This window comes from Clostridium rhizosphaerae, from assembly GCF_016765585.1.
GTDB classification, from domain to species: Bacteria; Bacillota; Clostridia; order Clostridiales; family Clostridiaceae; genus Clostridium_AT; species Clostridium_AT rhizosphaerae.
Genome location: NZ_JAESWC010000018.1, coordinates 115,343 through 230,685 on the forward strand (window position 1 = coordinate 115,343; position 115,343 = coordinate 230,685).

Genomic DNA, 115,343 nt, shown 5'->3' on the forward strand with positions numbered 1-115,343 from the left:
AAATAAATACTTTCAATAAGAATACCTTTCTGAAGTTCGGACAATTTCTGAATTGAATTAAATAACCTGCGTTTTTCTTCTTTTTTTAGAATATCTGATATAATTATATCTGGATTTGTGAGTATATTTTGTTCATCATAAAGCGTATCGCCATCTAATACTTCTCTTTTTCGTTTTCTGCAAACATTAAGAAATTCATGTTTCAAAACAATAATAAGCCATGTTTTTATACTTCCGGTACTTTTATAGCTTAAAAAAGCCTTTACAAAGGTTTCCTGCAGGAGGTCTTCAGCATCCTGTGTGTTATGTGTCAATGATAATGCATATAAATATAGCGGTTTGAAATATAGCTGATATATTTTCTTCCATTCATCTTGTTCCATCCTCGGCCCCCCTTCGTATAAATAACACTTAACTTTTTATTTTGTGACACCTCCATAAATCAAAATTCCCACAAACTTATAAGTCTGAGGGAACATTAGGAGATTGAACTGATGTACGATATTATGAGAATCCACTTTAAAGGTTCTAATCATGACTTTCATTATTTTTTGCGTAGAATAACATGGTGAAATGATGCTATTGCTTTATACTCTTCCAAATCACTTACCTTCAATTCTAGTTCTAGCATCTTCTCCTGCCATATCTTATCATTATGAATTTCTTGATTTTGCTGTAAATCCCAAAATGTTCTTAATCCAAGAACTTTTTCTACCATAAATTTATCTGACCATTTTAATATCTCTGCATCTTGGTAGTAATTAATAGTTCCAAATTGTTGTGCATGTCCATTTTTTCCTTCTAATAGTTCATTTGCATGTTCAAAGTTATTCAGTAAAACTACCATCTGCATAACTCTACCTGCCCTATTATGTTTTAAAATAGAAAGATATCCATCGGTTTTTAATATCGTTGAAAATTCTTTAATAATTTCCTTTCTTTCAACCGTATATTCAAAAACATTATGGCACAGTATTACATCAAATGATTCATCTTCAAAATTTTTAAGTTCCTTTACATCTCCTTCTATTTGTTTATAGTCATTTTCCGTGAATCTATCTTGAAGCATTTTTTTATCCGGCTCAATTGCTACAACCTCATTGTCTATAGAAAAATGGTCAGCAGTCATACCATTTCCACTTCCAAAATCCAATACTCTTTTATTATGTATGAATTTTAACTGTTCCCATGTCATTTTCTTTAGTAATAGTTCCCAAGGAACAACATTTCTTATACTCATTCTCAAAACCTCTTATTATCATAGTATATTAATAATTTTTATGTTTTCTTTATCTGCAATTCTGCATTTATAAGTCTAAAAACTTTATACAATTTCTCTTTTTATATAAAGTTTCGTATAACGTTTTTTATCTGATGCGGCCGCCAAGCACCCCTGATGCAATCCTATCTGAGCACTTCCCAACAGCAAAATGGAAACAAGAATTTTGATTTAAATCAATATCATATTTTTTGAAGAGCTTATCTAAAAGAGAACTTATTTCATTAAATGATTGTTCAAATTGAACGTATGAAAGATTCAACAACAGCCGCAAAGCGCTCTAGCTGGTCTAAGTGGACACTGTGTCCAGCTTCCCGGATTTGTTCTGCCTGAAGTCTTGGATTAAGACGCTGCAGCTCTTCTGCAATAACAGACGAAACCACGCCTTTATCACCAAATACGATGAGGCTTGGAACCTCAATTGCACTCACTAACATCTTATAGTCAGGGTTCGGCGGCGTAAGAACGTCAAAGGCAGCCATGCTTGTTTGAAGTCGTGCCCGAGCGAAGATCTCAAGAGTTTCCTCTGACCGATTAGGGTGTCTATTCCGCGCGTCTGCCATCACCTCATCCAATGACATATTGAGCATTCGTCGATGCTGATCGGCGACATCACTATCGCGAACTTCGCGCTGAACTTTTGGACTCAAGAAAGTTGGATCAGCTAAGATAAGGCCCCGGAGCAGATTTGGTTTACGACTCGCCACCACAGCAGCAATCATCCCTCCCATGGAATGCCCGAGCAGGATTGGAGGAGTAAGTCTTAGTGTATTTATTAAACCGATAACATCGTTTGCATGGTCTTCATATCGGTATCCAAAGTCAGGTACACTGGAATTGCCATGTCCCCTGGCATCCGGCATGATTACGTCATATTCTTTCTCAAAAACATGTGCCAAACCTGTAAAGCACTCCCCATTAGTCATTAATCCATGCAGCAATATTAAAGGCGGTTTGTTTCCCCCGGTTCTTGTGTAGTGTATGTTAATTCCGTTTGTTTCGCAGACTTCTATGTTCCAGTAGTTCATCTGTTATTTCCTCCAAGAGTAAAATTTAGGGTAAAGTTTATAAGTTAGAGCTTGTATATAAAATGGTCAAACCCTATTGATGTTTAAAACCTTATCAATTAAAGTCAATTCAGTAGCAGTGGATATTGGGAAGTAAACAGGGACTAACGGTTCGTGTTACTGCCGCTTTGAAAACTTAGATAACTCCTATCTTAGCTCTGAAAATATGCCTTGGCAATAATAATCCACCACTAACCTTTATATTAATTATAAACCATGTATTTACACAACACTATAAAAAAGAGTCCACCAGCCAAGGTGAACGGAAGCATTTTCTTATATGTAGTTTTTGCCACAACACTTTGAATAAAGCCTATTTTGATCAATATAAATTAGTTGCACAATATGAATCTTCTATTTTAATGTCATTTCAACTATCTTATGGTTTTCCATTAGTCTTTATTAACTCAAGTCCGCTTTATCTGGGTTTTAGACTAAATCGGACTTGAGTGCTCTGTTATTTAAAATATCTATCCTAATACTTAACCTCATCAAAAATCCCTTAGTGCAATTAACTGCATTGAGGGATTAGAAGTATAGATATAACTTCAGCTTACTATTATTCTAGCAACTTTTAATGACTCTAATAACAAGTAAAGCTTTTAATTTCTTTCAAGTCAATCCCAAAGTATTCCCATCTTCCCCTTCTATATCTCCAACCAGAAGCGGATGTTTTTCCAACATATACGAGATATGCCCAGAAGGATTGACCATTCTTTAGCCATATATACGAAAATCTATTAACGCAAGGTGCAATTGCTCCGGGATCCACTGCCATTAAACTTGCCTCTGGCACCTCCGATAGTTGTGGAGTAAAACTAGGCGGCGGTGTTTTCGGTGGACCTTGCTGCTGTCTTTCAAATCCTTCTAGTTCTTGCCTGTAAAAGGTACTATATGGACATTGAAACTGTGGTGTAGTATATGGGCAATAACATATCATATTGGGGTATGAATCACTTATGTTATCGTTTCTATAGTTACTCATCAAGTAACCTCCTAATTCTTTACTTTCCTTATTATTATATTCCAAGTAAAGTTTCATGCTACATATCCCTTATAAAAAAAACAAAATAAACTAAAGTTTCTTGATATTCCGTAACAACTTATTATGGATAATGAGAAGTTGCAGAATAAAAATCAACTTATTTAAATGTTCAAAAAAAACTCTGGGCCACAGCTCTGTTTCTCAGAAATTACATATAACGTCTCGCACTCAAGACGTTCCTGTACCTAGCCAGACTTGGCTTGGTGATGAAATGTGTTCTATCTATCTTCCCATGCTAAAACAAACGGAAGTTTTTTGTTATATGTAGTCACTAGGATCATCCTTCTTATATGAATTTATAAATATAATTTCTTCTTTTTTCTTTTTAATTTTTGGTTTGATTTCACCTTCAGGATATCCTAAAACAAGTATTTCAGATGGTATATATAATGGTGGTAAGTTTAATAAGCCTGCAACTTCATTTACATTAAAATAAGAAACCCATGTTGAATAAATCCCATGTTCCAATGCTGCTAAGACCATATTAGTTCCGGGTATTTTACTTTGATGCTCTTCAGAATTTAATTTACTATAAAGTTGTTTACTCATATTTAATATCTCATTTTTGAATTTAGGAAATCTTGATACCTGAATATTTCTTGCCCCCCTTTCATCTTCTACAATGGTTGTACACAATACAATTACTAAGGGTGCCGAACTAATCCATTTTTGATTATATGCTGCTATTGCAATTTTATTTATCAATTCATTATCATTTACTATTCCAAACACCCATGGTTGTTCATTTCCTCCAGATGGAGATAATCTTCCTGCTTCAATAATATAATCAATAGTATCTTGAGGGATTGTCATTTGTTTAAACTTCCTAATACTACACCTTTTTTTTAATAGATCAACTATCATATTTTCCTCCACAATAAAAATATATAATTCTTCATAATTACTTTTTGATACTCTTCATTTTGATTACGTATAAGGTTTCGAACTCAAGACGTTTCTGAACTGGACACAAGAGTAATACCCCTAGCTGCGCTTGCGACATTTACGGAATGTGCTTTTGCAATTTCCAAGGGTTTGCCCCTTACAGCTGAAGATAACTTGAGTGTTTTATTATATGCTGCCGTACCACTACCTTCAAGAATATAACTAGATAACTAGATTTCTACTTTTCTATATATCTAGTTGGTTTTCCAACTTCCTTCCTCATCTGTAATTAATTAATTTAAAATTAGTTTCTTTGTGTTAAAGGAGCGGGATAAATCAGACATTGCACCCTATATTCCAACAAGATTTTCCTTTTCATCCTTTTTCGCTAATGAAGCTACTTCAGCAAAATTTGAATTAGCACCAGTCCATAATTTCTGAATAAAACCCTCACCATCATTTGTAGAACCTTCTTTGCCTATGACTGAAAACGACTCTTTCACACAATTTTTTATTTCCATAATGCATCCTCCTTCTATATAAAAGAAATTTTCAATTAATAAAGACCACAGATTAATCCGAATGTGTAATATATCATTTGCCCATTGCATTCATAATTTCAAATAATGCAGGAGATATAGAAGTCATTAAAATTTGAGTACCTGTTGCCAAATCCATACATTCCGCTCATTCCCAATAAAAGCATCAGTAAAGCAATCAGCAATGTGTATTTCACATTGCCTTGACCTTTCTTATAACCAATTAGTTTTTTATATGAAGAGCCTTCACTTTTTAATACTCCAACAATTGTAAATAAAGCGCTTCTAAATAACGGCCAGTATAAATGGTTTTATTTTTTTCATTTAATAATCACCCACTTATAGTAGAAATATTCTTAAAAACTCTAGGGCGTCTCTATGTGTAACTATCCTTTATATTGATTATAAACCATATATTTACACAATACTATATAAAAAAAGTCCGCCAGTCTAGGCGGACAGCAACATTTTGATAGATGTAGTTTTATCACCTACACCTTTAACAATATCAAATATATTTAATCTTAAATTTATTTGATAATATAAGAGTATTCTTCACTTATATATCATAAAAAAACAGTACTACTTAGACCTTTTGCATTAATTTATTTAATGCATTTAAGTTATGTTCCCATTGTAAATATTCTTTTGCTTCAATATACGAACACCATTTATATTTCTCATGTTCATCAGATAGTTTTACATCAAATATATTTTCAATTTCGGCAGTGAAACAAAAATCCTGCATATCCATCAACACACCTTTTTTAGTTTCTTTGTATCAAATGTGTATTCTAAATCTAAAACTGACTTTATATTCTTTATTCCAGTTTCTTCTGAAACCTCTCTTAAAACAGTTTCTATCAACTCTTCACCTTTTTCAACACCACCAGATACTGGTTGCCAATAACCACTCCTCTCTGGAATTCGCTTTAGAATAAGTACTTTAAAAGATGGATTATTACAAAAAATAAATACTTGAACATTAACTCTTTTAATCATAAGTTATTCCCTCCTTATAGAAAGCACTTTACTTAATAATAAGTTACAATATTTAATTAGCAATATAGATTAGTATTAATTATACATGTTTCTTTTTCTCAACAGGAATCCATATTTCACAAAAGCAGTCTGCACCAGCAGCTTCTGAGTATAATTCAAAATCTGTATCATCTAGCATGCTATACTCTGAACCAGGAAGAAACTCTGAAAAGATTTTACCCCATGTTTCGCCTATGCAGTCCCCAGTTTCACCGATACACTTAAATACAGCCCATAATGTAGGTTTTACCTCCCATATAGCATATCCTTCTGGAATACTATCACCGGTATATTCCATAGCTATACCATAGTCAAAATGTGCGCTTTCTTTAGATATTGGTGCACAAGCTCCATAAATATCATATTTACTAGAGTTTTGTTTCAAAACATCAAATGTGCCATCTTTGCCAGATATTTTCCAAAAATCTGGAATTTCTGTATTTCCATCCTCTGAAATTGATTCATTTCTAAACTTTTTAACCTTAGCTAGTAATTTAAAGGGTTCACGTTTTTCAATTCTGTAGTCCATAACAGTACCGCCTTCCAATTTTATTTTAATGAGAAGGCGATTATATGATTTTAATTTCATACCTGCACGCCTGGCTACATTGGGTGAAATACCGTGAAATCTGGTAAATGCCTTTGTAAAACTTTCTGGTGAATCATAACCATATTTTAAAGCAATATCAATTACTTTTTCATCAGATATAGAGATTTCCTGGCCAGCCATTGATAATCTTCTGTTCCTTATATACTCATTTGCTGTAATTCCAGTTACTAAACTAAATGTTCTATGAAAATGATAGCTTGACATGTATATATGTCTTGCAACATCTTCATAAGTAATTGGCTCGAATATATGCTCTTCCATGTAATCAATGGCTCTTTGCAAGCTTTGAATAAAATCCATATTCCTCACCTCCATGTATAAATTGTACTAAAGGATACTTGTTATTTCCTATCCTACCTTGCTTTGATTTGTCTAAATAAAGTATTAATAATCTATATTACGCCGTACATAACAATTGTGTCTTTTCATGTACATATTCAAAACCAATGTATTCTTCCATCAGTACATCAATGATTGTAGTAAATAATCTTATTAATAGAAATTAACATAAGTAATAAACCTAAAATACTAAAAAGAAAAATAGTCAGTATATTATTATTAATTATTGAAAAATATTTTGGTAAAAATAAAAGAATAAAAGTAGTGTATATATTGTGAAATACATGTGCAAAAATGCAAAGTATAATTGAATGTGTTTTTAAATATAGGAAAGCCAGAAATATACCAAATAAAAATGCCATACAAAGTTGGTAAACATTAAAATGCACTAACCCAAAAATTAGTGATGAAGTAATTATCGCCATCTTATTGGAATACCTTTTCATAAGACCATTTAGCATAATCCCCCTAAATAAAATCTCTTCAATTATTGGTCCAATAACTATTTCGTAACAAATTAATAATGCGGGTATTTTAGCCATATCCCGAAGAGAATTAACAATAAAGCTAAAGCTTGAGGTCATTTTTATAATTGGTATCAATGTTGCATCAAATATTAGTTTACAACCAACAGTAAATAAAATTAAGAAAATAATATTTCTATAATTAACCTTTGATTCAGATTCAGTAACATCCTTTGTATCAAACTTAGGTATATAGAATTTAGCTAGAAAAACTACCACGAATAAGGAAAAAAATAATATAGTAATTATCACACTGTAAATTGATAATACAACTAGATTTTCAATAGAGCAGATGGATGGAATCATATTAAATGCTCCATAAAAAGAAAGGAAAATTATATAAGCAACTGAAATACAGAAACTTCCACCTAGTCCCAATCCCCTAAATTCTCCATCCTCATTTTCGATATGCATAATAAATTTTAATGGATTTAGATTAAACATAATAATACCTCTTCAAAAAGATTACAGTGTCTTTTGCCATTCACAGTTTATCCCATATTCTATAAAGCCAACACTTTTATATAGAGCCTGTGAAGCAATATTTTTACCTCCTGTGCTAACATAAATATAATTAGTTCCACGTTCCTTTAATAGGTTCATTCCATATAATAAAACACTTTTCATGATACCTTTACGTCGATGTTCTGCTACACAAGCAATAGGTTCTATTATTCCTTTTTTACTGATAGGGTCGTCCCATAATGTACAGTAAGCAATGATTTCTCCATTATGCGTCTGAACTACAAAATCCATTGCATCACAGTAGGATAGAGATTTCATCATTCTTTCATATATTTCTGAGGTTGTTTCTTTTCCTCCTGCAGCAATGCCAAATAGTTCTACACGTCTTGCTACATCCTTCTTCTGAGTTAGACGAATGCAGAATCCATCTGGCAGTTGAGAATATGATGGTATCTTAGATAAATCACATATGCCGCAAAAACGGAAATAATCTGTTTTGGTATATCCTAGTTCTTCTAAAATACTACTTAACAGCTTGTTATTACTATTTGCCTCTGTTGTAATAGTAGCCCCTTGTTTATAACAATTACCTTCTATATATTTAATTATATCCTGTGTAAGATGCTCAAAATCTGAAAGGACGGTGATATAAAAATCATCAATTCCGGCTGATATAAAACCAATTTCCGTTTTTTTATCAGATACAATCCAAGTATTCTTATACAATATTTCCGGATCTTCTTCCCAAGCATATCTTTCAAAATCAAGATTTCCTACATGTAACTGAGGATATAAATGTCCAGTTTGCAGACAATTCTGCTGGACTATACGGCGCATAATATTATAATCACTCTCTTTATCAAAGTTTCGATAACTCAGCATTTTTACCCCCCATTTTTAAAGTACTAAGATTTATTGTTATTTGTAGTCTTACCGCTGTATTTGAGTTAAAGTTTTTGTTGATTATCTTAACTGGTTCAGCATTTAAGAATATTAAGGTTTATTTAGTAAAATCACCGCTCTGTCCAAAATGTGTTAAATTACTTACTCCATTAACATACCCTTCTATTTCATATTGAGGTCGATTACTGTCTATTTTCATGTTGTCATAGTCTTCACTTGGTATAAAAACATTTAAAGTTATTTCTTCATTCGGTTTAATATCTATTTTATTACCTGTTGCTTCAACTTTGAACTTATCATCATTATCCCACTCTCACCTTGTTTTATAGGATAACTTAAATAAACAGAGTTTTGTTTAATTAAATATTTACTCGTATTTTTTAATACAAGTGTATAGGCAGTGCCTGATGGCATTCTTTGTGTATTAGTAACATGAATATCAATGAAAGTGGAATCCTTGGAAAAGTCCACTTTAGTAATTTCTTTTCCATTTGAATCTCTTCCTAAAATAAATCCACCCCATGCTGACAAAATTATTAAAGCTCCAAATAAAGTTATTATCATTAACTTTTTTAAATTCATAAACATTCCCCATTTCTTCTAAGTTGCATTAATAGTTTGCATTTCTTTACCATTGCGGATTATTAAATAAATTAAAAACCTTCAGCAGTCTCTTTGCTTCATCAAAGTTACATCTAACCTTTATATAGATTATAAGCCATAAATTTACATAACGCTACATAAAAAAAGTCCACCTGCCAAGGCGGACATCAACATTTTGTTAGATATAGTTTTAGCCATTATATCCTCAATAAAGTATAATATATTTACATTTTCTCGGCCATGTTTGAAGGCTGCTCTGTTATCAATTGGAATATCTGAACATAAGACTTCAATACCATAAAAAAGGTTTCTAAGATGTCTAATAAAAAGTCCAACTAGTTAACTAGATTTATATTTATCTATATTTCTAGTTAACTAGTTTATAATATAAAAAGAAATTCTATTCTACATTTTCATTTAAACTAATTTCTGAGATAAAATGTCAGTCAAATTTAGTTTATCAACTCTAGTTCGTATTTCTACTGAATCAGTAGTATAAAGACCTAAAGATTTCATTCTTTCAAAATATTCTGCTCCAGCAAAGGTATATCTGTTTCTTCTTCCTTCCCTTGTCATCATCTTATAGTTTGCATAGGAAATTATATCTCCTATAGCTAAGCTCTTTGGAAGTATCAAAAGAGGCATACCAAGCGCACCTCTGACAGCATTATGCCCTGCCAAAGCTCCAGTGCAGATAGCTTCTGTGTGACCTACAAAAAGTCCTCCCTTTTCGCCTGCACAGAATAAATTTTCAAGCCCTTTAACCTTCATGTCATCAGTTCTTGGTGCAACAGAGAGATATCTTATTGAGTTTCCCTTGCCCCCTGCATAAGGATCTACATATTTTGCCTTTTCAAGACCTGGTATCTTCCTAAGTTTTTCAAGTACATAATAGGAAGTCATAAGCTTTGCGTGTCCAGTATCTAGAAGAACTATATTTTCTGCAAATTCTTTAAGAGCATACTGCTGACAAACCTTTAGTTTAAGTTTATCTAAATTTACATCTTCAGGAGGCACCTTTAAAACAACTACACCTTTTTCATCCAGCTCCTTAACTATTTCTTCCGAGAGGCTTTCCTTTGCCAGCTTGCAGGAACCGCTCATCGCACCGTAGGAATCATCATCTCTCTCTCCCTGCAAATCTTCAACACCCGCCCTGCTGCTTAAACTTACTCTCGGTCCAAAAGCAGGACACCTGAGAGCGCACATTGAACATCCATTTCCATATCTTAAACAGTTTCCCATAGGTCCCGTGGATCCGGTAGTTTCGATAAACACATCTCCTTCTATATGAGAGCCATCTGAAAGATATATTCCTTTTATTTTATTATTTTCTTTTTCAACATCTATAACTCTTGCAATAGTCCTAACTTCTATACCCATATTTATTAAATATTCTTTTACATCCGGTTCTATTTTATTAACGTCATATAGCCATGCATGTTTATGCCCAGGAAAATCTATGTTTTTATGCCTGCTGTTTTTATCAGTTATATTAATAAGATCTCCTCCGCCTATGGCTATCAATTCTTCTGCTGCGGTGTACCTTCCATTATTTCTCATTATTCCGCCAACATTCCCAAGTCCTAAAAGCATGTCAGTTTTTTCAAACAAGCTTACTTGAGCACCAGCTTTTTTTGCAGTAATTGCAGCAGCACAACCAGACCAGCCGCCTCCAATAACTATTACCTTCATTTTACCCCTCCAAATCCATAATTTTGCCTATATTAATCTTCTTCCTTCAAATAAATATTTAGGTTCTATCTGTACCTTGCATAATTTTTTAACTTTATGTCCCTTATATCTTGTTGAACATGCACCGCAAACTCCTTCTCCACAGCACATCTTAGAATTATTGCAGCAGGAAAAGTCCACCTTGTTTCCTATAAAATCAAGGACCTTATAATTTAGTATGTCAGGTCCTGAACAGTGTATTAAATTTATAGTCTCATTGTCCATAATATTATTTATTATATTCTTAAGCTCTTCAGATAGCCCTCCAGACTGAAGAGTATTGCACTCTATAACTCTGCAGTTGCAAAGCTCTAGATATTTTTGTATGAAAATATTTTTGTAATTTGCCTTATCCATTATAACTATTACTTTATTTCCATTAGAGTATAATTTTTTAAGCACAGGAACCATAGGTGCTTGACCGATTCCACGAGTAATTATTACAGAAGTACCTTCTTTACTTTTATAAATATTTCTTAAGCCTAAATCGCCATTCCAGTAAGGTCCTCTTACTAATATGCTGTCTCCATCATTTAATAAATTAAGACTTTTTGTTTTTATACCCTTTAATTCAATACCAACTATAAGTAAATTCTCATCTATATCTGTATCCATTATGGAAATAGGAGCATCATAAAACTGTGAGGTTTTTGAGTTTCTCAAAAAAACATAACTTCCTGGATGAACTAAATTCTTAACTAGTTCGTGTGGAGCTGAAATAGTAAGCACTATAAGTCTCTTTTCCAAAGTTTCTTTTTTTATAATTTTGCAGCTAAATATCTTTCTTGTCTTTTTAGCTTTTCCGCCATTCCATATGAATTCCTGATATATACACACTCCCTTCCAATTTATACAGTCACAAAAGTTTTTACCTGAAAGCTGAGAGCAAAGTATACAGTCACCTGTCTCCGCTAAATGACATGGACAAAACTCCGTTCCTGCATCTATACAATCTCTTATCTCATAGTTCACCTTAAGACCCCCTAAAAAAGTATTAAAAAAAATGAGTTCATGCAAAATCTCTCTACTACTAAGGTATTTATAACATGTTAAATTGTTACTAAAATATCAAAATTTAAAATAAAACCTTAATTCGATAAATTATTTATCTTAATACTAAGGATTAAAATCAAAAGGACTGCTTTCAAAATAGTATAAACCTACCGCTTGTTATTTGAACTCTGCGAAACTTTGTATGAATTCAAATAACACGCTGGTTTTTTTATTTTGAGAGCAGCCCCGTATTTATTATTTAAACTTAAACCATCTCTTTATAAAGCTTTCTTTACCCGCATTATTATTAGCAATTAATGCCTTGGAAAATATTTTTTTGTCATTTTCATAAATTTCAACACTTCCTGCTTTATCTCCCTTTTTAATCGGCAGAATTGTATTGCTGTTTGGCGTTAAAATCTTAGCTTCATATTTGTTTTTCTCCGTAACAGGTACTATTATGTCTTCCTCTGCAGTAAGTTCAACTTTACTGCCCTTTTTTCCTACATTAAGCTCCCCAACAATTTCGCCCTTTGAAAAAAACTTTTTAAACTCATAGTTTTTATCAACAAAGTCGTTTATTTTCTTAGTTTCTTTCCATCTTTCATTTGAGTTTAATATCACAATTACTACATCATTATCTTTTATATTAACTGAAGTTACAAGGCATTTTCCCGCTTTTCCTGTAAAACCTGTCTTAACTCCTGTTGCATTTGGAAGCTGCCATAATATTTTGTTTATGTTGTGAAAGTCTCTGGTAAATCCTAAATCTTCCTTATCAATATCCTTAGTCTGAACTATATCATTAAATAATTTGTTTTCTCTAGCCTTTGCAGTTATAAGTGCCAGGTCATAGGCTGTAGTATAGTGATTGTCACTGTCTAAACCATGAGGAGACTCAAAATGTGTACTGCATAGTCCAATTTGAACAGCATATTCATTCATAAGCTTTACAAATTCCTCAACGCTGCCAGCTATACCTTCTGAAATTGCAATAGCAGCATCATTTCCTGATCTAAGCATAAGTCCATATATAAGTTCTCTTAAAGGTACAAGCTCCCCTTTTTTATAACCTACAGTTGAACCTCTTATAGCTGCTGCCTTACTGGATATCTCGATTTTTTTATCCAAATCTCCATATTTTATTGCTACCAGTGCTGTCATTATTTTTGTTGTACTTGCCATCGGAATTACATCTTGAGCATTTTGCTCAAAAAGAACAACCTTTGTTTTACTGTCTATGGCTATTGCAGCTCTTGCATTAACTCGAAGTGGAGAAGCACTTACCTTAATACTAAATATATTAAAAACAAATAATAAAGCAAGAATTGAAGTTGTTGTTGCTTTATAAAATTTCACCCTCATCAAATCACCTCTATATTAAAAATCTCTTATTTTATATATACAATGCAAAAGTTCTAATACATTAATGATGTAAGAACTTTATTGCATTGTATATATCTATTGCTACTACTTATTTTTTCACTTTTATTTTTAATTACTCATAAAAATTTTCCCAAAAGCTATCAAAAACTCTAACAATGTAAAGTACCGCTTATAAAATATTTTCCATTGGTTATACTAATTTATATATTAATTGGAGGAACTTTGCATGAAATGGTATGTACTTTCATTTTTGTTTATTATATTGTTGCTTTTACCTCTGCCAATAAAAATAAAGCTCAGCTATTGCAATAATTGTCTAAAATTTTATATATATAAATTTGAAATTAATTTATTTAAGAAAAAAAAGAAGGATGAAAAAAAGGAAAATATAAAGAGAAAAAAAATAACTTCCAAAATGAAGTTAACTGTTTCAGATATACTTTTAATTATAAGGAATATAAACAAAATTAAATTTAAGCCTATACTAAAGTTAAATATTCTTCTAAATTATGGACTTGCTGATGCAGCAGTTACAGGTATTTTCTACGGCATTATATCCTATTTTATTTCCTCACTCTTTAATTTTTTAGCTGTTCCCCTTAAAATAAAAAAATATAAATCTGCAATAAATCCTGATTTTAACAATTTTAAATTAGAAGCAAAAATAGAAAGTATAATTTATATAAGTTTAGCTAAAATTATGTATATGGGATTTATTATTATAAAATCCTTTATACAAATAAAAGCGTTACATAAGAAAAAACAATAAATATGTACAATGCAAAAGTTCTAATACATTAATGTAACAACTTTATTGCATTATATATACATAAAATATATGAATGGAGGAACTTATATTATGGATGGTCATCCTATTGATAATTTAATGAAAACAACAATGGAACATATTAAAGAAATGGTAGATGTCAATACAATAGTTGGAGATATAATAGAATCCAAAGACGGCTCTATGATTATACCTATATCTAAAGTTTCCTTTGGTTTTGCTTCAGGTGGAAGTGAATTTAATCTTGGCGACCCTAAGGAAGACAAAATTAAATACCCCTTTGGGGGCGGCTCTGGAGCTGGAGTTACAGTAAAACCTATGGCTTTTCTAGTAATAAAAAACGAGTCTGTTAAGCTTCTTCCTGTAGAATATGAGAGTTCTGTAGATAAAGCAATCGACTCTATACCTCAAATTTTTGAAATGATAAAAAGCTTGACAAACAAGTCAAAAGATACGAAAACTTGCTGTGAAACTGAAACAAAGGAATAATTTTTATTCCTTTGTTTCAGTTTCACTCTTATTTTCTTCTATTTCAATATCTTCCTCTTTTAATATTTCTTCTAAAGAAGGCATCTGCTTTAAATTTTCAAGCCCAAAGTATAATAAAAACTTTTCAGTAGTTGAGTAAAGTATAGGTCTTCCCGCTACTTCCATTCTCCCTGCTTCTTTTATAAGACCTTTATCAAGTAGTGTTAATACAGCCCTGTCGCTTTTTACTCCTCTGATTTCATCTATGCTCACCCTTGTTATTGGCTGCTTGTATGCAATAATAGCCAAAGTTTCTAATGAGGCTTGAGATAAAGACTGCCTTGTATTTGTTTTTAACAATTTTTGAATATAATCACTGTTTTGCGGCTTGCTCACTAGCTGATATTCATCATTTATACTAATAAGCATAATCCCCCTGTCTTCTCCTTCATACTTTCTCTGAAGCTCAAAAATAAGCTCTTTTGTACTATCCATATCCTGCTCGATTATATTGCTTATTTCCCTTAGTTTTAAAGGCTCACCACTTACAAAAAGTAAAGCCTCAATCACTGAGAAATACAGTTTCTTTCTTGAAAACTCATTTATTTCAATTTGATTCATGTTCATCTTCGTCATTAGTATCTACCCTCTCTAAATAAATTTCCGTAAAGTTATTTTCTTGCACAGCTTTTATATTTTTAAGTTTTATGAGCTCTAATAATGCTAGAAAGGTTACTACAACCTCCATTTTGTTTGTGCACTCTCCAATGAATTTTGAAAAATATATGCTTTTAAAAGACATCATTCTACTAGATATATACTCCATCTTGTCCTCAATTTTATATGCATCAACTGGAATTTCTCTTTGTACTATATTTTCCTTGTTCATCTTATTATAATAGTTATTTATTAGATCATTAAATAAATTGTAAAGCTGGAGCATAGTTACTCCTTTTAAAATATCTAAAGAATCTATTTGCTTGTTCTTCTCTTCAATGATTTCAGGCTTTTTAGTATAAACTGTTCCATAGCTCAGTTCTAAGTTTTTTAGATATTTAGCAACATTTTTAAATTTCTTATATTCAATCAGCTTATTAACAAGTTCTTTTCTAGGATCCTTCTCTTCATCTGCTGAAACTTCATCCTCTGAAATATTCGGAAGCAGCATTTTTGATTTAATCTCTAAAAGGGTAGCTGCTATTAAGACAAATTCAGAGGTAATTTCCAAATCAAACTCTTTCATTTGCTGCAGATACTGTAGATATTGATTAGTTATATCATAAATTTTAATATCATAAATATCCATTTCGTTCTTTTTAATTAAATGAAGCAGAAAATCAAAAGGACCTTCAAAATTATCTATCTTTATGTTCAATGACATTTATATCTCTCCCAAATTTATATAATACTCTTATTTGTATTTTAAATTGTTTTTGTGAATAATACAAACATATTATTAAAAAACAGCCCTTAGTTCACATTATTAATCGACTAAGAGCTGTTTTCTAATTATTTATATTGCATTTTCAAATATTCTTTGAATATTATTTTTAAGATTTTCAAAAACTCCGCCTTTTTTAAAGTCTCTATCACAATAAATATGAACTTTGGCTGCTGAATTACCATTTACAAAAACTTCACAGTAACCGATAACTTCACCTTTTTTATATTCTTTTTTATTGCTATCTATAGTCAACACACATTTTTTCTCTACTTTAGAATTTATACCTTTTTCCAGGATTACTGAAGTATCCTTCTTTGCTTTAGCAACAAAATATTTATCACTTTGCTTATTAATATATATCTTTTCTACATCTTCATCCTTGCTTATAACTTTTTTACTCTCAAACTTTGAGAAACCGTAATTCATAAGCATGCTTGCATCTCTGTTTCTAACCTTATAGGTTGGAGCTCCCATTATAACAGAAAGCATTCTTACACCATCTCTTACAGCTGTAGCTGAAATACAGTATTTTGCTTCTTCTGTAAAGCCTGTTTTTAAGCCGTCACAGCCGTTGAAAAATCTTACTAATTTATTATGATTAACTAATGCTATTGGTGTTTTCCTGCCTTCAGATATAGTCTCCATATATGTTCCTGAATATTTCAGTATTGTAGGATGCTTTAAAAGCTCCCTTGACATAATAGATATGTCATATGCACTTGTTACATGACCTGCAGCGCTGAGGCCATTACAGTTCTTAAAAGTTGTATCCTTCATTTCTAAAGCCTGCGCTCTTTCGTTCATAAGCTTTACAAAGGCTTCTTCGCTACCTCCTAAGTATTCTGCCATAGCTACAGCAGCGTCATTACCTGAAGCTATTGCTATACCCTTTAAAAGCTCTTCTACAGTACGAACTTCCCCTGTATCCAAAAGCATTGTGCTGCCACCCATTTTTTTTGCGTTCTCACTAATTGTAACCTTATCACTAAGCTTAATTTTTCCGTTGTCTACAGCTTCCATGGCTAATAGCATTGTCATAATCTTAGTTACAGATGCTGGAGCAAATTTTTCATGTGAATTTTTTTCAAATATTATTTTTCCGGTTGAAGGTTCCATAAGAAGTGCTGATTTAGCATCAACGTTAAGTCCTTGTTCATCTGCTTTAACCTTTACAGTAAACACTTGAAAAATAAATATTGAAGATAATATAAAAGAAAATACTTTATTACATTTTTTCATATACATCCTCCTTCCATAAGCTTAGTTTTACCACTTTCACTAAGATTATCACAAATTTACACTGTTAACTTATAGCAAAAAACAGGGAGCAATCGCCTAAAAACAGCAACTGCTCCCTTGATAATATATATACTATCTATTTTGTTACTACACCATATATTAAAGGTATATTCTCACTATATTGTGACTTTATAACATAGTTTTTCTGTATTTTTCTTACTGCTTCATTAGCTTTCTCCATATCATTAGCATGAACATAAGCTAATACATCACCTTTAAGTACAGAATCTCCTCTTTTCTTGTTTAGGACTATTCCTACAGCTAAATCTATTACACTTTCCTTTGTAGCTCTTCCTGCTCCTAATTCCATTGCAATTAATCCTATATTTTCTGCATGTATTTTAGTAACATAGCCTTCGTCATCACTGATTACAGGAACAACATATTGAGCCTTTGGAAATTTTTCTACATCATCAATATATGAAGAATCTCCACCTTGAGCTGCTATAAACTCTTTTAGTTTGTTTAATGCACTACCACTTTCTATGGTTTCTAAAAGCATCTCTCTGGCTTCTTCAGCACTATTAGCTTTCTTTGCAAGTAAAACCATGTTGCTTCCGAGTGTAAGACATAATTCAAATAAATCCTTAGGTCCTTTGCCCTTTAAAGTATCTATAGCTTCTTTAACTTCTAGAGCATTACCAACCGCAAAACCAAGAGGCTGATCCATATCCGATATTATTGCAATGGTTTCTCTGTTAACATTATTGCCTATGGACACCATCTCATGAGCAAGTTCAAAGGCTGCCTCAGGAGTTTTCATAAACGCTCCTTCTCCAACCTTTACATCAAGAACTATACAGTCTGCTCCAGCAGCAATTTTCTTACTCATTATGCTTGACGCAATAAGAGAAACATTATCAACCGTTGCAGTTACATCTCTAAGCGAATATAGCTTTTTATCAGCAGGAGCTAAATCTCCAGTTTGAGCACCAACAGCTAATTTTATTGTGTTAACATTTCCAATAAATTTTTCATTTGTCATTTCAACAGAAAAGCCATTAAAAGATTCAAGCTTATCGATAGTACCTCCAGTGTGTCCAAGGCCTCTTCCAGACATTTTTGCAACTGGAACTCCTAGTGCAGCAACCATAGGTCCAAGAACTAGTGTAGTAGTGTCTCCTACTCCTCCAGTACTGTGTTTATCAACTTTAATTCCTTCAATAGCAGATAAATCTAAAATATCTCCAGAATTAACTATTGCCATAGTAAGATCAGCAGTCTCTCTGCTGTTCATCTTTTTAAAGAATATGGCCATCATTAGAGCTGATACTTGATAATCAGGAATATTACCGTTAGTATAATTTTCTATAAAGAAGTTTATCTCTTCTCTACTAAGCTCTTCACCATTTCTTTTCTTTAATATAAGGTCGTACATTCTCATATAAGGTTTCCCCCTGACGTATATTTATTTAAATTTATATATCGTAAATATAAATTACTTATTATAAGTCTTCTTCAAACAAATATAGTTTTACCTATATCAGAAAAACTATTTCTTATTACAATATTCACATCTGCTATAATACTTATTTCGTAAATACTCATGAACATGTATTTTCTTCATCTGCCTATACACTCTGCAGCTATTTTAAAAACTTTAGTAATTTAAAAATAACTCTAGTAATTTATTTTTATTGCGAAAGACAAGAAACGCGTGCAATTAAAAATAAATGCACGCTTAGAAATCATAATTCACTTAAGTTATTTATAAAACTCTACAAGCTCAGTCCAGCTAAACCTTTATGTAAAATATTAATTTTAAAATGTATATATAATTATATATCAATTTGGTATTTTTATCTACAACAAAATTAACTAAAATGCTGTTATCATATACACTTGATTTATTTATTTTGTAAAGTAAAAAATCTAAACACTTGGGGAGAAGAATTCCAAAAAAAACCAATACTAAAAAACTTTTAATCAAGGTTATTAAAAATTCTATAAATCTATCTCTGCTTTCCAAAATAAACCCATCCTATCAAATTATTATCTTTATCAAGTTTGGTGTTGCATAGGCTTCTAAAAGGAAGCCAACACCCATCAATACTGATATTAATATAAAAATAAAGGAATAGGATGTAATTTTCATCCAAATGCTGCTTACCCACTGCTTGTTCATTTTTTCTCGAAGAATACTAAGTGAAAATTCCATAGCTACTACAGATGCAATAATAATACAAGGTATATATATTATATTCTGAGGCAGAATTCCAATTAAAATAACACCTATACCTTTAGTTCCTAAGCCTTTTACAATAAAACTTATAGTAAAACCTAATGTAAAACCTTTTATAATATCAATTATGAGTATTATTGGTATCCCAACCATAGTTAATCCTAGAAACCATACAGCCAAAATAATGGAAATATTATTTTTTATGATATCAGAAATTATCATACTGTATTTGAAGTCCCCATTTGAAATATTCTGATTAAAATTTGTAAAGTAACTTAATAAATCACTATTTTCTACGTTATTCATGTACTTAACTGCATAAATCCCTAAAACAATCCCAGTAAAAACACAAAATAAGCTTATTACATAGAGCCAAAAATTTTGCTGTAAATGTTCATTAAGACTGGTTGTTATTTTTCTATTGCTCATCTTTTTATCCCCCTTTGTAAACTATCTTTTAATATTTATGATAATAAAGAGAGATATATGCATAACAATTATTTCAAACTCTAAATCTATAAAAAATAAAAAACAGCTATGTATTAATCTATAGACAACTGTTTTTCACTGACAACTAACAAAAATATTATATTGGGGATATTATTTTGTTCAACATTTATATTAAATATAAAATATGACGATTTAATGACAATTATAGAAACTATATATTAATTAGATTTTAATATTTAGTAAACAAAAATAGCCACCTGCAAAAGCAGATGACTATGTATATAAGATGTCATTTAAGATACTCTTAAATAATATATTTTATACCAAGATATACATCACTCATATTTATAGTATTTTTCTACATATTCGTTATCTTTTAACTCATCTAAAGCTTCACCTTTATTAACTCCATCCAAAATTCTAGCAGTAAGAACTAAATTTCTATTATCGTTTTCTCCCCAAGAAAATTCAGTCATGACTTTATCAATCCCAAGATGCTCAGCCACATAACTTGGAGCTGTCGAGTCATCACCAAAATTTTGTATTGCTTCTTCTGTTAATTCAATTGCATATTTTACATCGTTCTTAATCATACAATTACATCTCCTAGTTTTTTATAGTACGTTTTATTATTTGTGATAACACCAATATTATGCGTAGAGACAATATCCAATTATTCACCCATTATTACCTCTTCTTTTGGTTCAAGTATAACATATAGTATTTACTTTGCTTATTTCAACTTTTCTATCATGCTGCCGCTCATAGTACCCATTACATATTTCACCATCATATATCCATCCATTGTGATTTATATAGTGTACATACCCTAAATAATTTACTTCATTTTAAAACTTTGATTCTTTTAATTCAAATTTCATATTTATACTACTTTTGGGTTGTTTACTTTCATTTTTCACAGAAAAATATACTCTTCAACATCCAATCTAATACTATATAATATTAGCAGTGAGGTGTATTAATGGATAAACTAATGACAATAGAAAATATAATTTTAGGCAAAATAAATACACCTCCTGAAAATTAGTCATTGAACCAATATTCAAAAGGTGTAATCAAATAATTTAATTTTCTATTTATAAATATTAAAAGGCTTAATTCATATCGAATTTTACACAGCTTATCGATATGATTACATTTTAAGATTGCTCAACCAAGCCTCCTAGCTAACCTTATTCTTTAGTCTTAATTTGTCAGCCACCATTGCGATAAACTCACTGTTAGTAGGCTTGCCTTTATCATTATGTATAGTATACCCAAAGAGCTTGTTTATTGTTTCAACTTGACCTCTGCTCCATGCTACTTCTATAGCATGTCTTATTGCTCTTTCAACTCTGCTAGCTGTAGTATTGAATTTTTTAGCTATTGAAGGATATAGCTCTTTTGTAACTGCAGATAACAATTCTATATCATTTACCACCATACTTATTGCTTCTCTTAAATACATATAGCCTTTAATATGTGCTGGTACTCCTATTTCATGTATTATGTTTGTAATTTCAGATTCTAAATCAATAGGTTCATTCCTATTTACTCTGATTTCTGTAGTTTCCATTATAGACACAGTTCTTTTTGTTTCGTCTCCTGAAATTGTATTATTAAACATTTGTCTAATTCTTTTGGTAAATACATCCATATCAAAAGGCTTAACTACATAGTAATCAGCACCTAATGTTATGGCTCTTTGTGTTATTTTATCTTGTCCTACTGCAGATAATACAATTATCCTTGGCATAGGATCAATATTCATAGTATTAAGTCTTTCTAATACCCCCAGGCCGTCTAGATGCGGCATAATAATATCAAGTACCACCAAATCAGGCTTTTTCTCTTGTATAAGTTTTAGTGCCTCAACCCCATCTTTCGCTATTCCTGTTACCATAATATCTCTTTGATTAAGTAGATAATCATTTAGAATATTACAAAATTCTTTGTTATCATCTGCAATAATTACACTAATTTTTGAATCTTCCATATTAATAAACTCCCTTCATTTTAATTCCATATCTTTACAATTAAATAATTCGACAAAACTATAATAATTCCTTCTATATCTTAAAAAAATTTTATTAATTTGTTTAAAAAAAATAATAAATGAACATAAGTCATAATTTAATCGTTTTATGTTCATTTATTATTTATTATACTATTGTTTTTAGATAATTACTACTATTTTGTCAAAATATCAGCATCCTTCAGCATCCATTCTATATATATCCCATATCCTACATCTGGTTTGTTGATTAAAACATGAGTTACTGCGCCAACTAATTTATTGTTTTGTATTATAGGACTACCACTCATGCCCTGAACTATACCACCTGTTTTTTCAAGAAGTACAGGATCTGTTATTTTAATTACCATACTTTTCGGACCAGGCTCTTCTTGCTGAAGCAGCTTTTGAATTTCTATATCATAAGTTTTTGGTTCACCGCCATCTATTGTTGTAATTATCTTTGCTGGTCCTTCTTTTATTTCCTGTCTTAAAGCTATTTTCATTGGCTTGTTAAATTTACTGTTTATTAAGCTTTTATTGGTACTTCCAAATATACCGCAATCTGTATTTTTTGATATATCACCTAAGGTTATATCTTCATCCACAAATATACCCTTTAGTTCTCCGGGATTTCCTCTTGCACCTTTCCTTACAGATACAATAGATGAGTTTATTATTTGACCTGAACTTATATTTAAAAGAGTTCCAGTATCAGCATCTGTAATGGGATGACCTAAAGCTGCAAACTTTTTTGACTTATCATCAAAGAATGTAAGTGTTCCAACGCCTGCTGTAGAATCTCTAACCCAAAGACCTATTTTATACTTATCATCACTAGAGGATTGAATCGGCTTAATATTTTTAATCAATTCTGAACCTTTTCTCATAACTATTACAGTCAATTCCTTACCTTTACAAGAATTAACTATTTTAGAAACCTGCTCGGAACTATTTATATTTTCATTATTAATTTTTAGTATGCTGTCTCCTACTTGAATTCCTGACAGAGCCCCAGGACTGGTACTTTTCCCATTTACTGTTTCAATGTCAGATAAGGCAACAACTAAGACACCTTTTGTATTTAATTTTACTCCAACTGGCTGGCCTCCTGGATATAATGAAATTTCTGATGGAACAGATCTTACTGATATTGATTTTAAAGGTACAAGTCCTAAAAAGCTGACTTTTAATTTTCTGATGCTTGAATTACTTTGTATTAAATTATTGACCTTAATCTCATTTTCTTCGTTTAGTCTAATAAACTGATTGCTTTTTATTTCCTGCCCTTCTCTTACAAACATTGTTGTAGGTATATTATAAACATTATAATATATGCTTAAAGTTAAAAGGGTTAAAGGAGTTAAAATCCAGCATAATATTCTTTTTAACTTTTTTTTCATGCTTTTGCCTCCTGTCTCTTAACGATTTTCTAACTTTAAGTTGCCCTGCAGCAATTATTATTATCCTATTATAAAGTTTCAAATGCTGTTAAAACATTGCTGAGCAATATAATTGCTGATAAAAATAAGTTATATATTATCACTAAAGTAAAAAAAGTTATAACTTTTTACAGTTATAACTTTATTTTTCCACAAATATAATTTTTTATTATTAAATTTTGCTTTTTAGATTATTTTTTTTTTGCTCTGCCATAAAGATAAGTTCTTTTGAATGGTCTAAAGTAAGCTTCGTAACTTCAGATCCTCCAATCATCCTTGCTATCTCGGATTGTTTTTCTTCCACATTCATTTTATGTACAAAGGTAAAGGTTTTTTCATTTTTTACCTGTTTTGAAATAAGAAAATGACTATCAGACATACATGCAATTTGAGGCAGATGAGTTACACAAAACACTTGATGTCTATTGGATATACTGTACATTTTTTCTGCCACACTTTGTGCTATTCTGCCGCTTATTCCAACATCTATTTCATCAAAAATAACTGATGGTATCATATCTTTATCAACAAAAACAGATTTTAATGCAAGCATTATTCTTGAAAGTTCTCCACCTGATACAACTTTTTCAAGAGGTTTAATCGGCTCACCTGGATTAGTAGATATTAAAAACTGAACCTTATCGCTGCCATACTCATTAAAACTGCCAGTTTCTGCTACCTCGATTTTAAAAGTACTTTTTTCAAGTCCTATATACTTTAATTCTTCCATAACAGCTTTTTCAAGTTTTACGGAAATGTTTCCCCTTATATTATGAACTTTTTTTACTTTATCTTTCAATTGATTAAGCAATTTATTTTTTGCAAATTTTAACTTTTCAATAATCTCACTACTGTTTACTAATTCGTTATAGTCTTTTTCTATTTTATTTCTATATTCAAGGATATCTTCAATACTATTGCCATATTTCTTTTTTAGCAATCCTATTTGATAAATTCTGCTGTTTATTATTTCAAGCTTTTCTTCATCGTACTGTATGTTATCTCTTAATTTTCTTATATCTTCCGAACTCTCTTCTATATTATAAAAAGCTTCTTCAAGACCGTCTGCTAAATTTTTAATTTTTTCAACATGTCTTTCTATACTTCTCAAATCTTTAATTATTATACCTAAACTTTCTATAACTGATATATAATTATCACTTCCGCTGCTAAGCATTTCAAAGCTGCTGCTTAATATCTTGTTAATTTTTTCAGCATTTGAGAGTATTGAATATTGACTTTCAAGTTCCTTGTCTTCTTCTTTTTTAAGGTTAGCCTTATTAATTTCTTCAAGCTGATATTTATAAAAGTCAATTACTTTTTCTTTTTCTCCCTCTTTGCCTTGAATTTTTTCTAATTCATGTTCGATTCTCAAAAATTCCTTATACATATTATTATAATCTTTCAATTCATCCTGTAAGCTTTTCTCACCAAATAAATCAAGATAGATTATATGATTTCCTGAGTCTAATAGATTTTGATTTTCATGTTGCCCATGTATATCTAATAAAGTTGAGCTTATAGTTTTTATGTTTGAAAGAATCAAGGATTTTCCATTAATTTTAGCTATACTTTTTCCTGAATGAAAAGTTTCCCTGCTTATTATAAGCAAATCATCAAAATCTACTTCCAACTCTTTTAAAAGATTTTTTGTTTTATCATTTTCGATTGTAAATATTGCCTCTACATAGGTTTTTTCTTCACCAGTTCTAATTAAGTCCCTGCTGAATTTTCCTCCAAGAACATAATTTATAGCATCTATTAAAATTGATTTTCCCGCCCCAGTTTCTCCTGTTAAAACATTAAAACCGTTATCAAAGGATATGGTTAAGTCTTCTATTAACGCAAAGTTTTTAATATTTATTTGTAGAAGCATATTACGCCTCCTGTTCGCTTATCATTCTTTTAATCCTTTGAACCAGCTGATTAGCCTGATGAAGTGTTCTGACTAGAATAAATATAGTATTGTCACCAGCTATTGTTCCAGCTATGCCATCAAAATTTAAAGAATCGATAGCTTCTGCTGCTACAGAAGCAGAACCTGGTATTGTTTTAACAATTATAAACTTATCTATATTTTCTACAGATAAAACTGTCTGACTGAATACATTAACTAATTTATCAGATAAAAATTTTTCTATTGGAGATATAGATGCATATTTATATTTCCCGCTATTTGACAATACCTTTATGAGTTTAAGCTCTTTGATATCTCTCGAAACAGTAGCCTGAGTTACGTCCATTCCCAACTTTTCAAGCTCATAAGCTAATTCTTCTTGTGTCTCAATATCCTGTGAGTTTATAATTTCTAATATTTTAGCTTGTCTAGCAACCTTCATTATTTACCACCTTCACACTCTTTTGTTCTTGAAGTAATTTTTCTTCTTAATATATCAAAATAATCATAATTATCAAGCTTAATTAATTTACATACGTCTCCACTCATGCTTACAGTAACCTTATCATCTTCTTTTAGTTCTTGAGACTGTTGGCCATCCACTGTTAAAAAAATACTTTCATATTTTTTCTTCAAATTTATATTAACCATGCTTTTTCCATCTATAACCATAGTTCTTATTCCTAGAGAATGAGGGCATATAGGTGTTATAGACATAAGTTTAAGGTCAGGATACATAATTGGTCCACCTGCTGATAGAGAATAAGCAGTAGAGCCAGTAGGAGTTGATACAATAACTCCATCTGCTGTAAAAGAAGAATAAAATTTATCATCTATAAATATTTCATATTTTGCCATTCTTGAAAGAGCACCTTTAGAAAGAACTACATCATTTAGGCATATGTACTTTTTTGAAGTATCACCGCTTTCAATAGTGCATTCAAGCATTATGCGTTCTTCAATTTTGTAATTTCCTTGGCTGATGCTTTTAATTGCATAACAAAAGTCGGAACTTTCCACTTCAGTAAGAAAACCTAGATTTCCTATATTAACTCCCATTATAGGAACGCTGTACTTTGATATTTCACGGGCAGTTCCAAGCAACGTTCCATCTCCCCCTAAGGAGATAATAAAATCCAACTTTTCAACTGATTTTTTATTAAGACCCAAGGTATTTTCAAAAATTGTAATATTTGAATCTGCAATTGTGCTTTTTATATTTCTTTTAATCGCATCTAAAATTGCACCCTTTGAATCTTTCTCAGTATTTATATTTATACCAATATTCTTCATAATATCTCCCTTCACAAGGCAGCTAGTCTAGTTCCCCATGGGATTTACCAACAATACTTCCTATAAGTTCAGTATCAAATCCTACATTATAATCTTTATCCTTAGTAAAATATATAAGATACTCTATATTACCCTCCGGTCCTCTTATAGGAGAATAATCTAAGCTTATTATGTTTAATTCCATACTGATAATAAAATTTACTATACTTTGAATAACTTGTTTATGAACCTCTGGGTCTTTAACAACACCTTTTTTGCCAACATTTTCTCTTCCAGCTTCAAATTGAGGTTTTATTAAGGCTACAATTTCGCCCTTTTGATCTAAAAGATTCGAAACTGCTGGAATAACCTTTTTAAGAGATATAAAGGATACATCTATGCTGGCAAAATTCCCTATAAATCCAACTTGTTCAGAAGTTAAATACCTTACATTTGTTCTCTCAAGACATAGAACTCTGGGGTCTGTTCTAAGCTTCCAGGCAAACTGACCATAACCAACATCAACGGCAGCTACCTTGCTGGCTCCATTTTGAAGCATGCAGTCAGTGAATCCCCCAGTTGAAGCACCTATATCAAAACAAACCTTATCTTTTAAATCAATATTGAATTTCTTTATCGCTTTTTCAAGCTTAAGTCCGCCTCTGCTGACATAAGGAAGCATTTCTCCTCTAAATTCTATATTAGAGCTTAGCTTTACCTTTTCTCCGCATTTATCTATTCTCTGGTTATCAACAAATATTTGTCCTGCCATGATACTTGCTCTGGCTTTTTCCCTTGAAGGAAAAACCCCCTTATCAACAAGCAGCACATCTAGCCTTTCCTTTGCTTCCGTCATAATACCCTCCAGTATTCCTTTAAATACATAAAATTATATATATTTATCTTTAATTGTTTTAAAGTAATTTTCTAATACTGTCTGCTATTCCGCCAGCATCTAGACCATACAATTTATAAAGTATATCTAAACTGCCATGGGTAATAAATTCATCCTTAAAACCTAAATTCAGTACTTTTGTACCACTATTTAATGTCGATACATATTGGAGTACTGCACTGCCTAACCCTCCATGTATAACATTGTCTTCAATAGTAACTATGTCATAATTATTCTCTGCAAATTTTTTAATAAGTTCTTTATCAATAGGCTTAATAAAACAAGCGTTAACAATAGTTAGGTTTACTGGAAGCTTAGACAGCTTCTCTTTTGCTAAAAAGGCATGCTGAACCATTTTTCCTGAAGCAATAACAGCAACCTTTTTAAGGCTATTATCATTTTTAAGACTATTCTCCTTTTCGTAACTGTATGCAATCTCCCATTTTCCTTTGCTAAATTCCTTTAAAGGTTCTAACTTTAGAGAATTGTTATCTCCTCCTCTAGGATATCTTATAGCTATTGGAAAGTTCTGCTTAACAGCCCAATTAAGTATATGTCTTAATTCTTCTAAACATTTAGGAGACATAATTGTTAAATTAGGCATATGAGAGAGATAGGATATATCGAATATTCCCTGATGTGTTTCACCATCTTCTCCAACAATTCCAGCTCTATCAATAGCAAAAATAACCGGCAGGTTTTGTATGCATACATCATGAAGAACTTGATCATAAGCTCTTTGCAAGAAAGTAGAATATACAGCAAAAACAGGCTTTAAACCCTCTGTTGCAAGTCCTGCCGCCAAGGTTACTGCATGCTGTTCTGCAATTCCTACATCAAAAAATCTTTCCGGAAATTTCTCTGCAAATTTACTTAGTCCCGTACCATCTCTCATTGCTGCAGTTATAGCAACTATATCCTTATTGTCTTTGGCAATTTCTAATAGTTCACTTCCAAAAGTCCCCGAATAGTTTTCTCCGCTAGCAGAGCAAATTTCACCACTGTCACAGTTAAAAGGGCCAATACCATGAAATTTGCCTGGATTTTTCTCTGCATATGAGTAACCCTTTCCTTTTTGAGTAACTACGTGAATTATTACTGGTTCATCAATGCTTTTAGCCATTGACATAACCTTTGTTAAGTCTTTTATGTTATGTCCGTTAATAGGTCCTAGATAAGTAATTCCCATATCTTCAAAAAGCATACTTGGTACAATTACCTGTTTTATACCATCCTTAATTTTCTCTATAGATTCAGCCATGCCTTTTCCTATGCTTGGAATCTTTCTTAGCGTACTATCAAGTTCATGTTTAAGCTTATTATACTTAGGATCAGCTCTTAGCTTACTTAAGTATGTAGATAAACCTCCTACATTCTTTCCTATTGACATTTCATTATCATTTAAAATTACAATAAGTTTTGTCTTTTTATATCCTGCATCGTTTAAAGCTTCTAAGGCCATTCCACCTGTAAGGGCACCATCGCCTATTACTGCGACAACTTCATGCTTTTCTTTTCTTAAATCTCTTGCACGAGCCATTCCTAGGGCTGCAGAAATAGATGTGCTGCTGTGACCAGTCTGAAACATATCAAAGTTGCTCTCATCTTTTTTGGGGAAACCACTCATGCCTCCGTATTTTCTAAGAGAATCAAACCTGTCTTTTCTGCCAGTAAGTATTTTATGAACATATGCCTGATGGCCTACATCCCAAACAATTTTATCTTTAGTAAAATCGAATACATTGTAAAGACTTAAAGTTAATTCTACTACTCCTAAATTTGAGGCAAGATGCCCTCCTGTTTTTGAAACTTTATCTATCAGAAATTGTCTTATTTCTTGAGCAAAATTATCTAATTTCGCATAAGACATTTTTTTTATATCTTTTGGATCATTATATTTATCTAAAATTTCATACATACTTATCTATCCTCTAACATTAGTATTTTATTTTCTGCTGCATATTATAAATTATTGCCTATATATAAGCACTGTAATCTAACAACTATACTATCACTATAATTTAGATAATGTAAAGTTTTTTCATATTATACAATGCAAAAGTTCTAATAAATTCATGATGTCCCAAAAATCATTGAAGATTGGATATTTTGTGACATCATGAATGTAAGAGCTTTATTGCATTATATATATTAAATACTAAAAATAAAAGCTACTAATTATTGTTTTAGTAGCTTTAAATATCGTAATTTATTATAGCATAATTAGCTATGTTTTGAAAATATGCTTCTATAGCTCTCTTCTCAATAGAAACTTTGTTATTTCTTTAAGATCAGTTGTATCTTCACTAATTTTATTTAGCATATCAATACATTCCTTTGTTAGATTTTCACATAATTCATTGCATTTTTCCAAACCGTACATAGAAATAAAATTAGTCTTATTATTATTTATATCTGAATTAACAGTTTTCCCTAAAACTTCTTTACTGCTTGTTATGTCCAATATATCATCTTTAATTTGAAAAGCAAGACCTAGTTTCTCGCCAAACTTATCAAATAAAGTTTCTTCTTCCTTAGAAGCTCCTCCGATTACAGCACCTGCTAGTACTGCTGCTCTTATGAGCTCACCTGTCTTTTTATTATGCATATATAGAAGTTCCTCATTTGAGATACTTTTTCCTTCGCTTAAAATATCAACTACCTGTCCGCCAATCATACCTTCTGCCCCTGCAGCCTGAGATATCATTCTACAGGCTCTAAGTGAGCTCTTATCATTATTAATACAAAAATCAAACATTATGTTCATAGCTTCATTTAAAAGAGCATCTCCTGCAAGCACTGCCATTGATTCACCAAAAACCTTGTGATTAGTTGGTTTTCCTCTTCTTATATCATCATCATCCATGCATGGTAAATCATCATGTATTAAAGAGTAAGTATGTATCATTTCTATGGCAGCAGCTATTGGCATTATTTTTTCGTAATTATCGTTATATATGCTATAAGTTAAAAGCATTAAGATTGGACGTATTCTCTTGCCGCCTAAATTTATGCTGTAAGCCATAGCATCATATAAATGCTGATTATAGGATACTTCTTTTCTAAAATAGTTTTCTAAATAATCATTAATCTTCAGCTTTATTGACTCCATATCCTTTACTCCTCACTGTTTAAGAAATCTTGCTCTTTATTTTGAGTTAAAATTTTAATTTTTTCTTCTGAGTCATTAATAACCTTATAAAGCTTGTTGCAGAGGATAATACCTTCTTCATAATGCTTCATAGACTGTTCAAGAGTTAAAGTATCAGCATCCATAGCACTTACTACCTCTTCAAGTTTTTTCATCATGCTCTCAAAACTTTCATTTTTTTTAGCCATCTTAATTCTTTCTCCTTAGCTATATTTCAGTTATAGAATTCATACATGCCTTAAGTTTTCCATCCTTTAAAGTTATGAGAAATTCCTTATTTTCTTTCAAATCTTTTTTCTCACTTATTATTTTGCCATCACTATCTTGAATCATGGCATAACCTTTATTAAGTACTTTAAGAGGATTGTGAGCATCTAAAAGAGAATTTAACTTACCTAAATTTTCTTTTTTGTTTTGTAAGATTAATTTCATTTTATAATTTAATGTATCCTGCAGCCTGTCTATATAGTTATATTGATTTACTATAAAATTAGCCGGACTGTTTAAATACAAAGTTTTTCTCAAACTTTCAATTTTATTATTGTAGTCTTTTAAAGTATTAGAAATAGACGTATTTAAAGCTGACTCATATGTATTGATACCTCTAAGAAGCTCTTCCCTATTAGGTACAGCCATTTCAGCGGCCGCAGATGGTGTTGGAGCTCTTCTGTCGCTTACGAAATCAACAATTGTAAAATCTGTTTCATGACCAACTCCGGTTATAATGGGCTTTTTAGAGTTATAAACTTCATAAGCAAGCTCTTCATTATTAAACGCCCAAAGTTCCTCTAAAGAACCTCCACCTCTTGCCAGTATTATTACATCTATATCTTCTATCTGATTTAAAGTTTGAATACCCCTAATTATATCTTCACTTGCGTTATAGCCCTGCACTAATGCTGGATAAATCAGCATGTTAACACCCTTATATCTTCTTGTGGAAACATTGATTATATCTCTAACAGCAGCCCCTGTAGGTGATGTTATCACACCAATTCTTCTTGGGTATTTAGGTAAAGGCCTCTTTCTTTTTTCATCAAACAGCCCTTGTTTCTCAAGCTTTTCTTTAAGCTTTTGAAAGGCTATATAAAGTTCTCCGAGTCCTTCCTGAGTAATTTCCTGGCAGTATAATTGATAAGCACCATCTTTCTCGTATACAGATACTTTTCCTTTTACCACTACAGACTCTCCATCTTTAGGTAAGAACTTCAAGCTGCTTGCGTAGGTTTTAAACATTATGCAGTTTATCTTGCTGCCTTCATCCTTAAGAGAAAAATACATATGTCCGCTTGAGTGCAGCTTTAAGTTTGATATTTCTCCTTTAATGCTTAAATTATTTAATATAAAGTCAGCATCTAAGGTTTTCTTTATGTAATTATTTAAAGCAGAAACAGATAAGGTTTTAATGTACATTTTTTATCATAGCCTCACAAGTATTTTTTATTAGCATCGTTGTAGTAAGTGCTCCTACTCCTCCTGGAACTGGAGTTAAAAATCCAGCTGTATCAATGACTTCATCAAAGCATACATCCCCTTTTAACTTACCATCTACTACAGTTGTGCCAACATCTATAACTACTGCGCCTTCCCTTATGTATTCTTTTGTAATAAATCCTGGCTTACCTAAAGCACATACAAGTATGTCAGCAGTTTTACATATTTCTTTTAAATTAGCTGTTTTAGAATGACATATAGTTACTGTTGCACTATCATTTAATAAAAGCTGAGCAGCAGGCTTCCCTACAATATTGCTTCTTCCAATTACTACTGCATGCTTTCCTTTAATTTCACAGCCGGTACTTTTAATTAAATTTATAATGCTTTGAGGAGTACAAGGTACAAAGCACTCTTCACCCTTATAAAACTTTCCTGTATTAATGTCCGTTAGCCCATCTACATCTTTTTTTCTGCTTATGCATGAGGTTACTGATTTTTCGTTAATATGACCAGGTAGTGGAAGCTGAATTATTATTCCATCGACAGTACAGTCATTGTTTAATTCCTCTATGATATTAATAAGTCTGTCTTCTGTCACACTTGACTCTGTAATAACTTGCCTGTTTATCACTCCGAGCTGTTCACATAGTTTCTTTTGGTTATTTGCATAAGATAAGGATCCACCGTCTTCACCTACAAGAATTGTTGCTAAACAAGGAACTCTTAAGGAATTATTTTTTCTTTCTTCTGTAAATTCAATTATTTCTTCCTTATATTTTTTAGCTACGGCCTTCCCATCAATAACCATTCCCATCATAACTCCCCCTTAAACTATAGATAAACAATACGTAAACTTAATATATAAAGTGGGAAAATAGCGAAGCTTCACCGCTTTTTCACGCTGTATAAATTTATAGTTGAAGTTGTTTATCTAGATATAAAACTAATTATTATTTTTTATCATCTTTCCAAGAACACCATTAATAAATTGAAAAGATTTTTCATCTGAGTACTTTTTTGCTAGTTCTATGCCTTCATTAACTGATACTTTATCTGGTATATCATCCTCATAAAATATTTCATATGTACTAGTTCTTAGAATCGCTAAATCTATCTTAGCTACTCTATTAAGTTTCCAGTTTATTAAGTTTTCTTCAATTTTGTCGTCTATTGTTTTTTGATTTTCCTCTACACCCTTAAGCACTCTAAATACATATTCCATATCAATATCTTGTAAATCCATATCTGTATTTTCTTTAAAGTTTTCATATATCTCATTATAATTTTCTTTCTTTATAGACATCTCAAAAAGCAGTTTCATTGCAATTTCTCTTGATTTTCTTCTGTTCATTTTATTTCCTCCTAAGACTCATAAGCTATATCAATATTTAATATTATTCTATATTTCAATTATTATCAAGTTAATTATAAATATACAAATATAAGTTTTGTACTATGATAATAAAAAATGCTTCCACGCAAAGAAAAACCCTCTGAAATTTCAGAGGGAATAAATTATTCTTCAGTCTCTTCCTGTTCTTTAGGTTCCTCATCCAATTTAGGAATTACAACATTTTGAACATGAATGTTTACAGCTGAGACCACAAGCCCAGTCATTGCTTCAACAGTCTTCTTTACATTGTCTTGAACCTGCTTGCAAACCTCTGTAATTTTAACTCCATATTCAACAACTACGAATAAATCAATTGTTGCACTGCTCTCGCCGACGATTACCTTAACTCCCTTGGACAGATTTTTCTTTCCAGTAAGGATTTGAGTAATGCCTCCTACGAGATTGGCACTCATTCCTACAATACCTTTAATTTCTGTAGCAGCTAATCCAGAGATAACTCCTACTACTTCGTCAGATATTTTAACAATACCCATATCTACTTCTTCTTTTATATTCTCTTCCATATCAGTACCTCCTTGCTTAAATAAGCAACAGTTCTTATCTTAGGTTCATTATATCAAATATATTATGTTTTTACAATTACTATTGCTTCATAGCAATTTCTACATCTTTTATTTTTGTTGCGCCTAAAACTATGTTTTTAATTTCCTTTGTCTGCTTGTCAGTTAGCTTGTCTTTAGTCTTAACATATACAGTTACTTTTTCCTCCATTATCTGGCAGAATGAATCTTCATAACCCTTTCCCTTTAATGCATTTTCAATTTTTTGTTCATTTTCATTGTTTGTAGTCAAACTCTTAAGCTGAGCTGTCATCTTGTCTTTTGCTTCTTTCGAGGATGTTGGGTCATTGATTATAGTTTGATATGTAGGCAGCATTGTTGCTCTATTGTTGTCGCGGTTTAATCTGCTTTCAGTAAAGAAATCACCTTTGCTCTTATCTCCTGCCTGTGCATTAGTTTTTGTTGATATTTCAGAACTATCCACATATAAAGGACTGTTCACTCTTGCAGCTAACACACCTGCACATACAATAAGTACTAGTAAAGTGGCAATAATAAAGGCTTGTTTCTTATTCATTTTGGTATTCCCCCTAACAATCTTTTTAATGAATTATATGATTCTTTTTAGTAATATATTACTTCTTCATTGGATAAACACTAACTTTATCTGGGCGTATATTATATAACCTGGTTACTGCTTGTGTTATTTTGAGTTCAACTACTCTTTCCTTTGCTCCTTCAGCTACTACGCAAACGCCAACTATCTTTGGTTTATTGGTTTTAACTATAAGAGGTTGATTTTTATCTCCTTCATTTGTGAGTACTATAGTGCTGCCATCATTCTTTTGAGTAGTCTCTCTTGTTCCTCCGTTATTGTCCTGCTCTTTTGTATTGCTTGTTGAATTATTGATGTTGACAGCTGGTACTTGTTCTTCACTACCATCAATAGTAAGCATTACTTTTACTCTGCCTACGCCGTCAATATCTTCTAAAACAGCTTTTAGCTTATTCTCCTCGGTAGTTTCATAATCACTTACACTAAAGCCTTCCCTTGGCTGTGGAGAATTTGCCTGTGAATTTATTTTAACTGCACTTGTACTTTTGAAAAAATCATTTCCAAGTATCACTAGAACGCTTATTAAAACTAGACTTAAACATATAATTAAAAAATTAGGCAGTTTGTTGTTTTTCTTTTTTTCAATTTTATCTTCCTCACTGGTAAACAATTTTTTAATTCTATTAACAATCTCGTCCAAAATTTTATTAATATCCATAGTTCTCCTCCTTATATTCGGAAGCACTGAGTAATTTAATATTCTCACTCCGCTCGAAAATTACTCGTAAAAGGTCATTTAGACCTTTTACCTCCTTATATTCCTTATGTAATAATTTTAATTCTTATACACCTCTATAGAGCTTTCAGATATTTTCAATTCTTTACTTAAGTAACTTTTCATTAGCCGGCTTCTTTCATCATTTATTGATGGGTTGGAACTTGCAGCTGCTCCTTTGGAGCCAATATCAATTTTCTTGACCGACTCAATAGTTCCATCTTTAATACCAACCTTAACGTTTTTCACATATACGCTGTCGCTGCTTTTATCATAATCAACTGCGGCATCTACTTTATAGTTGTTCCTCGGAAATTCTTCTTTAAGCTTTTCCTTGCATAAATTTTCAACATTTTCTTTAAAAACACTGACAGTCTTATTCATCCCCTCCTGTTTGTACTTTTCAACATCATTTTCATATTTCTTCTCATCCATATACTCATAAGCCTTATTTGTATATGCTGCCAAATCAAAATTTTTATCAAATAACTTTATAATCGGATTAATTAACACCGTGATTAGTATTAGCCCTAGAACAAACTTTGCGTACTTTTTTAAGTTATTATTTGGCAAAATCATTTCTACTGCTGTTATAAATATTACTGCAGTACATATTTCTATAATCCAATTTCTTAATCCATCAATCATATACTTCATCACCCTCCTATGGCCATTTTTCCTGCCGAGGCAATAATTGATATCATAATAAAATACATAATTGACACGCTTATTACACAGGACATAACTAAAGTCAAGGAGTTTCCAACAGATGTTATGCAGTTAACAATTTTACTGTCACTGATTGGTTCAATCAAAGCTGCAGTAAGCTTAAAAACAAAAGACATTATAAGAAGCTTTATAATAGGAAAAAGCACAACCAGAAGTATTATTAAAAGTCCTAGTCCGCTTAAAGCGTTTTTAAGCAGAAGTGAATATCCTGCCACTGTAGCTATAGCATCAGACAAAGCCTTTCCAACTATAGGAATAAAATTATCTACAGCGTATTTTACAGTTTTAACAGTTACTTGATCTATGGTTTTTGAGGTTATTCCTCTAATTGTAATAATTCCTATAAATATTGTCATGATAATTCCCTGCGTCCATATGGCAGCCTGGTTTAAAAGCTTAGTCAATTTATCTATCTTAAATTCAGTGGATATATTGTTGACAAATTGAAGCACAAAACTCATAAAAATAATAGGAATAATAAGATTTACATATATCTTTACGTTAATATTAATTGCTGCAATGATAATAGGATCCATTACTGTAGCTTCCACGAAGCCTCCAACACTGGCTAAAAGCATTAAAAGTACCGGTACCAGTGCAGCCATAAAGTCTCCCGTCTTATTAATTGTGCTCTTAGCAACTTCTACAGCATCATAGAAACTTTTAGAAAGTATTATTATTATCAAAGCATAGCAGGCAAAATATGCAATATTTGATATGTCATCCCTGCTGAAAGCCTTTTGAAGATTATTTAAAAGAGCACATATTATAGCAATTATTATGAGCATAGACATTGATTTTATTACTGCTATAACTTCCTTTAGAGAATAAGCGGTTACAGCTTTAATAAGCTTACTGGCTGAAACCTTGCCATCTCCAGTTTTAATAAACTGTTTCACGTACTCTTTAGCATCTAAATCCTTCAGTATTTCCGATTGAGTTTTCATATTAACAATATAATCATAAAGATGTTCTATCTGAGTACTTTGCTGCTGGCTTTCATTTGCTCCTTCAAAAGCTTGTACATTAAAAGGTAATAGAAATATAATCATAATCGTTATTATTATTTTTTTCATAATTTACCTCTACATTATCTTTAGAATAGATTGAAGTACCGCCATTAATATGGGTATGGAAAGAACCAAAATAAGAATCTTTCCTGCAAACTCTACTTTGGAAGCTATGTTTCCTTCACCTGCATCTCTGCAGATTTCACTGCAGAAGGAGGCTAGATAAGCTATACCAAGTATTTTAAATACAGTGTTTAAATAAACAAAATCTATATTGGCTTTTATGGCAAGCTGCTGCAGCAGCTGCAGTATTGCAGTAATTTTGCTTATCATGAACAGAAATATTAATATTCCAACAACTGTACTAACCTGTACAGCTAAAGTATCATTACTTTTTCTAAGTATAATAACTATTGCTAAAGCTATGAATGCAAAGGCTACTATCTTAACAATTTCCATAATAACCTCCTAAATTGTAAACATAGTTCTTACACTGCTGAATAACTGACTAATAAGCCTTATTACCATAGTTAAAATTATTACTATACCAGTTATATTAGCTATCATCGCAATTTCATCTTTACCTGAGGCCTTTAACACCTTTTCCAATATCATTAGCAAAATGCCAAAAGCACCTATTTTAAAAAGCAAGCTTATATCCAACATCTTGTCCACCTCCTATATCAAAACAATAACAAGCATAGCCCCTATAGTAAAACCTAGATATCTATACATCTTTACATTTTTGCTCATACTTATTTCAGCTATACTTATTCTTTTTTTTAAGTTATTGCGCACTAAAGAAAACATTCTTTTATGCCCATCTATATCAGAATCTCCCAGAGTCTTAGATAAATCTAATATTACATTAATATCATCCTCATCTAGATTCAGTTCAAATTTCTTATCTTTAATGCTTTTTTCAAAAGCATCATATACGCTTTCTGCTTCACCTTCATAAAGCAGTTTAGAAACTTTGCTAAAAACCTTATTTATAGGATTTTCACTTTTTTCTGCTATGTTATTAAATGCTTCCGGAAGATGAGTATGAGTATACTCTATTTCATCTTGAAGCTGATTAATAGCTCTCTCAAATTCATTAAGCTGCTTCACTCTCTTTTTAAATTTTTCAGAATACATAAAACCAGCGATAGTTGAAGCTGCTACGATTATCAAACATCCCATTTCTTTAATCATCTTGTTTCCTCCATAGTTTGTCCATTTTCTCAAAATCGTATATAAATTCAACTGTACCTACACCGTTTTTATCGCTTAGTACAATAGCTCTTTGAAAAACATGATTATCTATAACATCTTTAAAAACTTTTCTGTTATATAGATCCTCAATACCATATCCATGAATAGTAGTTATAAGTTTTATACCTGAACTCAGTGCCATTAATATGCTTTCAATGTCCTTATAAGTTCCTATTTCATCACAGATGATGATTTCAGGAGCCATACTTCTTATAGCCATCATTATTCCTTCTGCCTTAGGACAATTATCCAACACATCCGTTCTAACTCCTACATTCATTTGAGGCACTGCATTGTAGCATCCGCTTATTTCACTTCTTTCATCAATAATGCATACTTTTCTGCCTCTTAAGTTAATAGCCTTAATACCATCAGATAAGTTTCTTGCAATATCTCTAATAAGAGTTGTCTTTCCGCATCTTGGCGGAGAAATAATAATAGTATTTAAAGCCTGATTATTATCTAAAATAAATGGAATTACTTTATTAGAACAGCCTTCTATTTCCTTGCATACTCTTATATTTACAGATCCTAAACTTTTAATAGTTTTAATTTTTCCGTCTTCAACCACACAACTGCCGCACATTCCAACTCTATGTCCGCCCTTAATTGTGAGGTATCCCTGCTTTATTTCTTCTTCATAAGCATAGATAGAGTAATTGCTTATATGCTGAAGAATAAGCTTTATATCCTGAAGAGTTGCAATGTAGTCTGTTATTATTTCTTCGTTTCCTATCTGTATAATAAGAGGCTTATTAACTTTCAGCCTAATCTCCTGCATTTCCTCTAGTCCCTTTAGATTAGCAAATATTTTTTTAATATGTATTGGAAGTACTTCTAATACATCTTTAGTATCTTTCATTTTTTATCCTCCCCTCTTATATAATTCCTATTTGAATTTTTATAAAAATATTCCTTTTAAATAAAAATTTAAAAAATAAAAAAAAGACATATAGAGATAAAACTCTACATGTCTTTTTTCTATTAGTCTTCGCAACAGTCTTCTAATGGAATTTCCTTATGACAATTAGGACAGGTTATTTGTTCATTGCAATTACATATATTAGTGTCAATATATACTGTTTCATCGCAATGAGGGCAATTAATACTTATGTAGTTGTCATAATCGTCATCCTCAAAACAGTCATCACATTCATCATCTTCATATAAATCTTCTTCAACAGCACTTAAATCCTCATCTATTGAATCTATGTATTCCTCAAGTTCATCCTGACTATCCTCTAAAATTTCAATTTTGTCAGCCATGGCCTCCAATATCTTAGCCATCTCAGAAATTATTCTACCTTCCTTGCTGGTTTTGTCAATTTCCATGCCGTCAATTAATCCGTTTAAATAAGAAACTTTTGATAATAAAGAATCCATATAATCACATCCTCAAAAAATTAATAAATAAGCAGTATAAAACACAAATTTTATACTGCAATTCTATTTAGCACTCTAATAAATATTATTGACTAAACTCTCTCCATATATTCACCAGTTCTAGTGTCAATTCTTATTACTTCACCTTCATTAACAAATAAAGGTACCATTACTGTAGCTCCAGTTTCAACTGTAGCAGGTTTTCCAGTGTTTGTAGCAGTATTTCCTTTTGCTCCTGGCTCAGTATATGTTATAAGAAGTTCAACAAAATTAGGAGCTTCTACTGAAAAAGCATCACCTTTATAAAACTTAATTACAGCAAACATATTTTCCTTTAAAAACTTTATAGCTTCCTCAACCTTTTCATGATTTAGAGGAATCTGATCAAAGGTTTCAGGATCCATAAAGTAATAAAGTTCGCCATCGGAATAAAGATATTGCATTTCTTTTCTTTCAATAACTGCTTCTTGAAGTTTATCAGTTGGATTGAAAGTTCTATCTGTTACTCCTCCTTGAATAACATTTCTTAATTTTGTTCTAACAAAAGCTGCTCCTTTACCTGGTTTAACATGTAAAAAATCAACTACTGTGAAAACTTGTCCATCTAATTCAAAAGTGGTTCCTTTTCTTAAATCTCCTGCTGATATCATTAAATATCCCTCCACAAACTATTAATTCATTTATATTATAACCCTTTCAGGTAAATTAATACCAAACACTTCGCCATACAATTTATTTATAAGTATACCTAATCTGAACTTTACTTAATTTCATTTTTTTAACTTAATCTTTGTATTATGTACGAAGTTTAATACTTCAAATTTTTACACTGACCAATGATATTTTATCAAAACTTATGCTTATTTGCAAACATTATTATTTATTTCTTATATTCTTCCATAATTTGAATTTGTGCCCTCTTAACTGCTACTTATTCTTTTTAAAAAGTGTAGTAAAGCTAATATTTTTGTATTTTTCCTTATCTTTATTGATTTTTATATTTTCTATTCCTAAAAAGCATTTTTCTTTCTTAATCTCTTCAATATATCCATACATAGAACTTAAATTATCAGTTTCTTTAAAGCCTAATTCTATTTCAACTAAATTTTTGTCCCCAGAAGAAACTGATATATTTGAAATATTTACGTCCTTATTTTGTAAAACTAAATTTAGTATCTCGCTATATCCATATTTTTTAATATCATTACTAACCAGCTGATTTCCATTTTTTCTTATAATGTTTTTGTTTCTTATATTTTTCATGAGTGAAAGATTCAAACTCGATAATACTGCGGCAGTAAGTAAAAAAACAATTATAAATGTCCTATAAGTTCTTATACTATCTTTCACCATTATTTCACCTCTAAAATCAGCTGGAATTTAAGCTTATCAAAAGAATTATTAGGCGGCGTCAGTTTTATAATAACATATTTGTCACTATTCTCTATATCCTTTATGATGTTGTAATAGCTGTTAATATTCTCTGCAGTAAATTCCATAGATATTTGATTATTGTTGATGATACAGTTATCATAATCGATACGATTATTTATATTTTTCAAAAAACTGTCAAAAGCTAAAAAGGTCTCGTTTTTCTTTAAAGAAACTTCACTTTCCTTTTGAGTCCTATTTAAACTGTTTACTACAGTTAAATTATCAGTGCTATTATTTTGATTGCGAAGATAAACAAATACTATAAATTGAATTAGACATATTAACCAAAGGAAAATAAAAATATATTTATAAAGCTTTAAGTGTTTTAAATTTTTCTTATTTTTAATACTATCCGGTAAAAAGTTAAGGTTTTGCAAAAATTCATCACCTATTTTCTTTTATAAAGTTTAAAAAATTCTTATAATCTATATTTCCTAGATCAACACATGCGTAATTTTCTATATTATTAGGAATAGTTTCTCTTGTACTAAAATTAGCAAGATAAATTACCTTTATTTCAACTTCATCACAAATATTACTGCTTTCAATAAAACTTAACAATATAGTTTCTAAGCTGTCTATAGTTTGGAAATCTTTATATATATAATTATGTCTTATAATATTATCAATACAATATAATAAATATAAGCTATGGTGATAAATGAAAGTAAATATATAGTTTTTATCTTTAAAACGCTTTTTAAAGTAATTTAAGAAGCATAATTGTATTAAATATACCCCTTGTATTTTAACATTGTTTGAAGCTCCTTCATTTATATAGCTTATTTTCCTGCTGTCCACTATAAAAACCGCAGTATCAATACTAGTTTTATGTTTGTTTAATATAACATAATTGAAAACAACATTATCGGAGATATTGTAATAATAAAGGAGTTCATCTTTTATCAATGTGAGCAAATTTTTGCTAGAAACGGCTGGCAAAGAGATAAGCTTTATATTTACTAATTCTCCTTCTAAAATAATCTTTAATTTTCTGTTTCTTATATCAACTAAAAACTCCTTGCTGGAACTTAAATTATAATTATTAGATAGAATTTTATTACCAATGAATTGGTGGCTTAATAAACTATAGTCTCCCATTTCAATTATTGCTTTTTTTGACATCACATCATTCTACCTTCCCCTCTGAATATAAAGTATCCAAGTATATTAGCTTAAGTTTTCCATCAGAAGTATTATAACTATATCTATCTATCCTGATATAGTTTGTTTCATAATAGGTTGTAAATTCTATGTTATCTGCTATAGAGTTATATTTTATTTTTGCTTTATTATCTTCACTTTTATTTGAAAAACTGCTTCTATTTAAATAGCTTTTTATTTCCTCCCGCTCTAGCTTATTAATATTTTTTAAAATCTGTTCATTAAGTTCTGTAAATAAGTACTCTTTATATTTATCATAATCTTGTTCCTTTAAAACATAATTTTTATAGCTGTTAACATTTTTGCTTATTTTTACTTGTAGGGTAAATATGTAAACAGCAATAATTAAGCAAAAGGAGGTTATTAAAAGAGTATATACCAATACAAATCCCTTTTTCATCTTTTTATTCCTATACATCCTTTATATCTCTCCCCGTTTTTTAATGCAGCTGTAATGTAAATAACTTTATCCTTTTGAATAACATTAAACTCTCCGATATTATTAATTATATTATTTACAGCCTTAATGCTGCCTTTTTCCTTATGAACTATCTCCAAACTGCCTTCAGGATTCAACTTAATAATTTTAGTTATATCCTCAGAGAACTTTAATTCAATATTATTAGTTTGAATACTTATATCCTTTGAGTTATTAATTTCATGTTGTACAAACATAAGAGCCTCGCTTAAATAAAAATAACTTCTATAATCATCTGTATTATTTTTATAGCTTCTTATACTTTGAAGTAAAATTGTTACCAATACCACTGCCGCTATACTTGCTATAGATATAGAAACAATTAACTCTATAAGTGTAAGTCCTTTACTATTTAATAATTTCCCTTTGAAAAGCTGCATGTAATTACTTCTTCCTTTGAATTAACTTTTGTATGAAGCTCTAAATTAATTGTCAATACCTCCCCATCAATTACACCTAATAAGAGGTATGTATCTTCAACTTTTGTATTCTCACTAAATAAATCCTGAAAATCAGTACTTTGAATACTATTAATCGTAAGCTGTTCTTTATGAATAATCTTTTTATTTTCACTGTATAGTTTTTTTATATCTTCATAAGTTTTATTAAGAAGTATTTCATTCTTAACAGCTTCCATAACTGTCACATATTCATATTTCTTTTTATTTACGTCCTGAAGCTTTTTGATGTTTAATTCTGAAGTTAAAATTGCAGTAAACAAAATGAGTATAATACTTATTGAGCACAAAACTTCAATGAGCATAAAACCTGACTTTTTACTTAATTTCAACATAACCAGCTCCAACATTTATTGTTATGGTATAAAGACTGCCTCTTTTATCTCTTAACTTAATTGTTCCTGCATCACTTGTAAAACCAAATTTGTCTATATCAATTCTGCTGCCATTAGTATTAATACTATAGATATTTACGTCCTCAGGAAGAACAAAGGATTCTATTCTTTTATTACTGCTGTAAAAGCCTATCTTTGACTCTGCTACGTTAAATAGTATATAGCCCGACTTATTATTCTCTCTGCAATACTGTTTTGCATCATTTACTGTGCCAAGTATCATACTTTTACATAACTCAACATCAGTATCATTTTTTTGTTTTTCTAAATTAGATATATTGATTAAGCTTATGGAGGCTATGATAAATAAAATTGATATAGTTATTATAACTTCGATTAAAGTAAAGCCTTTTTTCATTTGATTACCTTTCAAAATCAACTAAGTATTATCTATTTAGGATATATCTGATTGTTACCTTCTTTAATGACATAGGAATTTCCAGAATCACTTATAGCTAGAGTATAATTCTTATTATCACTAGAAAAATTTATTTCAGCGGTACTATCAGTTACCTTATTAGCCTCAATAGAAACAATAACGTTAGTTGCTGTACTAATAGATTCCTCTACTTTATTTTTTATAAACTTGTTTCCCTGATCAGAATAACTCCACATAGCAGCAGTATATATTTGTTTTCCACAGGTTAAAGCTTTTGCATCTTTAGCTTTATCTATATATGCTGCTACCTTCGGTACTGAAAGGCTTGCTAATATAACTACTATGGTAATAGCTATTAAAACCTCTATTAGTGTAAAACCTTTCCTTTTTATTTTTTTACATTTTGATTTTTTCATATTATTACTTCCTCCTAACTTAAACTGTGTTCATTATATTAAACATAGGCATAAGCAGTGATATTAAAATAAAGCCTATAAAAAAAGAAATAACTAAAATCATTGCTGGTTCCAAAAGAACTGATACCTTTTCTATAAAAATATATAATTCCTGCTCCATAACTGAATTTGCCTTTAAAAGCATTTTATCAAGATTTCCTGATTCCTCTCCTACTTTTATCATTGAATATAAGGAAGGCAGGAAAACGTCTGTATTTCTTATGCTTTTAGCAATACTCTCACCCATTCTCATGCTATGAATACTTTTCTGTAATTTATTTTTGACATACTCATTTCCCATCATAGTACTAGCAACTTCCATAGCGTGCACTATATGTATACCACTGCTTATTAAAGTTCCAAGTATTCTTGAAAATTTAACACACAATATCTTTCTTGAAAGCATCATAGTCATTTTATTAGTCAATAAAAATTTATGAACAACTATTTTTATCTTTTGATGTTTTCTTGCTTTCAAAATGCCAATAATGAGAAGAACTAAAATCCCTAATAATACATAGTAATTTTCTTTCAAAGCTTTATTAAAAGACATAATAAATCTTGTAGTTGCGGGAATTTTACCTCCAAGTTCTGTTAGTGTGGTAACAAAGATCGGAACTATGAAGGAAACTAAAATTTGAGAAATTATCATGCTAAAAATAAACAAGGTACATGGATAAAGCATAGCCTTCTTTATTTTGCCTGTTATAATGCTTTCATCATTATAATACTTAGAAAGCTTTAGAAAAATTTCTTGAAGTTTTCCTGTTTCTTCTCCAACCTTGATCATATTAGTAAAAAACTCAGGGTAAATATCATTATGAGCCTTCATGCTGCATGATAGTTCTGTACCTTCTTGAATAAGCTCCTTAATATCTTCTAAGCTTCTCTTAACATGTTTATTACCTGCTTCTTCTTCAAGCAAATTTATAATTTCATAAATATTCATTCCTGATTCAATAAGCGATGAAAACTCACTGCACAGTATAGATAATTCCTTAGATGAAATCTTTTTTATTCTAATAGGAATATGTCCTGTAAAAAGTTCCTTATGTTTTACTAGATAATATCCCTTTTTTCTCAGCTTAACTACCAACGACTCCCTATTTGTAAGCCAATACTTGCCTTTTATTATATTCCCTTGAGTATTCTTAGCTTTATATATGTATAGAGGCATTAAAGACCAACCTTCTTTACTATTTAACTTACATTGCAGATTCTTAAAAATTCCTCAAAACTTGTAACCCCTTTTTTTACAAGCTCTTTGCAGTTTTCTTTGAGATTTGTCATATTCTTAGTTTCGTTATATTGCCTTATGCTGTCAGCACCAGCACCTTTGCTTATATACTCTCTGAGATTATCATCAACATTCATAATTTCATATACTACTGTTCTGCCGCTGTAACCAGTGTATTTGCAAAATGCACATCCTAAACCTTTATGAAGCTTCTCACTATAGGTTAGCATAAGTTCATGTTTTTCTCTTATAGTAGGCTCATACTCAGTCTTGCAAAAGCTACAGATTTTTCTTACAAGTCTTTGAGCTATACAAACTAGTAAAGCATCTGCAGCTAAGTAATTAGGTACTCCCATATCAATAAGTCTTACAATAGAAGCCGCAGCATCATTAGTGTGCAAGGTAGAAATAACAAGATGGCCCGTTATTGCCGCCCTAACTGCAATTTGGGCAGTTTCCTCATCTCTAATTTCGCCAACCATAATAATATTTGGGTCTTGCCTTAAAATACTTCTAAGACCACTTGCAAAGTTTAAACCAGCTTTTGTATTTACGTTCACCTGATTTACAAATGGTACCTGAATCTCTACTGGATCTTCAATAGTAACAATATTTTTATCATGTTTATCTATCTGCTCAAGCATAGCATACAATGTAGTTGTCTTACCGCTTCCAGTAGGACCGGTTACAAGTATGATTCCATGATTATTCTTTAAAGAATTTGATATACTATTTTCACCAAAGGCGCAAAAACCTAAAGCTTTTAAACTTTGAAGCCTTTCCTTTTTATATAAAATTCTTATAACTACTTTTTCTCCATGAATGGTTGGAAGAGTTGATACTCTTAAATCAAGCATCAAATCATTATGACTAAACTGAAGCTTGCCGTCTTGAGGGGTTCTCTTTTCAGAAATATCCATACCTGACTGTAATTTTATTCTTGAGCATATTGATGCATATATTTCTTTAGTAAGCTTAATATTTTCATATAAAATACCATCAACACGATTTCTGATGATTACGTCTTCTTCAAAGGGTTCCATATGAATATCGCTGGCTTTTATATTAATTGCTTGGGCGATAATATGATTTGTCAGCCTTACTATTGGTGAGTTTTCAATTGGATCTATGTTATTGTTCTTATCATATACATTGCTGCTTAAGTTTTTTTCTAAGTTTCTTGTTATTTGTTCTATAACTAAATTAGTCTCTTGGCTTTCGTCAATGGAATTAATTAAAACATAAATTTCCTTACTATCTGCAGGAATAACATCAATCTTCCTTTTTAATAAGGAACTTATATTCTCCACGGCCTTTTTATCATATGGATTTCCCATTGCAATCAGTACATTATTTTCACTTACTTGTATTGGTACTGCACAGTATTTGTACATAATATCTCTTGTCATAATCTTTAACATTTCTGTATCAATAATTATCTCTTTTAAACTGATAAGTTCTTGTCTTTTTTTATAAATATCAATTTTATTTTCCATAATGTGCTACACCTTAATATTCTGTTATAGTTTTTTCACTAAGCTAAACTTTATATCAAACCACGTATTTATCATTATAGCCGTCTCAAACTTTTTTAAACCTTATATTATTTGTAAAATAACAAAAAGTATGCATTTTAAAATTGCATACTTTTTAAAAATTATTTTTTAAATTTCTCCATTAAAAACTGTAACAGCAGGACCAGACATATATACTCCATCATCACTAAGTTCAACTATAAGGCTTCCCCCAGGGATCCATACCTTTACTTTCTTATCAACATAACCTAACTTATTTGCAGCAACTACAGAAGCACAGCTTCCAGTGCCACAGGCTAGGGTTGGTCCAGCTCCTCTTTCCCAGGTTTTTACCTTTACTTCTCCACTATTTATAACTTCACAAAAATTAACATTCGTCCCCTGTGGAAACAGCTTGTTTTTCTCTATAAACTTTCCTTCTTCAACATTATAGTTATCAAGCTTATCTATTATTACTGTATGAGGAACACCCATCAGCAATGAATTTATTATATATTTTTTATCATTTATCTCGAGCTGCTTATTTATGATCTCTTCTACTCCAATAGCTGGAATCATTTTTGTATTGAAATTTGGATGCCCCATATTAATAGTAACACTTAAAACCTCGTTATCTTGGGCAGTAATATATGCTGTTTTTATTCCATCTCCAGTTTCTATACTTATGTTTTCAGTATTAACTAATTTTTTGTCCCATACATATTTAGCAAAACATCTTATACCATTTCCGCACATAGCAGCATAAGAGCCATCCGAATTAATTATTGTCATTTTTATTTGAGCTGAATTACTTCTTCTAACTAAAAGAATACCATCTGCCCCAATTCCAAAATTTCTATGGCAAAGTTTTTGTGCTAAATCAGCTTCATTCTTTATTTTATTTTCTAAATCCTCTATTACAATAAAATCATTTCCGTTTCCATGCATTTTGGTAAATTTCATAAAATCATTCCTTCCATATAAAAATTTCTTCATTATATATAAATTAATTTTAGCATAACATAAAAATAAATTTATAACTATATAACTAGTTAACTAGTTATATAGTTTTCTAGTTATTCATTAGAATATTTTGATTTTCAAAAGTTAAAATGCTATACTAACTTATGATTATATTTAAAATATGTGGGGTGATATAATGCCTTTAGATGGAATTTATATATACAGTATCGTTGATGAACTCAAAAATAAAATAGCAGGCTGCAGAGTTGATAAGATTTCTCAGCCTGAAAAGGATGAGATAATATTTGCTTTAAGAGGTGAAAAGGTTAATTTTAAACTGTTGATTAGCGCTAGTTCAACCTATCCTAAACTACATTTAACAAATATAAGTAAGCCCAACCCAATTAAAGCTCCAATGTTCTGCATGGTACTTAGGAAATACCTTAGTACGGCAAAAATTATTGATATTACTCAAGTATATACAGATAGAATAGTTGTAATAGATTTTGAAAGTTCAGATGAGCTTGGCTTTAACAGCATTTATTCTCTTGTAGTTGAAATTATGGGCAGACACAGCAATATTACACTATTAAGAAAGCGTGATAATGTTGTAATAGATTCGATTAAGCACATTACCCCAGATATAAACAGCTACAGAAGTCTATATCCTGGAGTATCCTATAAGTATCCGCCAGAATCAATGAAACTTAATCCTTTTGATTTTTCTTATGAAGAATTCGAAAATTATTTAACTAATAATGAATATAAGATAGATGCAAATATCTTTTCAAAATTATTTACTGGTATAAGTTCTCAATTTTCAAAGTCTTTATATCTGCAAATAAGTGAAAAAGTTAATTTAGACTCTGCTGCTTTAAGAGACATATATAGCCCTATTGTTATTCTATTCAATAGACTCAAAGTCTGTGATTTTAAATATTTAAGCTATATTGATGAAGTTTCCATAAAAGACTTTTACTGCGTTGAACTTAAGCAGTTTGATAATCTTACTTCTAAGCTGTATTCTTCTCCTTCTTCTCTACTTGAGGAGTTCTACTACGAGAAAGATAAATGGGAGAGATTAAATGCAAAAAGTTCAGATTTGCAGAAAATCACTAACAACAATATAGACCGATGTCTAAAAAAAATAAAGCTTCTTAATAATGCCCTGCAGGAAGGTGAACAAAAGGACATCTACAAAATTTATGGAGAGCTTTTAACTGCAAATATTTATAGTATAAAAAAGGGGCAAAAAAATATAAATGTACTTAATTATTATTCTTCAGATGAGCAATATATAGATATTGTTTTAGATGAAAACAAGTCTCCTTCAGAAAATATACAATCATATTTTAAAAAATATAATAAATTAAAAAAATCTGAAGAAATGGCTTCACTGCAGCTTAAATCCGCCAACGAGGAACTCCAGTACTTATATTCGGTTTTAACAAATATTAAAAATTCAGAAACCTATGATGAAATCGAGGAAATAAAGAAGGAATTAGTTACTACCGGATATATAAAATTTAAAAAGGAAGATAAGAAAAAAGCAAAGCTTTCGAAACCTCTTCATTTTCTATCCAGTGACGGTACAGATATTTATATAGGAAAAAACAATATTCAAAATGATAACTTAACCCTAAAGTTTGCAGATAAGCATGATATTTGGATGCATACAAAAAATATCCCCGGTTCTCATGTTATCATCAAAAATAACGGTAGAATTTCAGATGCCTGCTTAGAGGAAGGAGCTATCTTAGCAGCTTATTACAGCAAGGCCAAAGACTCAACTAAAGTTCCTGTTGACTATACAGAAGTAAAAAATGTAAAAAAGCCTTCTGGTTCAAAACCTGGAATGGTTATATATTATACAAATAAAACTTTATATGTGGATCCACTAAAACTTGACCTTAAAAAAATAGAATAAGCAGAAAGCTTCTGCTTATTCTTTTATTTTAGGCGGATTATTAATAAACTGATAATAATAACATAATAATCTTCCATTATATAACTTTCTGTTTTTATCTGCTTTTTTACCAAAAAGCTTTTGAAAATCCGGATGAGACGTTATTATATAAAAGGACCAATTGTTAAGTTCCGTATATAAATCACCTAGGGACTTATATATATCTTCAACTTCCTTGCTGTCCCCTATTCTTTCACCATAAGGAGGATTGCTTATAATAACTCCATATTTCTTTCTAGATGTAAATTCTTTAGCAGGCATTTTTTGAAAGGAAATATACTTATCAACTCCAGCTTTTAAAGCATTCTCTTTTGCAGTATTAAGAATTCTTCCATTTATATCTGAAGCTAAGATTTTAAATTCTTCCTTATTAATTTTATTCTTTGCGTAACTTCTTACTTCCTCCCATATGTCTTTATCCATAGATGGCCATTCTTCACAAATAAAACTTCTATTAAGCCCTGGTGCAATATTTTTTCCTATTAAAGCTGCTTCGATTGCAATGGTACCAGAGCCACAGAAAATATCTGCTAAACTTCTAGATGGTTCCCAATTGCTCAAAAGCACTAAAGCCGCAGCCAGAGTTTCCTTCATTGGTGCTTCACCAGCAAGTTCTCTATAGCCTCTCTTATGAAGCCCAGCACCTGTTGTATCAATTGTTAAGGTAACAATGTCCTTTAAAAGTGCAACTTCGATTTTATACACCGGTCCATCTTCTTCAAACCAATCTGTATTATATGTACTCTTCATTGTTTCTACTACTGCTTTTTTAACTATTGACTGACAGTCCGGCACGCTGAAAAGTTTTGATTTTATTGATTTTCCTACTACATGCATTTTGCCATTTATAGGTATTAGACTTCCCCATGGAACAGCCTTTGTACCTTGAAAAAGTTCTTCAAAGGTTTCGGCTTTAAATTCTGCCATTTTTATTAAAACTCTATCTGCAGTTCTAAGCCAAGTATTGCATATAGCAATATCATAATCATCCCCACTAAAGGTTACCTTTCCATTATCAGTTTGTAAGTCTTCATAACCAAGCTGCTTAAGTTCCTTTGCGACTATAGACTCGAGTCCAAAGGTTGATGTTGCTATTAAATCATAATTCATTTATTTCTCTCCTTATTTAGTAACTATGAATACTATACAATAAAAACTGCTAGTGAACAACATTATTATTCATATAACTTATAATTGACAAAAGTTAAAATAAAAATACCCTGCACCTAAGCAGAGTATTTTAGTTTACGGTAAATTACATATTTGCACTATTGTCATTAGAATTTATTATATAATCTTCATTCATTATTCCTAATTTGTGAATTACATAAAACATTATAGATAGCAGCATACCAATAACTGCAGCCAATGCCATTCCTTTTAACTCTACATCTCCAGGTAGTTTAATGCTTGCACCACTGACTCCTATAGCAAAAGTTATAGCAGCTAAAATCATATTGTAGCTTTTACTTAAATCAACCTTTTGCTCTACAAACATTCTTAAACCTGAGGAAGCAATAACACCATAAAGAAGTATAGTTATTCCACCCATAACTGGTGCCGGTATTGACTGAATAGCTGCAGCAACTTTGCCTATACAGGAAAATACAACAGCAAGTATTGCAGCGCCTCTTATTACCCAAACAGAATAAACCTTTGTTAATGCCATTACTCCTATATTTTCACCATAAGTTGTATTTGGAGGTGAACCTGCAAATCCTGAAATTATATTACTTAAACCATCACCAAGTAATGATAAGTGAAGACCTGGATCACTTATTAAGTCTCTATCGGTTATGTTTCCTGTAACTATAAGATGACTTATATGTTCAGCAAGTACAACCAGGCATGCAGGTGCGATTATAAACACAGCTTTCAAATCAAATACTGGTGCAGTAAACTGCGGAAGTTTAAACCAAGGCGCATTTGCTACTGCGCTAAAATCTACCATACCCATTATAGCAGCTAATATATATCCGGAAACTACAGCTGTAAGTATAGGTATAATCTTAAAAAACTTTCTAAAAACTACTGAACCAATTACTCCAACGAATAAAGTAAACATTGAAACTGTTATAATCCTCCAATCAGGAGTATAAGCTGCAACAACTTGTCCAACTTTTGTTGCTGAAGGAGCGAGACCAGCCATTTGAGCAGCTGTTGGTGCCAATTCCAAACCAATTACAGCTACAACGGAACCCATAACCGGAGGCGGCATAACTACATCAATCCACTTAATTCCTACATATTTAATTATAAAAGATATTATAACAAAGAAAATTCCAAAGAAGATAAAACCGGATTGAGCATGTGCAAAACTTGCTCCCGAGCCAAGTATTACAAAGGTTGGAGCAAGGAAAGCAAAGCTTGAACCTAGATAAGCAGGTATTTTACCTTTTGTTACAAAGGAATAAAGCAGAGTTCCCAAACCATTCATTAAGAGTGCAATAGCAGGGTTTACGTTAAATAAAAGCGGTACTAGAATCGTTGCACCAAACATAGCTGTAAGATGCTGAAAGCTTAATGGTATTGTTTCTAGAATTGGTAGTCTTTCCTCAATGTCAATGTAATTTTTCATAAATTTTCCTCCTTCTTAGCCTCTCTGTGCTAACTTAAAAGATTTATATTTCATATATTTTAACTGAATCTATACTGTCTACCTCAACTAACTCAACAGAAACCATTTCATTAGCTGAAGTTGGTATATTTTTACCAACATAATCTGCTCTAATAGGCAGTTCTCTATGACCTCTATCTATTAGTACTGCTAATTGAATTGTCTTGGGCCTTCCGCTATGTATAACTGCATCAATTGCAGCTCTAGCAGTTCTTCCAGTAAAAAGCACATCATCTACTAAAATAACGGTTTTATCTTTAACAATAACACCTAATTCTTCATTTTTAACTATTGGCTGCTCACCTATTAATGATAAATCATCTCTATAAAGAGTAATATCTACGCTTCCTACAGGTACAGAAACTCCCTCGATTTTTTCTATTGCTTTGGAAATTCTTTCTGATAATGGATATCCTCTTCTTTTAATTCCAATAAGAACTACATCTTCAACGCCTTTATTTCTTTCGATAATTTCATGAGACATTCTAGTTAATGCTCTAGAGATTGATTTGTCATCAAGCAGCTGGTTTTTAAATTTCATATATTTCACCTCCAATGCTGAAAAATTAAAAAATGCCTATATCCTTGAGGACATAGGCATAATAATACACTAATTACGTTGTATCGCCTTATGACCTCACAGGATCATTTAAAGGTATATTTATTGTTTCTAATAATATCATACATTTCTTACTTAGGCAATTCTTTTTCTAATATTTCTATAACTTTTTTAAAATATTCTGGAGGCTCTGCTTCAAACTCCAAATACTCTCCAGTTACTGGGTGAACAAATCCTAAAACCTTAGCATGAAGCATTTGACCATTTAAATTAAATCTTTGCTTTTTATAGCCATAAACTGGATCTCCAACTAATGGATGACCTATAAAGGACATATGAACTCTTATCTGATGGGTTCTTCCAGTTTCAAGTCTGCATTCTATGAGAGAACTGCTTTTAAATCTTTTTATAACCTTATAATGAGTTATAGCTTCTCTTCCGCCTTTAATTACTGCAATTTTAATTCTATCAACAGGATGTCTTGCAAGAGGTTGATTTACGGTTCCTTCCTCTTCTTTAATAATACCTTCTGCTAAAGCAATATAAACTCTTTTCATAGAATGATTCTTGAGCTGCTCAGCTAGCTTATTGTGAGCAAAATCGTTTTTAGCTACTACAAGTACCCCAGAAGTATCTTTATCTATTCTATGAACTATTCCAGGCCTTGAAACACCATTTATTCCAGATAAGTCTGTACAGTGATTTAGAAGTGCATTTACCAAGGTTCCTTCATAAACTCCAGAAGCAGGATGAACAACCATTCCCTGAGGCTTATTAACAACAATAACATCCTTATCTTCATAAAGTATATCAAGAGGAATATCTTCTGGTTTTAAATCAAGCATTGCAGGAGAAGGTATAGTTAATTCTACTTTATCTCCTGACTTAAGCTTGTAATTGCTTTTTTTAGAAATCTTATTAATAACAGCATTGCCTTCTTCTATTAAATTTTGAATAAAGGATCTAGACTTATCCAGAAGCATTTTTGAAAGATATACATCAAGCCTTATATTCTCATATTCTTTATCTACTATAAATTCTTTAAACTCCATTACTTTTCATCCCTTAAAATGCATATAGCTAGTAAAGCAGTTCCAACTACTACCAGCATATCTGCAAAGTTAAATGTTGGAAAATAATAAACATCCTTATAATGAAACATAATAAAATCTACAACATATTTATAAACATATCTGTCGATAAGATTTCCTATGGCTCCACTTATAATTAAAGCTAGACTCATTCTTAAAACTTTTGACTTAGGCTTGTATTTGAGCAGATAATAAACCATTGCTATTGAAACGAGTGAAGTTACAATAGCAAGAGGTAGCACTCTGTTTTGAAATATACCAAAGGCTGCTCCTCTGTTTTCAAGATAAGAAAAACTGAATATATTATTAATCACCACTATCTCATCAACATTTGTTAAACTTTTTAATGCCCAAATCTTTGTAATTCTATCTATAACCAAACCTAAAATAACTATTAATATTTCCATCCCCATCTCCACCTTCTTGTAACTTTGTAAACTTAATCTGGAAGCTGATTTTTATACTGATCATTGCTTATTTGTTCTATTGGCTCAACATAATCAGCGTCTTCATCTAAAAAATCATAATCAGTATTTTCTCTCCAGTCAAACCTCTGAACATCCTGATAACTATCTTCGGCATCGTAGCCAACTTCATAATTCTGCTCATCAAAATCATTAAACCCATATCCAAACGGGCGTCCTAAAACATATTCCTCAAGAGGTCTGTTATTCTTTTCTCTTGGTCTTGAATCATTAGCTTCATCTTGGCATTTTACACATAAGTGTGCATATGGAATAAATTCCAATCTCTCTTCCGGAATATCCTTACCGCACATATGGCACTTTCCATAGGTTCCTTCTTCAATGCTTCTTAGACCTTCATCTATTTTTTTAACTACTGTTAATTCATGTTCCTTAAGAGCCATGCCTCTTTCCTGATCAAATACCTCAGAAGCGATATCTGACGGATGATTGTCATACATAGAAAGCTCAGAAATTTCATCAGCCATCTCAACCTTTGAAATAAAAGCTTCATTTTGTTCCATCTGTTTTAATAAATTTACTATATCTTTTCTTTCCTCTTGAAGCTTATTTTTAAAGTACAACATCTTTTTATTATCCATATAATACCACCCACCTATTTTTATTATATCTCTAATTATTTTGTCATAAATAGAGGATTTTATTACTAGCAGGTAGTTATATTTAAAAATTCACTGAAATATTTTAAAGAATCAGTAAAAGAAATATTTGTGCATTCCCAATTATCCACTATTGTGATATTTTTATTTCTTACTGACATAGCAGCAAAAGCCAAGGCTATTCTATGGTCACCAAAGGATTTTATATGTATTTCTTTTTCTAAAAATTTATTTTCTCCAATTATCTCCATGTGTTCATCGGAATAGCTCAAACATAAACCTGCCGCTTTAAGATTTTCAGCAACAGCTTCAATTCTATTACTTTCCTTATATTTAAGTTCCTGTATGCCCTCAAAAACAGTCTTTCCGCTGCTGAAGGCCGCTAGCACTGCAAGCATTGGAATTTCATCTATGATACTTGGTATAATATCTTTTGAAATACTAATTCCTTTAAGTGAGCTGCTTTTAGCTTCTATATATCCTATTTCTTCTTCATTGTATATATCAGAAACTTTATACTCAATATCTGCTCCCATAAGCAGCAGTATATCCAAGTATTTTCTTCTTCTTTTATTTAATAGTATGTTATTAATCCTTATGGAAGAATCTTTGCTTAATAAAGCTGCTGCAATTAAAAACGCAGCAGAAGAGATATCTCCGGGAATATACATATCTTTTGCCTTAATATTTGATTTTTTTATCGATATGCTCTTATCAACTATCTCAATATCTGAACCCAATGCTTTAAACATTTTTTCAGTATGGTCTCTGGTAAAGTTTTTTTCCAAAACTGTAGTATGTCCATGGGCCAAAAATCCCGCAATTAAAATACTGGATTTTACTTGAGCTGAATCAACAGGCATTTCATAATTTATACCAATTAGAGGATTTGCTTTTTTGATACTTAAAGGTATCCTGCTATTTTCACTTGATATTTGTGCTCCCATTTGACTTAAGGGCTGAATAATTCTTCCCATAGGGCGTTTTCTCAGAGAATAATCACCATCTATAACAGCTTCGATACCACAGCCTGCAAGAAGTCCGCACATAAGTCTTGCTGTTGTTCCTGAATTACCTGCATCAAGCGTACCTAGTGATGATTTAAAATTTTCATAGCCTGGTGAAGACACTAAAATGCCACTGCCTCGATAATCAATATTTACTCCAAGTTTTCTCATACAGTTTAACGTAGACAAACAATCCATGCTGTCTGGAAAATTAGATATTTTATACTTTCCTTTTGCTAAAGCTCCTATTATCAATGCTCTATGAGCTATAGATTTGTCACCTTTGAATTCTAACATACTTTTTATTGTCTGATTTTTTGGTTGAAGTTTTACCTTCATATAATTACAAACTCCTCTTTAGCTTTTGAATATTATTAATTATTTCTTTTAAGCTATCTAATGAAATTGTTTGTCTTGCATCTGATACAGAATTGTCTGGATTTATGTGACTTTCAATTATAAGGCCATCTGCTCCAGCTGCAATAGAAGCAAGAGACATAGCTGGAACAAGCTCTCTAAGCCCAGTTCCATGGCTAGGATCAACTATGACAGGCAATCTATACTTCTCCTTAATAACTGCAACACTATTTAGATCCAATGTGTTTCTTGTATAGCTTTCAAAGGTTCTTATGCCTCTTTCGCAAAGAACAACATTTTCATTTCCTCCAATTATTATATATTCCGCTGCATAAAGCCATTCTGATAAGGTTGCACTTATCCCTCTCTTTAAAAGTATAGGAACGTTAATTTTTCCAAGTTCCTTTAAAAGAGGGTAATTATACATATTCCTGGAACCTATTTGAACCATATCAGCATATTTTATAACTTCTTCTATATCCCTTATATCCATTACTTCAGTCACTACAGGTATGTCAACTTTTTTAGAAACCTCACTCAAAATTTTCAAACCTTCATATTGAAGCCCTTGAAAATCGTATGGTGATGTTCGCGGCTTAAAGGCACCTCCTCTAAGCATATTAACACCCATAACTTTAAGAGATTTTGCAATATTAACCATTATTTCATAGCTTTCTACAGAACACGGTCCTGAAATAATAACTTTTTCATTGCCTCCGATTATCGTATCTCTTACTTTTACTTTGATGTCATTACCACTGCTTTTGTCTACTAACAAGTCTTTCATTAATCAATCACCTACATATTTTCTAGCATTCCTCTAAGTATATTAACTGAATTATTTACTGCTATATATTTAAATTTTTCATAATCCATATGTGCACCCGTATTAGCATTGTCTGAAATGGATCTTATTACAACAAAAGGTACATTATTTAAATAACAAACCTGAGCAATACTGCCGCCTTCCATTTCACACGCCAAAGCATCAAATTCATCTTTTAGCCATTTAATTTTTGTTAAATCAGCTACAAATTGATCACCTGTAACAATTCTACCAAGAAAGCTTTTACTTGCAAGGTGCTTTTTGCAGGCCGCTTGTGCTTTTTCTACTAGCTCTGTAGAACACTTAAAATCAAAGGTATCAAGCCTTGGGATTTGGCCAAGCTTATCTCCAAAAGCTGCGGTGTCCATATCATGCTGCACAAGATTATCTGCTATTACTATATCACCTGGATTTATGTTTTCTCCAATTCCTCCAGCTATACCTACATTAATTATATAATCCGCATTAAAATCATCTACAAGTATCTGAGCACAAACAGCAGCATTAACTTTACCTATTCCGCTTCTAACTACAACAGCTTTTTGTCCCCAAAGTGTTCCACAGTTAAATTCCATCATAGCTTTGTTTTCTTTTCTTTCCAATTCTATTTCCTTTAATAGAATTTCGACTTCTTCATCCATTGCTCCTATAATACCAATCATTTATTAAATACCTCCATAGTAATACTGTTTTTAAGCGCCCATAGTATATCATCTTCTTTTACTTCAACTTTGATTCTGCACTTATTCAAATTCTCTAATAACACAAAGTTTATTTTATCATTATTCTTCTTATCATGCTTTATAGCATACAAAAACGCTTCATAATTGTCAACTTTATAGCTTGTTGGCAGGCCTAGTTTTGTATACAGCTTAATTGCATTTTTATATACATCGCTTTCTAGTTTAAGAAGCTTTTCAGATAACTTTAAAGCCGTAAGAATCCCTAAAGCTACAGCAATTCCATGAGGAATTGTATAACCAGATTCTGCTTCAATTGCATGAGCTGTAGTATGTCCGAAATTCAATATATTTCTAAAAGCTTTGTCGTTATAATCTTGAGCAATAACTTCTGCTTTGATTTTTAAACATTCTTTTATAATAGATAGATAAATTGAATCTTCGAATGAAAACAAGCCGCTTGAATTGTTATTCAAAAAATCAAGAATGTTCTTATCCATAATGACACCATATTTTATTATTTCTCCAAATCCTTCTAACAAATGTTCTTTGCTAAGTGTTTTTAAAAAATGAGTAGATATATAAACCAGTTTCGGATTATAAAAACACCCAATAATATTTTTAATCCCTCTATAATTATATCCCGATTTTCCTCCAATACAACTATCTACTTGAGAAACAAGAGTAGTTGGAACATTGATAAATTTTATTCCTCTCATAAAGGTTGCAGCCGCAAAGGCAGCCATATCACCCACTACCCCGCCGCCTATTGCTATTATAACACTATTTTTGTCTGCCTCGTTTTCAAGCAGATGGTTATAAATGAAACTTATAGTATCAATACTTTTATTGTCTTCTCCATGGTTAAAAACGCATAAACTAGCATTAAGTGTATTTGCAAACTCAATAAACAAAGCTTCATATTTTTTATGTACACAGCTATCTGTAACAATAAATATTTTTGTATTTTCATTAATATTAGCTTTTAGAACATCATAAAACCCTTCAAAGGAATTATCAATATATACATTATAGCAGTCAGCTACCTTAAGAATATTCATGTTACTACCTCCTTGCTGCTATTGCCAGTATAATAATAAATAGAAAAATCCCACTCCTAAGAGTGAGATTATGTTAATCTCCTTTTACAAAGAAATTTTTAATTTCACTTAAATTATCTTCAGTTAAATCCTCATCATTTATACTTTTTACTTTGAAGTTCTTTTCCTTTCCAGGCTCTGCATTAAAAGAATCTTCAAGATCTATATCTTTTTCCTTTATAGTATCTTCAACAGTAGATCCAATATTATAGTTCTTAATAAAATCTTTTTCAAGTGAATTAAACATTTCAACTTGAGTATTCATAAAGTTTTTAAATTTAGCTCTGAATTTAACAAACTCCTGCTTTAACTGCTCATAGTCATCATTAATTTTCATAACATCATTATGGGCTTTATCTAAAATTCTTTGAGCTGACTCATTAGCATTTTTTATAATTAAATCCGCTTCCTTCTGCGCAATACTCTTAGATTGTTCAGCTGCATTTTGTGCTAAAACTAAAGTGTTTTGTATAGTAGTTTCCATTTTAGCGTAGTGCTCTACTTTATCTGTTAAACTCGTAACCTTTTCTTTCATTGAAGAATTCTCTTTATATAAAGCTTCGTAGTCTTCAGCTATTTTATCTAAAAATTCATCAACTTCCTCTGCTGAATATCCTCTAAAAACTTTTTTAAACTCTTTATTTGTTATGTCCATTGCTGTTATTTTCAAACTTACCACCTCTTATATGTATTTTTTAACTAATAATTTTAATCTACCTTTTTGAGTAGCTCCAGTCTGCTCTGAAATTTTAAATTTTCCATATCCTCTTATAGTTAATATACTGTCTATTTCAATATTAAAATCCTTTTCCAAAACTTCACTATAGTCAACAAGTACTTTTGAACTTTGAATTAATGAAACAGCTTTCGCTCTAGACAAGTTGCACAAAGAACTCACTATACAGTCAAGCCTAAGTGAAGTAGTAGAAATAATACTATCCTTAGTGTTTTTCCTTATTTGCTGTATATCATGTAAATCTACTAATCTTATCTCACAAGGGCAGTTTCCTACCTTGTTAAGGTTAAGTTTTAAGTAATCAAAGATATCCTCGCAAATTGCTGCATAGCAAATGCCCTCATCTATAACTAAATCGCCGAGCTTTTCTCTCCTTATTCCAAGTCCCACTAATGCTCCAAGGTAATCCTTATGCTCCAGCTTTATAAATTTAGACTTATTTTCTATCCTAATGATCTTCACAGGATAATCATAAACCTCATCTTTAGAAAAAGCTAAAATTCTTCTCTCACTGTCTTGAAAAATTCCATAGGAAAAAATATTCACATCAAAATTAGCTTGTAAGCTTTCAATACCTTTCCACACATTTGGCGAAACAAATTCATTTGTAAAAACAGGCTGATATGTAAGCTCTGCCAATTTTATTTTATCATAAAGGTTTGATATTAAGCTTTTATCCTCAGATGAAATACTATTTGTAAAGTTCTTTTTATCCATTAAAAAATCATTCCTACAATAGAAATAACAACTACGCGAAGAATAACTAAAACAAAATATGCAATAATCGGAGAGAAATCAAGCATCATTGAAGGAAATAATTTCTCTTGGAGTCTTCTTGCAGGTGCCATAAATGGCTCAGTAAATATGTGAAGAATATCAACAAAAGCATTGGTTCTTCCTCTTAAAAACCAAGATAATATTACATCAATAAAAATTGCATATTCTAAAAGATTAAACAGAATATTTACAGCATTAATTATAGTATTACTCATAATTTCCTCCAGATTTACTTAGTCCAGTTTAATATTCCTTTGCTTGTCAGTTCATTTTTTAAATCATTTGAAACCTCAACATTTGACGGTGATAAAATATATACTCCTTTTTCAACCTGTTGAAGTTCTCCGCTTAATGCATAACAAGCCCCGCCTATAAAGTCTAAAAGTCTTTGCGCAACCTTTGATTCAAGAGAAGTTGTATTTACAACAACAATCTTTCTATTTTTAAGATTATCACAAATATTTGCAGCCTCATCATAATCATTTGGCTTTATAATAACTACCTTTGCTGAAGCAGCAGTATGTATATTTACAACTTTATTGCTTTGTTTCTTATTTGAAGTAAAAATTGACTCTACTTCACTTTCTTCAGAATCAAGAGCCATTTCTTCTCTTTCTTCTCTTTCATCAAAATCAACCTCTTCCTCAAGACCTAAAAATCCCATTACCTTGTTCATCATTTTTCCACTCATTTTATTTCCTCCTATGTCTTTTTTATCTTAATCCAAAAATTCCTGTACCAATTCTAATCATATTAGAGCCTTCCTTTATCGCCAGTTCATAATCTTCTGTCATCCCCATTGAAAGGTATTCCATACTTAAATTATTAAAAGATTTACTTTTTAAAGTATCCCAAATGCTCTTCATTTGTCCAAAATGCTTTCTGCAAACATTCTCATGGCCTTTGGGTATTATAGCCATTAACCCTTTTACCTTTACATGCTCGCATGTCTCGCAGGCAGAAATAAGTTCATCTAAATGTTCAACAAAAATGCCTGATTTACTATCTTCTTTACCTATATTTATCTCTATTAAAACATTAGCAGTTAGATTATTTTTCTTGTATTGTTTTTCTATCTCATTAAGTAATTTAACACTGTCTAATGAATGTATTAAACTTACTTTTCCAACTAAATACTTAACCTTATTTGTCTGAAGATGTCCAATAAAATGCCAGTTTATATCATTAGGTAGTTTATCAATTTTATCAATAAGCTCCTGCACCTTATTTTCTCCAAAATCTCTTATGCCAGTATTGTAAGCTTCATCTATAAACTCCACACTTTTGGTTTTTGACACAGCAATAAGAGTTATATTTTTTGGCAGTGTTTTCTTTATTTCGCTAATATTCTCCTCTATAGACAATATTATCGTCTCCCTTAAACAAAATTATTTGTTGAATTATGTAATATTATTTTTTATATACCTATCTATATATAGTATTCTTCAAAAATTATAAAAATCCTTCATTTAAATTATATATTTTAATAAAATTTAACCTGTCAAGATAATAATATTACTTTGACAGGTTATAGTTTTATTTTGTAGATTTAAGAAATTGTTCATCAATATCAAAGGGATATGCTTGAATTTTAACATTATCACTTTCAGCTATATCTGCATAAATTCCTCTAGCCATCATATATCTTAAATAGTTTTCATCTCCGAGCATGTAAGTTTTAAGACTTTCCTTATTTCCTATAGCATTGATATTAAAAGGCGATGCTATTTTTACACCATTAACTTCCAATAAAGAACCATCACATATAACACTGGTCCTGTCATTAACTCTTTGACCGTTAATAGAGATAGCTTCTGCCCCAGCCATTTTTAGATCATTAATAAGAGTAAATATATCATAATTATGAATTATCTTATCCATTAAATTTGGGTCATCATCACTATAAAAATATAAATCATTGCTAATATCTTTTAAAGTAAGTATAATACCTTCTCCCTCAACGTCCACTGTACCTAATATCATTTTATTTTTAGTAAGTTCATCCTCTATTTCATTACTGACATTGCTGACACTTGTGTGTCCATGACCCACATTCTCAAAACTAGTCAATTTTTTATTTAGTTCACTATACTCCTCTTCAAGACTGCTTATATCACTTCTAAGTTTATTTCTTTGACTATATGCATCTTGGTATTGCTTTGTGCTTAGGAATACTCTGTTATAGGTTCTATTAAAATTGATATTCAATGAAATTAAAATCCCAACAATTATTGTAGCTATAAATACAAATAATGAGGATTCGTTATTTTTCATTTAATCACCTCATTGTGTGATTTTGCCTTATCCATCATAAGTCTTCTTATAATTGCAAAGTTATCGAATATTCTACCTCCAAACACAATAACTGCTGCTAAATATATAGGCACACTTAGTTTATCTCCGAGGTAAGCAAGGGCTGCAGCTAAAACCGCATTACCAAAAAAACCTGAAATAAATATGTCTGCTCTAAAGTTTTTAGAAAGTGCCGCTCTTAAGGCACCAAAAACAGAATCAAGACATGCGAGTATTGCTACAGACATATATGGAGAAAATTTATCTGGTATATTAATATTCCAAGTTAAACCAACAACAACACCTATCAACAATCCAATAATTGCTATCATACTTTCACCTCTTCATTATTTAACTGGTTTTGCATAATCAAACTTCAGACTTTTTCCGTAGTTGTATTTATTTATAGTAATATTGTCAGAAGTTTCATATTTATAGTCGCTTATAGCTTTAAAATCATTAAATACTCCTGGAAAAGACATTGCACTGTTTAACAAATTTTTATTTCCTATAGCCTTTATTGTTATTCTCTGTTGAGGAGATACATTTTCTTCATTTATTCTGATATTTGCACCTGAGGTTCTTATTCCTGTCCTTGGAGTTATTCTTATATCGTTAATAGATATTGCCTCAGCCCCTGCAGAAATAAGCTCATTAACTAAATACACCAAATGCTTATCAGTAATCTGCTCATTTGTAACATCATTTTGCAGCATTTTAGTTTTGGGATTAATATAAATTGTAATCCCCGTCCCCTGAACAGTTTCTGCTCCCATAAGAAGTCTTGTATTCTTAACTTCTTCTAACAAATTTTTTGTTTCACTGCTTTTGCTTGCAGCAGCTTCCTCATAGGAGCTGACCTTCTTCTGAAGATCATCTATATTTTTTTGAAGTTCTGCTTTTTGATTTTTATACTGTTCCAGTTCAACTGTTATATCAGTATTTGTCTCTTTTACTTTTGAAACGCCTGCATTTTTATTTAATATTCTAAATTGATAGGCAAGCATAAATCCAAGTATACAGCAAACTAAAGCTACAATTAATTGGGATTTATATTTACTCATAATTAACCTCCTATTTTTCTGTAAAAATTACAGGATTACCTTCATAACTTACATCAATATATCCCTTTTGATCTTTCAAATTGCTGGTTACAATAACATTTAGTGCTTTATTAAGTTTGTCCTTTATATTGCCATTTCCAAGTTTAATGCACATATTATTTGAATAAGCCAACAAATTTAGATCGTTTGACAAATCAATGCTTGTTATATCTATACCGCTGGAGTTATTTGATATAAGCTCCGTGATGAGAGAAATATTTTCAATTTTTCTTTTATCTTGCGAGGGTATAACTTCTCCAATCTTGACTTCTTTAGTATCGAAACCTTGGAGGTTAGTTAATTTCATTTGCGAGATATCATCCTTTTCCTCAAGGACAATACCATTTTTATCTATAATCAAGTATTTATTATCTCTTTTAGAATAAAATACTGCTTCTCTTTCTTTTATTGAAATAACTATAGTATTAGGAAGCTTTCTACTTATATCTGCACTTAATATATACGGATTGCTTTGCAAATTAGTTTGCACACTTTTAAAGTTTAAATAAAAAATATTTATACCTTTATTAATTTTAGACAATTTTACAATTTCATCAGAATTTATAGTATGATTGTTAATTACGCTTATATATGCAATATTAAAATAAGTTAATTTTAAACACAAAGTAATTGTAACAGATACTAATAGAACTAATGAAATAATAGTCCTTTTTATAGCTCTTCTCTTTCTTCTGTTTATTATTAGTTGATTATCTGTTTTTACTAAAGCATTTTTCAATTTTTACACGCACCTCATCAAAGTATATGGGAAATCACATATATATAATACCACTTTATAGGTTTAAATTCATTAAGTTTTTTATTTATTTTTCACAAAAATTATAAGATATTTTTAATAAATTTACTAAAATTAGTATATAATTTTTAGTTTTTAATAACACAAAAAGCACTGCAAATGCAATGCTTTTATGTACTACATTGTCTAGAAACATTTAACAATATTCCCATAGCCATAAGATTAAATAATAGTGATGAACCTCCGTAACTTATGAACGGAAGAGGAACTCCCGTAACAGGCATTGAACCTGATACAACAGCTATGTTTATTATAGCCTGTATAGCAATAACAGAAGTAGTTCCAACTGCCAAAAGTGTTCCATATGTATCCTTTGCCCTTATAGCTGTTCTAATACCTCTCCATATAACAATTAAGAAAAGTATTATTATTACTGTACAACCTATAAGACCTAATTCTTCTCCTATAATAGAAAATATAAAGTCATTATGCGGTTCTGGTATGTAATAGGCCTTTTGCCTTGACTTTCCTAAAGTAACGCCAGTGATACCTCCAGATCCTAAAGCGAGTAGGGACTGAATAAGCTGATATCCGTCCCCCTTAGGGTCCTTCCACGGATCTAAAAAGCTCTTAAATCTATCCAGTCTGTATGGTTCTAGAATTATTCCCAGTGTACCAAAGACCCCAACTACTCCTATGAGCTGAATGAAGTGCATCCATCTTGCCCCGCCAACAAATAAGAGTATCAAAGTAACTAACATTATTACTGTTGCAATACTTAGGTTTTTTTCAGCTATTACCAATCCCGCATATAATCCTGAAACCATCAGATATGGAAGAATTCCATAAACAAAGCTTTTTATCTTTTCTCCCTTTGCTTCAATACTTTTAGCCATATACAATACAATTACATATTTTGCTATTTCTGATGGCTGAAGATTAAACACAGGTATAGGTATCCATCTTCTTGCACCATTTATTGGCTTGAACGCAAATACTACGCATAAAAGTATTATAGTTAATAACATTATAACTTTTGTAAACTTCTTTATTTTATGATAATCAATTTTTATCATAAAAAACATTGCTGTAACCCCTATAATTGCCGATAAACCTTGTTTTTTCAAAAAGAACATACTATCGTAATTATAAGCTTTACTAAAAAATGCACTATAGGAGCTTGCGCTAAATACCATAACAACCCCGACTGCTACAAGAATCATAATGGCTGAAAAAAGAATAAAATCAATTGAGCCCATTTTTGCATTGGATTCTTTCATACTCAATGTATCCTCCTAGATAATTGCTGGTAGCGATAAAAATGCAATAAGACATAATATAACAGTTATTATGGAAAATATTGAAACAATCTTTGTTTCATGCCATCCTGAAAGCTCAAAATGATGATGAATAGGACTCATTTTAAAGATTCTCTTTTTTGTAAGCTTAAAGGATGCCACTTGTAGTATTACAGATAGAGCTTCAACTACATAAATGCCACCTACAATTAAAATTAAAAGTGGCAGCTTTAGTATCATTGCAACAGTAGCCACAGCTCCTCCTAAAGCAAGTGAGCCAGTATCTCCCATAAAAACTTGAGCAGGAAATGCGTTGTATCTTAAAAAGCCTAACAAAGCACCTGCAATAACTCCGCAAAATATGGATAAGGTATAATGTCCAAGTCCAAAGCTTACTAATGCAAAGAAGGTCATAACAAGCAATGTTATAGATGTTGCAAGCCCGTCTAAACCATCAGTTAAATTAACTGCATTAGTTGTTGCTGTATAATATATAACTATAAAAGGTACATACCAAAATCCTAAGTTCACATAAAAGTTTTTGTGAACAAAAGGAACAATAATAGTAGTGCCTATATTTGTATTTGTTGCTGCATAATAAGCTAAAATTCCTGATACTACTAAAAGAAGTATCATTTTTTCGAAAGCTCTAAGACCTAAGTTTTTTTTATGCAATATTTTTAACCCGTCATCAAGAGCACCTATTAATCCGAAGCCTATAAAAGCATAAAGAGCTACCATAGCTTCATCACTTGGCTTTCTGACTAAAATCGCCATAGTTATAAAAGATGATATAATAAAAATTATTCCACCCATTGTAGGAGTCCCGGCTTTTTTTTGATGACTTTTGGGGCCCTCTTCCCTTATATTCTGACCGAACTTTAGTCTATGCAGCAAAGGAATCAAAATAGGTCCCAAAATTATAGATATAAAAAATGCTATTAAAACCGAATAAACTATTCTATACATTACCCTATCCCCTCTTTAGCTATTTATCACCTTAAGATTATTGACGATTTTTTCAAATTTCATACTCCTTGATGCTTTTACTAATATCACATCATTCTTTTCAATATCATTTTTCAAGAAATCGCATATTCTTTCATTATCCTCATAAGAAAGAACTTTTTTAATATCTTCAAAGCCTTTTATATACGCTTCGGTAAATTCACCTGAAACAATTAGTAAATCTATATCTTTTTCTTTTGCATATCTGCCTATATCTTTGTGAAGCTCATAGGACATATTTCCTAATTCTTTCATTGTTCCTAGCACAGCAATCTTTCTATTGCCTTTAAAATTTAAAAGCACATCAATTGCAGCCTTCATTGAGTCCGGACTGGCATTGTAAGAGTCATCAATTATGGTAAACTTAGAACCTTTAACAATATCAAGTCTCATAGATGTAAATTCTAAACTTTTAATTCCATCAATCATTTGTTCATAACTAAGACCAAGTAGTTTACCGCAGGCAACTGCAAGCAAGGTATTTAACACATTGTGTTTTCCTGGTATATTAACTGTAAATTCAGGAGATTCAAAACCATATTTATCAATAATCCTAAAATTTATATAATTTTCTTTAAGAATTATTTCATCTGCCTTAAAATCTATATTTTTATCTTCAGTACCTATTCGTATTAAATTAAAGGTCAGATTATTTAATTCTTTAAGCAAATCATTATCGCTGTTTATTATTAAGCTGTTGTTACCTTCAAAAAAGTCTGTAATTTCCATCTTTGCCTTAAGTATATTTTCTCTTGATTTTAAATATTCAATATGAGATACCCCTATATTAGTTATAATAGCAATATCCGGTCTTGCAGTCTTAGCTAAATTATGAATTTCGCCAAAGTTGCTCATTCCCATTTCAAGAACAGCTACATCATATTCGTTATCTAACTTGAATATCATTAAAGGCAGTCCAATTTCATTATTGAAATTTCCTTTTGTTTTAAATACCTTATATTTTGAACTTAATACAGCAGCTACAATGTCCTTTGTAGAGGTTTTTCCTGTGGAACCTGTAATACCTATAACCTTTATACTTAGTTTACTCCTATAGTATTCAGCTAAGCTCAATAAAGCCTGTTTTGTATCTTTTACTTTTATTACTGAAACCTCATCAGAAAAATCTTCTATCCTAAAGGCTATTTCATCAATAATACATATCTTAGCACCTTTTTCACTAGCTTCAACTGCATAATTATTGCCATTAAAATTACTTCCTCTTAACGCTATAAAAATACTGTTTTTTTCTATTGATCTTGTATCAGTGCTTACTGCCTCATATATTACTTCTTTACCTTCTTTAAGGAATTCTCCATCAACTGCCTGAATTATTTCCTTTAAGGTTAACTTTTCCATTTAAAACAGCTCCTTTATTATGTCAGCAATTATTTCTCTTTCATCAAAATGTATAACGCTATCTTTCAATTCCTGATAATCTTCATGTCCTTTACCTGCAATAACTATCACATCATCCTTTTTAGCAAGCTTTACTGCTTCCTTTATAGCCTCTCTTCTATTCTCCACAACCACATAATTATCTGTTTTTATACCTTCAAGAATATCTTCTATAATTCTTATAGGTTCCTCTGAACGAGGATTATCAGAAGTAACGACTGCAATATCACTTAAGGTTGCTGCCGCATTTCCCATAATAGGACGTTTTGTCTTATCTCTGTCTCCGCCACAGCCAAATACGCATATTAATCTACCTTTAGTAAATTCTCTTGCAGTTTTTAATATATTTTCCAAACTGTCCGGTGAATGAGCATAATCAACAATTATTTCAAAACCAATGTTATAATTTTTGCTCACTATTTCACATCTACCTGGTACAAATACACTTTCTAGTCCTGCTTTAACCTGCTCTAAGGTTACCCCTTCTAGAAGGCAGGCTGCAGCGCTTCCTAAAGCATTATACACATTATATTTCCCTGGTATATTTAAGTTAATTTGAACACTTTTACCCTTATAGTGAAGTTCGAACTCAATTCCTTTAGAATGAATGTTTATATTTTTTGCATTAACTTCTGTATCACTATCTAACCCGAAAGTAAGCCTTTTCCCATTAATATCCTCAAATGCTCTTTTTCCATATTCATCATCAATATTAATAATAGAAGTTTCACTAGCTTTAAAAAGCTGTAGTTTTGCATTGTAATAATTTTCAAAGGTCTTATGAAAATCCAAATGATCCTGTGTAAGATTAGTAAAAATCCCTTCATTGAAATTTATTCCATATACTCTGTCAAGTGAAAGCGAGTGAGAAGATACCTCCATTACACAGTGAGTAACTCCTGAGTTTACCATTTCGTTAAAAAGCTCATTTAATTCTAGTGACTCTGGTGTTGTCCTATGAGATGGTATTTTTTTATCACCTATATAATTTGCAATCGTTCCAACTAAACCAACTTTAAAGCCGGCTTGTTCTAAAATTGATTTCATCATATATGTAGAAGTGGTTTTCCCATTAGTTCCTGTAATTCCAATCATCTTAAGTTTTTTAGAAGGGTCATCAAAATAATTTGAAGAAGCTAGGGCTAAGGATTTTCTTGAATCAGAAACCCTGACTATCGCACAGTCACCATTTATATCAACTTCATTTTCGCACACTATTACAGCAGCACCGCAGTCAGCAGCCTTTTGAGCATATCTATGTCCGTCAACCTTAAATCCTTGTATGCAAAAAAATACATCATCTTTTTCAACCATTCTTGAATCATATTGTATCTTATTAATATTTATGTCATTACTGCCCTTTATTATGCTGTATTCTATCCCTTTTAATAAATCTTTCAGCTTCATATATATCACACTCCATACACCTTATGTAAAAGTTATTTGCACACAATAGCGGCATGCAATATTACTTTATTAAAAAATAATATTTGCATGCCTTACTAATAATCTTACCTAGTCATCTACTAATTCTAATTCCAAAGTTAAAGTAGTACCCTTAGAAACCTGTTCACCTGCATTTATACTTTGCTCTGAAACTAAGCCTTCCCCAGTAAAATCTGCTTGTAAGCCTAAGGAATTTAATACTTCTACTGCTTTTTCTTTTGTATATCCAGTAAGGTCAGGTGCAACTACTACTTTATTATAGGTTGAGCTTGCCCCTGTGTAAAGCACAATTTTATCTCCTTCTTTAACGCTATATCCAGGTTTAGGATTCATATCTGTGATATACTCACCTTTTGAATCAGCTTCAAAAGTCAGCCCCTGCTGCTTTAAAAGTTTTACGGCCTCTTCCTTTTTCATACCTCTAACCTCAGGAACTGTAACATCCTTTAACATGCTTCTCGCAATTTTATCACTTGATGCATCGGCATCTATAGCAAGATAATTAAATATATCATTAAACACTTGTTTTGCAACTGGTGCTGCTATTTGTCCTGCATAATAGTTAGATGGATCAGGCTCATCTATGGATACAAATAATGTAATCATAGGTTTTTCAGCTGGAGCCATCCCTGCGAAGGAAGCTATATACTTTCCAGCTTCATAACTTTTCGTTACACTGCTTACCTTTTGGGCAGTTCCTGTCTTTCCAGCAATATGATAACCAGGAATATTGGCATTCTTTCCTCCGCCTTCAGAAATAACCTTCTCTAAATATCCTCTTAAAGTATGGGCAACATCTTCCTTTAGTATACTTCTTTCATTATAGTCCTCATATTTTTTATCTACGATTTTATTGTTATTATTATCAAAGTGTACTACCTCTTTCATAACATGAGGTGTTATAAGCTTTCCTCCATTTGCAACAGCATTGAATGCAGTTAAGTATTGGATTGCAGAAACCGTATTGCTTTGTCCAAAGGATATAGTAGCCAAGTCAACATCTGAAATGCTTTGTGTCTTTCTTATTATTCCTTTAGCCTCTCCAGGCAAATCAATACCAGTTTTTTGTCCAAATCCAAATTCATTTATGTATTTGTTCAAGTTTTCCCTTCCAAGTCGTTTCCCAAGTTCCATAAAACCAACATTGCAAGAGTTCTTTAATATATCTACAAAAGTTTGATCTCCATGTCCTGTTCTCTTCCAGCACTTAATAATCCTGTTTACTACTTTTGTGCTTCCGCCGCAAACAAAATGGTCAGTTTCTTTTACTAAATTTTCTTGCATTGCACCATAAGCAGTTATAACCTTGAAAATAGAACCAGGCTCAAAGGTATCATTTACAGATCTGTTCCTCCACATTTTTTGAAGTTCTTCATCAGTTTTTCCTTCTTCCCAAGGATTATTTGGGTTAAAATCCGGTTTATTAACCATCGCCAGTATCTCACCATTATTAGGATCCATTGCTATAATGCTGACAGCCTTTGCTTTATTATCATTCATAGCCTGAACAGCAGCTTTCTCGCAAAAGCGCTGTATCATCTCATCTATAGTTAATACAACGTCTTTACCATCTACTGGCTTTGTAAACTCAGAAATAATATACGGCTGTCCTTTGCTTTTATTATCAGTTTCAGAAATAATTCTCCCGGGAGTACCTGATAAAACCTTGTCATAGGTCAGTTCCACTCCAGTTAGTCCAACTCCGTCTTTTCTAATAAATCCTACAACATGAGATAAGAAATTATCATACGGATAATATCTTTTTGTATCAGAGGATACTAAAATTCCTCTTATATTTAAAGCATTTACTTTATCAGCTTCACTTTTTTCTATTCTTCTAGCTAGACTTGCAGAAGCCATAGGAAGTCCATTTGGCAAAGTTTTGTTTAAAATGCTTAAAACTTCGCTTTTATCCATTTTTAGTGCATCGGCTAATTTAGGAGCTAATTCTTCTTTGGTTAATTTTTTTTCCTCTAGATGCTGCCTTACGGTATTCATGTCCAAGTCAACTCTGTACACGTTAGCACTCATAGCTAGTTCATGTCCAGTTCTATCCAGTATTCTTCCTCTTCTAGCATCTATTTTAACATCGCTTGTCCATTGTTCTTTGGCTATTTTAGTCAGATGTTCCGATTGTCCAATCATTATATAGGACAATCTAAGGGTGAGCAAAAAAAATAAAAGAAAAAGTATGCCAAATGTAATCAGCATCCTTTTTTTTATTATAACCTTGTCCCTATATTCTCCTCCAGCCAACGTACCTACCTCCACTAAAATAAAATATTCTTTATCTTTGCAACAAGACTCTCCTTTGTTTTATCACTTTTGTTTTCATTAGCAGCTTTAGCAAAGTAATCTTTAGTGGATTCTGAATAAATAACTTTATCTTTATCTGGAGTTACCATATGTAATTTTGTTCTTGCAGCCTGCTCAACCTGCTGCATGTCACTGGCCTTTAGAAGCTGGACCTTTAAGTTTTCATTTTCCATACTAACATTATGAATATCAGTTTTTACTTTTGTAAGATTTTTCTGCATATTATAAACTGCTGCATACCTGCTGATTAATATTACGCCAACAGTAAACGCTGCAGCAATACCTATAAGCAACTTGGCCTTTGCTTTTGTTCTCTTATGAGCTAATTGTTTTTGTTTCTCTCTTTGCTGTTTTCTTAGTTTTTCTAATTCTTCATCTACATTTCTCGTGCCTGGCTTGTACTTAGGCGCTAAAGCCGAGCTGCCGTTTATTAAGTTTTTGTTGTCCATTACTATCACTTTATTCACCCCATCCCAAAATTAGAACTAAGTTCTTTCCGCAATTCTTAATTTAGCACTTCTGCTTCTAGGATTGTTTGTCACTTCCTCAGAAGAAGGCTCTATTGGTTTTCTTGTTATTATTTTAATTTCAGATTCTTTACCACATATGCATATTGGAAACTCTTTAGGACATGTACAAGGATTTTCTAATTCCTTGAACTTATTCTTCACTATCCTGTCTTCTAAGGAATGAAAGGTAATTATATTAAGTCTTCCACCCTTCTTTAGTTTTCTAACAGCACCCTCAATAGCTTTATCAAGTATTTCCAATTCCTTATTAACTTCTATACGTATAGCCTGGAAGGTTCTTTTTGCAGGGTGAGGACCTTCTCTCCTAGCTTTTGCCGGAATAGCAGCTTTAATAATATCAACAAGTTCTAATGTAGTGTTTATTGAATTATTTTTTCTTCTATCTGTAATAAACTGAGCTATTCTCTTAGCAAACTTTTCTTCCCCATATTCCCTTATTATCCTGTACAAATCTTCCTCGCTATAACCATTTACTATATCATAGGCTGAAAGCTCTTCTTCTCTATTCATTCTCATGTCAAGTGAGGCATCCTTCATATAACTAAAGCCTCTTTCATCTGTATCAAGCTGATAAGAAGATACTCCAAGATCCATTAAAATGCCATCTACAGCTTCAACATTTAATTCATCAAGTATACTGGTTATATTCGTAAAGTTGCTATGTACGTATGTAACATTGTTAAAATCTTTAAGCTTTTCACTTGCTGCTTTTAAAGCATCACTATCTTGATCTATTCCTATGAGTCTTCCCTCTGAATTTAATCTTTTAAGTATTTCTTTTGAATGACCCGCACCACCTAAGGTACAGTCTACATAAATACCATTTTGTTTTATATCTAAGCCTTCTAAGACCTCATCAAGCAGCACTGATATATGTTTAAACTCCATGTCAAATCTCCTTTATGCTGGTTATATTCCCAGTTCGCTCATTTTCTCTGCTATACTTTCGTAATCAATATTTTGATCATTATATTCATCCCACTTTTCTTTGCTCCAAATTTCTATTCTAGTGGAAACCCCTATACTTACTATATCCTTTTTTACCTCAGCGTATTCTAAAAGGTTTTGTGGTATTAGGGCTCTGCCTTGCTTATCTACATCTATTTCATTAGCACCAGAGAAAAAAAATCTTACAAAGGCTCTTGCATCTTTATTAGTAAGTGGAAGTTTCTTAAGCTTTTCTTCGAGGATCTTCCATTCATCTTTAGTATAGGCATAGAGACAGCCGTCCAAACCTTTTGTAAGTACAAAGCTTTCACCTATTGCCTCCCTGAACTTTGAGGGAATAATCATTCTATTTTTACTATCTATTGCATGTTGATATTCCCCTATGAACATTTTCTCACCTCTTTGTGCACTTCACTCCACTTTACTCCACTTTTAACCACTATTTGTATTATTCTATGAAAATCTGAAAATTCCTTCTAAAAAAATAAGGTTTTTAATAATTTTTAAAATATTTTCATTGTTTTTCCTTATCTAAGAACATATATTCTTAGAAATTTAAAACTTAACCTTTCTCCTTGAAAAGACTATAGCTCTAATGTATAATTTATAAAGGTAAACAAAAGCATGAAAGGACTGTAAATAGATGAAACTTGGAATTGTTGGTCTTCCTAATGTAGGAAAAAGCACCTTGTTTAACGCAATAACTAAAGCAGGTGCAGAAGCTGCAAACTATCCATTTTGTACAATAGAACCTAATATAGGTGTTGTTAATGTTCCTGATAAAAGACTTGATGTACTGGAAAAAATGTATGCTTCAAAGAAAAAGGTATATGCAAATATTGAATTTTACGATATAGCTGGTCTTGTTAAAGGCGCCAGTCAGGGAGAAGGTTTAGGTAATAAATTTTTATCTCACATTAGAGAGGTAGCTTCCATCGTCCATGTAGTGAGATGTTTTAACGATCCAAACGTTGTTCACGTTGATGGTTCAGTAGATCCTGTAAGAGATATTGAAACCATAAATTTAGAACTCATATTTTCTGATATAGAAGTTTTAGACAGAAGAATAGAAAAATCAATTAAGCTTGCTCGTTCAGGAGATAAAAAGGCAAAAGAAGAGATGAATTTAATGGAAAGGCTGAAAGCTCACCTCGAAAGTGGAAAGCCTGTCAGAACTATGGAAATGACTGATGAAGAGCAGGATTTAGTAAAAGCTTATTTTCTTCTTACTTCAAAGCCTGTTTTATATGGTGCCAATATATCTGAAGACGATTTGGTAAGTGGAAATCTTGACAATGAATATGTAAAAAAAGTTAAAGAATACGCAAGTACTGAAGGCTCAGAGGTTGTTGTAATCTGTGCAAGACTTGAAGAAGAAGTTTCTTCTTTAGAAGATGATGAGAAAGTTGAACTTCTTAGAGAGTATGGACTTGAGGAAACAGGCTTAGATAAGCTTATTGAATCAAGTTACAAGCTTCTTGGTCTTATAAGCTTTCTAACTGCAGGAGTTCAAGAAGTAAGAGCCTGGACTATAACTAGAGGTACTAAAGCTCCTCAAGCTGCTGGAAAAATTCATACAGATATAGAAAGAGGCTTTATAAGAGCAGAAACTATATCCTATGAAAAGCTTGTAGATTGCGGATCAGAAGCTGCAGCAAAGGAAAAAGGCTTTTACAGGCTTGAAGGAAAAGAATATATTATGCAGGACGGCGACGTTGTTAACTTTAGATTTAATGTTTAAAAGAATGGAGTAACCTCCATTCTTTTACCTTTTTGATGAGTATTTTTTTAACTCTTTATTTATTGTGTTCATAACATCTACAAGTTTTATTTTGTCAGTTTGCATTAAAATTTCAATAGCATCCTCTACAGTATTCATTGTATATATATGAAAGCTGCCTTTTTTTATCTCTTCCTCCACAAAACTATTTAATACCAGATCATTTCTATTTGAATATGGAATTAAGACTCCCTTATCCATAGTTGAATCCAATACCTTACAGATATTAAAGAACCCTTCTATCTTTTCATTCACTCCGCCTATAGGCTGTACTTCTCCAAACTGATTAACAGAGCCCGTTACTGCGATGTTTTGCTTAATAGGTATTTTGCTTAAGGCTGATATCATACATATTATTTCAGCTACAGAGGCACTATCCCCATCAATTTTTCCATAAAGCTGTTCAAAACTAAGGTGAAAATCCACCGGAATTCTTGCATAAGAATTAGATAATCTGTTTATATATCCTTTTAAAATATTAATAGATTTACTGTGAATACTTCCGCTTAAATTACTTTCTTTTTGGACATCTATAATATTGCCTTCTCCCTTATAGCAGGAACAGGTTATCCTTATAGGCTTACCAAAACTGAAATACCCAGTATCTATTACAGATAATCCATTGATTTGTCCTAATGTACTCCCATTAACATTAATTAGTATTCTTTTATCCTTGTAATTTTCTAAAAGCTCTTTTTGTATAACCTCTTCTAAATATGCTACTGATCTTATATCTTCAGCTTCAATTTTGTCTCTATTTTCATTTAAAACCTTATTGTTTGAGAGTTTAAGAAGCTTATTGATTTCGCTGTCATCAAAATATAACTTATTCTTATTTTCTGCCTTCCTGGAAAGAAACTTTGCTATTTCAACTAAAGCTTCACTGCTTAACGGTTTTAGCTCATCCTTAGTACATGCTTTACTAACACTATTTATAAGTGCTCTTTTTGTGTTTTTATCTATGTTTACTACAGGCTCATATTCTGCCCTTATTTTGAATATATTTTTAAAATCTTCATCGTAATTGTAAAGCACATCATAGGTTTCATAATCTCCTATAAGAATAACCTTCACTTTAACTTTTACAGGTTCAGGCTTCAAACTGCTTAGGGATAAAAGCTCTAAATATCCTCTATTGTAATCTAAATTAACTTTTTCAGAAATCAAGGTTTTTTTAAGATAATAATAAGCTTGCGAATTAGCAAAAAGATTATTAGCCCTTATAATAAGACATCCTTCATTAGCTTTGAGCATAGATCCAGCATTTATCATGGAAGCATCTGTTGTGTAGACATTATTATGATTCTCATATTCCATATTTCCTAAAAGACTAATAATACTTGGATCTTCTTCATACAAAACCTGCGGCTTTTCATTTTCACTGTTGTCTACTATTACATTTACGTCATACTTGTAAATTATTTCATTAATTTTTTCTTCGTCTTCTTCATAATTAATTGAATAATTATCTATAATATTTTTTTCGATTTCACTGCAAATATTATTTAAATATACAACCACCTCAGAATTATCAGCAAAAACTTCTGAATACTCTTCTTTTATTTCTTTAAAACTACTCTCGAAATGCTTACCCATAAGCTCTTTTATTTTATCAAGCTCTTCAAGCTCCATATCCTTTAACTCTTCAAGAATTTCTTCTGCATTTTCCTTAAGTTTACCTACCTTATCTAAAATATCATCTTTTTTTTGATTTTCTAGATCATCGTAGTCCTTTTCTGACATTGCCTCTCCTTCTTTTAAAGGAATAAAAACAAACCCACCTTGAGTTATCTTAATCTCAAAACCATACTCTTCTGCCATATCTTCAAGCTTTCCAATAAGAAGGTTTCTCTTTTTTTGCATATTATCAATAATAAACTCTTTATCTTTGTTTGAACTGCTATTATAGAAATTAAAGATGCTCTCAGAATAGGAATTTTGTAGTTCTACAAGTATTTCTTTTAAATTCGTTCCCCCTCCGTTAGGCAGAAAAAGAACTTGAGGCCTCTTAGGATCATCAGAAACCACATAGCAAATATCCATAGGCCTATCTCTTGTCTCAAAGGTTTTTTCAACAAAACTTATTATATTTTCCAGCTTATCCTTTGAAAACTCATCAATCAGATAAACGTTATATCCACTGTCATTAATTTCAAGTGCACTTTTTATCTTTTTATAAACCTGATCATATTCTGGTATATATCCTAAATCATTATTTCTAACATCATCATCCACTGAAAACTCATACAATATATCCTTAGGTGATAACTCTAAACTCATGCTGCTATTCCTCCCTCCACTTATAGCTTTCATACATATATAATGCCATAAAATATCCTAGCTCCAAGTACTTTTAGGGCATCATTAATATATTAGAACTTTTGCATTATACATATTTACTATATAAATATTCTTAAATTTGTATTTTAGGAACAGTTTACAAAAAAATAAAAGTTCGGGACATAAAGTCTCGAACTTTTTACTCAGACTAAAAACTGCATTTTTAATAAAATACAGTTTTTAGTTTTTTAACATTAATAATTTGAGGTTCCTTCTCCGCCTTCGCATATAGCTATTGAAGCTGAAGCTCCAATTCTAGATGCACCTGCTTTTATAACTTTCGCTGCATCTTCGTAGCTTCTAACTGCACCAGATGCTTTAACTCCCATGCTTTCTCCAACAGTCTCTCTCATAAGCTTAACATCCTCATAAGTTGCACCGCCAGTTGAGAACCCAGTAGAGGTTTTAACAAAATCAGCACCTGCTTCCTTTGCTAATTTGCATACTGCAACTTTTTCCTCATCAGTTAAAAGACAAGTTTCTATAATAACCTTCGTAAGAGCTTTGCCTTTTGCAGCTTCTACTACAGCTTTTATATCTTCTCTAACATAGTCGTAATCTTTGCTCTTTAACTTTCCTATATTAATAACCATATCAACTTCCTGAGCGCCCTCTTTGATGGCTTCAGAAGTTTCAAATGCCTTTACTGTACTTGTGTTAGCTCCTAAAGGAAATCCAATAACTGTGCACACCTTAACATCGCTTCCTTTTAAAAGACCAGCTGTTAATTCTACGTGACATGGATTGATGCATACTGAAGCAAAGTTGTACTTTAATGCTTCCTCACATACTCTTCTTACCTGCTCTTCTGTAGCTTCTGGTTTTAATATGGTGTGATCAATCATTTTTGCCAATTGTTCTTTATTCATCCTTACATCACTCCTATTTCTTATGTAAATATAATGCAATAAAGTTCTTACATTCATGATGTCACAAAATATATAATCTTTGAGCATTTTTGGGACACCATGAATGTATTAGAACTTTTGCATTGTATATATCACAAACATTTTATAACAAACAGAAAAAAGTAACAAGTATGCTTGTTTTTATTTTTTTATGTGAGATTTTATATATTCAACAATCTCCACCATACCCTCTCCCACAGAAGAGTTGACTTTAAATATATTAAGCTCACTGTTTAGCCTTTTTGCATTACTAATAACTCTGTTATCATCAAAATTAAAATAGTTTTTCATATCATATTTGGAAATAACCAAAGCATTTGATCTAGTAAACATTAAAGGATATTTTTCAACCTTGTCATCTCCTTCTGGAACACTCAACAAAGCAATTTTCAGGTGCTCTCCTATATCAAATTCCGCTGGACAAACCAGATTTCCTATATTCTCAACTATTATTATATCTAAATTTTTCAAATCAAAATAAGGCAAAATATTTTTTATGGACATAGCCTCAATATGGCAGGCACCATCAGTGTTTAACTGAACTACTGGAATACCCATAGCTTGTATCTTTTCCGCATCAACCTGACCGGCTACATCTCCTTCAATAACTCCTATATTATATTCATCTCTAAGTGCCTCAATAAGCCTTGTTATAAATGTAGTCTTTCCTCCTCCTGGAGAACCCATAATATTTATCATTAAAATTTTATTTTCATCAAAAAGTCCTTGAAGCTCCAAATGACAATTTTCATTCCATTCTAATATTTGTCTAACTATTTTAATCTCCATCTTTTTCTACCTCCATACTGTCGATGTAAAATTCATTTCCTCCTATCATTTTCATCTGAGTGCTGCCACAATCTGGACATTTATTTTCAACAAACTTATCAGTTTCTCCAGTAAAATTGCAGTTAACACACTTCATAACTATAGGAAGTTTATTTATAATCAGCTTTGCTCCCTCTGCTTTAGTTCCAGCACTTACTACATCAAAATAATATTGTATACATTCTGGCACCAGCCCTGAGATCTCGCCAATTTTAATTCTTATTTCATTTATTTTGCTTACATTATGCTTTAAAGCTTCATCTGATGCAATTCTAACAATACTTTCTGTTATAGGTAATTCATGCATTTATTTTTCCCCCATCACTTAGCAAATTCTCGGCAGAATATCGTGGCTTAATTTATCTAGTATTCGTCTTCCTCCAAAACTGCTTTTAAGTATCACTTTTGATGGCATATAATCAACTACTTCTCCTATAATTTCCGCATCCTTTGAAAACTCGTTCTTACGCAGAACATTTACTATATTATCTGCTTCATCAGCTGATGCAACTATAAGAACTTTACCTTCATTTGCACTATATAAAGGATCTAAACCAAGAAGATCACAAGCAGTTTTAACATTTAAATCCACTGGTATCTTATCCTCAAAAAGCTCTATGGAAAATGAGCTGTTTTCTACAAATTCGTTTAAAGTTGTTGCTACTCCTCCTCTTGTTGGATCCCTTAATATTTTAATCGCTTGTCCAAAATCTAAAGCTGCGTTCACAACCTCATTTAAAGGAGCACAGTCAGAAATAATATTTCCTTCCAAAAGATTTTCTCTAGCGCACAAAATTGATACTCCATGATTTCCAACACTTCCAGACACTATTACCTTGTCTCCTTTTTCAATCCTATGCCTTCCTAAATCAATACCTTCTATTCTTTCTCCTATACCGGCGGTATTAACATAAATACCATGTCCATGACCTCTATCAACAACCTTTGTATCTCCTGTTACAATCTTTATATTTGCTCTCTTTGCTGTCTTGCTTATGGAATCAATAATTTTTTTAAGGTCTTCTATTTTAAAACCTTCCTCTATTATTAAAGATAGGCTCAAATACTTAGGCACACTTCCACACATTAATAAATCATTAACTGTTCCACAAACACTTAGCTTTCCTATATCTCCACCCGGAAAAAAATATGGATAAATAACGAAACTGTCTGTGGAAAATGCGATGCTGCCTGAAACGTTTAATAGCGCGCCATCACCAAGTATATTAAGTTCTCTGTTATTAAAGCTTGGAAGTATAATGTTATCTATAAGTCTTGAGGTCTTTTTTCCTCCATTGCCGTGAGACATGGATATAATCTCTTCCATAACTAGCCTCCTTTAAAGTCAAAATTAATTTGAAATTATTTTTATACTAGATAACTAGATAAGAAGATATCTTCTTATCTAGTTATCTTCTTACAATAGATGAATATTTATAATAAGCAGAGCAGCTGCCCTCACTTGAAACCATGCAGGGACCTATTGGATTCTCTACATCACAGACTCTTCCAAATAAAGCACACTCATTTGGTTTAATCTTTCCTTTAAGCACATCCCCGCATCTGCACCCATTATTCTTAAACACTTTATTTTGAGAAACCGGATATACATTTTCTATATTATATTGTTCAAATTCTTCAGTAAGTTTAAGCCCGCTTAAGCCTATTAATCCCATACCTCTCCAGTAATCGTCTTCAATTTTGAAAGTACTTTTTATTAAAGCCATAGCAGCTTTATTTCCTTCTGGCCTAACCAGCTTTTTATATGGGTTTTTCAAATCATATGTACCTTCTTTTATATTTTTTACTAATGAATATATTCCGCTTACTACTTCATCCATTTCAAATCCTGCAATTGCACCAGGACAATTATATTCTTCCAAAAATTTAAAGCCCGCTTCGCCAACAACAACTCCAACATGCCCAGGACATAAGAATCCGTGAATCTTTAAATCTTCGTCTTCTAAAAGCATTTTCATGACAGGCTCAACTATCTTGTGTAATGAAAGTACATAAAAGTTTGATATTCCTAAGCTTTGTGCCTCCCTTACAGCTATTGCTGTAGCAGGAGCTGTAGTTTCAAATCCAATTCCTAAAAAAACCACCTTTTTATCCTTATACTCTTCGGTTAGCTTTAATGCATCCATACTGGAATAAACCATTCTGACTATAGCTCCTTTGGCTTTTGCATTTTCTAATGTTCTTAGAGGATCTGAGCCCGGAACTCTTATCATATCTCCATAAGTTGCTATAACTATATCCTCTTTTAAAGCTAAATCATATATATAATCTAAATATATATCTGGTGTTACGCATACCGGACAGCCTGGACCAGATATTAAATTAATATTGCTATTTAATAAAGTCCTAATTCCAAATTTACTTATAGCCATAGTATGTGTTCCACATACTTCCATTATATTTATATTATCTTGAAAGGTATTTATATAATCTAACTGCTTGCTAATCAACTGCATGTCCATCTCCAAAACACCTCTTTTAAATTCCTTCTAAAAAAACTAATTACTTCCTGCTGCCTTTTCCAATTCATTAACTATCTCTAAAGTTTCCAATGCATCAGCTTCCTCTATTTTTTCTATGGCAAATCCTGCATGTACCATAACATATTCACCAATATTTAAATTCTCAATCAAATCTATTCTAACCCTTCTTTTAATACCATTTAACTCACCAATAGCCTCTTTGCCATTAACTTCTACTATTCTTAAAGGCAGTCCTAAACACATTTATAAATCACCTCTATTTCAAAATACATTATATTTTTACCAAATTCGATATTGATTGTATATTCATAATAATATCACAAATTTTAATGCTTTGTAACTAAAAGTTAAAATATAAACATAGTTATGAACTTATTTGGAAAACTATAATATAAATATTTTAAAGCTCAATATATTATGTTATAATGTAGATTAGAATGCCATTTTCCTATAAGTCGTTATAATTTTAAGCTTACTAAAGTATAAATAACTAAATAAATATATAGTAAAGGAGTTATACATATGAGTATTAAAGAAAAATTTTCAAAGTACTACACCGAGACATATTTAAAAAGATATGGTGATAGAATAACGCAAGTTCAAGGAAATGTTGTATCAGCTAAAATTGAGGAAAAAACTATTTTATGGATATTCCATAAGTTAACAGCTACTCTAATTGTAAAGCCTGATAGAAGTAAAACTGTTGTAAAATGCTTTTATAAGAAAAACAAATGGTTTAAGAAACCTTCCTTTATTGCTGTAAATCAAGGAAATCTTGTTATTATTCAAGGCTTAAAAGGCAAAAAAGGTAAAGAAGGCAGAGAGCTTATATCAATTATGAATGTTAGAAATCTTACAACTAAAAAAGACCTAATTCCTGTTGAAGGAAAGGTGCAGAGAATCCAAAAGGTTCAAAGAATAAAATAAGAAGTGGTTTTTCCACTTCTTATTTTTATGCTTATCTTTTCATATATAAATATAAGCTGTTTATAAATGCTATAAAGCTTGAGAAAAATATAATTATCATCCATTGTCCAAAGTTTATGGCAACTGTTTTAAATACAGTCTGTAAAAATGGGACATACAAAACAAGACAAAGCATGGTTATAGACACTAATACAGCCCCTACTAAGTAAAGGTTAGTAAAAATATTTATCTCAAATATTGAATGTTTCTCTGATCTGCATTCAAAAACATGAATAAGCTGAGACATTATTAGAGTGCCTAAGGCCAAAGTTCTGCAGGTATTTAAATTCATTCCGTAATATCTTCCTGCTAAGAAGGATAATACTGTACATACACCTATTAAACTTCCTCTAATTACTATCTTTTCTTTTAATCCCCTTGCAAATATGTGTTCATTTTTAGGCCTTGGCTTTTGATACATTATATCCTTATCTGCCGGATCAACACCTAAGGCAATGGCCGGAAGTCCATCTGTAACCAAATTTACAAACAAGATTTGTATAGGAAGAAGCGGCGTGTCCAGGTATAAAAGCGACGCTAAAAACATAGTAAGTACTTCTCCCAAATTACAGGAGAGCAGATATCTTATAAATTTTCTTATATTGTCGTAGATTACTCTTCCCTCTTCTACGGCTGCAACTATTGTAGCAAAGTTATCATCTAATAATATCATGGAAGATGCTTCCTTTGTTACGTCAGTACCTGAAATCCCCATTGATATTCCTATATCAGCTTCCTTAACAGCAGGAGCATCATTAACTCCATCACCTGTCATTGCAACAATATATCCTTTTTTCTTAAAGAGCTTAACAATTCTAAGCTTGTGGTTTGGGCTGACACGAGCAAAAATACTAACCTTACCCATTCTATCAAGCAATTCTTTATCACTTAAATTATCTAATTCATCACCTGTTATTACTTCAGACTGATTTTTACATATGTCAAGTTCCTTGCCGATAGCAAAAGCAGTATTTTTATGATCTCCCGTTATCATTACTGGACGGATTCCTGCAACCTTGCACTTTAAAACAGCATCCTTTACTTCTTTTCTAGGCGGATCTATTATGCCTGCAACGCCTAAAAATATAAGATCATTCTCAAGGCTGCTTCCTTTTATTAAATCTGTGTCCTTATAAGCTGCAGCAATACATCTCAGTGCATTGAAAGACATAGCTTCTACTGCCGATAATATTTTCTCCTTATAATAGGACGTTAATGGTTTTACTTCACCATTAATTAATATGTACTTGCACCTTTCAATAAGTCTTTCAGGTGCACCTTTTACATAGCAGCAATCCTTTTTAGCTTCTCTTATAATTACAGACATCATTTTTCTGTCTGAATCAAAAGGAATATCATAGGTTCTTTTTGCATTTGATAAAAAGTTAATATACGATTTTGTCTCCTTAAAAAATACTTTTATCAATGCTGTTTCAGTAGGATCTCCAAATAAACTCTTTTGTGTAGAGCTTTCTTTATCGTCATAGCTGCAATCATTGCAGTAAACGAAAGCCCTCCTTAAAAGATCATTGCTCGGTACACCATCCTTGTCTACATTATAAGTAGAATCGTTACTGTATACTACTTTTACTGTCATATTATTTTGAGTCAAGGTTCCAGTTTTATCACTGCATATAATTGAAGTGCAGCCTAACGTTTCAACTGCCGGAAGCTTTCTTACTAAAGAGTTTCTCTTAAGCATCCTGGAAACTCCTAAAGCTAAAGCTACTGTTACTATAGCTGCTAAGCCCTCAGGTATAGCTGCAACAGCAAGGCTTACACCAAGAAGAAACATTTCATAGGCGTTTTTTCCTCTCCATATTCCCATTACAGTTACTATTGCGCAAATAACTACACATAATACTACCAATATTTTTCCTAAGGAATTCAATCTTTCTTTAAGAGGAGACCTTTCGCTTTCAATATCCTGAAGCATGTTTGCTATTTTTCCCATTTCAGTTTTCATGCCTGTTTCAGTTATTCTAGCCATAGTTTTTCCTGTTAATAAAACTGTTCCCATATACAGCTGATTTTCTTTATCTCTTGAGCTCTTATTAACCCCTACAGACTCTCCTGTTAAAAGTGATTCGTCTACCATAACAGTACTATCTTGCATTATCATGCAATCAGCCGGTATTCTATCACCGCTTTCTAGTATAATAAGGTCTCCGGGAACTAAATTCTCTGCATTTATTACTTCAATTTTTCCATCTCTTATAACTTTTGAAGTAGGAGCCGCTAACTTCTTTAATGCTTCTAAAGATTTTTCAGTTTTATACTCTTGAATAAAACCTAAAATAGAGTTCATTATAACAATTATTAGTATGGTAATTGCATCAGCTTTTTCGCCCATTACACCTGATATTATGGTAGCCGCAATTAATACCCATACTATAAAGTCATTAAACTGAGATAAAAATATTTTAATAGGTGAAATGCTTTTCTTATTCTCTAGTTGATTCAGGCCATAGGTTTTAAGCCTTTTTTCCGCTTCGTTCTTTGTTAAGCCCTTCATAAAGGCTTCACTATTTTGCATTCTATCCCTCCTGTGCTAAAGTTTTGTACCTCTTTGTAGTCTTACGGTATATTTTATTCATTAATATATATGAAGGGATGTCCAAGGTTATGAGGAAATGTTATTATATATAATGAGATAAAGTTCTTACGTTAATGTTGTCACAAAATATCCAATCTTCAAGGATTTTTGGGACATCATTAATGTATTAGAACTTTTACATTATATATAATGAGATAAAAAACAGGCTAAACTATTTACAAGAAAAATAAATACCCTTACAATTAAACTACTCAATGAGTATTAAGTGAACGGAGGTTAAAGGTCTGAATGACCTTGTACTGGTAGTTTGCGAGTGGAAACGAGCACTCTAAACTACCCAGTGTTTCGATTAAAAGGAGGATTAATAAATGACTAACTTAATTTATATAACTGGACATAAAAATCCTGATACAGACTCCATCTGCGCAGCTATTTCCTATGCTGAGCTAAAGAACAAAACTGGAGATCTTAAGGCTGTTCCTGTTAGGCTTGGAGAAATTAATAGAGAAACTCAATTTATCTTAGACTATTTTGGAGTAGAATTCCCTGCTCTTATTGAAACTGTAAAAGTTCAGGTTTCAGACCTGCATATAGACAATGTTGCTCCTGTATCTCCTGATATATCATTAAAAATGGCCTGGAATATTATGAAAAAAAATAACACAAAAACCCTACCTGTAGTTGATGAAAATGATTCGTTAATGGGTATTGCTACTATAACAAATCTTTTTTCAAGCACAATGGATGTATGGGATAATGATATTTTATCAAAAAGCAGCACTAAACTTGAGAACATTGTTGATACTTTATCAGCAAATTATGTTTTTGTACATAATGAGAACATCAGGCTTCACGGCAAAATAGTTACAGCTGCTATGCATCCAAGCAGTACAAAAGAGATTATTGAAAATGGTGATGTAGTTATATGCGGCGACAGAGAAGATACACAAAGGGTCGTTATAGAAGGCGGAGCTAGTCTTATGATAATTACAGGAAATCATGGAGCAAGTGATGAAATAATAGAACTTTCTAAAAAAGCAAACTGTTCTATTATTTCCACACCCTATGATTCTTTTACTGCTTCAAGACTAATTACACAAAGTGTTCCAATAAGCTACGTTATGACTAAAGATAATATTGTAAGCTTTAATACAGATGATTTTGTAGATGAAATAAAAGATGTTATGCTTGAAACTAGATATAGAAGCTATCCTGTTGTTGGAAGAGACAATAAAGTTGTTGGAACAATATCCAGATATCATCTGATTAGTCAGAACAGGAAAAAAGTAATTTTAGTAGATCATAATGAACGAACTCAGTCTGTACATGGTCTTGAGGATGCTGAAGTACTGGAAATTATAGATCATCATAGAATTGCTGATATACAAACTGGAAACCCAATATATTTTAGAAATGAGCCTGTTGGAAGTACTTCAACTATAGTTGCTTCTATGTTTTTTGAAAATGGAATAAGACCATCTAAGAAAGTAGCAGGCCTTTTATGTGCAGCAATAATCTCTGACACTCTTCTTTTTAAGTCTCCAACTTCAACTAATGTTGATAAGCTTATGCTTAAGAGGCTTTCAGAGATAGCAGGCATAGATGTAGAAAGCTTTGCCAAAGAAATGTTTAAAGCTGGAACCTCTTTAAAAAATAGAACAGTTGATGAAATATTCCATCAGGACTTTAAAGTATTTACTCTTAACAATTTAAAGATAGGAATTTCTCAAATAGGTACAATGGATTTAGAAGGCTTTACAGATATGAAAAATGATATGCTTGTTCTTATGGAAAAAAAGTCACTTGAAAACAGCTTTAGTCTTTTAGTATTCATGCTTACGGATATACTAAAAGGCGGTTCTGAGCTTTTAGTTGTTGGAAAAGATAAAGAAATTGCTGCTAGAGCTTTTAATGTAAAATTAAACGGAGCAAGCTTCTATCTGCCAGGAATCTTGTCAAGAAAAAAACAGGTTATTCCTCCAATAACTTCAGCAATAACTTCATTAAAATAAGAAGTGGATTTCCACTTCTTATTTTATTAATAAATAGAATAATATAAATACAATTATACATATGCCATATGTTATGCTCAGATAATCTTTCACACATATGTTGTCTATTTTTTTACTGTATCCGCCATAACTTTTTAAATAATCTGTCTTTTGCGAACTATACATATAATAAAAATTCACAGACTCAACATAAGCTCCCATAATATCAACATTAAGTAAAGGTCTTTTTAAAAAATTAGATAAATAATCTCCTTTGAAATCTATTTCTGATTTTCTGTTTCTGCACAAATATACTATGTAGAGAAAAACTTCTGCTATAACTGCTGGTATTATTGTCAATAGAATAAATACATATTTTAAAAAGTAAAACTGCTCATCCTGAATGCTTAAATTATATATAATCATATATGCCAGTCCAAAACAGTTACCTGCCAATAATATAAGCATTACTGGTGCTATAAAACCGCATACTAATGCTCTCGAGATTGTTGATATTGTATCATAGAACTTTACTTTTTCTCGCTGTTTTAAATTCTTTTTCTCTGTATTGCTTATATCTATTACTAAAAATATAATTATGAAATTAATTATTTCACCAGGCTTGACTATATATACTGCATAGCAAATAATACCTGTAATTAAGGTGTATAAAATTTCAAGCAGCAGTTTACTTTTTAAACCTTTACTTATAAATTTATTTATTTTATAAAATAAATTTTGTCTGTCAAGTTTCCAGATAACTATACTTAAAAGACATCCAAGAACATAACCTATTCCCATGTTACTCCTCCAGATTAATCCTCTACTTCTTCAATAGAAACAGGTTTCATTTCAATATCAAATATATATGAATTGGTTCTATACATAAAGTCATAATTACTTAAAAGTGGCGATTCACATGGTATAAACATTGGATCTCTTTTTTGCTTACATATTTCATACATTGGGCAGCAATACTGCATATTAAGTTGATTATTCATATTGTACATATATTCAATCCTCCCATTAGAAAATAATATATATATAATGCAATAAAGTTCTTACATTCATGATGTCACAAAATATACAAGTTTCAAGTATTTTTGGGAAATCATGAATGTATTAGAACTTTTGCATTGTATATATTAATATATGAACTATAATGAATAATTTATGAAAACTTTATTTAATTAATATTTATTCATAATTTAAGGTAACGTGTTGTGCTAGTTCAACTAACCTGCATAGATATATAAAATATGTGTAAAGAATATTGAGTGAACAACTAGAAGTTCTTAGTGAGGGAATAGGTATAAAACTTTAGTGTTGTTCGTTTGTTGAGGTACGAGTTTAACGAAAACACTTAGTTTTATGGCTATTCCTTCACTTAGAACTTCTTTGTGCAGTGAACAATTCTTGGAACATAATTTATATATCGGAGCATAACTAGTTGAACTAGCACAAGAGGTTAAGGTAAATAAAAAGCAGTATTATACATAAGTACAATACCACTAAATTATTATCTTGATCTTAAGTTATTAGCCATTCCCCACATGTCATCAGCTGTCTTCATCGATTTAGAACTTAGTTCGAAAGCTCTTTGAGTTATTATCATATCCGTCATTTCTTTAGCAATATCTACATTAGACAATTCTGAAAACCCCTGCATAACATTAGCATCCTGAGATATAAAAGGTCTTTCGACTGGAACTTCTACACCATTCACATTGGAAGTTTTTAAAGTATAAAGATTTTCTCCAACTGACTGAATAGAATCCGAACTCATAACGTTATAAACATTTATTTTCCCTACTTCAACAGAATTATTTCCTTCGGTTTTAATAATTCTGCCCTTATCATCTATTGTAAAATTATTTTCACTAAGTTTTCTATCTTCCCCAGTTATATTTTCATTGAAGTCTATAGTCAACCTGTTTCCATTGCTGTCAACTAAATCTCCTTGTGAGTCTATGCTAAAATTTCCTCCTCGTGAAAATGCAGTTTTGAAAGTTCCATCCGCATTTCTTTCTGGAAGAATCACCTGAAAGTACCCTTGTCCATCAATTGCCAAATCTGTTGACTTTCCGGTTTGGGTAAGATTACCTTGGCCATTATCACGAGTCCACTCCCCTGTTCTTATACCAGTTCCATTATAGGAAGAGTTTTGACCTGCAGTTGAAACAGGATATCCGGTTCTATTAAGGTTTTCGTATACCAAATCCTTAAAATTAACATCTATACGCTTATAGCCTGTTGTGTTCGCATTTGCTATATTATTTGAGATGCTATCTAGCTTGTCTTGCTGAGCAGACATAGCACTTCTGCTGCTCCATAATATTCTTAACACTTGCTTCACTTCCTCTGATAATTATATTTATCTTATAGTACCTACTTCATTTACAGCCTTTCCTAAAGTTTCGTCTAAAGACTGCATAATTTTTTGGTTAGATTCAAAGGTTCTCATAGCTGTCATCATATTAACCATTTCATTAATTACATTAACATTTGACTTTTCTAGTGAGCTTTGTTTTACAGAAACATTATCTGATTGAATCGCATTAGTTCCTTCATACAGATTATCTCCCATTTTCTTAAGAGAATTTAAATCAGTAAAATTAACAGTGCTAAATCTATATCTATTACCTTGGATAGTAAAGGTTCCATCGCCTGAAAGCTTTAATTCTTCATTTCCAACCTGTATTGGAGAAGGATTTCCAATAGTTTGTCCATTTGCATCAACCGCAGAAGCAAGTACTCTATCTCCACTATCATTGACTAAATATCCTTGGCTGTTTACATGAAAATGTCCATCTCTAGTGTAATAAGTGTTATTTGCTCCATTATTATCTCTCTGTACAGAAAGGAAACCTCCGCCATCAATAGCAAAATCACTCCATTTTCCTGTATCATCAATAGTACCTTGAGTAAAACTTGTATTAACTCCATCAATGGAACTTCCCTGACTTAAAGAGCCTATTACATTTCTTACATTTTTCCCATTAACTATCTTATCATAATTTTCAATTAAAACATCATCAAACTTTTTTACTGCTAAATTATCCTCTTTAAACCCAACAGTATTAACATTTGCCAAGTTGCTTGTTATTACATCCTGTTTAGCTTCTTGAGTTATAAGACCTGATACCGTAGTATATAATGCCCTGATCATTTGCTCACATCCTTATTAATAACTTTAAATTCACTAGGATAATCCATTCCCAATGCCTTAGCTCGTTTTTCAATTTCTGTACTGCTAATATTATTATTAAATTTCACGCTGCTCATTATAACTGTTGAAATAATGATTCCTATACCTATACCAAGTAGAACTTTTCTGTCGCTAAGAAAGTCTATTAAATACTTTATTTTAGATATAATTCTTTTATTAATAGTACTTCCCCCTTGCCTATTCCAAGTTTTGTTGAAATATCCTCTACCGAATATCCCATACTAAGCATAGAATTTATCTCTTCTATTTTAACACTATTTGATTTCAATTTAATATCTTCTGTTTTATTAATTGTATCTTCTTTAAGTCCTATATTCAAGTCCTCATCTAAATTACTTTCCTGCTCAATTTTTTTCTCTTCTATTTCTTTTTCTATTATTTTCTCTTCACCTATACTGCTATAATTAACCTCGTTCTTTTGCAGTTTTTGAATTTCTTTTTGAAGCTCTAAAATAGTTTCTGAAAACTCTCTTCTAAGCTCTCCGATTCTTACATCAACTTCCGTCATATCAGCCTCAGTATTACGAAAAACCTTACTAAAGGATGCTTCATCTTTTTTTACAGCTTTAATATTAAAAAAAATCAATAATATACCTGTAACCAATAAAAACCACACCATAACTTATCCCTCAGTTATTCATATTTTAATTTTTTTAATTCTTTTCTTAGATGCATAATTGCCCTGCTGTGCAGCTGGCACACTCTTGATTCCGAAACTTCGAGAACCTTTCCAATTTCCTTTAAAGTTAATCCTTCATAATAATATAAAGATAATACCATTTTATCCTTCTCGTTTATATTATCTAAAGCCTTTGCTAAATACTCCACTTCTTCTTTATCCTGAAGCTGCTTTTCAGGACTTGGACTCTTTTCATCTTCTATCGTTCCCATAAGAGGCATATCATCATCATCAGAAAAAATTATGTCCTCTAAGGATGCAACTGAAATATAATTAATATAACTTTCAATTTCTCCTACTTCTTCTAAAGTCATTTTTAGTTCTCTTGCCACCTCTTCATAAGATGGCTCTCTTAATAATTTTTTCTGTAAAGCTTCAATAACCTCATTATATCTATTAAGCTTGTCCATTGCTCCTTTTGAAATCGGACTGTTTTTTCTAAGCTCATCAATCATTGATCCCTTTATCCTAATGGAGGCATAGGTAGAAAATTTCATTCCCTTGCTTTCATCAAACTTATTTATTGCATCCATAAGTCCAATCATGCCAAAGCCAACTAAATCTTCATATTCTATATATTTGCTTTTCCCTATAATCACCCTGGAAGCTATATATTTAACAAGAGGTATATACTTAGTAACAATCTGTTCTTTTATATCAACTGCCTTAGCTAAAGCCATCCTTAGCCCCCCTTTATAATCAGCTCTTAGTTTGTAGTACCTTTCTTCATTTGATCCCGCATTATTTGAAAAATAAATCTTATAATTTTTTCTCTATTTTTATCGTCTAAATCTAAAAAATTAATGCCGTATATGTTCATCTTGTTAGGATCATCTTTTTCAACTCTTACAACTTCACCCTTTACTTCCACATTATCGTCTCCTACAGGGATGTAAGCTTTAATTAAATTTCCAATGCTAAGCTGATCATTACTTAACTTTATCCTCATACCCCCGCCGCTTAAATCAACCATTATAGCCTTAACTATGTTTTGAGTCTTATTTTCCAACTTAGAGTATTCCATAGTACAGACAATTGGAACTCTTACAAACTTTCTTCTCTGAACTTTAAATACTTCTTTAGGAAAAGCTAAAACAATAATAGGTATAACATCTACTTTTCTATCAACTACCGTTGTATAAAATTTATAAATATCACTTCCTTGATAATAAATCACTTCAACTTGTTCAAACTTTCGAAGTGGTATATATTGCCCTTCCTTTATTGGTATACTTATACATATAAATTTATCATCAACATTTTCTATATTACTTTTATAGTATCCATCATCCCAAGATATCTCAACTTTATTATTTATAGTAAACTTTAAATCTTCTGCCATCTCTTATCTCCTTATGAAAATATACTGAAAATCTTCTTAAAAAGCCCCTGGACACCAGTCTTCTGTTCCTTTTCTTCACTCCCGATAAGCTTTTTAGCTATCTTTACAACGTCTTGAGAAGCTTCACAGTTTGGATAAGCTATTATGAACGGCTGCTGGCTTCTAACAGCCTGTACTAGCTTCTTGTCCTCAGCAATACTTCCTAAATACTCCATTTGCATCTTTAAAAAGTTAACTGCCGCATTGTTAAACTTACCATAAGTAAGTACAGCTTCCTTTTCATCTATAGCCCTATTAATCACAACTTTTGCAGTAGTTTTGATTTTAAAATGAGCTATTGCCTTTAAAAGGCTGTAAGCATCTGTTAGTGATGTCGGCTCTGGAGTAGTTAAAACTATTAACTCTTCGCAGCAGGCTACGAATCCAAGAACACTTCTATTTATTCCTGCTCCGGTATCCATTAAAATATAATCAAGTCCTGTTAGCGACCCTAATTTCTTAATAAAATCTTCTCTTTGTTCGTTTGTAAGTTCGTCAATCTTTGAGAGTCCTGAACCTCCTGGCAGAAGCTTTACCCCGTATGGGCCTGTAATAACCACATCATCTATTTCTTTACCATTAAATATAACATCAAAAACATTATACTTAGGCAAGAATCCCATTAATACATCGTCATTTCCCATACCAACATCAGCATCAAATATCAAAACTTTTTTTCCCATCTGCTGAAGCATTATTCCAAGATTAACTACAAAATTACTTTTACCTACTCCACCTTTGCCGGAGGTAACAGTTATTATTCTAGCCCTATCTCTAGTTTCATTATTTGATGCAAGTTGTCTCAATCTTTGAGCTTGATCTAACATATACTATCCTCTCCCAATATAAGACTAGAAACTTCAGAAGATGATATTGATTTTATATCATCTGGCACATTTTGCCCGGTAGTAATAAAGCTAAGCGGCTTTTTAGCAGCATCAAGTATATTTAGTATAGAACCATAAGTTGAAGTCTCATCCAGCTTTGTTATGATAACATTGTTGTAATTTAAGACCTTATATCCTTCTACAATAGCTTCTACATCTTTATTTTTGGTTGTAGAGCTTATAACTAAATGAATGTTGCTTGTATTAGCCTTTTCCACAAAAGCCCTAAGCTCAGAGATCTGCATTGTATTCTTGCTGCTTCTTCCTGTAGTATCAATTAAGATAACTTCACAATCTTTCATACTTTCAATGGCAGTATCCATTTCCTTCATTGTAAATACAACTCTAAAAGGAATATTCATTATATCTGCATAGGTTTTCAGCTGTTCGACTGCACCAATTCTATAGGTATCTATTGTAATAAGACCTACTTTTTTCTTATCTATAAGCGATAATCTTCCTGCAAGCTTTGCAATAGTTGTCGTCTTACCTACACCTGTAGGTCCAACTAACACAACTGCCCCATCCATCTTAACTTTAGACACAGGTGCAAGTTTTTCTATAGTTATTTTTGCTTTCTGGCCCTCATCCATACTTTCATCCAAGCCTTTAACTTTAGTCAAAACTTTTTTGATGAGTTTTTCATTTAAGTCGTTGTCTTCAAGCTTAATTTGAAGCTTAGATCTTCTTTGAGTTTTTTCGGGAGTTTTGTTCATCATATCAGATAAAAGATTTTTCATTTCCTGCATCTCTTTAAGAAGCTCTGAATCATTTGAAGAAGGTTTGCTTTCTTCAATAATTTCATTTTTTACAGCCTCAGTATTTTTAACAGTTTCCTTTTCTACAGCTTTTTTTATTGCTTCTATACTGTCTGTAATATCTTCATCATTTTTTTTAACGTTTTCAATAGCTGCTGTAACCTCTAATATTTTTTTTGAAAAAAAGCCTTTAATTCCAGGCTTTCTTATTTTTCTTTGACTTATAATAACTGCATCCTTGCCTAATTCATAGCGAATTCTTGTCATTGCTTCGTTCATACTGCTTACTATATATCTTTTAATAATCATTTATATGGTCACAACTCCTTCAGTTCTTATCTCTATATCATTTGGTATTTCATTTAAGGAAAGGACTATAATATTTGAAAATACCATCTCAATAAGCCTTCTAAAAGCAGGTCTAATCTTAGGAGAAACCAAGAAAACAGGCTGATTATCATTAAAATAAACACTATCTGTAACATTCTTTATAGAATTTAATATTCTTCCGGTAGTATCAGGATCCATTGCCGGAAAAGACCCCTGCATGGACTTTTGTATATTTTTAGCTACCAGCTCTTCTATATCAGGAGAAAGTGTAGCTACCGTTATTGAGTTACTTTCATCTATAAGAGGATTGCATATAGTTCTGCCTAAAGCGAATCTAACGTATTCAGTTAGGAGTTCAATATCCTTTGAAGTCCTTGAATTATCTGCAAGTGATTCCATTATTGTTACCATATCCTTTATCGGAACCTTTTCCTTTAGTAAATTTTGCAGTACCTTTTGAACTTCTCCAATAGTCATTAAATCTGGTATAAGTTCTTCTACAACCGCACTGTACTTTTCCTTAACAGCATCAATTATTAATTTTACTTCTTGTCTTCCTAAAAGCTCATAGGAATGACTCTTAATGGTTTCTGTTAAATGTGTAACCATAACAGTGGTTGGATCTACTACAGTAAGCCCTTTTATTTCAGCTTCTTCCCTTTGGTCCTTATTTATCCATACAGCAGGAAGTCCAAAAGCTGGTTCTACCGCATTTATACCTTGAATCTCATATTCTCCATTTGTCGGATCCATGCATAACAGCATGTTAGGCATAAGCTCCCCTCTTACTGTTACTGTTCCTCTTATCTTAACTACATATTCATTAGTCTTTAACTGCAAATTATCTCTTATTCTTATAGGTTGTACCACAATCCCCATTTCGATTGCACACTGTCTTCTAACAGAAGATATCCTCTCTAAGAGATCTCCTCCAGCACTTTCATCAGCCAATGGTATTAACCCATAGCCTATTTCAATTTCCATAGGTTCTACACTTATAAGTGACATAACATTTTCAGGCTCTCTCTTTTCAGTTTCAATAATTTGCTGCTGTTCTTCCTCCATTTTTGCCACAACTTCACTCTTAGCATCTTTATGAAGAAAGTATGCACTTACCCCCGCACTTATAGATAAAACAATAAAGATAAAATGAGGAAGACCTGGTATGAAAGCTAGGAACATTAAAACAGCAGAAGCTATTGCAATAACCTTTGGAGATCCAGTCAGCTGTGTTGTAACCAATGTGCCCAGGTTTTCATCACTTCCAGAACGAGTAACCAATATACCTGAAGATGTAGATATAAGCAGTGCTGGTATTTGGCTTACCAGTCCGTCACCGATTGTAAGTCTTACATAGGTTTGTGCTGCATTTGCTATATCCATCTTAAGCATCACTACGCCTATAATAATACCACCGATTACATTTATTAAAGTAATTATAATTCCGGCTATAGCATCACCTTTAACGAATTTTGAAGCACCATCCATAGCACCGTAAAAGTCTGCTTCCATTTGCATTTTCTTTCTTCTTTCCTTAGCTTGATGTTCATCAATTAAGCCGGAGTTTAAATCTGCGTCAATACTCATCTGCTTACCAGGCATAGCATCCAATGTAAATCTTGCAGAAACTTCCGCTACTCTGCCTGAACCATTTGTAATAACCATAAACTGTATAATCATTATAATTAAAAATATTATAATTCCAACAACATAGTTTCCGCCAACAACGAAGCTTCCAAAAGCTTCAATAATATGCCCTGCGTAGGCATCCTTTAATACAAGTCTTGTAGAAGATATATTTAAGGCCAGTCTAAACAATGTTGTAATAAGAAGCAATGTTGGAAAAACAGAAAATTGAAGCACTTCTGTTGTAAACATGGTTAAAAGTATTATTACTACTGATACTGTTATATTAAGTGCTAAAAGTATATCCAGTATTGTAGGAGGCAGAGGAATAATAATCATAAGTACAATACCTATAACTACAAATGCTACCATTACATCGGTATTGTTTTTAATATTAAATTTTGATTTTGTATTTAAAGCCATCTACATTTCACCCCTGTACTAATTAAGCCTTCTACTTTTTCTTATTCATTTTATAAACCAGTGCTAGTACCTCAGCCACAGCTTGATACATTTCGGTCGGCACTTTGGAATCTATCTCTACTTCAGCAAATATAAGTCTCGCTAAAGCTCTATTTTCAATTATAGGTACCTCACTGTTTTTAGCAATTTCTTTAATCTTAATTGCTACATTATCTGCTCCTTTTGCTATAAGAATAGGCGCACTGTCCTCACCTTCCTTATATCTTAAAGCACAGGCTATATGAGTAGGATTTGTAACAACTACTGTTGCATCAGGAACGGCCTGCATCATTCTTCTTGAAGCCATTTCTCTTTGTCTTTGCTTTATTTTCCCCTTAATCTGAGGGTCTCCTTCCTGCTGCTTAAATTCTTCCTTTATTTCCTGCTTGGTCATTTTTAGATCCTTATTGTATTGAAATCTTTGATACAAATAATCAGCAAGAGCTACAACGACCATTATTATAGTTATTTTAGAAAATATACTCATAACTATTTTCCCAAAGGCTGCAGGAACTGCACCTATTTTTAAATTGCCCATCTGCATAATATAGCTGTAATTATCTCTTATAAAACCATAGCCAACATAAGCTAAAATTGAAACAATAATTAGGTTTTTTATGGTTTCTATAACAGTTCTAAAAGAAAATATTCTTTTAAGCCCTTTTAGAGGATTTATTTTTGACAGCTGAGGTTTTAAAGGCTCCTGAGTCACCATAAAACCTACTTGGATAAAGTTTGCCAGTACCCCCATTATCATGATAGGCACTATAATTGGCAAAATTACTAAGGCTATTCTCCAAAGTGCTGTTAGTGTTATACCTTGAAGGCTGTTATAATCTAAATTTGTTAATAGATAGTTATTTAAAAACATTTGCATAGTATCTTTCAGGCTGCTGCCCGCATAGCTTCCAAGTGCTAAAAAAGCTAAAGTTGCTGCAAGCATTGTTAAAGCCAAATTAACTTCTTTACTTCTTGCTACCTGTCCCTTTTTTCTTGCATCGCTCTTTTTCTTAGGAGTGGCTTCTTCAGTCTTGTCTTCTGATGCAAAAACCACTATAAAAGGTACTACCTTAAATATTCCCTTCAAAATATCCTGCATGTTTCCAAAGGAATTTGTGATCATATTAAAAAGTAAAGGAAGTGCTAATACAAAGCAAGTAAGTCCAACTAATATCTTTATAGGCAGACCTAATATCATTAAATTAATTTGAGGCACTGCCCTGCCTATAAGGCCTAAAGTTATATCTGTTATAAGAATAATCAATACCAAAGGTATTGCAATTTTCAACCCTATAGCAAAGAACTGTACAAAACCATTTAAAATCAGATTAACACTTTCACCAGATAAAATAAACTTTCCAAGTGAAATGGAATTAAAGCTCTCTACTAGTGCTCTTATGAGCATATGGTGACCATCAATAGTAAAAAATAATATCAAACTGCACCAGTATAAAATGTTTTCTATAAAAGTACTGTTGCTGTTTGTGGTTGGATCAAACATACTAATCATGGAAAAGCCTATTTGCTGATCTATAAATTGCCCTGCCATTTTAATGCTAAAAAAACATAGATTCGTTATAAAACCAAGTGTAAGTCCTGTAATAACTTCATTTATAATAAATGAAATCAAAATATAATTGCTTGTTATATTTACTGCAGAATAATTAATTCCTGGTAACAAAATATATGCAACAATAAGTGTAAAGGCAACCTTTACAGTATTGGGAAGTCCCTTAGGAAAAAAAATTGGTACAACTGCGAAAAACCCTATCATCCTTATAAAAACAAGTATCAAAGCCGTAAAATATGCCATATTAATCAATATTTATCACCCTGATATCCCTTTTCTATTTTGCTACATTTGCAATTAGTGAAAATATCCTTTCTGTAAAATTCACGACTGTATGAAGCATCCATGGACCTGCTATAAGGCCAACTACTGCCGCAGAAATAAGCTTAGGAACAAAAGTTAAAGTCTGCTCTTGTATTTGTGTAGTAGCTTGGAAGATACTAATAATTAACCCAACAACAATAGATATCAAAAGTATTGGTGCTGCAATTGTAAGCCCTGTTTGAATAGCATCCTTTAAAACCGATATAATCATATTTTCACTCATAGTAAACCTCACCCCTAAAACTAAACTTTTTTAATTATCTGAACCTCATAGCTGTATCTACGAAAATCCCATAATCAGCGATTTTACTAAGAGATGCCATCCATCTACCATTACAAATAGCAATAACTTAAAAGGAAGCGATACCATTACCGGCGGAAGCATCATCATACCCATTGAAAGAAGTACGCTTGAAACGACTAAATCAATTATTAGGAAAGGAATATATAATAAAAATCCAATTATAAAAGCTGTCTTTAATTCGCTTATTACAAAGGCCGGAACAACAACATAAAGAGGAACATTATCTTTTGTAATATCTCCTTGAACTTTTGCCACATCAATAAATAATTTCAAATCATTTTGTCTTGTAGTTTTAAGCATAAACTCTCTTAAAGGCTTAGAACCAGCTTCTATTGCTTGCTCCTGAGTTATCTTATTATCAAGATAAGGCTTGATTGCATTATTATTTACTGCATTAAAGGTAGGTGTCATAATGAAAATTGTTAGAAATATTGCTAGTCCAACTAACACCTGATTTGGAGGTGCCTGTTGAGTACCAATAGCGCTTCTTAAGAATGAAAATACTATAGAAATTCTTATAAAGCTTGTCATCATTATGATTATGGAAGGCAGTAAAGTTAGTATAGTTAATATAATCAATAGTTTTATGTTGTCTACATATTCTTTTGGAGTATTTGCACCATCTACAGAAATATTAACCTTTGGAATAGGTATGTCAGCAGGTGCAGCTTGTACTTTATATCCTAACAAAAATATAAAAGAAACTACTAATAGTGCAGCGAATATACTATATTTTTTTTTCATATTTAATCTTCCTTCTTTTTGATTACTTTTTGATAAAATTCTTTAAGGCTAGTATACTCAGGAATTTCCTTAGTTTCTTCAAGATTTAAAAGTTCGTCTCCATTAAGTTCTAGAAGAGTTTCTATCTTGCCGCTAGAAGAGGATAATACATATCCTTTTTGTCCAATTTTAACTACAAGCAAACTATTTTCCTTTGATAATGGAACTCTCTCAAAAACCTTTATAAATTTACCATTTTGAATTTTCTGCAGCTTGTTTCCACCAAACTTAACAGAAAGATAGAATAGAAAAAGAATAAAAGGAAGAAAAATGATTATCTTTAAAATCATAGATAAAAAGCTTAGATCCATATCTTTCTCCTTTATTGAATTAAGATATCAGTAAGATAAATATTATTAATTCTTCCATTTTCAAAATAGGGATTGATCTTAGTTAGAATTTCCTTCTTCAAATCGTCAATATTCTTTTGAGTAGTTAAATCTGTAGTTTTCTTTGATCTTAAAATATTGTTTATCGCATCTCTTAAAACCGGTTTTTTGGTATCAAATTCTGCTGCCATTTCTTTTTCTTTCTTTTTAGTTGGTTCATAACCAAGAGTAAGCTTTACTTTAAAATATCTTTTACCGCCTTCATCAGCAAGGTTTACTAAAAATTCTTCCATACTATAAGTACTTGATGAAATTTGGTTAAGAGCATTAATAGCTTCCATACTATTTAGATTATTAGTAGTTTGTGTTTTTTGCGTTGTTTCAGCTGCAGCTGCATTCTTATTAGTTAAAAGCAGGTAACCAGTAAATCCTAGACCTAAAACAACTAATACAAGCAATACTATTATAGATATTTTAAATAGACTGCCTTTCCCCTTTTCTTTCCCTTTTTTTTCTTTCTTCTCAGCCATTTCTAAATCTCCTTTATTATCTTGTTACTTATAAATTACAAACCAAACCTTTGTATCTTACTTTTATATTCCAAAACCTTACTTACGATTTCCTCATTGCTCTCACGAACAAGATACTTATTTCCATTTGTTAAGGTTATTAAACTTTCAGGCACAGCTTCAAGTTTTTCAATATGCTCTGCATTTAGTATTAGTTCTTTATTATTAAGTCCTGTGAGCTTTATCATATTAAAATCCTCCAAAATTCATTGTAGTATGGTAAGCCTTCAAAAAACAAATCTAGCATACTGAAACTATCGTATTAAATGCAAGCTTAAATATAAGTACAACGATAGTTTTAATCAGTATGCCAGATAAATTTACTAATCATATTGTATCCGTTAACACATATTTTTACAACTGCTTTATTGTTGTTAACTTTGGAATTACTTAGTTCATATTTAATTACATATCCAAATTAACAAATAGAAAAATAAATTTATCCGGCTCAGATACTAATTAATATTAATACTATCTCTTTAGGTTTAGTATATCTTGAAGAATTTCATCACCAGTAGTTATAGTCTTTGAATTTGCCTGAAAGGCTCTGCTAGTTACGATCATGTCTGTAAATTGTTCTGCAAGATCTACATTTGACATTTCCAGCATACCTTGAAGCATATCTCCATACCCCTTGCTGTTGTCAGTAGCAGCGTTTAACCCGCTTCTCACAATTGGTTCGCCTGAGTTTGCTGATCTTTCGTAAAGATTTTTTCCAACCTTTGATAAACCTGCAGGGTTTTTAAAAGAAGCCATAGCAATTTGTCCAAGCCCCGTTACTGAACCATCTTCAAGTACAGCCGAAATTACGCCGTCTTTACCAATTGAAAAAGTTTTTATTCTCATTTCATTTCCATTTTTTATAACGCTGTCTGGAACCTTAAGCGGAACTAAGGTATTACCAGCTACTGGTTTATTTACACCATCATTAAGATCAACAAAATTTAACGAACCGTTTGTGCTGTAATCTACGCTGTTTGTTGTGGTGGTAACACCAGCATTGGTAATGGTTTGTACTAGAGCATATCCCAAAACCCTGCTGCCGTCAGAAGTCAATAAATTTCCTTGTTCATCAAGAGTAAAGGAACCATCCCTTGTATATTGGACAGCCATATTGTTTGCATTTGTAATTTTTCCATTATTTATGCCGACACCAGCTCCATTGTTTGCTGGAACTTGCCCAGTTCCAACCATAAAATATCCATCTCCGTCTATTGCTGCATCAAGATTTCTGCTGGTAGGCTGCATCATTCCCTGAGAAACCATTGTGTCTATACCTGCCATCTGCACTCCAAGACCAACTTGTCTTGGGTTAACACCACCTTGATTCAATCCAGGCCCTAAAGCTTGTGATACATTTTGGCTTAACATATCCTGAAATCTAACTCTTGCTCCTTTAAAAGAAGTTGTACCTACGTTAGCTATATTATTACCTATAACATCAAGCTTTGTTTGATTTACCTTCATTCCAGATATTCCTGAATATAATGATCTTAACATTTACTTTCCTCCAATTTCTTTATTTTTGTTCAATTATAAACTTTGCTTCCGTCATTCCGCAAAGTAAGGCATCCTATTGAAGGTCCTGCCTATTATAAAAGCACTACACTGTCTATATTAGTAAATACATTTCCTTTGCTGCTTTCCTTATCAACTGCAGTAATTATAGTCCTGTTCTTAATACTTGTTAAAAAAGCTACATCTTTATACAAAATTAGTGATTCTGAAGCTCCCTTTTCCAGAGCTTTATTAATTCCATCATTTATCGTATTCATATCACTTTCATTTAAAGTGATATTTCTCTCCTTAAGTCTTTCTGCAGCATGATTTGATATTACAAAGCCATCTTTTTTATTTATTTCTTTTGAAAGAATTTCTTTAAAGCTAGTCCCATCACTAACTTTTCTATTTACTTCAGATGAAAACTTAGTATAATCATCAACAGAATACAACTTGCCATTGATAACTCTATAACTCATAGCTTATATTTCCTAACTACTCAATTTCTAAAATGTCTTCGTATGGGAATTCTTTTGTTACTTTTTTGCCATTTTCATCAACTTTAATATTAAGTTTTATACTTGATCCATCTTTAACTGCTCCCATAACAGTACCTGCATATTGATTTCCAAAATCATCTACTGCGTTTAATTTTACTGACTTTCCAATTAAATTTGATGCTCCCATTAAAGTCACACCGCTATTTAAATTCGTCATTTGTTCTAGTGATGCAAACTGAGCCATTTGTGCTACGTATTGTGTTGAATCTTTAGTATTTTCAGGATCTTGGTTTGATAGTTCAGCACTTAATATTCTTAAAAAAGCATTTTTGTCCATCTCATTTCCAGGCTTTACTATCTTAGTACCCTTTGCTGTAGCAGTGCTTGTTTTTTTGTCAACACTAAATGCAGTCGTGTTAGTTACATTTTCAGACATTATCCTTTACCTCCTTTTTATGCTAATAAATTAACATTACCTTCTTGTTGTATATTTGCTTCAGATAACAAATCCTCATCTTCAATTGCATCTATACCCACATTTTTTTTATGATTTTTTTGCTGGCCGTCAGTATTGCTTTCATTTCCATTGAAAAGGAAATTATCTCCGTTGCTTAAACTTAAGCTAAAGCTTTGTATTGACAAGTTTTGCTCTGAAAGCTGCTTGCTTATTGCTGGAAGCTGGGAGTTTAGCAAATCATAAGTTTCCTTATTAGTTGCAGTAATATTAGCCTTCATAATACCATTATCCATAGTCAACCTAATAACCATTTGCCCTAAATCCTTCGGCATAATTTTAACTGAAAGCTCTTTAAGATTATTGATATCCATATATTTAACTGCTTTTATTAAGTCAATATTAAAGCTTGCCTTGTTTACTACCGGCGTGTCAACAGCAACCACTGGTTTGTTTAAAGTTGAAACTTCAAATCTTGATAAAACGTTAGTGATTTTATCACCAATAGCGTCTTTAGCTCCCTTTGGTTTGTCCTGCTGAATCAAGTTCTTTAAAAGTTTGTCTTCTTTTTCAGTACTCTTAGAAGGTATTTGTTCAACAAAATTAAGTTTACTATCGTTTAGGTTTTCATTTTCTGCCAAATTCGTATTAATTGATAAATCTCCTTTAGATAGTTTTACATATTCATTATTTGTAACTTCCTGCAAAATCTTATTCAACTTTAAATCAACGCTCTCATCTGGCTGTTTATTATTAGGATTTAAGTTGCCTTCAGTAAACCTTTTATGCAGCATAGCAATAATTTCTTGTTTGTTATCAGGCTCATACCCAGGCTTTGCTTGAACTGGTTGTTTATCAGGTATATTTACAACTTCGTCATTTTTTAAAATATTAGAAATAATATCGCTAATACCTTGTTCTTTAGACTTCATATTACTATCTATTGATTTTAAATTTTGATTAGTTGCTAGTTCTACGACAGATTTAACCTGCTGCACAGAAGTATCTTCAACAAGTTTTGAAATAATTGCCTTTATATTATCAGAGTCGCACTTTTTTATACTTTCCTTAAGACTTAATATATCTTTAGGATCAATTTTCAAAAGCATCAGCATGTTGATAATCTGGTCTATATCCATACTATCTAATTTTTCATTCAATTCATTTAAATCCGTAGTATTTTTTTCATCCTCTGTTTCACCTTTGTCTTTAACAGAAGGCTCGGACTTAACCTCTTCTTCCTTTGTGTTATCAAGTACCTCTTTGAAACTGCTTTTTACTTCTTTTGATGCTTCCTTCTTTATTGCACTATTTGAATCATTTGTACTTTGAACTGTAACATTTGTAACCGAGTTTACCACTTTTTCACCTCCTTTCACGTGCTCTTAAAAATCCGTATAAAGCAAACTCATCATTAGTTTTCTGCTCTATAAAATCTTGTTCCTTAATAAAAGCTTTTAACTGGTTATCTTTAAGAGTTTCAACAGTTTTTCTTTCGATTTGTCTTTGCTTTAACTGCTCTCTTCTTTCATCAAGTTTATCAGTTTTCAGCTTTAGAATTGTATCTGCTTCAACAATAGATACATTCAGCGCATTAAGATACATATGCTTTAGCTTTTGCTCTACAAGATTTTTGCTTTCAGAAGATCTATACTTGTTATAGTTTTCCTTAAGAGTATTTAACTTTTGCTCAGCCCCTTCTCTCTCAAGCTGTGCTTCTTTAAATAATCTTTTGCTTTCCTCTTCCTTATCAGATCTTATGTCCAATAATTTTTGCAGTCTAAACTTATAACCTTCCAACTTCTAAGCACTTCCTATTTAAAAATATTTTTTAAGGCGATTAAACTGTCTTTAAATTCTGTATGTTCCTTAACACCTTGTCTTAAGAATTTTTCAATAGCATCATTATAATTGATAGCCATATCAACCTTTTTATTGCTTCCCTTAACATAGGCTCCAATATTAATTAAATCCTCAGAATCCTTATAAGTTGCAAGTAAGTCTCTGCATAAAGAAGCGGTTTTTTTATGCTCATCATCAGCTATTTCAGACATAAGTCTGCTTACGCTGCTTAAAATATCTATAGCAGGATAATGATTTTTTGCGGCAAGAGCTCTAGATAATACAATATGTCCATCCAGTATACCTCTCACTGCATCCGCAATAGGCTCATTAAAATCATCACCATCAACAAGAACCGTATAAAAAGCTGTTATAGAGCCTTTATCAGACATTCCTGAACGTTCCATAAGTCTAGGAAGCATTGCAAACACTGAAGGTGTATAGCCTTTTGTAGCAGGCGGCTCACCGATAGCAAGTCCAACTTCTCTTTGCGCCATAGCAAATCTAGTTACTGAATCCATCATTAGTATTACCTTTTTGCCCTGATCTCTAAAGTACTCTGCAATTGCTGTAGCTGTAAAAGCTCCCTTTAGTCTTACCAAAGCTGGTCTGTCAGAAGTAGCACATACTATAACAGATCTTTTCAGTCCTTCCTCTCCTAAGTCTCTCTCAATAAAGTCAAGTACTTCTCTTCCTCTTTCCCCTATAAGAGCAATTACATTCACATCAGCTTCCGCGTATTTAGCAATCATTCCTAGTGTTGTACTTTTACCAACACCACTGCCTGCAAATATACCAACTCTTTGCCCTTCTCCACAGGTTAAAAAGCCATCAATTGCTCTAACCCCGGTTGGAAGCACATCTTTAATTCTTCTTCTCTTTAGTGGGTCAGGAGGATCTCTATCAAGCTGATATAAAGCTTCGCCTCTTAGTTCTTCTCCTTCTAAAGGATTTCCAAGCCCATCTAAAATTTTACCTAAAAGGTTATCTGAACAACTAACGCTTAAAGGTTTTCCATGGGAGACAACCCTGCAGCCAGGAGCTATACCAATAAGTTCTCCAAGAGGCATTAATATAACATTATCTTCTTTAAACCCTACTACCTCACAAGTAATAGGAAGATTTTTTTCGTTATATATAGTACAGACCTCACCAACAAAAGCTCTTATACCTTCAACCTCTATTGTGAGACCTATAACTTTTTTAACTAATCCTTCTACATATACTAAACTCGTATCTTCTATCTTTTTCTTAAGAGCTGCAAAATCCACTGAAAACATATTACTCCTTCCCTTCAAGAATATCCTTAATTCTTAAAAGTGCGTAATCTACTCCAACTACTATTTTGCCATTGCCTTTATCAATTACAGCATTTCCTATCTCTAAACTGTTATCTTTTAGTATAAAAATATCACCGAAGAAACCGAGCTGTTCTTTCCAATTGTCAATCTGAGCCTTTAGTTCTTCAAGGTGTAAACTATTGCATCGTATAATAAAATTTTTAGAGTTTTTAGAAGTCTCAAGGGCACTTAAAATCATTTCATTTATCATACCCTTGTCTTCTATTTCTCTCTTTATAACGCTTTTAGAAATTGTTAATATAAGTTCACTAATTTCACTTGTCTTTTCTTTTAAATAATTTTCGTATTCTGATTTTGCATTATTTAATAATTCATGAGCCATTGATACAATACCTTCAGCTTCAAGCTTTGCGCTGTCAATAGTTTCATAGTATGCCTTATTAAAGCCCTCCAGCTGCCCCTCGCTAAAACCTTGCTCAAAGGCTTCTTTTTTAAGCTGCTCAGCCTTATTAAACGCTTCTTCTTCTAATTTTCTTATCTCATCAAATGCTTTTAATTTTATTTGCTCACTTTGCCTTCGAGCATTTTCCAATATATTTTTAGCTAAGTTCTCATAACTCTCTATATAAGGCTTTGTACTTTTTTCAACCTCAGGGTCTACTATTTTTTCTATCTCAATATTAGTAACAATTTCCCTTAAGCCTGTAGGCTTAACGCTGTTATTTTTTATAACATTATACGATGATTGCATCTTCGCCACCTCTAGAGATTACAATTTCGCCAGCTTCATCTAATCTTCTAATTACCGAAACAATCTTTTGCTGTGCTTTTTCAACATCCATAAGTCTTACTGGTCCTAAGAATTCCATATCTTCCTTTAAAGCGGCAGCAGCTCTCTTTGATTGATTTCTGAAAATAGCATTAGCAACTTCTTCCGAGCAGCCTTTAAGGGCAAGTGCAAGTTCCTTAGTATCAACCTCTCTAAGAACTCTTTGAATTGATACATCATCAAGCGTAATAATATCTTCGAATACAAACATAGACTCTTTGATTTTTTCGGCAAGTTCTGCATTCTCTTTTTCAAGACCCTCTGTAATATTCTTTTCTGTAGTTCTATCAACCTGATTCAATATATCAACAAGTGTCTGAACCCCTCCTAGAACAGTCATATCAGACTTAACAACGCTTGATAGCTTTGTATCAAGAACCTTTTCTACTTCCTTGATTACAGCTGGTGAAGTATTGTTCATAGAAGCAATTCTAAGTGCAACTTCAGACTGTACATCCTCTGGAAGTGCTGAAAGAATCTGACCTGCCTTGTCTGGCTGCAGATAGCAAAGTACAAGAGATATAGTTTGGGGATGCTCATTTGAAATTATATTTAAAAGCTGATGAGCATCGGCCTTTCTTGCAATGGAAAAAGGTCTATACTGTTGTGTAGCTTCAGTGACCTTTTCCATTATTTCTTTAGCTCTTTGAGCACCAAGAGCTTTTCCAAGAAGTGTCCTTGCATATTCAAGTCCACCTTCGATGATAAAGTCCTTGGCCTTATTTATTTGAATAAATTCATCTAATATTTCTTCCTTCTGTTCCGGTCCTACTGAAGTAATATTAGCTATTTCATAGGTAATCTTTTGAATTTCTGATTCAGGAAGCTTTTTTATAATTCCTGAGGCTGCATCTGGACCCAAGGTTATAAATAGTATTGCAGCTTTCTGAACACCAGTTAATTTTGTCTCCTTAGCCACTAACTATCACCTCTCATCTTCAGCCAGCCAAGATTTTATAATATCGGCAACCTGTTCTGGTTTTTCAGCTGCATATCTTTTTATTTCTTTTTCAATATGAGATCTCTCACTATTACTTTCATTATCAAAATCTATTGGCTTAAACTCTACTTGTACTTTCGGCTCTTCGTTTCCTATAAGCACGTCAATACCTTTAGGAGGCACAATAGCTTCCAATTGTTCTTCCTGTGGCAAGCTCTTTTTTCTCCTTCTTGCCATAGCAATTATAAATATTATTAAGACAATTAAACCTGCTCCTCCAGCAACAAGCTCCTTATATAGAGTCATCTTTTGAGTCTGAGCATCAGCCTGTTTCATTTCATCTATAGTTTTTTGAGCAGCCTGAAGGTCAGTAGTATCAAACTTCATTCCTTCTACAGTAATTGTATCGCCTCTATTTTGATCATAGCCTATAGCATTAGAAACTAAATCTTTAATTTGCTGCTGCTGAGTGCTGTCGAGTGTTCCATCAATAATAACAGAGGCGGTTAACCTTTTTACAGACCCAGGTGCTTTAACAGTTTTAGTTTCACTTTTGCTTATTTCATAATTCTTAGTTTCTTCTTCATGTGTTACATTACCATTAGTATTGGTAGTTGTAGTTGTAGTACCATTTGTCATATTATTATCTACTGGACTTTGCGATGGTCTTGTAGTTGTAGCACCATTTGTATCTCTAGTATACTTTTCGCTCACAACAGTTCCCTTAGGGTCAACAGTATTGGTTGTACTTTGAACTGCATCAAAATCCACATCAGCATTTACCTTAACAGTTACCTTATTTTTATAGGGCTTTGAAAGCTGTTCCATTGCCTTGGTTTCAAGCTGCTTTTCTAAATTGCTTTTATACTGCTGCTGCTTTTCAGTTGCACTATTTATAGCCATTTTATCTTCATCAAACAAATCCTTTGTTAAAAGCTTCATTTTATCATCAACAACTTGAACATTTTCTTTTGGTAAATTTTTAACACTTCCAGTAACAAGTGCTACTATTGCTCTAACCTGATCATCGTTTAAAGCTTGTCCTGATTTCATAATTAATGTAACTGATGCACTTGCTGGGGTAGAATCCTTTACAAACACACTATCTTCAGGTAAAACCAAAGTAACTCTGGCTTTATCTATTTGAGGAAAACTTTTTATTGTCTTTTCTAGTTCAGCTTGAAGAGCTCTCTGATATTTTATTTTTAGTTCTGCATCAGTTGATGAAAACGTATTGCCTGTGTCAAATAACGCCCATCCGCTGCTAGTTGAATCGATTTGCGGAGCTAACTGAAGTCTAAGAGAATCAACCTGTGTGCTGGGAACAAGAATAGAATTTCCTGAAATCTTGTAATCAGTAATTTTCTGCTGTTTTAATTGATCCATTACAGCCTTTGCCTGGTCTGATTCTAAATTAGCAAACAAAACACTATATTTTGTGGAACCTAAAGACACAGTTAAATAAATAGCAACAATCAATACTCCAATAAAACTAACCCCCAAAGCTATCTTCACACCACTTTTTAGATTCTTCCACTTATCGTATTGCTTTTTAAAAAAATCCGATAGCTTACCCATTCATAGCACTCCTTATAATATATAATAACTATAACTGCATCCTATTGATTTCCTGATAAGCTTCAACAAGCTTATTTCTGATTTGAACAGCAAGCTCTAAAGACATTTTAGCCTCTTCTGTACTTAGCATTACTTGATGAATATCAACATCATCACCTTTAACAAATTGCTCTGTAATATCGTCTGCTTGTATCTGTTGATCATTAACCTCATCTAACTTTTGCTTTAAAGTATCAAAAAAGCTACTATCATTTTCCTTGCTGGTAACCTTATCAGCAGTTTTCATACTGTCAAAAATACTGCTGTCTGGAACAAAACCATTTATCTTCATATTCTATTCTCCTTATCTCCCGATTTCTAAAGCTTTTGAAAACATTCCTTTTTCTGCATTCATTGCGTTAACATTAGCTTCGTAGGCACGCGTGGATGCTATCATATCTGCCATTTCGTTTAAAATATTTACATTTGGCATATTAACATAGCCTTCAGCATCAGCATCTGGATTTGAAGGATCATATACTCTTCTAAGTGGTGATTGGTCCTCTTCTATTCCTACTGCCTTAACTCCCAAAAGCTTATCTTTAGTTTGCCCTGTCTGATTATCAATAGCACTATCTAAATTCTCTTGGAAAACTGCAATCTTTCTTTTATAAGGTTGTCCATTTTCTCCTCTTGTAGTATTTACATTTGCTATATTGGAAGCTACAGTATCCATTCTAAGTCTCTCTGCTGAAAGTCCGCTTGCACTTATTCTTAAAGTATTAAAAGCATTAATCATAATATTTATTATTTACCTCCATTAACTACATATCTTTCTAGTGATAGTCTGCTGTTAACCTGACTTATTAGTGCATTATACATAAGCTGATTTGCTGCTTGATTTGCCATTTCATTATCTATATCTACATTATTTCCATCTTGCCTTGTGCTTGTTGAGGTGTCTTGTTGAACACTAATATCGCCACTTTCGCTTCCATCTTTAATATGTTTTTCTTCAGTGGTTTTTAAATCAAGTGAATCTATGCTTTTGTTTAGATTCTCTTCAAAAGAAACTGTATATTTCTTATATCCCTTTGTATTAATATTAGCTATATTGTTTGCAGTAACCTTGCTTCTTAGTGAGGAAGCATCAAGCCCCTTCTTTAAAAGGCTATATGTTTCAGAACTATTCGACAAATTATTTATACTCATACAATCCTCTCCATAATCATTTAGGTTATTTTTCCATTAATATTGCACATTTCGCGGTATTTAATTAATTTTATTTTACATGAAAACAGATTATTTGTACACTTATTTTTTTACTATTATGCATTTACGACAATTTTTTTATACTAAAATTTGTTTAATATGCCAATTACGATAAACTGTTTGTGGGCAACCATTTCCTGCTATCAGTATATAAAAGTTTCATAAATTTGCTAAACTATAATAAAGAAGACAAAAAAAGACTTGGAATTATCCAAGTCTAATATCAGTATTTTAATATTTTTACTATCTTCTCATATTCTCTAATATTTTAAGTATATCCTGCGGTAATTTGTTTGTTTGAGCCATTAATGCAGTTCCTGCCTCTGCAAGTATATTATCTTTTGAAAACTCCATCATTTCTTCAGCAATATCTGCATCACGAAGGCTGCTGTCTGCTCCTTCCATTCTATCGCTAATTTCATTTAAATCATTAAAGCTGCTGTCTAATCTGTTTTCAATAGCTCCATATTTGCTGTTTATTGAGAGTACATTATCAATTACTCCGTCAATTACCTTTAGAGCATTATCAACCCCGCCAGGAGCTGTAACATCTATATTCTTTAATAAATTTCCGCTTTTATCTGATAAGTTGTCAATTCTTAAATCACACATAGGTATTTTAACAACTTCGTCTTTATTAGCACCCACAGACATAGATAACTCATTAGCAGCCTCGTTAACAGGGTCCATATCATGAGCTAAAAGCTTAACACCATTAAACTCCATATTATTTGCAGCATCGTTTATGCCCTTAAGCATTTGGTCTATTTCAGTCTTTATTGTTTTTTTATCTTCAGGACTATTAGCACCACTTCCAGCCTGCACAGTCAATTCCCTTATTCTACCTAAGTACTCATTAATGTTTCCCAGTGCCCCCTCTGCAGTTTGCAGCATACTTACCCCGTCTTGAGTATTACGGCTGGCCATTTGAACTCCGCGTATCTGCATCCTAATCCTTTCACTTTGCGCTAAAGCATCTGGATTATCTTTAGCACTATTTACCTTTAAACCAGAAGAAATTCTAGAAAGAGCCTTACTTTGTTTTTGAAGAATTTTTGACTGCTCATTATAAATATTCTGCGATGCCAAGTTATGATATAATCTCATCTATTACCAACTCCATCGTTTTTATCTCTATTATAAGTTAATTATCGTGCACATAAAACAAAACTTTAACATTTTTTATAAAAAAGAGTCGAAGCACTGCTCCAACACTTAATTTTTTATCTTAATAACTGAAGAACACCCTAAGGCAGACTGTTTGCCTACGCAAGCATTGCCTTTGCTGACCATCTGCCAGATTAAACTAGTAATTAACTCCTCCATGACTAATTATATTTTCTGTTTTTCCTCACCGAGATAACTTCTTATCTTCTTATCATGATATCGCGATATCTATTTTTCTAGTTAACTTCTTCATTGATTTATAATACTGTTTACTTGTTAAACATTTATATGGCTCTTTTACTATTATTACTTTCATAAATTTCTCCTCTAAGTATTTCCACATCCTTTGGTGTATTGATAGCTAGTCTTAACTCTCCATTCTCACTTCTTGCAACTTTTACAATTATTCTTTTGTCAATAACTAATTACTCACCAGGTTTTATTCCCAATACAAGCATACTTAATTCAACCTCCTTGAAGAGAAAAATAAAAAAGGGATGATTAATACTACTCATCACCTCTTCCTGAGGTGATGTAGATAATCATCCTTGGTTTTTTATTATTTTGATTTCTATTTATATTGTCGAGTAGACAAAAATAACTTTAGAAGAAATTTTATGAGGCTCTGCTTATTTCTTATTTCTAATATTTCTTTCTCTTGAAGTCCTGTAGCTTTCATATATTAATATCTTTTTATTATAATCATTAAAATGACTTTTAATTATTACAATATTACACTTTTTTAAATGTATATATACTTATTAATTTTAATCCTTTTATAGAAAATACAAACTAACTATTATATATACTATAAATATTGTAATTAAGTAATATTGTAATATTTATAGATAAACCGTTCAATAATCTAAGTTAATGTACTTACAAAGTTGTTACATAATCTTTAGAGACTACAATCTTATCATAAATAAATTTACATCATAACAATTAAACAGATATGTCTGTAATTGCTTAAAGGCTTACAAATAAAGATTTCAAGCCGCTATATTATTATTTATATCAACTTATGCTGCCCAAAGTCATGATATAAACGGGCAGTGCGCTTAGGAAGTACTTCCAAGCTTCACTGATGCTGAAGGATAGAAAAAAGCACCAGCAGCCATAATTCCAACTACTGATGCTTACTCTAGGATTTTTCCATTCATTTATAATTATACCCTTACATCCAAGTGCTGACCAAGATTAGGATCAACTGACATATTACTTATCATCTTAGTCATTTGTAACGAAATCTCTTTGCTTGTATCCATTGCCAGCTTAGTTATTGCTAAACCAGCTGATTGCTGAACCTTTGATTGACTCAATATCATAGACAATGCTGCAATATCCACGTTTAAACCTCCATTTATAAAAACAATATATTCTAAAATAGTGTTATTTTCTTACATGTTTATATATAATTCCTAAGCTTTTAAAGCTTCTTCTTCATCTATAAAAATATTATAACATAATTTTTGTAGTATAAATAACATATCTTCAAAAAATAAGTTACTACTCAAGTACTTGCTAGCTTAGCATATTAGTTAATTAGTTGATGTTTATAATGATTGCAAGATATTGTTTTGAATACAGCACCTTTTTATTACTAATGCTAATGAAAATATGTAAAAGGAAAAGAATATGAAAAATAATCTAACACAAGTTGAAATGAATATTTTATTAGTAAGTATATTAGGTGATGGCAACCTTGCTCTTTATGGCAGAAGTAAAAATGCTTATTATAGAGAACATGGATGTGATAAACAAGTTGATTATAGAATGCGGAAAGCTATGCTCTCCAAGCTATCATATATTTACTGAACTTTATAGTATTTTCTATATAAATAAAATAAAAACTATTACTTAACAAAATGTCAAGTTGCTTAATCATCCTATAGGACTGGCTTGTTTTTATATGGATGATGGAAACTTAGTAATTGATTCTACAACTAGAAAGAATAAGGTTAAATATCTATTCCCAAGAACTTCCCTCTATTCATTAAGCTTTTCTAAAGAAGAAAATATTATTCTACTAGAACATATAAAAAATACTTTTAACATAGAATTCAAACTTAAAAACAGACCTGATGGAAAACATTATATATTAGAATTAAACAAGCAAAATTAGATTATAAAATTTATAGATTTAGTCTCACCAACAGTAAAAGAAATTTCTTGTATGACTTATAAGATTAATATTCAGGAAAAACTAATTGCAAAGCAAAAACAGTTAGAACTAAATAATATTCAATCTGTATTATCAACACTTCATCCCAATGATACCTCATATTCAAGCCAAGAAGTAAATTTGTTAGTTCAATTAAAGAAATCAGGAGTTAGTAGCAAAGATATAGCAACCACTTTGAATAGAAGTTACTGGAGTGTAGTAGATAAGATTAGACGATCGCGAATTGAAAACTAATTAAAAAAGTTTAAGAAAAGAGCCAGAACATCACTGCCCTGACTCTTCTTATATTGTTCTAAAATTATCTTAATAACTGAAGAACTTGTTGAGGTTGTTGGTTTGCTTGCGCAAGCATAGCTTGAGCAGCCTGAGCAAGAATATTGTTCTTTGAGAATGCTGACATTTCTTTAGCCATATCAACGTCTCTAATTCTTGATTCAGATGATGTTAAGTTCTCACTTGATGTTCCTAAGTTAGCTATTGTGTGCTCTAATCTATTTTGGTAAGCACCAAGTTTAGATCTTTCAGATGAAACAGATTCAATTG

At 31.7% G+C, this 115,343-nt stretch carries 130 protein-coding genes (2 of these 130 running past the window's edge); 8 read left to right on the forward strand and 122 right to left on the reverse strand.

Annotated features, from left to right (window positions below; all coding sequences use genetic code 11):
• The 15 genes from JK636_RS19300 to JK636_RS19370 form a co-directional block, all read right to left on the reverse strand.
• Positions 1-383 carry the 5' portion of an RNA polymerase sigma factor gene (locus tag JK636_RS19300; protein WP_202750615.1) on the reverse strand. Its footprint begins 130 nt before the window's first position, so the window shows 383 of its 513 coding nt (coding positions 1-383); its start codon is at positions 381-383; its stop codon lies off the left edge, out of view.
• A gap of 161 nt (positions 384-544) precedes the next feature.
• Positions 545-1,240, reverse strand: a complete 696-nt coding sequence (locus tag JK636_RS19305) for a class I SAM-dependent methyltransferase (protein ID WP_202750616.1) — start codon at positions 1,238-1,240, stop codon at positions 545-547.
• A 275-nt stretch (positions 1,241-1,515) separates the two neighbouring features.
• The gene (locus JK636_RS19310) at positions 1,516-2,307 is read right to left on the reverse strand and encodes an alpha/beta fold hydrolase (protein ID WP_202750617.1); all 792 of its coding nucleotides are present in this window, start codon (positions 2,305-2,307) and stop codon (positions 1,516-1,518) included.
• Between the two features lie 622 nt (positions 2,308-2,929).
• Entirely contained in the window at positions 2,930-3,331 is a 402-nt protein-coding gene (locus JK636_RS19315; RefSeq protein WP_202750618.1) for a hypothetical protein, read from the reverse strand.
• 318 nt (positions 3,332-3,649) lie between these two features.
• Complete coding sequence (locus JK636_RS19320) at positions 3,650-4,255, reverse strand: nitroreductase family protein (protein WP_202750619.1); 606 nt, start codon at positions 4,253-4,255, stop codon at positions 3,650-3,652.
• A gap of 371 nt (positions 4,256-4,626) precedes the next feature.
• A complete protein-coding gene (locus JK636_RS19325) occupies positions 4,627-4,797 on the reverse strand; it encodes a hypothetical protein (RefSeq protein ID WP_202750620.1) in 171 nt (56 codons plus the stop codon).
• Positions 4,798-5,401: 604 nt separating this feature from the next.
• Complete coding sequence (locus JK636_RS19330; protein WP_202750621.1) at positions 5,402-5,563, reverse strand: NUDIX hydrolase; 162 nt, start codon at positions 5,561-5,563, stop codon at positions 5,402-5,404.
• Positions 5,564-5,568: 5 nt separating this feature from the next.
• Positions 5,569-5,817 carry an NUDIX domain-containing protein gene (locus JK636_RS19335; RefSeq protein WP_202750622.1) on the reverse strand — a complete coding sequence of 83 codons (249 nt, stop codon included), beginning with the start codon at positions 5,815-5,817 and terminating at the stop codon, positions 5,569-5,571.
• Positions 5,818-5,896: 79 nt separating this feature from the next.
• Positions 5,897-6,766, reverse strand: a complete 870-nt coding sequence (locus JK636_RS19340) for an AraC family transcriptional regulator (protein ID WP_202750623.1) — start codon at positions 6,764-6,766, stop codon at positions 5,897-5,899.
• 167 nt (positions 6,767-6,933) lie between these two features.
• Complete coding sequence (locus JK636_RS19345) at positions 6,934-7,773, reverse strand: CPBP family intramembrane glutamic endopeptidase (RefSeq protein ID WP_202750624.1); 840 nt, start codon at positions 7,771-7,773, stop codon at positions 6,934-6,936.
• A gap of 21 nt (positions 7,774-7,794) precedes the next feature.
• On the reverse strand, positions 7,795-8,676 hold the full coding sequence (locus tag JK636_RS19350) for a GNAT family N-acetyltransferase (protein ID WP_202750625.1): 882 nt from the start codon (positions 8,674-8,676) through the stop codon (positions 7,795-7,797).
• Between the two features lie 282 nt (positions 8,677-8,958).
• On the reverse strand, positions 8,959-9,279 hold the full coding sequence (locus JK636_RS19355; protein ID WP_202750626.1) for a hypothetical protein: 321 nt from the start codon (positions 9,277-9,279) through the stop codon (positions 8,959-8,961).
• A 438-nt stretch (positions 9,280-9,717) separates the two neighbouring features.
• Entirely contained in the window at positions 9,718-10,995 is a 1,278-nt protein-coding gene (locus JK636_RS19360) for an FAD-dependent oxidoreductase (RefSeq protein WP_202750627.1), read from the reverse strand.
• Positions 10,996-11,022: 27 nt separating this feature from the next.
• Entirely contained in the window at positions 11,023-12,006 is a 984-nt protein-coding gene (locus JK636_RS19365; protein WP_202750628.1) for a sulfide/dihydroorotate dehydrogenase-like FAD/NAD-binding protein, read from the reverse strand.
• Between the two features lie 276 nt (positions 12,007-12,282).
• Positions 12,283-13,392: a D-alanyl-D-alanine carboxypeptidase family protein gene (locus JK636_RS19370; protein ID WP_202750629.1), complete on the reverse strand. Its 1,110-nt coding sequence runs from the start codon at positions 13,390-13,392 to the stop codon at positions 12,283-12,285.
• Positions 13,393-13,639: 247 nt separating this feature from the next.
• Between JK636_RS19370 and JK636_RS19375 the strand changes: the two genes are divergently transcribed.
• Complete coding sequence (locus tag JK636_RS19375; RefSeq protein ID WP_202750630.1) at positions 13,640-14,182, forward strand: DUF2953 domain-containing protein; 543 nt, start codon at positions 13,640-13,642, stop codon at positions 14,180-14,182.
• 90 nt (positions 14,183-14,272) lie between these two features.
• The gene (gene ytfJ, locus JK636_RS19380; RefSeq protein WP_202750631.1) at positions 14,273-14,689 is read left to right on the forward strand and encodes a GerW family sporulation protein; all 417 of its coding nucleotides are present in this window, start codon (positions 14,273-14,275) and stop codon (positions 14,687-14,689) included.
• 3 nt (positions 14,690-14,692) lie between these two features.
• On the opposite strand, the gene scpB is transcribed toward ytfJ, so the two are convergent.
• The 40 genes from scpB to dapF all read right to left on the reverse strand — a co-directional run bounded on the left by scpB (position 14,693) and on the right by dapF (position 48,252).
• The gene (gene scpB / locus JK636_RS19385) at positions 14,693-15,304 is read right to left on the reverse strand and encodes an SMC-Scp complex subunit ScpB (RefSeq protein ID WP_202750632.1); all 612 of its coding nucleotides are present in this window, start codon (positions 15,302-15,304) and stop codon (positions 14,693-14,695) included.
• Complete coding sequence (locus JK636_RS19390) at positions 15,276-16,049, reverse strand: segregation/condensation protein A (protein WP_202750633.1); 774 nt, start codon at positions 16,047-16,049, stop codon at positions 15,276-15,278. Before JK636_RS19390 ends, scpB begins: the two co-directional genes overlap by 29 nt.
• Positions 16,050-16,181: 132 nt before the next feature.
• Positions 16,182-17,351: a D-alanyl-D-alanine carboxypeptidase family protein gene (locus tag JK636_RS19395; RefSeq protein ID WP_202750634.1), complete on the reverse strand. Its 1,170-nt coding sequence runs from the start codon at positions 17,349-17,351 to the stop codon at positions 16,182-16,184.
• A gap of 136 nt (positions 17,352-17,487) precedes the next feature.
• Positions 17,488-18,795, reverse strand: a complete 1,308-nt coding sequence (locus JK636_RS19400; RefSeq protein ID WP_202750635.1) for a pyrimidine-nucleoside phosphorylase — start codon at positions 18,793-18,795, stop codon at positions 17,488-17,490.
• 600 nt (positions 18,796-19,395) lie between these two features.
• Complete coding sequence (gene spoIIM / locus JK636_RS19405; protein WP_202750636.1) at positions 19,396-20,022, reverse strand: stage II sporulation protein M; 627 nt, start codon at positions 20,020-20,022, stop codon at positions 19,396-19,398.
• Between the two features lie 356 nt (positions 20,023-20,378).
• Positions 20,379-20,636, reverse strand: a complete 258-nt coding sequence (locus JK636_RS19410; RefSeq protein WP_202750637.1) for a hypothetical protein — start codon at positions 20,634-20,636, stop codon at positions 20,379-20,381.
• 590 nt (positions 20,637-21,226) lie between these two features.
• On the reverse strand, positions 21,227-22,039 hold the full coding sequence (gene spo0A / locus JK636_RS19415; RefSeq protein ID WP_202750638.1) for a sporulation transcription factor Spo0A: 813 nt from the start codon (positions 22,037-22,039) through the stop codon (positions 21,227-21,229).
• A gap of 194 nt (positions 22,040-22,233) precedes the next feature.
• Positions 22,234-23,460, reverse strand: coding sequence for a SpoIVB peptidase (gene spoIVB / locus JK636_RS19420; protein WP_202750639.1), 1,227 nt, complete (start codon positions 23,458-23,460; stop codon positions 22,234-22,236).
• A gap of 211 nt (positions 23,461-23,671) precedes the next feature.
• Positions 23,672-25,375, reverse strand: a complete 1,704-nt coding sequence (recN, locus tag JK636_RS19425) for a DNA repair protein RecN (protein WP_202750640.1) — start codon at positions 25,373-25,375, stop codon at positions 23,672-23,674.
• Position 25,376: 1 nt separating this feature from the next.
• Entirely contained in the window at positions 25,377-25,838 is a 462-nt protein-coding gene (locus tag JK636_RS19430; RefSeq protein WP_202750641.1) for an arginine repressor, read from the reverse strand.
• On the reverse strand, positions 25,838-26,689 hold the full coding sequence (locus JK636_RS19435; protein ID WP_202750642.1) for an NAD(+)/NADH kinase: 852 nt from the start codon (positions 26,687-26,689) through the stop codon (positions 25,838-25,840). Before JK636_RS19435 ends, JK636_RS19430 begins: the two co-directional genes overlap by 1 nt.
• A gap of 22 nt (positions 26,690-26,711) precedes the next feature.
• Positions 26,712-27,524 (reverse strand): TlyA family RNA methyltransferase, encoded by an 813-nt coding sequence (locus tag JK636_RS19440; RefSeq protein WP_202750643.1) that lies wholly within the window; start codon positions 27,522-27,524, stop codon positions 26,712-26,714.
• 58 nt (positions 27,525-27,582) lie between these two features.
• Positions 27,583-29,481 carry a 1-deoxy-D-xylulose-5-phosphate synthase gene (dxs, locus tag JK636_RS19445; RefSeq protein WP_202750644.1) on the reverse strand — a complete coding sequence of 633 codons (1,899 nt, stop codon included), beginning with the start codon at positions 29,479-29,481 and terminating at the stop codon, positions 27,583-27,585.
• A 330-nt stretch (positions 29,482-29,811) separates the two neighbouring features.
• Positions 29,812-30,675: a polyprenyl synthetase family protein gene (locus JK636_RS19450; protein ID WP_202750645.1), complete on the reverse strand. Its 864-nt coding sequence runs from the start codon at positions 30,673-30,675 to the stop codon at positions 29,812-29,814.
• A gap of 5 nt (positions 30,676-30,680) precedes the next feature.
• Entirely contained in the window at positions 30,681-30,902 is a 222-nt protein-coding gene (locus JK636_RS19455; RefSeq protein WP_202750646.1) for an exodeoxyribonuclease VII small subunit, read from the reverse strand.
• Positions 30,903-30,921: 19 nt separating this feature from the next.
• Positions 30,922-32,127, reverse strand: coding sequence for an exodeoxyribonuclease VII large subunit (xseA, locus tag JK636_RS19460; protein ID WP_202750647.1), 1,206 nt, complete (start codon positions 32,125-32,127; stop codon positions 30,922-30,924).
• Entirely contained in the window at positions 32,117-32,965 is an 849-nt protein-coding gene (locus tag JK636_RS19465; RefSeq protein ID WP_202750648.1) for a tetrahydrofolate dehydrogenase/cyclohydrolase catalytic domain-containing protein, read from the reverse strand. Before JK636_RS19465 ends, xseA begins: the two co-directional genes overlap by 11 nt.
• A 129-nt stretch (positions 32,966-33,094) precedes the next feature.
• Positions 33,095-33,502, reverse strand: coding sequence for a transcription antitermination factor NusB (gene nusB, locus JK636_RS19470; protein WP_202750649.1), 408 nt, complete (start codon positions 33,500-33,502; stop codon positions 33,095-33,097).
• A 164-nt stretch (positions 33,503-33,666) separates the two neighbouring features.
• On the reverse strand, positions 33,667-34,068 hold the full coding sequence (locus JK636_RS19475) for an Asp23/Gls24 family envelope stress response protein (protein ID WP_202750650.1): 402 nt from the start codon (positions 34,066-34,068) through the stop codon (positions 33,667-33,669).
• A 79-nt stretch (positions 34,069-34,147) separates the two neighbouring features.
• Positions 34,148-34,642, reverse strand: coding sequence for a SpoIIIAH-like family protein (locus JK636_RS19480; RefSeq protein WP_202750651.1), 495 nt, complete (start codon positions 34,640-34,642; stop codon positions 34,148-34,150).
• 58 nt (positions 34,643-34,700) lie between these two features.
• Positions 34,701-35,339, reverse strand: a complete 639-nt coding sequence (gene spoIIIAG, locus JK636_RS19485; RefSeq protein WP_202750652.1) for a stage III sporulation protein AG — start codon at positions 35,337-35,339, stop codon at positions 34,701-34,703.
• A 117-nt stretch (positions 35,340-35,456) separates the two neighbouring features.
• Entirely contained in the window at positions 35,457-36,044 is a 588-nt protein-coding gene (gene spoIIIAF, locus JK636_RS19490; protein ID WP_202750653.1) for a stage III sporulation protein AF, read from the reverse strand.
• Between the two features lie 8 nt (positions 36,045-36,052).
• Positions 36,053-37,201 carry a stage III sporulation protein AE gene (gene spoIIIAE, locus JK636_RS19495; protein WP_202750654.1) on the reverse strand — a complete coding sequence of 383 codons (1,149 nt, stop codon included), beginning with the start codon at positions 37,199-37,201 and terminating at the stop codon, positions 36,053-36,055.
• A gap of 9 nt (positions 37,202-37,210) precedes the next feature.
• Complete coding sequence (spoIIIAD, locus tag JK636_RS19500) at positions 37,211-37,594, reverse strand: stage III sporulation protein AD (RefSeq protein ID WP_202750655.1); 384 nt, start codon at positions 37,592-37,594, stop codon at positions 37,211-37,213.
• Positions 37,595-37,603: 9 nt separating this feature from the next.
• Complete coding sequence (gene spoIIIAC / locus JK636_RS19505) at positions 37,604-37,801, reverse strand: stage III sporulation protein AC (protein ID WP_202750656.1); 198 nt, start codon at positions 37,799-37,801, stop codon at positions 37,604-37,606.
• 12 nt (positions 37,802-37,813) lie between these two features.
• On the reverse strand, positions 37,814-38,332 hold the full coding sequence (spoIIIAB, locus tag JK636_RS19510) for a stage III sporulation protein SpoIIIAB (protein ID WP_202750657.1): 519 nt from the start codon (positions 38,330-38,332) through the stop codon (positions 37,814-37,816).
• A complete protein-coding gene (gene spoIIIAA / locus JK636_RS19515; RefSeq protein WP_202750658.1) occupies positions 38,325-39,254 on the reverse strand; it encodes a stage III sporulation protein AA in 930 nt (309 codons plus the stop codon). The genes spoIIIAB and spoIIIAA overlap by 8 nt, the downstream gene beginning before the upstream one ends.
• Before the next feature lie 122 nt (positions 39,255-39,376).
• The gene (locus JK636_RS19520) at positions 39,377-39,775 is read right to left on the reverse strand and encodes a CD1247 N-terminal domain-containing protein (protein ID WP_202750659.1); all 399 of its coding nucleotides are present in this window, start codon (positions 39,773-39,775) and stop codon (positions 39,377-39,379) included.
• A 92-nt stretch (positions 39,776-39,867) separates the two neighbouring features.
• Positions 39,868-40,425 (reverse strand): elongation factor P, encoded by a 558-nt coding sequence (gene efp / locus JK636_RS19525; protein WP_202750660.1) that lies wholly within the window; start codon positions 40,423-40,425, stop codon positions 39,868-39,870.
• 277 nt (positions 40,426-40,702) lie between these two features.
• A complete protein-coding gene (locus tag JK636_RS19530) occupies positions 40,703-41,128 on the reverse strand; it encodes a hypothetical protein (protein ID WP_202750661.1) in 426 nt (141 codons plus the stop codon).
• Complete coding sequence (locus JK636_RS19535; RefSeq protein ID WP_202750662.1) at positions 41,128-41,586, reverse strand: hypothetical protein; 459 nt, start codon at positions 41,584-41,586, stop codon at positions 41,128-41,130. The genes JK636_RS19530 and JK636_RS19535 overlap by 1 nt, the downstream gene beginning before the upstream one ends.
• A gap of 7 nt (positions 41,587-41,593) precedes the next feature.
• Entirely contained in the window at positions 41,594-42,334 is a 741-nt protein-coding gene (locus JK636_RS19540; protein ID WP_202750663.1) for a hypothetical protein, read from the reverse strand.
• Positions 42,335-42,338: 4 nt separating this feature from the next.
• Positions 42,339-42,791 carry a hypothetical protein gene (locus tag JK636_RS19545; protein WP_202750664.1) on the reverse strand — a complete coding sequence of 151 codons (453 nt, stop codon included), beginning with the start codon at positions 42,789-42,791 and terminating at the stop codon, positions 42,339-42,341.
• Positions 42,770-43,231, reverse strand: coding sequence for a type II secretion system protein (locus tag JK636_RS19550; protein WP_202750665.1), 462 nt, complete (start codon positions 43,229-43,231; stop codon positions 42,770-42,772). The genes JK636_RS19545 and JK636_RS19550 overlap by 22 nt, the downstream gene beginning before the upstream one ends.
• Positions 43,204-43,644, reverse strand: coding sequence for a type II secretion system protein (locus JK636_RS19555; RefSeq protein ID WP_202750666.1), 441 nt, complete (start codon positions 43,642-43,644; stop codon positions 43,204-43,206). Before JK636_RS19555 ends, JK636_RS19550 begins: the two co-directional genes overlap by 28 nt.
• Positions 43,628-44,062 carry a prepilin-type N-terminal cleavage/methylation domain-containing protein gene (locus tag JK636_RS19560; RefSeq protein WP_202750667.1) on the reverse strand — a complete coding sequence of 145 codons (435 nt, stop codon included), beginning with the start codon at positions 44,060-44,062 and terminating at the stop codon, positions 43,628-43,630. The genes JK636_RS19555 and JK636_RS19560 overlap by 17 nt, the downstream gene beginning before the upstream one ends.
• A 32-nt stretch (positions 44,063-44,094) precedes the next feature.
• Entirely contained in the window at positions 44,095-44,499 is a 405-nt protein-coding gene (locus JK636_RS19565) for a type II secretion system protein (RefSeq protein WP_202750668.1), read from the reverse strand.
• 19 nt (positions 44,500-44,518) lie between these two features.
• Complete coding sequence (locus JK636_RS19570; protein ID WP_202750669.1) at positions 44,519-45,715, reverse strand: type II secretion system F family protein; 1,197 nt, start codon at positions 45,713-45,715, stop codon at positions 44,519-44,521.
• A gap of 23 nt (positions 45,716-45,738) precedes the next feature.
• A complete protein-coding gene (locus tag JK636_RS19575; RefSeq protein WP_202750670.1) occupies positions 45,739-47,271 on the reverse strand; it encodes a GspE/PulE family protein in 1,533 nt (510 codons plus the stop codon).
• A 168-nt stretch (positions 47,272-47,439) separates the two neighbouring features.
• On the reverse strand, positions 47,440-48,252 hold the full coding sequence (gene dapF / locus JK636_RS19580) for a diaminopimelate epimerase (protein ID WP_202750671.1): 813 nt from the start codon (positions 48,250-48,252) through the stop codon (positions 47,440-47,442).
• Positions 48,253-48,448: 196 nt separating this feature from the next.
• Between dapF and JK636_RS19585 the strand changes: the two genes are divergently transcribed.
• A complete protein-coding gene (locus JK636_RS19585; protein WP_202750672.1) occupies positions 48,449-50,179 on the forward strand; it encodes an Rqc2 family fibronectin-binding protein in 1,731 nt (576 codons plus the stop codon).
• Positions 50,180-50,194: 15 nt separating this feature from the next.
• Here JK636_RS19585 and JK636_RS19590 read toward each other — a convergent pair whose 3' ends face one another.
• The 27 genes from JK636_RS19590 to mraZ all read right to left on the reverse strand — a co-directional run bounded on the left by JK636_RS19590 (position 50,195) and on the right by mraZ (position 74,538).
• A complete protein-coding gene (locus tag JK636_RS19590) occupies positions 50,195-51,328 on the reverse strand; it encodes a THUMP domain-containing class I SAM-dependent RNA methyltransferase (RefSeq protein ID WP_202750673.1) in 1,134 nt (377 codons plus the stop codon).
• 145 nt (positions 51,329-51,473) lie between these two features.
• A complete protein-coding gene (gene uraA / locus JK636_RS19595; RefSeq protein ID WP_202750674.1) occupies positions 51,474-52,796 on the reverse strand; it encodes a uracil permease in 1,323 nt (440 codons plus the stop codon).
• Positions 52,797-52,839: 43 nt separating this feature from the next.
• Complete coding sequence (gene pyrR / locus JK636_RS19600; protein WP_202750675.1) at positions 52,840-53,376, reverse strand: bifunctional pyr operon transcriptional regulator/uracil phosphoribosyltransferase PyrR; 537 nt, start codon at positions 53,374-53,376, stop codon at positions 52,840-52,842.
• Between the two features lie 149 nt (positions 53,377-53,525).
• The gene (locus JK636_RS19605; protein ID WP_202750676.1) at positions 53,526-54,446 is read right to left on the reverse strand and encodes an RluA family pseudouridine synthase; all 921 of its coding nucleotides are present in this window, start codon (positions 54,444-54,446) and stop codon (positions 53,526-53,528) included.
• A complete protein-coding gene (lspA, locus tag JK636_RS19610; protein WP_202750677.1) occupies positions 54,446-54,892 on the reverse strand; it encodes a signal peptidase II in 447 nt (148 codons plus the stop codon). Before lspA ends, JK636_RS19605 begins: the two co-directional genes overlap by 1 nt.
• Positions 54,893-54,924: 32 nt before the next feature.
• Positions 54,925-55,551 (reverse strand): TraR/DksA C4-type zinc finger protein, encoded by a 627-nt coding sequence (locus JK636_RS19615; protein WP_202750678.1) that lies wholly within the window; start codon positions 55,549-55,551, stop codon positions 54,925-54,927.
• 65 nt (positions 55,552-55,616) lie between these two features.
• Positions 55,617-56,915 carry a 3-phosphoshikimate 1-carboxyvinyltransferase gene (gene aroA, locus JK636_RS19620; RefSeq protein ID WP_202750679.1) on the reverse strand — a complete coding sequence of 433 codons (1,299 nt, stop codon included), beginning with the start codon at positions 56,913-56,915 and terminating at the stop codon, positions 55,617-55,619.
• Positions 56,916-56,919: 4 nt separating this feature from the next.
• Positions 56,920-57,720 (reverse strand): 3-deoxy-7-phosphoheptulonate synthase, encoded by an 801-nt coding sequence (gene aroF / locus JK636_RS19625; RefSeq protein WP_202750680.1) that lies wholly within the window; start codon positions 57,718-57,720, stop codon positions 56,920-56,922.
• 11 nt (positions 57,721-57,731) lie between these two features.
• Positions 57,732-58,421 (reverse strand): 5'-methylthioadenosine/adenosylhomocysteine nucleosidase, encoded by a 690-nt coding sequence (locus tag JK636_RS19630; protein ID WP_202750681.1) that lies wholly within the window; start codon positions 58,419-58,421, stop codon positions 57,732-57,734.
• Positions 58,418-59,500 carry a 3-dehydroquinate synthase gene (gene aroB / locus JK636_RS19635; RefSeq protein WP_202750682.1) on the reverse strand — a complete coding sequence of 361 codons (1,083 nt, stop codon included), beginning with the start codon at positions 59,498-59,500 and terminating at the stop codon, positions 58,418-58,420. Before aroB ends, JK636_RS19630 begins: the two co-directional genes overlap by 4 nt.
• Before the next feature lie 73 nt (positions 59,501-59,573).
• Entirely contained in the window at positions 59,574-60,209 is a 636-nt protein-coding gene (locus JK636_RS19640) for a DivIVA domain-containing protein (protein WP_202750683.1), read from the reverse strand.
• A gap of 12 nt (positions 60,210-60,221) precedes the next feature.
• Positions 60,222-60,992 (reverse strand): YlmH family RNA-binding protein, encoded by a 771-nt coding sequence (locus tag JK636_RS19645; RefSeq protein WP_202750684.1) that lies wholly within the window; start codon positions 60,990-60,992, stop codon positions 60,222-60,224.
• Positions 60,992-61,267: a YggT family protein gene (locus tag JK636_RS19650; protein ID WP_207751783.1), complete on the reverse strand. Its 276-nt coding sequence runs from the start codon at positions 61,265-61,267 to the stop codon at positions 60,992-60,994. Before JK636_RS19650 ends, JK636_RS19645 begins: the two co-directional genes overlap by 1 nt.
• Before the next feature lie 14 nt (positions 61,268-61,281).
• Positions 61,282-61,743 (reverse strand): cell division protein SepF, encoded by a 462-nt coding sequence (locus JK636_RS19655; protein WP_202750685.1) that lies wholly within the window; start codon positions 61,741-61,743, stop codon positions 61,282-61,284.
• A gap of 22 nt (positions 61,744-61,765) precedes the next feature.
• The gene (locus JK636_RS19660; RefSeq protein ID WP_202750686.1) at positions 61,766-62,416 is read right to left on the reverse strand and encodes a YggS family pyridoxal phosphate-dependent enzyme; all 651 of its coding nucleotides are present in this window, start codon (positions 62,414-62,416) and stop codon (positions 61,766-61,768) included.
• Between the two features lie 172 nt (positions 62,417-62,588).
• Positions 62,589-63,326, reverse strand: coding sequence for a DUF881 domain-containing protein (locus tag JK636_RS19665; RefSeq protein WP_202750687.1), 738 nt, complete (start codon positions 63,324-63,326; stop codon positions 62,589-62,591).
• Positions 63,323-63,676 carry a small basic family protein gene (locus JK636_RS19670; protein WP_202750688.1) on the reverse strand — a complete coding sequence of 118 codons (354 nt, stop codon included), beginning with the start codon at positions 63,674-63,676 and terminating at the stop codon, positions 63,323-63,325. Before JK636_RS19670 ends, JK636_RS19665 begins: the two co-directional genes overlap by 4 nt.
• 15 nt (positions 63,677-63,691) lie before the next feature.
• A complete protein-coding gene (locus JK636_RS19675) occupies positions 63,692-64,408 on the reverse strand; it encodes a DUF881 domain-containing protein (protein ID WP_202750689.1) in 717 nt (238 codons plus the stop codon).
• A 10-nt stretch (positions 64,409-64,418) separates the two neighbouring features.
• Positions 64,419-65,186 (reverse strand): cell division protein FtsQ/DivIB, encoded by a 768-nt coding sequence (locus JK636_RS19680; protein ID WP_202750690.1) that lies wholly within the window; start codon positions 65,184-65,186, stop codon positions 64,419-64,421.
• Positions 65,187-65,374: 188 nt separating this feature from the next.
• The gene (spoVE, locus tag JK636_RS19685) at positions 65,375-66,484 is read right to left on the reverse strand and encodes a stage V sporulation protein E (RefSeq protein WP_202750691.1); all 1,110 of its coding nucleotides are present in this window, start codon (positions 66,482-66,484) and stop codon (positions 65,375-65,377) included.
• Positions 66,485-66,499: 15 nt separating this feature from the next.
• A complete protein-coding gene (gene mraY / locus JK636_RS19690; protein WP_202750692.1) occupies positions 66,500-67,471 on the reverse strand; it encodes a phospho-N-acetylmuramoyl-pentapeptide-transferase in 972 nt (323 codons plus the stop codon).
• 15 nt (positions 67,472-67,486) lie between these two features.
• Entirely contained in the window at positions 67,487-68,869 is a 1,383-nt protein-coding gene (locus JK636_RS19695) for a UDP-N-acetylmuramoyl-tripeptide--D-alanyl-D-alanine ligase (RefSeq protein WP_202750693.1), read from the reverse strand.
• A complete protein-coding gene (locus JK636_RS19700) occupies positions 68,870-70,315 on the reverse strand; it encodes a UDP-N-acetylmuramoyl-L-alanyl-D-glutamate--2,6-diaminopimelate ligase (RefSeq protein ID WP_202750694.1) in 1,446 nt (481 codons plus the stop codon).
• A gap of 108 nt (positions 70,316-70,423) precedes the next feature.
• Entirely contained in the window at positions 70,424-72,610 is a 2,187-nt protein-coding gene (locus JK636_RS19705; RefSeq protein ID WP_202750695.1) for a stage V sporulation protein D, read from the reverse strand.
• Between the two features lie 14 nt (positions 72,611-72,624).
• A complete protein-coding gene (locus JK636_RS19710) occupies positions 72,625-73,128 on the reverse strand; it encodes a cell division protein FtsL (RefSeq protein ID WP_202750696.1) in 504 nt (167 codons plus the stop codon).
• 27 nt (positions 73,129-73,155) lie between these two features.
• A complete protein-coding gene (gene rsmH / locus JK636_RS19715; RefSeq protein ID WP_202750697.1) occupies positions 73,156-74,088 on the reverse strand; it encodes a 16S rRNA (cytosine(1402)-N(4))-methyltransferase RsmH in 933 nt (310 codons plus the stop codon).
• A gap of 21 nt (positions 74,089-74,109) precedes the next feature.
• Positions 74,110-74,538: a division/cell wall cluster transcriptional repressor MraZ gene (mraZ, locus tag JK636_RS19720; RefSeq protein ID WP_202750698.1), complete on the reverse strand. Its 429-nt coding sequence runs from the start codon at positions 74,536-74,538 to the stop codon at positions 74,110-74,112.
• Positions 74,539-74,791: 253 nt separating this feature from the next.
• On the opposite strand from mraZ, the gene ychF reads away from it, so the two are divergent.
• Complete coding sequence (gene ychF, locus JK636_RS19725) at positions 74,792-75,889, forward strand: redox-regulated ATPase YchF (RefSeq protein ID WP_202750699.1); 1,098 nt, start codon at positions 74,792-74,794, stop codon at positions 75,887-75,889.
• 24 nt (positions 75,890-75,913) lie between these two features.
• Here ychF and JK636_RS19730 read toward each other — a convergent pair whose 3' ends face one another.
• From JK636_RS19730 to JK636_RS19760, 7 genes are all read right to left on the reverse strand, one after another.
• Positions 75,914-78,208 carry an AAA family ATPase gene (locus JK636_RS19730; RefSeq protein WP_202750700.1) on the reverse strand — a complete coding sequence of 765 codons (2,295 nt, stop codon included), beginning with the start codon at positions 78,206-78,208 and terminating at the stop codon, positions 75,914-75,916.
• A gap of 254 nt (positions 78,209-78,462) precedes the next feature.
• A complete protein-coding gene (gene deoC, locus JK636_RS19735; RefSeq protein ID WP_202750701.1) occupies positions 78,463-79,137 on the reverse strand; it encodes a deoxyribose-phosphate aldolase in 675 nt (224 codons plus the stop codon).
• Positions 79,138-79,317: 180 nt separating this feature from the next.
• Positions 79,318-79,965, reverse strand: coding sequence for a hydrogenase nickel incorporation protein HypB (gene hypB, locus JK636_RS19740; RefSeq protein WP_202750702.1), 648 nt, complete (start codon positions 79,963-79,965; stop codon positions 79,318-79,320).
• Positions 79,955-80,311 (reverse strand): hydrogenase maturation nickel metallochaperone HypA, encoded by a 357-nt coding sequence (hypA, locus tag JK636_RS19745; protein WP_202750703.1) that lies wholly within the window; start codon positions 80,309-80,311, stop codon positions 79,955-79,957. The genes hypB and hypA overlap by 11 nt, the downstream gene beginning before the upstream one ends.
• Before the next feature lie 18 nt (positions 80,312-80,329).
• Positions 80,330-81,331 carry a hydrogenase expression/formation protein HypE gene (gene hypE, locus JK636_RS19750; RefSeq protein ID WP_202750704.1) on the reverse strand — a complete coding sequence of 334 codons (1,002 nt, stop codon included), beginning with the start codon at positions 81,329-81,331 and terminating at the stop codon, positions 80,330-80,332.
• A gap of 82 nt (positions 81,332-81,413) precedes the next feature.
• A complete protein-coding gene (hypD, locus tag JK636_RS19755; RefSeq protein ID WP_202750705.1) occupies positions 81,414-82,481 on the reverse strand; it encodes a hydrogenase formation protein HypD in 1,068 nt (355 codons plus the stop codon).
• A gap of 42 nt (positions 82,482-82,523) precedes the next feature.
• Positions 82,524-82,751 (reverse strand): HypC/HybG/HupF family hydrogenase formation chaperone, encoded by a 228-nt coding sequence (locus JK636_RS19760; protein WP_202750706.1) that lies wholly within the window; start codon positions 82,749-82,751, stop codon positions 82,524-82,526.
• Between the two features lie 279 nt (positions 82,752-83,030).
• Here JK636_RS19760 and JK636_RS19765 point away from each other — a divergent pair, with 279 nt between their 5' ends.
• Positions 83,031-83,435, forward strand: coding sequence for a hypothetical protein (locus tag JK636_RS19765; protein WP_202750707.1), 405 nt, complete (start codon positions 83,031-83,033; stop codon positions 83,433-83,435).
• Positions 83,436-83,466: 31 nt separating this feature from the next.
• Here JK636_RS19765 and JK636_RS19770 read toward each other — a convergent pair whose 3' ends face one another.
• A complete protein-coding gene (locus JK636_RS19770; protein ID WP_202750708.1) occupies positions 83,467-86,010 on the reverse strand; it encodes a calcium-translocating P-type ATPase, SERCA-type in 2,544 nt (847 codons plus the stop codon).
• Positions 86,011-86,399: 389 nt separating this feature from the next.
• On the opposite strand from JK636_RS19770, the gene JK636_RS19775 reads away from it, so the two are divergent.
• A complete protein-coding gene (locus JK636_RS19775; protein WP_202750709.1) occupies positions 86,400-88,043 on the forward strand; it encodes a putative manganese-dependent inorganic diphosphatase in 1,644 nt (547 codons plus the stop codon).
• An 18-nt stretch (positions 88,044-88,061) separates the two neighbouring features.
• On the opposite strand, the gene JK636_RS19780 is transcribed toward JK636_RS19775, so the two are convergent.
• From JK636_RS19780 to JK636_RS19930, 31 genes are all read right to left on the reverse strand, one after another.
• Entirely contained in the window at positions 88,062-88,823 is a 762-nt protein-coding gene (locus JK636_RS19780) for a hypothetical protein (RefSeq protein ID WP_202750710.1), read from the reverse strand.
• Positions 88,824-88,837: 14 nt separating this feature from the next.
• Positions 88,838-89,032: a hypothetical protein gene (locus JK636_RS19785; protein ID WP_202750711.1), complete on the reverse strand. Its 195-nt coding sequence runs from the start codon at positions 89,030-89,032 to the stop codon at positions 88,838-88,840.
• A gap of 509 nt (positions 89,033-89,541) precedes the next feature.
• Positions 89,542-90,369: a flagellar hook-basal body complex protein gene (locus JK636_RS19790; RefSeq protein ID WP_202750712.1), complete on the reverse strand. Its 828-nt coding sequence runs from the start codon at positions 90,367-90,369 to the stop codon at positions 89,542-89,544.
• 27 nt (positions 90,370-90,396) lie between these two features.
• Positions 90,397-91,191, reverse strand: coding sequence for a flagellar hook-basal body complex protein (locus JK636_RS19795; protein ID WP_202750713.1), 795 nt, complete (start codon positions 91,189-91,191; stop codon positions 90,397-90,399).
• Positions 91,192-91,384: 193 nt separating this feature from the next.
• Complete coding sequence (locus JK636_RS19800) at positions 91,385-91,870, reverse strand: hypothetical protein (RefSeq protein WP_202750714.1); 486 nt, start codon at positions 91,868-91,870, stop codon at positions 91,385-91,387.
• Positions 91,871-91,884: 14 nt separating this feature from the next.
• Positions 91,885-92,610 (reverse strand): FliA/WhiG family RNA polymerase sigma factor, encoded by a 726-nt coding sequence (locus JK636_RS19805; protein ID WP_202750715.1) that lies wholly within the window; start codon positions 92,608-92,610, stop codon positions 91,885-91,887.
• A gap of 26 nt (positions 92,611-92,636) precedes the next feature.
• Positions 92,637-93,272 (reverse strand): flagellar brake protein, encoded by a 636-nt coding sequence (locus JK636_RS19810; RefSeq protein WP_202750716.1) that lies wholly within the window; start codon positions 93,270-93,272, stop codon positions 92,637-92,639.
• A gap of 11 nt (positions 93,273-93,283) precedes the next feature.
• The gene (locus JK636_RS19815; protein ID WP_202750717.1) at positions 93,284-94,138 is read right to left on the reverse strand and encodes a MinD/ParA family protein; all 855 of its coding nucleotides are present in this window, start codon (positions 94,136-94,138) and stop codon (positions 93,284-93,286) included.
• Positions 94,132-95,265, reverse strand: coding sequence for a flagellar biosynthesis GTPase FlhF (gene flhF / locus JK636_RS19820; RefSeq protein ID WP_202750718.1), 1,134 nt, complete (start codon positions 95,263-95,265; stop codon positions 94,132-94,134). Before flhF ends, JK636_RS19815 begins: the two co-directional genes overlap by 7 nt.
• On the reverse strand, positions 95,266-97,335 hold the full coding sequence (gene flhA / locus JK636_RS19825; protein WP_202750719.1) for a flagellar biosynthesis protein FlhA: 2,070 nt from the start codon (positions 97,333-97,335) through the stop codon (positions 95,266-95,268).
• 31 nt (positions 97,336-97,366) lie between these two features.
• Complete coding sequence (locus JK636_RS19830; RefSeq protein ID WP_202750720.1) at positions 97,367-99,196, reverse strand: fused FliR family export protein/FlhB family type III secretion system protein; 1,830 nt, start codon at positions 99,194-99,196, stop codon at positions 97,367-97,369.
• A 25-nt stretch (positions 99,197-99,221) separates the two neighbouring features.
• A complete protein-coding gene (fliQ, locus tag JK636_RS19835) occupies positions 99,222-99,491 on the reverse strand; it encodes a flagellar biosynthesis protein FliQ (RefSeq protein WP_202750721.1) in 270 nt (89 codons plus the stop codon).
• A gap of 57 nt (positions 99,492-99,548) precedes the next feature.
• The gene (gene fliP, locus JK636_RS19840) at positions 99,549-100,316 is read right to left on the reverse strand and encodes a flagellar type III secretion system pore protein FliP (RefSeq protein ID WP_202750722.1); all 768 of its coding nucleotides are present in this window, start codon (positions 100,314-100,316) and stop codon (positions 99,549-99,551) included.
• 2 nt (positions 100,317-100,318) lie between these two features.
• Complete coding sequence (gene fliO / locus JK636_RS19845) at positions 100,319-100,666, reverse strand: flagellar biosynthetic protein FliO (protein ID WP_202750723.1); 348 nt, start codon at positions 100,664-100,666, stop codon at positions 100,319-100,321.
• An 11-nt stretch (positions 100,667-100,677) separates the two neighbouring features.
• A complete protein-coding gene (locus JK636_RS19850) occupies positions 100,678-101,214 on the reverse strand; it encodes a flagellar basal body-associated FliL family protein (protein WP_202750724.1) in 537 nt (178 codons plus the stop codon).
• A 35-nt stretch (positions 101,215-101,249) separates the two neighbouring features.
• A complete protein-coding gene (locus JK636_RS19855; RefSeq protein WP_202750725.1) occupies positions 101,250-101,441 on the reverse strand; it encodes a flagellar FlbD family protein in 192 nt (63 codons plus the stop codon).
• Between the two features lie 283 nt (positions 101,442-101,724).
• Positions 101,725-102,753 (reverse strand): flagellar hook-basal body complex protein, encoded by a 1,029-nt coding sequence (locus JK636_RS19860; RefSeq protein WP_202750726.1) that lies wholly within the window; start codon positions 102,751-102,753, stop codon positions 101,725-101,727.
• A gap of 92 nt (positions 102,754-102,845) precedes the next feature.
• Positions 102,846-103,232, reverse strand: a complete 387-nt coding sequence (locus tag JK636_RS19865) for a TIGR02530 family flagellar biosynthesis protein (protein WP_202750727.1) — start codon at positions 103,230-103,232, stop codon at positions 102,846-102,848.
• Between the two features lie 16 nt (positions 103,233-103,248).
• Positions 103,249-103,689 (reverse strand): flagellar hook assembly protein FlgD, encoded by a 441-nt coding sequence (locus JK636_RS19870; protein ID WP_202750728.1) that lies wholly within the window; start codon positions 103,687-103,689, stop codon positions 103,249-103,251.
• 17 nt (positions 103,690-103,706) lie between these two features.
• Entirely contained in the window at positions 103,707-105,068 is a 1,362-nt protein-coding gene (locus tag JK636_RS24075; RefSeq protein WP_202750729.1) for a flagellar hook-length control protein FliK, read from the reverse strand.
• A 4-nt stretch (positions 105,069-105,072) separates the two neighbouring features.
• Positions 105,073-105,507 carry a flagellar export protein FliJ gene (gene fliJ, locus JK636_RS19880; protein WP_202750730.1) on the reverse strand — a complete coding sequence of 145 codons (435 nt, stop codon included), beginning with the start codon at positions 105,505-105,507 and terminating at the stop codon, positions 105,073-105,075.
• 14 nt (positions 105,508-105,521) lie between these two features.
• Positions 105,522-106,829, reverse strand: coding sequence for a flagellar protein export ATPase FliI (gene fliI, locus JK636_RS19885; RefSeq protein WP_202750731.1), 1,308 nt, complete (start codon positions 106,827-106,829; stop codon positions 105,522-105,524).
• Position 106,830: 1 nt separating this feature from the next.
• Positions 106,831-107,601, reverse strand: a complete 771-nt coding sequence (locus JK636_RS19890) for a FliH/SctL family protein (protein ID WP_202750732.1) — start codon at positions 107,599-107,601, stop codon at positions 106,831-106,833.
• Positions 107,585-108,598, reverse strand: a complete 1,014-nt coding sequence (gene fliG / locus JK636_RS19895; RefSeq protein WP_202750733.1) for a flagellar motor switch protein FliG — start codon at positions 108,596-108,598, stop codon at positions 107,585-107,587. Before fliG ends, JK636_RS19890 begins: the two co-directional genes overlap by 17 nt.
• Positions 108,599-108,604: 6 nt before the next feature.
• Positions 108,605-110,197, reverse strand: a complete 1,593-nt coding sequence (gene fliF / locus JK636_RS19900; RefSeq protein WP_202750734.1) for a flagellar basal-body MS-ring/collar protein FliF — start codon at positions 110,195-110,197, stop codon at positions 108,605-108,607.
• Positions 110,198-110,225: 28 nt separating this feature from the next.
• Positions 110,226-110,483, reverse strand: a complete 258-nt coding sequence (gene fliE, locus JK636_RS19905) for a flagellar hook-basal body complex protein FliE (protein ID WP_476727383.1) — start codon at positions 110,481-110,483, stop codon at positions 110,226-110,228.
• A 57-nt stretch (positions 110,484-110,540) separates the two neighbouring features.
• Entirely contained in the window at positions 110,541-110,975 is a 435-nt protein-coding gene (gene flgC / locus JK636_RS19910) for a flagellar basal body rod protein FlgC (RefSeq protein ID WP_202750736.1), read from the reverse strand.
• Between the two features lie 8 nt (positions 110,976-110,983).
• Entirely contained in the window at positions 110,984-111,388 is a 405-nt protein-coding gene (gene flgB, locus JK636_RS19915) for a flagellar basal body rod protein FlgB (protein WP_202750737.1), read from the reverse strand.
• A 303-nt stretch (positions 111,389-111,691) separates the two neighbouring features.
• Positions 111,692-112,555 carry a flagellin N-terminal helical domain-containing protein gene (locus tag JK636_RS19920; RefSeq protein ID WP_202750738.1) on the reverse strand — a complete coding sequence of 288 codons (864 nt, stop codon included), beginning with the start codon at positions 112,553-112,555 and terminating at the stop codon, positions 111,692-111,694.
• A gap of 344 nt (positions 112,556-112,899) precedes the next feature.
• Positions 112,900-113,034: a carbon storage regulator gene (locus tag JK636_RS23720; RefSeq protein WP_338025812.1), complete on the reverse strand. Its 135-nt coding sequence runs from the start codon at positions 113,032-113,034 to the stop codon at positions 112,900-112,902.
• Positions 113,035-113,784: 750 nt separating this feature from the next.
• Positions 113,785-113,964 (reverse strand): putative motility protein, encoded by a 180-nt coding sequence (locus JK636_RS19930; protein WP_202750739.1) that lies wholly within the window; start codon positions 113,962-113,964, stop codon positions 113,785-113,787.
• 289 nt (positions 113,965-114,253) lie between these two features.
• Between JK636_RS19930 and JK636_RS19935 the strand changes: the two genes are divergently transcribed.
• Together JK636_RS19935 and JK636_RS19940 are read left to right on the forward strand one after the other, a co-directional pair.
• Entirely contained in the window at positions 114,254-114,433 is a 180-nt protein-coding gene (locus JK636_RS19935; protein ID WP_202750740.1) for a hypothetical protein, read from the forward strand.
• Positions 114,434-114,491: 58 nt separating this feature from the next.
• The gene (locus tag JK636_RS19940; protein WP_274601629.1) at positions 114,492-114,740 is read left to right on the forward strand and encodes a hypothetical protein; all 249 of its coding nucleotides are present in this window, start codon (positions 114,492-114,494) and stop codon (positions 114,738-114,740) included.
• 358 nt (positions 114,741-115,098) lie between these two features.
• On the opposite strand, the gene JK636_RS19945 is transcribed toward JK636_RS19940, so the two are convergent.
• A protein-coding gene (locus JK636_RS19945; protein ID WP_202750742.1) for a flagellin N-terminal helical domain-containing protein crosses the window boundary here: on the reverse strand, positions 115,099-115,343 show its final stretch. Its footprint extends 1,171 nt past the window's final position; the window shows 245 of its 1,416 coding nt (coding positions 1,172-1,416); its start codon lies off the right edge, out of view; the stop codon is at positions 115,099-115,101.

Coding starts and splice junctions, on each gene's coding strand:
- JK636_RS19305 (WP_202750616.1), bottom strand. CDS start 1,240: ATGAGTATAAGAAATGTTGTTCCTTGGGAACTATTACTAAAGAAAATG.
- JK636_RS19310 (WP_202750617.1), bottom strand. CDS start 2,307: ATGAACTACTGGAACATAGAAGTCTGCGAAACAAACGGAATTAACATA.
- JK636_RS19315 (WP_202750618.1), bottom strand. CDS start 3,331: ATGAGTAACTATAGAAACGATAACATAAGTGATTCATACCCCAATATG.
- JK636_RS19320 (WP_202750619.1), bottom strand. CDS start 4,255: ATGATAGTTGATCTATTAAAAAAAAGGTGTAGTATTAGGAAGTTTAAA.
- JK636_RS19325 (WP_202750620.1), bottom strand. CDS start 4,797: ATGGAAATAAAAAATTGTGTGAAAGAGTCGTTTTCAGTCATAGGCAAA.
- JK636_RS19330 (WP_202750621.1), bottom strand. CDS start 5,563: ATGCAGGATTTTTGTTTCACTGCCGAAATTGAAAATATATTTGATGTA.
- JK636_RS19335 (WP_202750622.1), bottom strand. CDS start 5,817: ATGATTAAAAGAGTTAATGTTCAAGTATTTATTTTTTGTAATAATCCA.
- JK636_RS19340 (WP_202750623.1), bottom strand. CDS start 6,766: ATGGATTTTATTCAAAGCTTGCAAAGAGCCATTGATTACATGGAAGAG.
- JK636_RS19345 (WP_202750624.1), bottom strand. CDS start 7,773: ATGTTTAATCTAAATCCATTAAAATTTATTATGCATATCGAAAATGAG.
- JK636_RS19350 (WP_202750625.1), bottom strand. CDS start 8,676: ATGCTGAGTTATCGAAACTTTGATAAAGAGAGTGATTATAATATTATG.
- JK636_RS19355 (WP_202750626.1), bottom strand. CDS start 9,279: ATGAATTTAAAAAAGTTAATGATAATAACTTTATTTGGAGCTTTAATA.
- JK636_RS19360 (WP_202750627.1), bottom strand. CDS start 10,995: ATGAAGGTAATAGTTATTGGAGGCGGCTGGTCTGGTTGTGCTGCTGCA.
- JK636_RS19370 (WP_202750629.1), bottom strand. CDS start 13,392: ATGAGGGTGAAATTTTATAAAGCAACAACAACTTCAATTCTTGCTTTA.
- JK636_RS19375 (WP_202750630.1), top strand. CDS start 13,640: ATGAAATGGTATGTACTTTCATTTTTGTTTATTATATTGTTGCTTTTA.
- ytfJ (WP_202750631.1), top strand. CDS start 14,273: ATGGATGGTCATCCTATTGATAATTTAATGAAAACAACAATGGAACAT.
- scpB (WP_202750632.1), bottom strand. CDS start 15,304: ATGACGAAGATGAACATGAATCAAATTGAAATAAATGAGTTTTCAAGA.
- JK636_RS19390 (WP_202750633.1), bottom strand. CDS start 16,049: ATGTCATTGAACATAAAGATAGATAATTTTGAAGGTCCTTTTGATTTT.
- JK636_RS19395 (WP_202750634.1), bottom strand. CDS start 17,351: ATGAAAAAATGTAATAAAGTATTTTCTTTTATATTATCTTCAATATTT.
- JK636_RS19400 (WP_202750635.1), bottom strand. CDS start 18,795: ATGAGAATGTACGACCTTATATTAAAGAAAAGAAATGGTGAAGAGCTT.
- spoIIM (WP_202750636.1), bottom strand. CDS start 20,022: ATGAGCAATAGAAAAATAACAACCAGTCTTAATGAACATTTACAGCAA.
- JK636_RS19410 (WP_202750637.1), bottom strand. CDS start 20,636: ATGATTAAGAACGATGTAAAATATGCAATTGAATTAACAGAAGAAGCA.
- spo0A (WP_202750638.1), bottom strand. CDS start 22,039: ATGGAAGATTCAAAAATTAGTGTAATTATTGCAGATGATAACAAAGAA.
- spoIVB (WP_202750639.1), bottom strand. CDS start 23,460: ATGAAAAAAAAGTTAAAAAGAATATTATGCTGGATTTTAACTCCTTTA.
- recN (WP_202750640.1), bottom strand. CDS start 25,375: ATGCTTCTACAAATAAATATTAAAAACTTTGCGTTAATAGAAGACTTA.
- JK636_RS19430 (WP_202750641.1), bottom strand. CDS start 25,838: ATGAAGGTTGCTAGACAAGCTAAAATATTAGAAATTATAAACTCACAG.
- JK636_RS19435 (WP_202750642.1), bottom strand. CDS start 26,689: ATGAAGAATATTGGTATAAATATAAATACTGAGAAAGATTCAAAGGGT.
- JK636_RS19440 (WP_202750643.1), bottom strand. CDS start 27,524: ATGACGGAAGCAAAGGAAAGGCTAGATGTGCTGCTTGTTGATAAGGGG.
- dxs (WP_202750644.1), bottom strand. CDS start 29,481: ATGTATGAAATTTTAGATAAATATAATGATCCAAAAGATATAAAAAAA.
- JK636_RS19450 (WP_202750645.1), bottom strand. CDS start 30,675: ATGGAGTCAATAAAGCTGAAGATTAATGATTATTTAGAAAACTATTTT.
- JK636_RS19455 (WP_202750646.1), bottom strand. CDS start 30,902: ATGGCTAAAAAAAATGAAAGTTTTGAGAGCATGATGAAAAAACTTGAA.
- xseA (WP_202750647.1), bottom strand. CDS start 32,127: ATGTACATTAAAACCTTATCTGTTTCTGCTTTAAATAATTACATAAAG.
- JK636_RS19465 (WP_202750648.1), bottom strand. CDS start 32,965: ATGGGAATGGTTATTGATGGGAAGGCCGTAGCTAAAAAATATAAGGAA.
- nusB (WP_202750649.1), bottom strand. CDS start 33,502: ATGAACAGAAGAAAATCAAGAGAAATTGCAATGAAACTGCTTTTTGAG.
- JK636_RS19475 (WP_202750650.1), bottom strand. CDS start 34,068: ATGGAAGAGAATATAAAAGAAGAAGTAGATATGGGTATTGTTAAAATA.
- JK636_RS19480 (WP_202750651.1), bottom strand. CDS start 34,642: ATGAATAAGAAACAAGCCTTTATTATTGCCACTTTACTAGTACTTATT.
- spoIIIAG (WP_202750652.1), bottom strand. CDS start 35,339: ATGGATATTAATAAAATTTTGGACGAGATTGTTAATAGAATTAAAAAA.
- spoIIIAF (WP_202750653.1), bottom strand. CDS start 36,044: ATGATTGATGGATTAAGAAATTGGATTATAGAAATATGTACTGCAGTA.
- spoIIIAE (WP_202750654.1), bottom strand. CDS start 37,201: ATGAAAAAAATAATAATAACGATTATGATTATATTTCTATTACCTTTT.
- spoIIIAD (WP_202750655.1), bottom strand. CDS start 37,594: ATGGAAATTGTTAAGATAGTAGCCTTTGCATTCATAGCTTTAGCAATA.
- spoIIIAC (WP_202750656.1), bottom strand. CDS start 37,801: ATGTTGGATATAAGCTTGCTTTTTAAAATAGGTGCTTTTGGCATTTTG.
- spoIIIAB (WP_202750657.1), bottom strand. CDS start 38,332: ATGATTAAAGAAATGGGATGTTTGATAATCGTAGCAGCTTCAACTATC.
- spoIIIAA (WP_202750658.1), bottom strand. CDS start 39,254: ATGAAAGATACTAAAGATGTATTAGAAGTACTTCCAATACATATTAAA.
- JK636_RS19520 (WP_202750659.1), bottom strand. CDS start 39,775: ATGGATTCTTTATTATCAAAAGTTTCTTATTTAAACGGATTAATTGAC.
- efp (WP_202750660.1), bottom strand. CDS start 40,425: ATGATATCAGCAGGAGATTTAAGAAAAGGAACCACTTTTGAATTAGAT.
- JK636_RS19530 (WP_202750661.1), bottom strand. CDS start 41,128: ATGGTGAAAGATAGTATAAGAACTTATAGGACATTTATAATTGTTTTT.
- JK636_RS19540 (WP_202750663.1), bottom strand. CDS start 42,334: ATGTCAAAAAAAGCAATAATTGAAATGGGAGACTATAGTTTATTAAGC.
- JK636_RS19545 (WP_202750664.1), bottom strand. CDS start 42,791: ATGTATAGGAATAAAAAGATGAAAAAGGGATTTGTATTGGTATATACT.
- JK636_RS19550 (WP_202750665.1), bottom strand. CDS start 43,231: ATGCAGCTTTTCAAAGGGAAATTATTAAATAGTAAAGGACTTACACTT.
- JK636_RS19555 (WP_202750666.1), bottom strand. CDS start 43,644: ATGTTGAAATTAAGTAAAAAGTCAGGTTTTATGCTCATTGAAGTTTTG.
- JK636_RS19560 (WP_202750667.1), bottom strand. CDS start 44,062: ATGAAAAAAGGCTTTACTTTAATCGAAGTTATAATAACTATATCAATT.
- JK636_RS19565 (WP_202750668.1), bottom strand. CDS start 44,499: ATGAAAAAATCAAAATGTAAAAAAATAAAAAGGAAAGGTTTTACACTA.
- JK636_RS19570 (WP_202750669.1), bottom strand. CDS start 45,715: ATGCCTCTATACATATATAAAGCTAAGAATACTCAAGGGAATATAATA.
- JK636_RS19575 (WP_202750670.1), bottom strand. CDS start 47,271: ATGGAAAATAAAATTGATATTTATAAAAAAAGACAAGAACTTATCAGT.
- dapF (WP_202750671.1), bottom strand. CDS start 48,252: ATGAAATTTACCAAAATGCATGGAAACGGAAATGATTTTATTGTAATA.
- JK636_RS19585 (WP_202750672.1), top strand. CDS start 48,449: ATGCCTTTAGATGGAATTTATATATACAGTATCGTTGATGAACTCAAA.
- JK636_RS19590 (WP_202750673.1), bottom strand. CDS start 51,328: ATGAATTATGATTTAATAGCAACATCAACCTTTGGACTCGAGTCTATA.
- uraA (WP_202750674.1), bottom strand. CDS start 52,796: ATGAAAAATTACATTGACATTGAGGAAAGACTACCAATTCTAGAAACA.
- pyrR (WP_202750675.1), bottom strand. CDS start 53,376: ATGAAATTTAAAAACCAGCTGCTTGATGACAAATCAATCTCTAGAGCA.
- JK636_RS19605 (WP_202750676.1), bottom strand. CDS start 54,446: ATGGAGTTTAAAGAATTTATAGTAGATAAAGAATATGAGAATATAAGG.
- lspA (WP_202750677.1), bottom strand. CDS start 54,892: ATGGAAATATTAATAGTTATTTTAGGTTTGGTTATAGATAGAATTACA.
- JK636_RS19615 (WP_202750678.1), bottom strand. CDS start 55,551: ATGGATAATAAAAAGATGTTGTACTTTAAAAATAAGCTTCAAGAGGAA.
- aroA (WP_202750679.1), bottom strand. CDS start 56,915: ATGAAGGTAAAACTTCAACCAAAAAATCAGACAATAAAAAGTATGTTA.
- aroF (WP_202750680.1), bottom strand. CDS start 57,720: ATGAAAGACTTGTTAGTAGACAAAAGCAGTGGTAATGACATCAAAGTA.
- JK636_RS19630 (WP_202750681.1), bottom strand. CDS start 58,421: ATGATTGGTATTATAGGAGCAATGGATGAAGAAGTCGAAATTCTATTA.
- aroB (WP_202750682.1), bottom strand. CDS start 59,500: ATGAATATTCTTAAGGTAGCTGACTGCTATAATGTATATATTGATAAT.
- JK636_RS19645 (WP_202750684.1), bottom strand. CDS start 60,992: ATGGATAAAAAGAACTTTACAAATAGTATTTCATCTGAGGATAAAAGC.
- JK636_RS19650 (WP_207751783.1), bottom strand. CDS start 61,267: ATGAGTAATACTATAATTAATGCTGTAAATATTCTGTTTAATCTTTTA.
- JK636_RS19655 (WP_202750685.1), bottom strand. CDS start 61,743: ATGAGTGGAAAAATGATGAACAAGGTAATGGGATTTTTAGGTCTTGAG.
- JK636_RS19665 (WP_202750687.1), bottom strand. CDS start 63,326: ATGAAAAATAACGAATCCTCATTATTTGTATTTATAGCTACAATAATT.
- JK636_RS19670 (WP_202750688.1), bottom strand. CDS start 63,676: ATGATAGCAATTATTGGATTGTTGATAGGTGTTGTTGTTGGTTTAACT.
- JK636_RS19675 (WP_202750689.1), bottom strand. CDS start 64,408: ATGAGTAAATATAAATCCCAATTAATTGTAGCTTTAGTTTGCTGTATA.
- spoVE (WP_202750691.1), bottom strand. CDS start 66,484: ATGAAAGAATCCAATGCAAAAATGGGCTCAATTGATTTTATTCTTTTT.
- mraY (WP_202750692.1), bottom strand. CDS start 67,471: ATGTATAGAATAGTTTATTCGGTTTTAATAGCATTTTTTATATCTATA.
- JK636_RS19695 (WP_202750693.1), bottom strand. CDS start 68,869: ATGGAAAAGTTAACCTTAAAGGAAATAATTCAGGCAGTTGATGGAGAA.
- JK636_RS19700 (WP_202750694.1), bottom strand. CDS start 70,315: ATGAAGCTGAAAGATTTATTAAAAGGGATAGAATACAGCATAATAAAG.
- rsmH (WP_202750697.1), bottom strand. CDS start 74,088: ATGGAGTTTAAACATATATCAGTGCTGCTTGATGAGGTCTTAGAAGGC.
- mraZ (WP_202750698.1), bottom strand. CDS start 74,538: ATGTTCATAGGGGAATATCAACATGCAATAGATAGTAAAAATAGAATG.
- ychF (WP_202750699.1), top strand. CDS start 74,792: ATGAAACTTGGAATTGTTGGTCTTCCTAATGTAGGAAAAAGCACCTTG.
- JK636_RS19730 (WP_202750700.1), bottom strand. CDS start 78,208: ATGAGTTTAGAGTTATCACCTAAGGATATATTGTATGAGTTTTCAGTG.
- deoC (WP_202750701.1), bottom strand. CDS start 79,137: ATGAATAAAGAACAATTGGCAAAAATGATTGATCACACCATATTAAAA.
- hypB (WP_202750702.1), bottom strand. CDS start 79,965: ATGGAGATTAAAATAGTTAGACAAATATTAGAATGGAATGAAAATTGT.
- hypA (WP_202750703.1), bottom strand. CDS start 80,311: ATGCATGAATTACCTATAACAGAAAGTATTGTTAGAATTGCATCAGAT.
- hypE (WP_202750704.1), bottom strand. CDS start 81,331: ATGGAAGAGATTATATCCATGTCTCACGGCAATGGAGGAAAAAAGACC.
- hypD (WP_202750705.1), bottom strand. CDS start 82,481: ATGCAGTTGATTAGCAAGCAGTTAGATTATATAAATACCTTTCAAGAT.
- JK636_RS19760 (WP_202750706.1), bottom strand. CDS start 82,751: ATGTGTTTAGGACTGCCTTTAAGAATAGTAGAAGTTAATGGCAAAGAG.
- JK636_RS19765 (WP_202750707.1), top strand. CDS start 83,031: ATGAGTATTAAAGAAAAATTTTCAAAGTACTACACCGAGACATATTTA.
- JK636_RS19770 (WP_202750708.1), bottom strand. CDS start 86,010: ATGCAAAATAGTGAAGCCTTTATGAAGGGCTTAACAAAGAACGAAGCG.
- JK636_RS19775 (WP_202750709.1), top strand. CDS start 86,400: ATGACTAACTTAATTTATATAACTGGACATAAAAATCCTGATACAGAC.
- JK636_RS19780 (WP_202750710.1), bottom strand. CDS start 88,823: ATGGGAATAGGTTATGTTCTTGGATGTCTTTTAAGTATAGTTATCTGG.
- JK636_RS19785 (WP_202750711.1), bottom strand. CDS start 89,032: ATGTACAATATGAATAATCAACTTAATATGCAGTATTGCTGCCCAATG.
- JK636_RS19795 (WP_202750713.1), bottom strand. CDS start 91,191: ATGATCAGGGCATTATATACTACGGTATCAGGTCTTATAACTCAAGAA.
- JK636_RS19800 (WP_202750714.1), bottom strand. CDS start 91,870: ATGGTGTGGTTTTTATTGGTTACAGGTATATTATTGATTTTTTTTAAT.
- JK636_RS19805 (WP_202750715.1), bottom strand. CDS start 92,610: ATGGCTTTAGCTAAGGCAGTTGATATAAAAGAACAGATTGTTACTAAG.
- JK636_RS19810 (WP_202750716.1), bottom strand. CDS start 93,272: ATGGCAGAAGATTTAAAGTTTACTATAAATAATAAAGTTGAGATATCT.
- JK636_RS19815 (WP_202750717.1), bottom strand. CDS start 94,138: ATGTTAGATCAAGCTCAAAGATTGAGACAACTTGCATCAAATAATGAA.
- flhF (WP_202750718.1), bottom strand. CDS start 95,265: ATGATTATTAAAAGATATATAGTAAGCAGTATGAACGAAGCAATGACA.
- flhA (WP_202750719.1), bottom strand. CDS start 97,335: ATGGCTTTAAATACAAAATCAAAATTTAATATTAAAAACAATACCGAT.
- fliQ (WP_202750721.1), bottom strand. CDS start 99,491: ATGAGTGAAAATATGATTATATCGGTTTTAAAGGATGCTATTCAAACA.
- fliP (WP_202750722.1), bottom strand. CDS start 100,316: ATGAAAAAAAAATATAGTATATTCGCTGCACTATTAGTAGTTTCTTTT.
- fliO (WP_202750723.1), bottom strand. CDS start 100,666: ATGGATCTAAGCTTTTTATCTATGATTTTAAAGATAATCATTTTTCTT.
- JK636_RS19850 (WP_202750724.1), bottom strand. CDS start 101,214: ATGGCTGAGAAGAAAGAAAAAAAAGGGAAAGAAAAGGGGAAAGGCAGT.
- JK636_RS19855 (WP_202750725.1), bottom strand. CDS start 101,441: ATGATAAAGCTCACAGGACTTAATAATAAAGAACTAATACTAAATGCA.
- JK636_RS19860 (WP_202750726.1), bottom strand. CDS start 102,753: ATGTTAAGATCATTATATTCAGGAATATCTGGAATGAAGGTAAATCAA.
- JK636_RS19865 (WP_202750727.1), bottom strand. CDS start 103,232: ATGAGTTATAGAGTTATCAATGGCAAGTTGTATTCTGTTGATGATTAT.
- JK636_RS19870 (WP_202750728.1), bottom strand. CDS start 103,689: ATGTCTGAAAATGTAACTAACACGACTGCATTTAGTGTTGACAAAAAA.
- fliI (WP_202750731.1), bottom strand. CDS start 106,829: ATGTTTTCAGTGGATTTTGCAGCTCTTAAGAAAAAGATAGAAGATACG.
- JK636_RS19890 (WP_202750732.1), bottom strand. CDS start 107,601: ATGCAATCATCGTATAATGTTATAAAAAATAACAGCGTTAAGCCTACA.
- fliF (WP_202750734.1), bottom strand. CDS start 110,197: ATGGGTAAGCTATCGGATTTTTTTAAAAAGCAATACGATAAGTGGAAG.
- fliE (WP_476727383.1), bottom strand. CDS start 110,483: ATGAAAACTGCTGATAAGGTTACCAGCAAGGAAAATGATAGTAGCTTT.
- flgC (WP_202750736.1), bottom strand. CDS start 110,975: ATGATTAATGCTTTTAATACTTTAAGAATAAGTGCAAGCGGACTTTCA.
- flgB (WP_202750737.1), bottom strand. CDS start 111,388: ATGAGTATAAATAATTTGTCGAATAGTTCTGAAACATATAGCCTTTTA.
- JK636_RS19920 (WP_202750738.1), bottom strand. CDS start 112,555: ATGAGATTATATCATAACTTGGCATCGCAGAATATTTATAATGAGCAG.
- JK636_RS19935 (WP_202750740.1), top strand. CDS start 114,254: ATGAAAAATAATCTAACACAAGTTGAAATGAATATTTTATTAGTAAGT.